Below are 115,343 nucleotides of genomic sequence, written 5' to 3' on the forward strand. Positions count from 1 at the left end.
AACTAGGCACCATTGGAAACAGGATCAGAAGCAACGCTGATGAAAGTAGCGCGGCCATGATGAGATATTTGGGCTTGTAGCGGATAGCCAGTCCCGAAAGGAAGGGGGCTATGCACAGGACGCCGAGCGCATGCATGGCGGCATTGGCACCGACAAGCGTTTCCGTCAGCCCGCTTTTGATAAGCATATGCGCCACCAGCGGAGCCGTCAGGCTGTAAGTGAGCCCGAAAATTGACGCTGTCGCAATTATGATGGCAAGGGAAAGGAGCGAACTTTTTTCACTTGAGCGTTGTGTTTCAACGCTGTCGACTTCTGCTTCCAGTCTCAATTCTTTGCCCCAACCCAAAAGAATAGAATCGATGATACCCCATCGTCCAATACACCGCTCTTCGTATTCAATTAGTAAAGCCGAAATTGCAAAAATTCTACATAGAGGCCTCCCCGAAAAGGGTAAAACGGTTTTCGGAGAAGACTTGTGCTGAAAAGAGATTTTAAAACATTGATCTATTTCATTCAGATCGGTCGTCACACTCTGTGTAACTTCGAATAAACGCCGCGATAAACCAGAGGACCTATATCCAATTCCCTTCTAGAGAACACGGTTTATTTACGCCCTCTATATAATGAGTTGCGCCAACGTATTTTTTGGGGGGCGTTCATGACAACATTACTGGGGATGTCGATTTACGTATCATTCTTGGCATTTTGCTTTTTCGGGGCGCTTTTATATGCCTGCGGCTGGCTCCTTCTGAAGCTGCGGGGCCTGCGGGCGTTGAAAGATCCAACTTCGGTGCCCATTGGTGCCTTTGTCGGCACGATATCCACCGCATGGGCTTTGTCTCTCGGCTTCGTCGCGGCAGATGCATGGACACTCAACTCTCGAGCGGATCTCGCGACCAGCAACGAACGGTCTGCGATATTTCGAATGTTGGGGACTGCTCATCCCACGGTCCTGAACAATGAGAGACTTAAGAACGCAGTGGAAACCTATCGGAATCTGGTGGTGTCAGATGAATGGGGAGCCGACGACAATATCGTGCCTTCGCCCAAGGTGGAGAAGTCGCTTCTTGCCATTCGTTCCGTTGTCCAGACGGTGGCCAGCGACGGCACGCCCTCTCCGATCGTATCCCAGCTCATTCATGATTTTAACGAGCTTCAGAATGCGCGCAATGATCGCATCGCTATCGCTAATACGTCCATCGACCAATATAAATGGTATCTTGTACTGGCGCTGACATTCCTGACTATCGCCACTATTGCCTCGACCCATGCGGATCGGGTGCGGGCTGGGAGGCATGCCTTGCTACTTTATTCAGCAACGGCTTCGATCAGCCTGTGGATTCTTGCGATCCATGCCAATCCATATATCGGCACTGAAGAACTAAACCCCACGCTGTTGTTTTCAAGCCAGCGTAGCTGATCAGGCACGTTCTCGAGCGGTCATCACGATGAACGACCGCTGTTAACAAGCTGCATGTGGCAGTTTATAAGTAAACGCGGTCCAGTTCATGCTTAGTGCGATCGAAGAGTTGGAGGTCCCTCCGTGAATAGTATCATAATAGCCGCGATGCGCGCCCGCTACGCCGTTTGGCGTCGTTGTAATAATCGGACGCCTGCTGCACGGAGCGATGGCGCGATTGTTCCATGGCTTCGGGGAGCGGAATGCCGCGATTGGCCGCTTCCGTGAGATAGCCGGAGCGCAGGCCGTGGGCTGAGAATTCTTTTGCATCGAGGCCAGCCATTTGCGCCCGCTGCTTGACGATTCGGTTGATGGCGCTCGGTTCCAGCGCCCGTGCCGAAACATTGCCCCAGCGATCGACTTTTCGAAACACGCTGCCTTTGTCGATTTTTGCCGCTTCCAGCCAGCGGGTGAGGGCTTCAACAGGCCGGCCAGTCAGATAGACGGTTTCATCGTGATCGGCACCACTGGTTTTGGTGCGACCGAGACGAATGCCGAGCGAGGGGAGGGGAGAGCCGTTCTCATCGGTGACCGGTGCCTGTTTGACCAGCTGTTCTACACGTAAGCCGGCGACTTCGCTACGCCGACGACCGCCCGAGGCAAAGGCCACCATCAGGATGGCCCGATCCCGCAAAGCCGTTAGATCCTCTCCGGAACAGGTTGCCAGCAGCTTGCCCAGAATATCGCCGGTAATCGCATGGACACTCTTGCGGCTACGCGGCCGGTTCAGGGCGCGCACCGCAAGCCGGATTGCCGATTTGACGGAAGGCCATGAAAACGCACCCTCCAGACCGCGCCAGCGGGTCAGCGTCGACCAGTTGGCGAGACGGCGACGCACGGTAGCCGGCGCATGCGGTCCCGACACGCGCAGAAAGCCTTGGCTGCGCAATTCCTCTTCCACGCCGACCGGCATGCCGTGATCGGGTTCGATCTCGCGCTGTTGCGGCCGCCACAAATGATGCGCGACGAATTTCAGCAACAGGGCTTCCGGCGCCGGAAAGGGGAGGGGATTGCCGGTCGCAGCCAGCGACCAGGCTTCGAGATAGGCCAGATCCGAGGTCAGGGCACGGAGCGTGTTTTCGCCCATGCCTTCATTGACCAGATGGCGCAGCGTCTCGACATCCTCATCGGTCAAAATGCCAGCCAGCATGTCGCGGCGGTTCATCGGCAAGACAGCAGCAATCGTATCTAAAGTCTCGGTGCGTTTTTCAATCGAACCTGACGACGAGCTGCTCATTTCGGCAGTCCGTTCTCGTCATATAGTTCATCGTGGTTCGAAGTCTGGTGCGTGTTTGCAGGCCTTCCCTTAAGCGCCAGCGCCCAGACTTCATCCCATGTGCCCTGGCCGTTCTGCGAAATTGGCACGATCGCGGCAATAGGATCGCCAGCTCGACAGATGACAACCTCGTCATCGCGCAAAACGAAGTCAATCAGTTCGTCAAATCGCTCCGCCGCCTCGGCAATGTCCACGAATACCTTCACCGCCACTGCCCTTACCAGACGCGCTCATGCAGAATCGCGTCGAACGCCAGATCCGTCGAGATGAAAGTGCAGTGCTCAAGCCGCGCCTGAGCGGCGAGAATCCGGTCCCACGGATCGCGATGTTCCCAATCAAAATTTGCTGCAAGTTCGGCATGCAGATCGGTGATGGCTAGTGTTTGCAGGCCGCTTTCCGTGACGGCTGCCCGCAGTTCCTGGGGCTTGAGATCAAGCTTGTTCAGGCGCATCTTGTTGTCCAGTTCATAGAACGAGACCGCACTGACGAGGATAGCATTTGCCTTGTCCTCGATCAGCGATCGTGCCTTCGTGGACAGGCGATCACTACCGATTGTCCACCAGTAGACGGCGTGGCTGTCGAGCAGGATTTTCATTGCGTGTTTTCGCTATTGTTGGGTTTGCCTAGCCAGACGCCGGTATCATCATTCCAGTCTCCGGCATCGATCGCCGCCTGCTCTGCATCAACCGTATCGAACAGGTTGTCGGGCAGGCGACGATGGCGCAACAGGCCAAAAGGGCGCTTGCCGCCGTCAGCTGCTGGACCGATGCGGGCGTAAACTTCGTTGCCACGCATGATGACGATCTCTTCGCCCTGGTTGGCGCGATCGAGGACTTCGGCGAAATTCTTGCGGGCTTCGCTGATCTTGTAGCTTGTCTGGGGCATCGGGACCTCCGAAATTGGCCGTACGCCATTGATACCATTGTTTTACAGCACGTACAAGTGCCTCGTACATATCACATCCGATAACCTATACTTATCAGAGGTTATAGACCTATCCCAACAGCATCAGCAGTGCCGGACATTAAATATTCTCTGGTGTCCGTGTGGGAATTTGTTTACTATGTTTTCAATGTGTTACGATCTTGACCGATTGCCTCTGAAGACCTTGATGTCGCCGCTGGCGCGCGCCAGTGAGACTTTGGCTCGTCTCGATGAGCGTCTTGCCCATTCGCCGGTCGGCACAGGGCTGATCGAACGGTTGCATTTTGCCGATGCCTGCGCCTCGCTGTGGCTCGATGGCGAACTGGTCGAGATGGAGGATCTGGTCCTGCATGAGGCGGCCCGTGATATTCGCTCACCGAGCCACGCCCTCACCATTGCCCGCGACGTGTTGCAGACGCGACGGCGTATTGTCGCGCAGGCGCCGGACTGGGCGCTGAGCCCGAACGGTTTGCGCAGTCTTCGGGTTGGCGGGCAGGCGTGGCCTGCATCCTCTCCTGGGGACGGCGGCATCATTGCTGCGAGCGAAAACGCCGCGGTGTCCGATGCGGCAGTCGATCGGCCGGACCGGGACGGGGAGGGGAGAAAAAATCATCTGGATGACGGGCTCGACCTGCCTGGTATCGATCTCGACGCCATCGACGCGGTGCTGGCACGGTCCGAAGACGTTCTGGCCAAAGCGAAACAACCACAGCGGTGGCCGAAGCCCGAGACCGACCCGCTGATCCGCGATCCCGACTGGGATGAAGAGGAGCGGCTCGACGAATGGCGAACCGTGTTGCGTTCGATCAGCGATCTGCCGCCGGTGTTGCAGGCGATCCTGGCGCTCGATTCCTGGAACGAGCTTGCGGTGTTGCAGCGGGCGCCGTGGCTGGGTCGTCTGCTGGCAGCCTCTCTGCTCTGGCGCGACGGACTGACAAGCCAGGCGCATCTGCTGGCATTCAATGCCGGTCAGAAAACCATCCGTGTCGAACGGCGGCGGCATCGCCATTTTGAAACCCGGCTCATGGCCTCTCTCGACGGGTTGATGGCCGGGATCGAGCTGGGGTTCAAGGAGCATGACCGGCTGCTGCTGGCCCGCCAGATGCTGGAGCGGCGCCTCACTGGCCGACGCGCGTCATCGAAATTGCCGGGTCTGATCGAACTGGTGCTGGCGAGGCCACTGGTTTCAGCCAGCACGATCTCCACCGAACTCGACATCACGCCCCGTGCTGCTCTCCGCATCGTTGAAGAACTCAATCTGCGCGAAATGACGGGCAGGGGGCGGTTTCGGGCGTGGGGTATTGTTTAGTGAATCTATACGGCGAACAGCACTCGATATCGGCCCACAGGCCCATATCTTTTGCGAAGATCGCCTGGTCTTCCGACGGAGTGTCGCCTTAGTGCGACGGTGCTCTGTAAAAATGTACTGAGGGCTCCGATATGTCCGAGCCAGGTGAGACTTTTTAAGGCTTTTAGGATACAGTTCACTCGACAGGTAACAAAACTGGAAATTGAAACGTAATCTCGATGGCTCGAAGCGACCTCCTCATATCTTTGGTTCGTGCCGGTGTTGCCGGCGATAGGGCTATGCTGAAATCGACCACTGAAGCATTGGTCGCCGAGGAGCGTGCGCAAAATCATCACATCCTTGCTGATCGTCTCGAGCGTGCACTTTCCACTGTTCCGGTCACGCCTCCCGCTTTGACCACATCTGCTAGCCCGGCGGGTTCCGGAAAGGATACGATCCTTGAGTTAGAACCGCGCGTCCGACTGAGTGAGTTAATGTTGCCCTTGCCCGTGGAGCAGGGAGGTCGACAGCTTGTTGAAGAACATATTCGCGCAGACTTATTACGTGCGAATGGTTTTGAACCGCGTCATCGTATCCTGCTGTCTGGACCACCGGGCAACGGCAAAACGTCCTTCGCTGAGGCGGTGGCTGAGGCGCTTGGTCTGCCGTTTTTCGTGGTACGATATGATGCGTTGATTGGAAGCTATCTCGGCGAGACAAATGCGCGTCTTCGCAAACTGTTTGATTATGTACGAACGAGACCAAGTGTTCTTTTTTTCGACGAGTTCGACTCAATCGGAAAGGAACGCGGCGATACGCATGAAACAGGTGAAATCAAAAGAGTCGTGTCATTTCTGCTAATGCAGCTCGATCAGCTTCCGAGCTATGTTGTGGTAATCGCCGCGACCAACCACGCAGAATTGCTTGATAGGGCAGTATGGCGGCGCTTTCAAATGCGGCTGTCATTTCCGGCACCAGATCGCAAAAGAATCGAGGGATTTCTCGATCGTGTAATTGCAAATTGGCCTGACTCTCCCCGATCAACTTCGGGGGCGATCGCTGGAAAACTAGGTACGGTAAGTTTTGCAGAGGCTTTAGATTTCTGCCAAAATGTGAGAAGACGGCAAATATTGGGTTTGGGAGAACTTTCCGTTGACGACGCACTTCGTTTTGAACTGGACCTCTGGACAACGCGTGTTAGTCCCGAGGGCATAAATGGCGAGCGATCCGAACAAGCCTATATTAAGACTGCAACCGAGCGCACCCCAACCAAGAGTTCCCGGTCAACGAGCCGTGGTTCAAAAGCCGGCACCAAATCGTCGGGCTGATCAGGTCCAACAGTTCGGCCCGAAGTTCCAGCGTCTATCCGATATATTACAACGAGACGCCAGCGGGATGCTTTTGCGATCCGATCCCCTAGCGCTGGCTCCCGAAAGGTTGCTTGTTTTTGAAGTCAAAGGCAGTATTTCCTCTTTTGTTAAAGCGGTAAACAGAGTGCCGGGGCTTGAGCTGGTCGATGAAGAAGACCTTCCGAGCGATGAAGATAAGCAGCCTGTCGCATATCTGCTGGTTCCGGATATGCAAGCTCTCAGAGAAATCGAGTCATTGTGGAGGCGATGGACCGAAGGGGAAGAACTCGGGCGGGGCTTTGCGGGCTGGCGCGACGTTTTTAGCTGCTTGCGCGATCTACGCGTCTGGGGTCCGAATGATCGTGTCCTTGTAACGGACGCGGATATTCTGGCTGAGGAAATAGATGGTCGGTTGGATGAGGAACTTGTTCGTCTTGAGATTGAACTCGTATTTAGAAGATCCGCGGCGGTCGGCGCAATAGCATCGGCTGAACTCGAACGTGCATTGGCAGAAAACGGCGGCCGTGTACTTAGCAGCGTGCGCCACGAAGACATAGCATACCACGCCGTGCTCGCTGAATTGCCGGTGGCGGCGGTCAGAGCGGTGATAGAGCGCTTGCCAGAAGGGCTGGCGGGCGCCGAATCGATCCTGCACATCCGTCCCCAAAGTGTCGCGAGTGAGATTACTGCCACAGATCTTCTGCCATCAGATCCGTTACAGGCGGACGGGGCTGCCAGTGTGTTTCCTATCCTGGCTTTGATCGATGGTGTGCCGGTCGCGGCCCATCCTTTATTGCGGCCCTATCTTACCGTGGAAGATCAATTTGGGTTAGAGCCGGACACAGTCGTTAGCGAACGCGTCCACGGTTCAGCAATGGCATCATTGATTATTCACGGAGATCGTAACAAGCCGGAGCATGCTCTGCCTCGACAGATACATTGTATACCTGTACTCGGTGCGAAGGACCGCTTTCCGTCCGATCAGTTGATCGTGGATCTCATATATCGGGCGGTTGTCCAGATGAAAGAGGGAAGGGAAGCATCGGCTCCGCATGTAATCATTGTAAACATATCGTTGGGTAATGTCAGACGGCCGTTTTACGGTCAACAATCTCCATGGGCCAGGCTGCTTGACCGATTGGCGTATCGTTATGGCATCCTGTTTTTGGTGAGCGCGGGCAATGTTACAGCACAGTTTCCAGTCAATACCTTCGCAAACCGCGTCCAATTCGAAGATGCTGGTGCCAATCAACGTACGCGCGGTGTCCTCAGCGCTATTGGCGATTTAGTCGGAGAACGTCGCCTCCTGTCACCCTCTGAGACGATGAACGGTTTGACAATCGGCGCACGAAATATCGATTGGGTGTCGGCAGCTGATCGTGGATTAGCGCGTGCAAATATCAATCCCTATACTGACATTGACACGGCGAATCCCTCGAGTGCACTTGGACCGGGCTTCGCGGGATCCGTGAAACCTGATATTCTTATGCCTGGAGGATGTGAGCATCTGCGTGTTGTCGGCGCAGATGGCGGAATACTTGTCGTTCCTGCGGGGCCTAGCAGAGGCGCGGGGTTGAAGGTTGCCGCACCGCCAAGGCAAGCAATAGAAGCGGTTGAGGGTTTCACAAACGGAACTAGCGCAGCGACCGCTCTCGCATCGCGAACAGCGCATCGTATTCACGATGCCCTTGAAGCCACCTATGGGGAAGAGTTCCTGCAGTTATCGAATTGGCAAAGGGCAGTCCTTATTAAGGCACTCCTTGTCCATCCCGCGCGCTGGCCAACGGGAACGGCTAATCTCGTCCGGGAATTGCTTGGGCCACACGGACATGGTCAAGCATCTCGACAGAAGGATAATATTCGACGATTTCTTGGTTATGGCGTTTATGACAGCGATGATGCTGTATCTTGCGCCGCTGATCGTGCAACGTTTTGGTGCGTTGGTCAGTTGGCTCGGGAGAAAAGTGTTGACGTGCTCGTTCCTATTCCGGCGGCCTTTGGGGGACAAACCAGACCACATACAATTTCGGCCACGCTCGCTTGGTTCACGCCGGTTTCGCCAGGAAGAAAAGCCTATCGCGCAGTTCGGATGAAAATATTGGATCCTGCTGATGTCGCTAATTTGGGCGTATCAGTAAATCCTATGCAGCCAGATATCCATCAGACAAATCGTGGAACGGTATACACACGGGTGTGGAATGGCGAACAGGCAGCGGTTGTGGGTAATAACATGAACTTGATGCTGAAAATCCAGAGGGAACCTGACCCCGGGTCCCCGATCGATGACGTCGTTCCGTTTGGCTTGGCGGTGACTATTGCCATGCCTGGAGAGCTCCAGCTTTATGAGCAGGTCCTGAATCGCGTACAACCACGCCCAGCACAGCGGGCCACTCCATGATGTAAGCTCCGATATCTTAACCGAACGCATGGATTAGTTTTTCAGGTCGCAGGAGACCTGTACAGGGAGATGGTAATTGCGGTTCTATGTTAGCCTGTCTCGAATAATCCTGACTGGCAATCTAAAAGTGAAGCCCTTTCGAAGTTAGTAATCTAGGTATCTGAAAACGGAACCTATTCTTTTGCTGATGCTGCCGCACTCGGCAAAGAAGCAGAGTTGCGCGATTGGAAAAGGATTAATCGATTTAAGAGACGTTCTAAAGATGAAGGTGTCCGAATAGCCAATGTACGCGATGGAAGCCCGGGATGCCAAGGTTTATGCTGAAATACACATTAGATCTGCTATTGTTGCACCGGGATACCTAATACATTAGAGTATGCTAATACTCGGTCCGCTTAAAAATGTGACGCTTTATAGTTTTTATAAGGCGAATACGTTGACTTGCACTTAATTATATAAATATAAAATATGGACGGAAATTTAGAGGGGCATAAGGTGTTGTCACGTTAACTGGGCTACAGTTGCCTGCCTGACGGTTTGGGCGTAAATTTTGGCGATGCAGACATCAGATATCATCTTCAAGCGTCACCGTGTTCCGCCACAGCTTATTGCTCATGCGGTGTGGCTTTATCTGCGGTTCAACCTTAGTCTGCGTGAAGTTGAGGAAATGCTGCTTGAGCGTGGAATCGACGTATCATACGAGACAGTTCGTCGTTGGATCGCCAAGTTCGGCCCCCAGATCACACGCAACTTGCGGCGGCGTCAGGCGCGCCCCGGCGATATTTGGTATTTGGACGAAGTGGTCGTCAAATGCGCTGGAGAAAAATTCTGGCTTTGGCGTGCGGTGGATCAACATGGCTCCGTTCTCGAAGAAATCTTGCAGAAGCGGCGTGATAAAAGGGCGGCAAAGCGATTGCTTGTGGCGTTAATGAAGCGCTATGGCTTTGCTCCCAAACGGATCATCACCGATAAGCTCCGCTCCTACGGTGCAGCAAAGGCAGAAGTGGCACCCGGCCTTGACCATTGGTCGCACAAGGGCCTCAATAATCGGGCCGAAAATAGCCATCTGCCGTTTAGGAAACGGGAGCGAACCATGCAAGGTCATCGGTCACCTGGAGCGTTGCAACGGTTCGTCTCCATGCACTCAGCGACCCGCAATTGTTTCTCTGTTCCATCTCGTCGCCGAGCCGCACACACAATTCGCTACCATCGCCTCGAAGCTTTCGATGCATGGAAAATTGCGGCCTGTTTCGCCTGAATATCTACGAGCCCCTGGCCTTTCCGGCCAGAGAAACTTAACGTGACAACACCAACTGGCTCGATCGGATACCAGATGTCCTGTTTGTCGTTCTGGCACTTGCCTGTGGTCTCGGCACGCTCGTATTGATCACCCTGATTATTTAGAGCGGTTCGTGTTAAAACGGAACCGAAGAACCCACCTATCTATTTGTTTTGGCACATTATCCTGCGTAAAACCGCTACCCACTTTTGCTGGAAATTCTCTAATTTCCAAAATAGCATGGATTTGCATGGCCGGATGAGCTGACCAGCATCGAACCGTCGACCCTTTAAAAAAGCCCCGACGCTCTTCCCAAAGACGCCGGGGCTGTTCAACGTAATCAGGTCACGTTTCCGTCCACATTGAACGCCCGACATATAATTTTCTTCGGTTGGAATTTAAACCCTGGCTTTTTTCGCAAAGACGCCGAGCCGCACGTGAAGCACGCGTATCCACACTTGGGCGCGGAAAGCTGTTTCATGTCATCATATCCTGGAATCTTCGATAGACCCTGAAACCAATGAGCTTTTTCTCTTTCCAGAATGGTCTCTGTATGCGCTTGCACTTGATGTGTGAAAAAATATGCATATATTGTGCGTATTATTGAGCGGAGATGAGATATGGCACAGGCGCAGACAGAACGAGCATATGCTGTGGTTTCAGGCTTTGTTGACAGTCTGCAGGAGCCGCGCACACCCTATATCTCGCCATCTCGGCTATCGAAAGCGCTTGGGGTCAAGGTTGCAAATCTTGCAGAATTGACGGGTGTCCACCGTAACACGCTACGCAATCCATCTTCCGAACGTTTGCAAGGCAGAATGCGGGAAATGGTAAAAGTAATCTCCGCAGCGGCTGAGTTGACTGGCGATCTCCAGAAGGCGATCTTCTGGTATCGGAATGAGCCTATTGCTGATTACGGCCACCGCACAGCCGCCGAGCTTGTTGCAGATGGTGAGATAGAAGCTGTTCTGGCCTATATCAGGGACCTGGAGAACGGAGCGCGGGGATGAAGCTAGTCCGTATCGGACCGAAGGACGTTTTTCATCGTTATCTAACACCGAAATGGGCATTCCTTCCAATAAGTGGGGCTGGCGCTGCAGCAGACGGGGGACGTTTTAATCGTCCCGGCGTGGAGGCTCTTTATCTGTCGGTGTCAGCGCAGACGGCACTCGAGGAGTATCGACAAGGCGCGAGCATTACGCCGCCTGCCACACTTGCTGCTTACACGATTACCCTTGGAGAAGTGGCTGACCTTTCGAGAGGATACGATCCTGTTCATTGGGATGACGCATGGGCCGATTGGGATTGTCCGTGGCGGAAAATCGCTCGCATTGATAAGAAGACGCCGCCATCCTGGAAACTCGCTGACGAAATCATCTCGGCCGGTTTGCGGGGCTTACTCTTTCCATCCCTTCGCCATGCTGGGGGAACCAATCTCGTGATTTTTTCAGCTAATCTTACGGCTGGAGATGAAGTTGACGTTCACGACCCGGACAATCGCTTGCCGCGCGATCAATCATCCTGGCCACATTAACTTCGCCACTTTTGGGGGCATCGGCGAGGCGTTCGAATCAACCCTGCACTGGTGCGCCGATATACAGGACGGCCCTGATTGCGGCAAATCGCGAGAATATGGTTTAAGGAAGCACATATCGGATAATTCAGACAGTTCATGCTCACATACACCCGCCGGTGCGAGATGCTGAACATCTTCGTTGGGACCATGGATTAAACGCGCCCAAAAAATCTGTGCCAAAATGCGATGGTAGCGGAGTTTTCAAGTAACCTGCTTCAAAATAGGATGTGGAAGACGACTATTGACCGATGTGATCCGCTTTTCTCTGATGTAACGGATATGTCCGTGAGGATTTGGGGCGAAAGGTATTCGGATTGCGGGCGGTTGAGTTGTTTTGCGGGGCAGGGGGTATGTCTCTTGGGTTGAAACGTGCAGGTATCGAAGTGGTCGGGGCATATGATGCCTGGGATCCCGCCGTCGAGACGTACCGTCATAATGTCGGGCAATATGTTCACAAACACGACCTGAAAGATATTTTCGCTGTTGCGCCTGCGATAGCCCGAATGGCCCCGGATCTGATCGCTGGCGGACCGCCATGCCAGGATTACTCGGTTGCGGGCAAGCGGGTGGAAGGAGAAAACGCGTCGTTGACGCGGGCTTTTGCAATGCTCGTCTGTCTCGCCAGACCACAATGGTTTGTGATGGAAAACGTTCCACAGGCAGCCCGCTCCGAAGCGTGGGCGGATGGGCGCAAAATGCTAGTGCGGTCCGGATACGGATTGAGCGAGTGCAAGCTGGACGCTTCCTGGTATGGCGTTCCGCAGCTCCGAAAGCGTCTGTTCGTTATTGGGCGTCTAGGAGAACGGCATGGGTTCCTCGATTCAAGCCTTGTTAAGGCGCGATCGGAACGCCAGACGGTCATCAGCGACGTACTGGATATTCCGGAATGCTGGGTCTATGCGCGGCCTTTCCGTGCCGGACGCGGAGTTCGTGGTATCCACGAACCGTTTCCGACTGTGACGCGTACGGCCTGGGAACGGCTGACGGATCGCTATCTGAACAATCCCCATCCTGCAGATCCGGTTCCAGCCTCGCAGGCAGCGATGCTGACGACCCGACAGTTGGCAATGCTACAGGGTTTTCCGGATGGTTGGCAGTGGAAGGACGCAACGCGACAGGACGTTCATCAAATGATTGCTAACGCCGTTCCCTCTCCTCTGGCCGAAGCGATCGGTCATGTCATCCTCGCGCGCGAGAACGGTCAAAGCATTCCCGATGTGGAAGGCCGTTTCATGAACTGGCTGATGGAAACGGGACGCTCGCCCCAATCGGCACGCAATGTCAAGTCGCAGGTCAACCGGGCGCGCCGTCTTTTGGGAGGACGAACATTCTCCGATACAGGACTGGAATTGACCCGGCTGGAACTGAATGCCGAATTCGAAACACTGACGGTCCGGACGAGATCGGATCTGCGTGCCGCTCTTCGTCTTTATGCAGAGTATCTCGATCGTAAAGACAAAGCCGTCCATTCTCGCATTGCGAAGATTTCAAGAATGGCTGCTTGAGGATACGTATTCATCGAGCGCGTGAACCGGAGGCTGGAGCAATTCGGTTATCTGTTGCAAAGAAGTCAGGCGACTTCCTCATACCCACGTTTGCGACGAACCGCGACAAGTCTGCGAAGAAGTGCGTTAGCGGATGCTTCGTCCAGAAGTGTTTGCTGTACGGATTGTCCAAGTGTCCCGATCCGTCCCCAGGATCGCATGACGCACCATTCACCGAATAAGTTCGGCTGAACCGATAATGTATAGAAGCGCCGCATATTGTTGTGCAGCTCGATCTTACGAAAATGTATCGGAAGTGAACTCTGTTTCGACATGCGCGCAGAATCCGACATCGAAGCGAGAGCGTCCAACGCATTTTATGAATCGATCCTCGCTGATCGATTCATGCCGTTGATGCAATCGAAGCGGGTCTACGACGATATAAAAATCTAGCACAATTTTACATGCCAGAATGGAAGGTCTTCCGGAAATGGTGCGACCGCTGCAGAAGCGCTCCTTGTCACGTTTCCACCGCTTGTCTGACGGCAAAGGGGAGCATTTCAGTCGAGATGTCTTGGGGTACGCTGATTTGATTTGCCGGTGTGGCAACTCGATGCGCCGCTACCGTATTTCAGAGTACCCACATAGCGTATCACATCAGGATAATTTGCAGTCTTGCGATTCCAGCTTTTGGATTAACGTTGCGGGCATCCGGAAAACTGTTACGAAACCGGATATATCCGATTCATCGATAAACGACGGTTGAGAGCCGGGAACCGGTGCAGGACGGCCCCACCGTGTTCGAGGGAGCGTCAGGGGCGTAGAGCAAAAGAATCTGGTAGACAGGCGTTTTCCCAGGTAGGTCCTCCAGATTCAAACGCCGTTTGACGCCATATTCATTGCTGTAAGGGTAAATGGATTTTATAGAATTGATTTACGTCTTGGGCATGTCGTCATGAGTTGCCCGCAACGTACCACAACGTGTCTGCACGTCATCCCAATTTGCCCGCAACGCATTTCAAATCGAGACAATTTGCATTAATCCGATTCAAAACCTCAGAAAAGCGTTGCGCGTTTCCGCACAAACGTTGCCAAATTCAAGATTTCCGTTTCAGGTACAAACGGCGTTTGCCAGCTATGCCAAGCGCGGAGACAAGCGTTTTGTGCCATTTGGTTTGCGGCACACCATGGCTGCCAACAGAGCTGATAAACTGTAACATCCGTGACGACAGACCGGTAGAAGACGGAATGGTTGCGTAAATAATGGGTGTGATAGGGGATTTCGACGTGCTTGAAGACAGCCCCTACTAGTTCGGTGGGATGATATGGTCCCCATACGAGCAGGATTAAGGTGCAAGCCAAAGCTGGGCGCAATGAACAGATCACCCGGCGCGAGGCGCTGGAGCTATCGACTGACCGCTTGCAGTCTAAATATACAGGCTGAATGAGAAGCTGTGGAAGAGAGCTATACCAAGGTTCGGCATTGCTATTCTCCCGCAGCTCACCATAGGTCGATAGCGTAGGCGTTCTGCTTTTTTCATTTGGCGAGATTAAATGCGTTCAGCCCATTTTTTGAATCAATTGACGCCGGGCGATACCGCCGTCTGAGCGGTGTTTGAACGTGGCATCATGGCCGAATCCAGTACCTGCTGGCAAAATTCGTCGTCGCGCAGGATAGCATGGCGATTCAGAGCATCCAGAAGCAAGGAATCGAATTGATCACCACGAGCGCTGAACCGCTCCTGCACATAAGAGGTCTTAAACTTCATTCCAAAATAGACGCATTGCTCAGCGTCCGACCAGGTTGGATCGAAAACCTCACCTTCACTGTTGACGAGCCAGGCATGGTGCAGCGGGATCGGCAATTCGAGATCGCAAGCATAGCCTTCGACATAGCTGAACTGCTTCTGGCGATGGTTGCGAGGCGAAATCACTTCGGCCTGCGCATTCGCGAAACAGGCCTTAGGGATTGAGAAACGGGCGTTTCCGGATTGTGTCGATACACGCCAGAACTTGCCATGAGACAGGAGAGTGGTTGCCACTCCCCAACCCGGTTCTGTATTGGCAGAATCCGTTATGTATTTCTTGAGAAGCGTGGCGATAGCCACCAGGTCCCCACTATAAATCTGCATAAAATAATCCTTTTAAGTAATACAGGCCCGACGAGTAACACGTCGTCGTATGTAGAATGACACCACCAAAAGAAAAGGTAGGCAAGTCCCAAATTCAAACAATCTGCGATACGGGTGGGATATTGGCCGCACCATGTTTTTATGAACGGCGATGTGATTGCGTGCCCAGCCATTCGTAGCGCAGCAGACACTGCCCTCTTTACCGAACGCCCTTGGCGATTAGTTCCGATGCCGTAGTCGGAGGGACTTCAGGCCCGGCTGCTTGTCCGGTTGTTCTTCTGTCGAGGCCCGCCATTTCCGCATGGCAATGTTCAAGGTTCGCAACCTGCATTGATCACGGCCTGTTGCCTTACAATCGAAGGACAGTAAGCGAGTTTCAGTCGCCGCATCTGTTGTGAACAGTGCCATTGTTTTCCATAACTTAAGAATGGCTACAGAAGCAGCGACCTTGTTCCGGAAACATCAGGAGTTCGAATCGATCATGATGATGCGAACGGCGTTTGCGGTGGCTAGCCCTGCGAGCAATACAGATTGCAATGATTTTCCGGCACTGCATCTGGAATTGCGGGTAACGCATCGCAATGTGGCGGCATGTCGTTCCAATTTGCCAGCAACGCATTTCAAATCGCAATAATTTGCAATAATCCGATTCAAGTTTCGAGAAGCGCGTTGCACGGTTCCGGACAAACGTTGCTGGATTCGAGATATCCGATTCAAGGACGAACGCCGTTTGCGGGCAGACGCGGAGTGGTAAAAAAAATGCTTTGCGCCGACGGTTTTCGAGCTCAAGCTTTGATTATTGGTGTGTATATTGGAGAAGCCATGGTATCGAGCAGGCAGCAGGGGGAGCGTTTGCGCAAGCAGCGTGAACGGCAGAAGGACTATCGGGACCGTTTGAAGGCAGAGCGTAAACCGACGCGTGACGACATTGCGCGGATCGTGCTGCATTTTATGGTTCTGCTTGCATCAGAAGCTGATGACCCTCGCTCTCTTGATCAGCTCATCAATCGCGTGCTGGAAGCCTTGAAAGAGCAGGGGTTCAATGAAGACGCTTCTCTGGACGTCCTTGATGATCTGATCGCCAAATATACCAAAACGAATTGGGGCTTCCGTCGCAAGGTACATCTGAAGCCTGGCAGGGCTTCTGATGACACCAAACATTGAGCATCGCTTTCAAAGCCATCTAGCGTTGATCTCAACCTGGCGATTTTACAAACGTAGTTTGCACCTTTTGTCTGTTCTCCCCCCATTACTTCATGAAACGCTGTTTGCACATGAATCGGATTTCTCGAGATTGGCGGCGACATGGGGTCGTTGAAGGCTGTGCAAGTAAACAGCCCATTGTTGGGATCATCCGTGGCCGCGGCATCGCTTTTCATGGCACATATGCAGGTCAGCCTGCTGCTGAAACAGGTTCTACGGCCCAGCCTGTGGATAACTTTCAAGCTCCACATTCAGGCTTCCTCAGGTGTTCATCACAGCGCAAAAGGCTGATGGCCACTACGTTTTTTCACTATTTTAGTGAAGCGGAAAAAGCCGGTGATATCCGGGACTTAGATAAAAATGCTGTCTGGAGATCTTTTTTCGTTTTGGATCCTTGCGACGCGTTTGAGATCCTGCAATAGTCACTTTGTCTGATTGATCAGACGCCTCCATTCCGGTGCTGGAACACCAGAATGGAGACTAACTTAGCCTGCCAACAACAGGAGCCAAGCTATGCTGAGCATTATCGCTATTCGTTCGCAATTAAAAGATCTGCGCCCTGAATTCCTCGTCGGCATGGCGGCTCGACAGCGGAAATAATTTCCGCTCTCAACGTGTTCGGCGCTCTTTAACGCCCGAACTCCCAATTTCCCTTTTGACGCTCTGGTCGTGTGCGTTCGCGCGCAACGTCACGGTCTTTGCTGTCTTCAAAATCTGACGCTGCTTGCACGGGCAAGCGCGGCCGACTTTTCACACTATTTTGCTCCGGCGACCAGCAATCGCTTCGGGGAAGGAGGACTTATGTTTGCAGAAACTGTCGTCGGCTATATTGACTTGATAGAACACAAAATCCCGATCCGTAATGTCGGACGAGAATTGCATGCGTCGCAAAACGTGGCGTGGTTGTTTAACAGTATTGCCCACGCTGAAGATCGGGCCAGGCAGAAATGCGCCGTTCGTGACGTCCTTCTACGGTGGGCAATCTGGAACGAGGGTGAGAAAATCCTCGCACTTATTGAAGAAGCATCGGCGCGGGCAAAGGTTTCTGGTGATAAGGCACCGACACGTGCGATGCCAATTACACGCGATATTCTTAATCGCGTCGCCAGTTCGGTTGACCGGAAATCTGCACCGGGTGAAGTTATCCTTGCGACTGCGACTTCGGCATTGCCCAAGAACGCACCGTACGCTTTTGATCTGGTGCATTACGATGCTGAAAAGAAAGCGTTGCGGATAATAAGTATGATCTATTGCATCAGCATGCATAAAGACGCGCTAGATCAATGGCGCAATGAAGTCGCGACCCTGCCGTCGGCATGGGCCCGTTTGGCACGGCAATATTATGACATCGACATTGAGCACTGCGAATTTGCACTGATCGACCCGCTGCTCGATGACAGTGATGAAGAAACCGGGGTCTGGTCGATATTTGATCTTGATCAACTGCTCGGCAAAGCTGGGATTGCGGACAAGATAGTGGCGTTGCAGGAGGGTCTCTGGGGAGACCTTCTCATCCGGATCGGCGACACTTTTGCAGATACACAAAGCGAGCAGGCGCAGTTGCTGGAGCAGGAACTGATGAAGATTGCACTCGAAGCGCTCGACAGCGTGACTGTACCGCAAGCTCAAATCCTGACGCCTGATAACGCGTCGCGTTGACGAGATGCCGCTGGAGCGGTCCGGATTAAAACGGAGTCGCTGGAGCCACACTACCTCCTTGCTGTACGCATATCTCGATCCCAAAGCGGGTTGCCGCTTTTCGGGATATGCTTAGGAATTCACTCTTTCTATCCATGAGGTCGCTTCATGACCACTTCACCACCCGGCGCAAGCCGGCTTGGGCGGCATCTGCTTGCCCGTTTGAAACATGCTTTGTATCGCGACGTGCGACAGGTTTTCTGCGAGCTTGATCTTTTGTCTCACACTGAAGTCGATGTCGATGGATTTTTCACGATGCGCTTCGATATGCCGGAACCGTCATCTGATCCGGGTGATACAGATCGAGCAGTACTGCCTCTGACCGGCCATCCGGCTCATGATCTGCGTGTCTTGAACGCTTATCTCGGTGCCAGCTTCAATCTGGATGCTTCCAGCGTGCAAGATCAGTTTGCCCTTTCGCTGCCATTTCCAATGTTTCTGAGCGACATGCGCCACGCTCCCGTTGAGCGAACATATCTTTTGAAACTCCTACGCTGCTTTCGTGCCGAGCCGGACATTGGCGATATCGCAGTCTGTCATCTGCTGGCACGGGCTCTGGAGGAGGGGAGTTTCGGGCAAAACCACTTGATGGAGCTTTTACGCAGACGATCCGGGCTTGTCATTATACGCACCGATATCGAAGGCTTCGAAGATATTCTGCTTCGGATGTTGAGTGAACAGCGGCTTTATCGCGGGCATGTTGTGGTGCGCCCCCTCGAGCATTGGGCAACGACAACAATCCGGCAGTTAAAGCGGACAAGGGGCCGCCTCCGTCCGGCAGATGTCATTATCAATACTATCGATGCTGACGGATTTGAGAAACTGGCACTGATTGACGAAGACAGCATTGGGGATGCACTGTCACGCGGCGAATGGCTTCTTGGTATCGTTGATATGCAATACGAGATTCCGGCCGGGCTGAAAGTGGTGGCAGATATTGTCTTCGACACCGGCGCCCTTGACGGCGCACTTCTCAACAGGCTGCTCGATACGGTGACTGCACACGATGCCGACACCGTTTTTCCAGAGGAGTTCACACTCGGTTCATTACGAGAGTTGAGACACTCGTTCAGGGAGGCGGACACACGGCAGGAAACCTTCGCTTATCTGCTGGCCCAGTGGGGGCTGGAGGGGAGAAAGCAGGCACATCCGGTGCAGGAGCAGAAGCAAAAGCAGAAAGAAGCAGATAAAAAGAAGGATAAGACCGATGACAAAAACCCGTTCTCGACAGGAGAACGCGGTCGACATGGCAGAAAGATTGTTTCCGACAGTCGATTGATTGAACCTGAAGCGCTCGATGATGACTTCGGTGACGTCGGTTCCGCAGAGAGCGCCATGCGTCGAACACCAACTCTATGCGTGGAAAACCTGTCAGGCTATGGCGAGGCGGTTAATTGGGCGCTGGCGCTCAAGGAAGACCTTGCATTGTGGACATCAGGATCACTCGTCTGGTCTGACATCAGCACTCGGCTGCTTCTGTCTGGCCCGCCTGGCACCGGCAAGACCACTTTTGCACGGGCGCTGTGTAACAGCCTGTGCATTCCTGTCCTCGCGACCTCTATCGCGACATGGCTGCGGATGGGTCATCTTGGTGATGTGTTGCTGCGCATGAAAAGTGCTTTTGAAGAAGCGGCGTCTCATGCCCCGGTCATCCTGTTTATTGATGAGATCGACAGCATCGGGCGACGACAGGATCCATCCCGCGATTATGCGGATTACTGGAATGCTGTCGTCAATCAGTTCCTGGAATTGATGGATGGTGCCGTCATACAGGAAGGCATCGTCATTGTGGGTGCGACCAACCGGCCCGACGATATTGATGAAGCATTGTTACGGTCAGGACGGATGGAAACCCATGTCCGGATAGCAAAACCCGACACGGATGCACTGGTCGGCATTCTCGCACATCATCTGGGTGCCGATCTTGAAGCTGTGCTGGAAACACGACAAGCGGAGCAACAGCGATGACGGCTTGCAAACCAGATGAACGTCTCAGGCGTTTGCACGATCTGCGCCCTCTGGCGTTAAAGGCACAGGGCATGACGGGAGCCGATATCGAGTGGATTGTCCGTCAGGCTCGCCAGCAGGCACGCCGCGAGAAGCGTCGGCTTACCTGGACGGATATTGAAAAGGGCATTTCCGGCAATCACAGACCAATTCTGCCGGAGGAACGCTGGCGCATGGCGGTGCACGAGGCAGGTCATGCGGTCATTCGTCATATGTTACAAGTCGGCCATCCGTTGACGCTCAGTATAGCTGAGCAGGTGGGATTCGGCTTTGCGACGGCGCGTCGCAAGTTAATTCCGCTGGAAAAGGATTGCGAAGATAATCTTGCCGTGATGCTTGCGGGAAGGGCAGCGGAAGAGCTTGTCCTGGGGGATGTCTCTGTCGGCTCCGGGATGCAGCCGGGTAGCGACCTCGCGAATGCAACCGATCTGGCGCTCGCAATGGAAACGACGTACGGCTTTTCCAAAGAACGGTCATTGCTGTTTTGCGACGGCCTGACACGAGGAGAACTGATCCATGCAAACCATCCGGTAACGAACCGTGTCAATGCGCGGATGCAAAAAGCCTACGACATTGCCCGTCACGGACTTGTCCATTACGCGGCAGCGCACAGGGTGCTTGCCGAGACATTGCTCGAACATGGCGTTCTGGAAGGTGAAACCGTCACCGCCATTCTCAACGATACCGTCCAGCGACAGAATCAGCAAGGCAGCCATGCTTCAGTGAGCATAGCGGATAACAACTCTCAGGAGACGAACCCACCCGGCCCGGCCTGAGCGGTCGCCCCGACCGACGCCCAGCCCAACCAACAATCCGGATTCATTCCAAAATGCGCTCGCAAACGCGGGCACGAACGATCCCGCATATCCAGACGAAAGGAAGATGTCATGGCTATTGTTCACAACGATGGTAAATTCGACCGGGAAAGACTTGCAGCAGAAATCAAGGCCCTCAAGGCGCTTGTTCATGATCTCGAACGCTTGCTCAATGGAGAGCATCCAGACCCCAAGGAACTGGCGGAAGCGCCATTGATCAACAACTGGGATTTTGATCGTCGGAACACAACATGCCTTGTGGGCACATTCCTGGGTCATCCGCGTCTGGGACGTATCGTGCCAAATGGCATTACCTCCGAACTCTGGTACGTAAACCCGGACGCAGGATATGCGCGTACATTCAGTCGCTTCTACCGTCTCGGTAAACCGGCCCGTTTTCGGGACGGCAATCGTTGAGGCTGATCTACAAGAACAGAGCGGAAGCCTATCGGGAGAGTGAATAAGGGCAGGACTTCGTAGCCGGGCAGGGAGGAACGAACCGACCCGCCTGACGGCCATATTTTTTGCGTCAGTTGGGAACCATGGATTTGAGCTGCCGCTCGCTGAAAAGCCAGTCATTGTGTTTTCCAGTAACGATGGCTGCACCGTTACGCATTCTGAAGAAGTCAAATCACCCGGAATGAAATAGTCGGCCAGTTGTGAAAACGCGTGGCGTACGCTGAACGGCCTTGAGTATCGCCCTGTCAAAGCAGTTGCAAGTGGACCACGCAACCAGCTGCATCGATCCTGCGGATTTTGTTCACAATTTGGGAATTCGCGAAATTCCCAAATTGATAATTTGCTCACCTTTGGGGCTGTCAGTGTGAAGTTTTCATATTGCGGGATGATGCGAAGCGCTGAGCTTCCCGGTCAATTGATTTTGCTCCCCGTTTTTCGGCTCGATCGATCTTCCGGGCAACATATGCCTTGGCACGATCTGTCATAGTACGAGGGACGGGAATGCCGTGTTCTCTCATTTTGCTATGCGCCCATTTTTCCGCCTGTAGTTCTTTTACGTGTACGGGCAATTTTGGTCCACCACAGTGAAGATGTGCGTGGGCACACTCATGTAAAAAAATGTAAAGGCTTTTGCGTGTGACTGGTCGCGGGGCTTCTATTCGGCGCAACCAACCGCGATGAACCCCCGACAGGCTTTTCCTGAATTTTACAGTATAACCTTCAGGAACATAGGACATGCCGATTTGGTAGAACCTGTCGGCGGCAGCGCGACGCGCAGCTTGTAATTCCAGGCCTGTCATAGGTTTCATGCCAGCGTGGGTGGGTTTATTATCAATCATCAAATACTCCTTGTTTTAAAATGACTGAGCATCAGCTAAAAAATGCTGACTTTTAAATTAAAGCATAAAAATACAATAATATCAAATGGTTGAATGTTCAAAGGTCGCTGAAATGCCTTGAAACAGGTGTAAACTACCCTGATTTTACCCCCTTAAAATTGAAAATAAATGACATATTGTCGCACTCCTTCTGAAGAAGGAATACGAACCGTTCAAAGGTCGATTTGACGAAAAAAATTGGATCGACGAGCCGACAAGGGCTCGGTGCAATTACGAAGGAGGGATAACCTGGACTGAACCGCCCGGCGTGGCCGTGCCAGACGAAGCTTGTGGAAACTGTTACCTCAACCTCAGCCTAAACTTCGGCGGCGACAACGGTATATGACCGAACCCCGTGCCATGGACTATTACCGTCACTGTTTTCCAGGTGAGACTATTGCCAAGCTGTGTGGCCATATTTCTAGTTTCCGCCAATCCCATGGCTTTTAGATTTTTCATCGGCGTTCAAGATCCTGTTTGCGCCGGTGGCTTATTGGTCGCACACTATATCTATTGGCTGGTTAGAGATGGTAGAATGTTAAAAGATATTCCATGGGACATACTCGAGGAAGATGCTCAGGTCATTGATGAAGCCGACATTCCGGTTTGCGAAGGGTGTGCGTATTTTTGTATCTTGAAATATCAAGGTATCGATCGGCTGATCTCACGGCTACGCATTTTCGATCTGGACACCGAGTACTGCTATTCGCTGTACGGCTGTTTTTCCCGGAATGATGCGATCATCCTTGCCGGTAGTTTACCGCCGGCGCTTGAAGAATTCGATGGCGTGCGCTGCCAGGTAGGTCAGCTCGAAGTCAGTAGCGGGAGCTTCCATGGAAGCGCCCCCATGACCCCACCTGCAACCAAATACGCACTGAAAGTGGTAGATCCAGGTAACACGACGGTCGCTCGAAATGAGATGTACACAGTCTGGGGTTTCGGAATTCGTCCTTGTTCCGCGCACCAAGTTGAAATCGCCATCTTTGCCGATGAGGAAGCGGTGCGTCGGGCGATAGAAATCGTAGCCGAAGGTGAATGTCTGACGGACGATGAGTGAGGTGCACAAGATCAGAGCATTGGGTCCCGGGAAGACTAAATGAAAGTTACCGTTTGGGATAATGACCATCACGGAGTTATCCGTGATGTGCAAGTCCTGGGCACATAGGCGGCAATGAACGCCATGTTGAGAATGACGGGCGTTATAATCATCAACAAGCGGACAAGAGAATTAGAGGCTTATACCGCCTGTTGGACAGACGGCGTGTGCTAGCGCTGAAGATCCAGTGATATCAACAGCCTTTCCTTAGTCTGCAATCCATCCAACCGCAAAAAGGTCTCCATCACATCCACTGGCACTGGGCGGCAAGATCAGAACATCGGGTTCCGTGCGCGTGGATGAACCGATCTCATGGACACGCTGCGGCAAGCTGCCCTCCGCCTCGATGCACCAGTGGCTGACAGTGATCCGGTTCGGTCCGGAAGGGGTGTGCGGCGATGAGAACCGGTTGGAGACGAGGAAGAGATCGGTCATCGAAAGGATCGCGGACATCTGCGCACCCGGGTAGATTAGCAGACCGACCTCTGACTCCTGCATCGTCGCCATTTGTCACTATTACCCCTAATTTTGTCTATATCGCCAATGGGCATAGACCAGACCAATGCCTATTGTCCATTCATTGCAACCCGAACAGCCAGAGAAAGGTCTAGTTCTGAGCAAACGTGCCGTTGTCGTCGTCGATCTCCAGAACGACTATTTTCCCGGTGGCAAGTATGAACTTGTCGGCATCGACAAGGCGGCTGAGAACGCGGCCCGGGTGATTAAGGCTGCCCGCGAGAAGGGTGATCGCGTCATCCACGTCCAGCACATCTTCCCGAGCCAGGATGCGCCATTTTTCACGCCTGACTCTAAAGGCAGCGAGATCAATTCGGTTGTGATCCCGCGCGAAGGCGAGACGGTCGTGGTCAAGAACCACCCGAATTCTTTCCTCAAAACCGGACTGAAGGAAATCCTCGATGCCGATGGGATTGAGGATGTCGTGGTCGTCGGCGCTATGAGCCATATGTGTATCGACGCGACCACCCGTGCTGCCAGCGATTTCGGGTACAAGACGACTGTTATTCAGGATGCTTGCGCAACGCGCAATCTGGAACATGAGGGCGTTATCGTTCCAGCGGCCTCCGTCCATGCCGCTATGATGTCGGCACTCGGCTTTGCCTATGCGACGATCACCGATACCGACGCCTACACTGCGCAGTAATCCTACACCAGGGACCCGGTAGTGGTAGCGACTTCTGCTATCCGGGTCTAATCGACCGCATCCAAACTGCAATCATGCGAATTCAACACTGACAGCATCGATCAGCCTGATCCAGAGCGGCGGAGGTCCGACTGCCATGAAGCGGTTGAAGTTCCGCTATCAACGCCAACGTTTCTTCAACAATCGAAAGAAGCTGACTGTTGCAATCGCTATCCGGCGGAAACGGGCACGACCTCATGCTCCCCTTAAACGGTCTTTCAATCGCCCATTGCAATGATGTACTGTCATGCGCTCGTGGCTGCTGAGTAGTGCTTGACGATCAGCGAACCTGTATCGTTGTCAAAAAAGCTCATTTAAACTGAGCGCGAAATAGGGCCATGGCAATCACGCTAATGGTGGTCTTGGGGGCATGAAGTATATACAAGAAATATCGCGGAAGCGGCTGCCCGCAACCATTCGCGCGGAGTATGACAGGGAGAGACACGATGCGCGTCTGCCAGTCCTGCGTACAATCACGCTGCTTCTTGCGCTGTTTTACTTTTCCTACACGGCAGTGGACGCCTGGTTTCTGCCGGATATCGCGTGGCGGACGTTCGTCCTTCGCTTCTCGATTGTCGGTCCTTTGACGATATTGCTTCTACGATTTTATCGGCAACCTGTTTCAATTCGCCTGAAAGAAGGTGCCAGTGTTTTGGTAGTATGTATTGCCACGGTGGTCTGGTGTGTGGCAATTGGTGGAACGGCAAGTCCGGTCGTGCTGAACTATTTTTATGCAGCACTCGTTTTCCAGATGGTGGTCACGATTGTTCTGACACCACCCCTCGAATATGGCGTGGCAGCGTCTGCAGTCGTAACGGCGAGTGTCTATACAACCATATGGTTTCTGCCAGATGCGACGACCGACTACGTGCTTTTCCATCTGGCTGTAGGTGTGCCGACCGTCGTTCTGACGCTAATCGCAAATTATAGATTCTCCACTGAAGCGGTCCGGCTTTATCTGCAGAACAAGGATCTGGACCGCCTGCATGGGCAATTGCTCAAGCAACATGCTGAACTCGAACTGGTATCACAGTCGGATCCCCTGACAGGTTTGACCAACCGTCGTAGCCTGGATGCCGAAATACATCGCTTGATTGCGGCCTCGAACGGCACCGAGGTTCCGGTGACGGTTCTGCTTCTCGATATAGATCATTTCAAGGAATACAATGACCGTTTCGGTCATCTGGCGGGCGACGAATGTCTCAAACTAGTCGCCGATGCTTTGAAAAAGCTCGTATCGGATGATGATTTGGCCTGCCGGTTTGGAGGAGAGGAATTTTTAATTCTGCGGCCGGGAGTGGCTCCCGCCGCATCTATCCGAACATTTGCAGAGGGAATTCGGCAGGCGGTCGAGGCATTGTCGATACGTCATCCTTTGGCCGGTAAAGATGGTATGGCTGTAACGGTCAGCGTTGGCGCTTCAGCCGATATTGTGACAACCGAGGAAGCATTCTTGCAACTGATAGCGCAGGCCGATGAGGCGCTTTACACCGCCAAACGGCATGGCAGAAATATTTCCCTGCTCCATCAGTCGATACGGTAATGCAAGTGTCATGGGTCGGAGACCCCTACCGATGGACAATCACAGTGTCAGCACCATCTGGCAGGATCGTTTTCCAACCCGCAACACAAAGGCCGATAGCTATTTCAGCGCCTCACTGGTCGGCAGTTTCTGCACCCTGACCGGAATCTATGTTTAATCGGGGCGATGCAGCTTTCCTTGCTGTTTTAAAACAGAAAATACGGTTCGAATTCTGGCGAAAACCAATAGGCACATCTTTCCCAGCGCGTGATCTCGCCATTTTTCTGGCTGGCTTCGTTTCGCTGATCGCCGCCAACGCTTTTTCAACGGTCGTGAGAAGCTGATTGTTGCAATCGTTGTCCGGCGGAAACAGGTAAAGTCGCGCGAGCCAGACGTGCATCATCATTCTGAGTAGGATCCACAAGGTTGGCTCGCAGGATAATATTAGTTAATAAAAACAATATGATAGCAAAAATCGCGTAACGTATATTATGGAACTAACAGGCGGTTTTGGTGGTGTTGCTTTTCCATATAAACCGAGCACCTTCGAGGCCCGTTGTTCCCGGGCTTATTAGGAGCGGACCAAAGCAGAGAAAGCAACAACGAACCCATTTGGGAAGCTACAACAGCCAATACCGCAAGCGAGGTCGCCAAAGCATTGTCTTCCAAAGCAAATCTTTCACTCACCCACTCACCCACTCACCCACTTAGCTTCACTAGCGAAACGGCACTCTTCGTCTTGATGAGGCACTTGCTCTCCGCACCAGCCGATCGAAGGGGCGTCAATCTTGCAACCACCGACGCAGCAGCGCAGTTGTCTCTGAAGGTTGCTCAAGTGCGGGAAGGTGCCCGCAATCCGAAAAAACGTGATAGGTCGATCCCGTAATCGCAAGATGCATTTGCATCGATTCTTCGGGCGGCGTCAGCACATCGCTGTCGCCCACTGCCACGAGCGTGGGCACCTTTATCTGCGGCAAAAGCGGCAGAGAATCCGGTCTGCCCAAAATCGCGTGCTGCTGGCGCAGATACGCCTCCCCACCGACCCGCGCCGCCATGGCTTTCAACTCGTCGCCGATGGGGCCGTCGATCTTGCTTTTATGTACGAGTTGGGGGAGAAGACGCGTCGTCACCCCCGCAAACCGTCCCACACTGAGCGAGGATATGCCGGCTTTGCGTTGTCTAACCCGTTGTTCGCTGTCGGCGGCCGCGCTTGTGTCGAAAAGCGCGATGCGTCCCACCCGTTCGGGCGCGCGTCGAAGAATTTCGAAGGCTACATAGCCGCCCATCGAAAGGGCGGCGAGCGAGAACCGCCCCTCGATGATCGACAGGGCCCTCTCGGCCATGGCACCGATCGTGTCGTCAAGGGTCAGATTCGCGACCTTGCTGTCAGCCACATCGTGCAGGCCTTCGAGCTGGTTGCGCCATAATCGCTCGTCACAGAGAAGGCCGGGGAGGAACAGTACGGGTGTCTTCATCATTCGTTACCGGCTCTTTCAAAACTCAAGTGTGCTTTCAGGTAACGCCAGCAAAAGCGACCGCCGAATTGCCGCATTCGGCAGTCACGTAGCTTAACCTGCGTAGACGACCAGCAAGTCCTTGGCGTCGATCTGGTCGCCGGCGATGACGAGGACTTCGGTGATCGTGCCGTCCTTCTCCGCATGCAGCGCCGTTTCCATCTTCATCGCTTCGATGGAGACGAGCACGTCGCCGGCCTTGATCGCCTGGCCGGGAGTGACGAAGACGCGGGAGATGACACCCGGCATCGGCGCGCCAACATGGGCGGCATTGCTGGGTTCGGCCTTGCGGCGCACGGCACTGCCCGACGCACCATGGGCACGGTCCGGCACCTTGATGCGGCGCGGCTGGCCGTTGAGCTCGAAGAACACCTTCACCATGCCCTTCTCGTCGGTCGCCGTCATCGCCTGATTGACGACCACCAGCGTCTTGCCCTTCTCGATCTCGGCAAAGAGTTCGCCGCCTTCCTTCAGGCCGTAGAAATAGGCAGGCGTCGGCAGCACCGAGACCGGGCCATAGGTATCGGCGGCCAGTGCATAGTCGGTGAAGACCTTCGGATACATCAGGTAGGAGGCAAATTCGAAGTCATCGACCTTGCGCTCCAGCTTGGTCTCGATGACCTTGCGCTCCGCATCGAGATCGGCCTCGGCAAGCAGCGAGCCGGGACGCACCGTATAGGGCGCCTCGCCCTTCAGTGCCTTCTTCTGCAACGCTTCCGGCCAACCGGATGGCGGCTGACCAAGATCGCCCTTCAGCATCGAGACCACCGATTCCGGGAAAGACACTTCCCGGTCGGGATTGGTCACATCGGCAACCGTCAGGTCCTGGGAGACCATCATCAGCGCCATGTCACCCACCACCTTGGAGGACGGCGTCACCTTGACGATATCGCCGAACATCTGGTTGGCATCGGCATAGGCCTGCGCCACCTGATGCCAGCGGGTCTCGAGGCCGAGCGAACGCGCCTGTTCCTTGAGGTTGGTGAACTGGCCGCCCGGCATTTCATGCAGATAGACTTCCGAGGCCGGTCCCTTGAGGTCGCTCTCGAAGGCGGCATACTGATGACGCACGGCTTCCCAATAGAAGGAGACCCGGCGGATCCATTCGGGATCGAGGCCCGGATCGCGCGCTGTGCCCTTCAAGGCCTCGACGATCGAGCCGAGGCAGGGCTGCGAGGTATTGCCGGAGAGCGCATCCATCGCCGCATCGACCGCATCGACGCCGGCGTCCACAGCCGCCAGCACCGTGGCGGCGGCAATGCCCGAGGTATCATGCGTGTGGAAGTGGATCGGCAGGCCCGTCGCCTCGCGCAGCGCCTTGAACAGAACCTTGGCAGCCGCCGGCTTCAGCAAGCCCGCCATGTCCTTCAGCGCGATGATGTGGGCACCGGCCTTTTCCAGCTCGACGGCAAGATCCGTATAATATTTCAGATCGTATTTCGGGCGGGCCGAATTGAGAATATCGCCCGTATAGCAGATCGCCGCCTCGCAGAGCTTGTTCTCCTCGGCAACGGCATCCATCGACACCCGCATGTTTTCGACCCAGTTCAGGCAGTCGAAGACGCGGAAGAGATCGACGCCGCCCTTGGCTGCCTGGCGGACGAAGTATTTCACGACATTGTCGGGATAGTTGGTATAGCCGACGGCACCGTTACGTTAACCTGCCTACGGATATATCCTGGACTTTGATGTACCGTTTGTAAGCGGATTACAGGCCAGCGATATCGCGCCAGACAGTGTTAGCGGTTTGGCGCAGTTCGCGGTGAATGGCAGAGGTGAAGCGGTCGCGGGGAAAATGATGAAGATTGTAGATCGGGTCGTGAATGGATGCGAAACGCTGCAAGTGTCGTGCTGACTTGAAACGCTTCATAACCCGTTCTCGTCGTCTTATGGGTTGATGCGAATTCTCGGCCCGATTGTTCAAGCCCTTATGCTGGCGATGATCACAGACCGTGAGGCCGATCTCGCGGTTGGCGGCACCATATGAGCCGAGCTTATCAGTGACCATGACGCGAGGAACTGCGCCCTGACCTGACAGCAACTTCCGAATGAAACGCCTCGCAGCCCTGGTATCGCGACGTTTCTGGACCAGCACTTCCAGCACAAAGCCATCCTGATCAACGGCGCGCCACAGAAAGTGCCGTTCGCCGTTGATTGTCACGACAGCCTCATCGAGATGCCATTTGTCGCCAAGGCGCGGCACGCGGCGACTGATTGTATTGGCATAGTCTCGTCCAAACTTTTCAGCCCATTCGCGCACGGTCTTGTGGGTGACGATAATCCCTCGGTATGCCAGCATGTCTTCGACCATGCGAAAGCTCAGCGGAAACCGGAAATACAGCCACACCGCCTCTGCAATAATCTCAGGCGGAAAGCGGTGGCGATGGTAAAGCGAGGAGCGACGGTCGTGCATGCCATCTTATCCTCCGCTGAGCTTTACAACAAAGTTAACGTTACAGTGCCGTGATGGGGCTGCAAGGCATCATTCGTGGCAAACCGATCCGCACGACGATCAGTGACAAGACCGGCCCATGCCCGCTCGACCGGGTGAACCGGCACTTCTTCGCGCCTGCGCCGAACATGCTCTGGCTTTCTGATTTCACGTATGTCGCGACCTGGCAGGGCTTCGTTTACGTCGCGTTCGTAATCGATGCCTTTGCTCGCCGCATCGTCGGTTGGCGGGCAAGTCGGACTGCCCATGCGGGTTTCGTTCTCGATGCACTCGATCAGGCGCTTCATGATCGGCGGCCCGTGCACCGTGGTGGACTGGTCCACCATTCCGACCGCGGATCGCAATATGTGTCCATTCGCTATTCCGAACGGCTAGCGGAAGCGGGCATCGAGCCGTCTGTCGGAAGTGTCGGCGACAGCTATGACAACGCTCTCGCCGAAACGATCAATGGTCTTTACAAGGCCGAGGTCATCCATCGGCGAGGACCGTGGCGAACCTTCGAAGCCGTGGAGTTCGCCACTTTGGAATGGGTCGACTGGTTCAATAACCGCCGCCTTCTGGAGACCATCGGCAACATACCGCCAGCCGAAGCCGAAGAACGATATTACGCCATGCTGGACGCACCGGCCGTGGCCGCATAACTTAAATGAAATGGCCTCCGGCAAACCCGGCGCGGTTCACTTGGCACCGTTATGCTCGGCCTGAATCCGGCTTACCAAAACATCCTGTTCGGCGTCATGGTAGTCGTCTCGGTCGCTTTAACGATTGACCGTGAAAAGATCGGCATAATTAAATGATGCTATCCAAGACGGACGCTAGCGCGGCTCCGCTGCGGGTCGCCCTGTTTGGAGCGGGGCGGATGGGAGCCATCCATGCCGGAACGTTGGATCGGCATCCCGGTTCCCAGCTTGCCGGGATCGTCGATTCATATCGTGCTAACGCTGAATCATTGGCCGCCCAATATACGGTCCCCTCATTGGACGAGGATGCTGTATTCGCTGACACTACAATAGACGCAGTCGTCATTGCCAGTGCAGCCGACTCTCATCCGCATCTGATCCAACGAGCCGTCGAGACAAAGAAAGCAATTTTTTGCGAGAAACCGCTGGCACGCGACCTGAACGCCGTGCGATCGGTCGCCCAACTGGTCGAGCAAAGCAAGCTTCCTTTTCTGCTGGCTTTTAATCGCCGTTTCGACCCCGATTTTGCCGCTCTGGTCAGTCGCGTGCGAGAAGGCCTAGTCGGCCCGAAGCTGCGATTTTGGCCAACTCAAAGAACGTTGTGGGAACATGGCCTGCGGGATTGACCTGAACAGCGCCCGCTCGTGACATTACGCTCCAATTTGAGGAGCGTAGTTAATGAGTATGGGTATTTCGAGTTTGGATTTTGCCGACCAGTGGAGTTTGAGCTTCGCCGATATTGATTTCATCAATTCCAAGCCGGCAGCAACAAGGCTTGGTCTGGCCGCGCAGTTGAAGTTCTTCAGCGCACGCGGCTTTTTCGCCGAGAATGGCGTCGCATCGATCCCGCATGATGCCATTGAGTACATTGCCCAACAGCTTGGCCTACGAGCCGATGAGCTGTCCGGTTATGATTTCGGCGGAAGAACTGCCCGACGGCATTGCGCCGAAATTTTGCAGCATCTCGGCTTTCGTCGTATGCAGCGCGCGGACCGGGAGGCCCTGTCTTTCTGGATTGTGGACGATCTTTGCCCGTCCGGACAATCCGTCGGCACTATGCTTGAGGCGGTGTTCCTGTGGTGCAGGGATCGCAATATTTACGGCCCATCGGCCAAAGAGTTAGAACGGCTGGTTCGATCACAACGACAGCGATATCTGGACGGTTGGCTCCATGAGGTGAGCGCAGCGCTGCACATTGAAACCATTGCTCTGATGGTGGGGTCCTTGACCGACGCGGATGCGCCGACCGGCTTCAACGCAATGAAAGCCGATGCGGGTCGCGCAACACTCGACAATATTCTTGAAGTGACCGGGCGGTTGGCATTCATCCGGAAATTGAATCTTCCCCGACATATGCTTGCAAATATCAACCAGGCATGGGTTGAGCATATTGTCCGCCGCGTTTCCGGCGAGAAGGCTTCCGAGATGCGCCGTCACACGGAACCTCGCCAACTGGCACTTTATGCTGTGTACCTGATGGAGCGAGAGTCGACGATCACGGATGCAATGGTCGAACTGCTCGTTGAAACGGTACACAAAATCGGAACTCGGTCGAAACGGAAAGTGGTGGGCGACATCGCCAAGGATATCGAACGCGTCTATGGCAAGGAACGGCTTCTCGTCGATATTGCCACCGCGTCGATTGATGCTCCGGATGGCCGCATTTGCGATGTCATCTTCCCGGTTGTCGGCAAGGATAAGCTGGCGGCGATCATCAAGGAAAGTAAAGCCAAGGGTGCGCTCGACCGCCGCATTTATGCAGTCATGCGCAATTCATGGGCCAATCATTATCGCCGCATGCTGCCAAGCCTGCTGTCAGTGCTGGAATTCCGATCGAACAATGCTGTCTGGCGACCTGTCTTATCCGCTCTTGACTGGCTCAGGGCGAAGCTGGATGATGGATGTCGGTTTGTGTCACAACGGGAGTTGCCCATCGACGGCGTAATCCCGACCAAGTGGCGCAATTCCGTCATCGACCGAAATGGTCGTGTGAACCGCATCAGCTATGAGCTCTGTGTTCTGACACAATTGCGCGAGTGCATCCGGTCGAAGGAAATCTGGGTAGTCGGCGCCGATCGCTATCGCAACCCCGATGATGACCTGCCGAAGGATTTTGCGGTTCGTCGTTCTTCTTACTATTCTCGGCTAAATCTGACTGAAAATGCCCGTGAGTTTGTGGCGTCGGTTCGCAATGAACTGGAGCACGAGATGCTGCTCCTTAACGAAACGATCCCGCGAAATGAGAAGGTGAGAGTTCTTTGGCGGGGCAAAAATCGGATTTCCATCACGCCGTTCAAGCCCGCGCCTGAGCCAAACGGACTGGCCGCGATTAAATCGGAGATTGGCCAACGCTGGCCGATGACGGGTCTCCTTGAAGTTTTGAAGGAAGCCGCACTCGACACCGGGTTTCTCGATGCATTCGAAACTTCGGCCTCCCGCGTCGCATTGCCCAGGGCCACCCTGGATCAACGATTGCTTCTTTGCCTCTATGGCCTCGGTACCAACGCCGGTCTGAAGCGAGTGGCTGGCGCTACCGCTGACGCCAGCTATGAAGAGCTTCTGCATGTGCATCGCCGGTTCATTCATGCGGGCGCTTTACGGGAGGCATGTGCGCGTGTCGCCAATGCCACGCTAGCAATTCGCAATGCTGCGGTCTGGGGTGATGCGGGAACAGCCTGTGCTTCGGATTCCACGAAATTCGGAGCTTGGGACCGCAACCTGATGACCGAGTGGCATGCCCGTTATGGCGGTCGCGGAGTCATGATTTACTGGCATGTCGAGAAGCGCGCCACATGCGTTTATTCTCAGCTCAAACGATGCTCGTCATCAGAGGTCGCGTCGATGATCGAGGGCGTTCTTCGCCATTGCACGGATCTGGACATCCAGCGGCAATATGTCGATAGCCACGGGCAGAGCGCTGTTGGTTTTGCTTTTTGTCGGTTGCTCGGATTTGAACTCGCTCCGCGTCTGAAGGCAATCGCCCGACAGAAGCTTGCGCTGCCGGATGTGGGCTTTCGGGGAAGATTGTCAAATCTGCTTCCAATTCTGTCCAACCCGGTCAACTGGGAAGAAGTCGAGCAGCAATATGACGAGATGGTCAAATATACTGCTGCCATGCAGAGCCGCACATGTCGTTTGGCAGTTAACCGTGAGATTGCGGCTGTTGTTTTCCCGTTTGGCACTTAATTTGAGATTTTGTCGGCATAGAATCTCAAATTAAGTGCAACTGTGACGATCCAAACGACTGACGCGAACAGTCTAATATCTCTTCTATGGCGCTGTCGAAGCGGGCTTTATTCTCACCAATCATATGGCCACTCAGCATGCGAAGCATTTCGGGCCCGGCATGCTGAACAATGGCCACACCTGCCAAGAGCGCAGGGCGCAGATACAAGGGCAAGATCGGGCTTGCCGGACTCGGAAGTTTGCTGATTTCTATCTGCATAACTTCATCGAGATCAGGAATGATGGCACCGAGCACCCTATATCCGGACGGTTCGTAACCGGGCACCGACTTTGGAACGCGCCGCATTAACAGGAGACGGGCAATCTCACTCGGCGATACCCAGTTTTGGATACCATGCTCAGCCTCGCTTTCTAGCATTTCTTGCCCCATCAGCGCTGCATGGTGATAGCCGGCGAAGGGAGTGGGGCCGTCACGGCCGCCAATTGTCTGTAATGTCCCTGCGCAAAGCGGGCAGGTGATCCGCCAACTTAAGAATTGGTTCCGAAGGATGACGTGCGCTCCGTCGCTCGTTTGGCTACAAGTAGAGCATGATTGTCGAGGCTCCGTTGCGATCATTCGCCGTGATGATTGTCGAATATTCGAGAACGTCATGCGGCGGACCGTAGTGGGCTCGGTCGAGAATAGGTGGGCAACGCGGACGACCTGATCTTCTGTGAGATTCAAATCGGCGGCGCGTAATGATCGCAAATCGGGGAGGCAATGCTGAAGCATGGCCAAGGGAGGGATTGCATAGAATTTGGCGTGTCGGGCAATCCACGACGACAAAAGCTCATCGGCGCACGGCGCCAGCCTTACTGGCAGTGGCCGTCCGCATAAGTTCGTCTTCATGCGAACGCTGCGTCGGCGTCGAATTCCGGCTCCCATTTCTCGATGGCTTCGTCAGTAATCCGCTCTCTTCCGCTTTCGATTGCCTCGATGGCGAGTGAGTTGACGATGTGGAAAATGTTGGCAGTAATGCCCTCTGTGACTTGCAGTATTCGCCGCAAAGATTTCGCCGTTAGCACCGATGGGTGCCGCAATGGAGTATTGCGTAGTATCAAGGCGACCAACATTTCGAACTGCTCATTTGCAGCCCAGCGGCTCAGCGTGAACTGGTCGAAGCGACGCGCCAATTGGACATCGCCACCAATGGCCTCGCGGGCGTCGTTGACGCCGAAGCAGACGAGTGAGATCTGCAGGCGGTTGCTGAGAAAGCGCAGGGTATTTAATACGATGCGTTGTTCACGATAGGTCCCCGCGAGAATGTTGTGCACCTCGTCGATCACTAAAACCTGCACGCCAATCGCTTCCATGATCCGCAGTGCGGCTTGCTCCATCTGGGCAATATCGGCACGCGGTCGCTGCGGTGCGCCGAGCAGGGTCAAAAGTTCGGCGTAGAAGCGCCGTTCGCCAGGCCGGCTGGTCATCTCCATCGCAAGAACCGGTGTCTTTAGCTTGCCGGTAACCGGGTTGAAAGTTGGTGGGTGCTGATCACGGAAGCGCTTCATGATCATCGTTTTGCCCATGCCGCTGTCGCCATAAATGGCGAGCGACGGCATCCGCGTCCCGCGTGGATGATCGACCAAGAGGTTCAGGCGTTCGAGTACCTGCTTAGCGCGTGGATAGATGAGCCAGCGACGTGATCTTATGGCGCGGACGCGCTGGTTGTCTGCTCCACTGAGCAGTTCGGCTGCGGTCACGGTCAGGTGGGAGATTTCGGTGCTCATGCCAGCTCACTCCATGTCCTCGTCGAAAGCCACAGGTTTGCTGGAGTCGATACCCCGAAGCGAGCCCCAACCACTGTCATCCACTTTCGTTTTTGAGCTGGCGGCGCGGCCTCGTCGCATCGTCGCTGTCGCCTTCACCGCCGCATCCACCAGCTTGCGTTGTTCGATCGCTATACCAACGATCGTGCGGGTGTTGACCTCTCGTCGCCCTTTCGCCAGCAGGCTACGCCTCGCAGCAAATGCTTCGTGCAGCGTTACCGAAGCCAGGGTGAGATCGGCGTAACGTGCTTCCACGAAGCTGCCCGATGGTCGCCGCACGAAGACACGAGACATATCCCTTGGGTCGTATTTGACGAGAAGCCGGCGATTTGCAGCCCCGAGGTCGGCACTCAGGGCTGCCGACCAATAGCGCATTCCAAAAAGATGGATACCGGTTGGCTGTAATGTACGCTCCTGCTCAGGTAGGAACGTCAGCCAAAATCGCATTCGGTCCTGCGGCAAGCGGAGCGGAATTTCACCCTCGTACTCACGCCACACCGCGATGGGCGGGCGCCCCAAAGTGCGGTGGATTGAGTGATGGTAGTTGCCGACAATGTCGAGGGCGATGTATCGCTCGAGTTCGCGGAGTGTCAGCGCCGAATGTCGCTTCGAATCGTATTCACCAAGCTCCTGTGAATTGCTGAAAGTAGTACCGGGTAGCAAGTGGATCCTTCCCATTTGGGTGCCGATCAGCCTCTCGATATGTCCGCCGAAGCGCGGTTCACCAGGTGGTCGCCAGTCGATCGCTACGCCAGCATCGTCGCACCCCCTCTTAAACGCGCGGCTCCTGAAGTCGCTGCCGTTGTCGACATGTAACGTCTCAGGGAGGCCAGCGACCGGCCACGGCTCAGTGATCTCGCGCTCCCTCAACCAAGGCGATTTGTCAAAGACGGAATGTAGCAAGCACAAACTGGTCGAAAGTCGGGAGGGCGCGTCCATAGTGAGGTGGAACCCTGTCACCATCCGACTGCAGACATCCATTGCCAGAGTTAGCCAAGGCCTTCCGATGGGTAGACGCGTCTCCTCGTCGACAACGAAGATATCTGCTTTCGTATGGTCGACTTGGACGATCTGGAGTGGGCGCGAGGCGGTAAGCCCTCCCGGCACGGCCGTTGTCCGCTTCACAATTTCGGCTTCGCCTCGTCGTTTCGCGCGTTTGTGAATGTCGATGTCCTCGAGACGAGTTTCGATCGTCCGGCGATGGGGCGGCTTTAGCCCAGCCGAGACGCAGTTCGTTTGGATATCCCGAACCAGTTGAGAGATACCTGGGCGGTTTTTCGTCAGATAATACCGATTGATCGTGGCGCGGATGATTTCCTCTCGCTTGTCGTCGAGCATCCTGCGGCCGTCAGGCCGGCCGGGTTTGCGTTCCACGAGCGACATTACCGTTCCTCCAGCTCGAAATAGCTTGGTAAGACGGAATGCAGTTGCCCGACTGACTTCCAGTTCGGAAGCCAGAAGCGCCATATCCCCGGCTGCAACTTTGCCTGATCGATGTATCAGAAATCTTCGGATAGCCTCGGCTCGTCGACACGCCTCATCCCAAAGCGCTTCGTCAACCTCATCAGGGAATGGATCAGTCATGCAGAAACACCGTCAATTGTGTCGACAAATGAATCTCACATTAAGTGCCAAAAACCAAGATGGAATCTCAAGTTAAGTGCCAAGTCTCACATTAAGTGCCGGGCTATCTTGTTGAAACTGTTAGGAGTGGAATCTTACGGTTAGATGCAAAACGACACTTGGGCGGCTTCTTGACTATGATATGGCCAACATCTCGAACGACCAACTCAAGGTGTTTCGCCAGACCGTCGATGATACGCCGCAACCGATAGCGGGTTCGCAGGTACGGCTGTCCGTCGTGCATCACCACCTTCGGTCGCCAAGTTTTCGGGTTGAGTACAAGCCTTTTGAAGGCATTTCTAATGCCGAACAACTGCGCTCCATCTTGAAAGAAACGAACGTTGCTGCGGTGATTCATGGTCACAAGCACGAGCACAATTTTCGCTACGAGTATGTTGAGACCCATGATCCCGACAATCCGCATCGTATTGCTGTGGTGTCGGGGGGGACGTTTCAAGATGGCGCAGAACAAGATGCGGCACTATTGCTCACGCTAAAAGGGCTACCTTATACCCCGGAGATCTCGATCGAGAGAATTGAGCTGCCTCGCAGTGGCCTAGATCTTAGGGTTATGCCTGCAGAAGCTCTGTCGCTTGCCGACCAAAAGACAGTTGCTGGCGCGCCGGTAATTGTACAAGGCTCAAATTTCGATGAGCTCTATGCAATCGCCGCAAAGAAGGCGAAGGCCCATGTCGGGGGAACGCTTATTGTGCATTACGATCCGGCCGATGCTGGAAATGGACCCTTGAAGTTACCCTCCGAATATCCTCGTTCAAACAATACCACTGAAGAGGAGATGCAAAACTGGCTTGATGAACTGGTGAGGTGGTGGCAGCTTGAACGATCAAGTCGAGACAACGATTTTCCCTATCCCCATGGATCTCGCCTAAGGTTGTTTGGCGGCAAACTGAACCAAGTCGATAGGATCGTGAACCTGCTTTCCAAGGAGCCGTCATCTCGAGCGCTCGCAGTGCTTGTCGATCCGCTGCGTGATTTTGACAGGAATGGCGATGGGGAGGCTTTCCCGTCTTTTACTTCGATGCAAGTTCGCAAGCGCGAAACGTCGCGGGATGTGTACTCAATTGACGTCATCGGTTTTTATAGAGCACAGGAATTTTCGCAGTGGTGGCCGGTAAACGTAGCGGAGCTTCGACTATTGCAGAGTGAAATTGCCGTTCAGTTGAAAACAAATGCGGGCATGATTACGACCGTGACCACCGATGCAAGGTTCAAACCTCAGGGGCCTGGTCAAGTGGCAGTGCCGGTCTTCGATCGCTGGGTCGATCAGAGCCCGGAGAGGCTCTTTATGCTCGCGCTCACGCTGTCGGGGGACACTCGAGATCAGCCTTTTCAGCATTTGCTGTTACGCGAATGGGTAAGGTCACTCAATGATATCAAAGACGCGGCGTCTGCACCCGATGCGGACGGCGTCCTGATACCCGCCGAGGGTCTCAGGACTTTGGTCACTTATCTTTCCATGATCGACAAAAGCGGCGAGGAATCGAAACTGGTCCAGCAACTTCGCAATTTGCTCATGGTCAACCAAGAATATCAACAGACCCGAAAACTCGACACGGACCGACAGGTATGGTCGCTTTCGGTCCGACGAATCATTCCCGCGATCATCGACCTAACGCCAGCTATAACGCCCCAATAAAAAGATAATGCTGAAGGATGAAAGGGACGCGTCTACGATTGCCGTGTCTAAATCGATACCGGCAGCCATGGCGGCCAGTTTCCCGTCACTGACGCGGTCTCGACAAGCTCGATCAGGCGCATCGCGCGCCTCCACAGGTGTCGTTTGGCAGTTAATCGTAAGAATGCAACCGTTCCGGCGAGCTATGGCAGTTAATGTGAGATTCTTTAAAGCGATGCTCGGTGCTTAACGCTTCAGAAGCAGCAATAACCCTTTGTAATATTTACGATTTGCTGGTGAAGATCCGCCGAGGACAGTCATTTTACTCATAGCGGCGGTTTTGACATTAAGTGCCAAAATCCAAACGAAAATCTCACATTAACTGCCCAATCACTTTAAGTACCGGGCCATCGTAGTGAAACGATTGCAGAGACAGAGTCTTACGATTAACTGCCAAACGACACGTCCCTACCGCTCGGGCAGGACCGGCGACTGGCTGAAGATCAAATGCATTCAGAGTGAGAGTTTCATGATCGTCGGCTACGAACAGTCAGCCGCCGCACGCGGCGAATCGGCAGCCTGCTGCTGGCGGCCCGCCGCGGTCATGATTGGGTTTATGTCGGCACCGTCGGCATGTGCTTTAACGAAAAGGACGCAGCCTACCTGAGGGAGTCGTTTGACAAGCTGAAGAGGCGAACCCGGTCGTGCCGCTCAAGGGCTAGAATTACGTCTTCGCCCAGCCGACCCTGATCGCCGAGATCGAATTCCGCGGCTGGTGCAATGCACCTGACGATCACTGCTAACCCACTCGACCAGTGGAGTTTCGGACGATAAGCTCTACCGGCCATGTTTCGGCCAGATCGAGTGGCGTTCCCTCTGTGAGCGATTTGACCAGCGTCTCCGCGATCTTCTTGCCCGCAGCCCTAATCGACGAACGTGTCGTGGTGAGTGATGGAACCATATCGGTTGGACTGAAGTAGGAGAATACGTCGTCATGTGCAATGACTGACACGTCTCTCCCGACTTCGAAATTCAAGGAACGAATTGCCTGATATGCACCAATTGCACCCATCATAGAGCCGACCACGAGTGCTGTCGGCCGAGGGACTTTCAAAAGGAGCATTCTCGCCGAGCGGAAACCTGCTTCAACTGTGAAACGATCTTGAATATAGAGCTCCTGATTGAACGTATGTCCCCGGCCTACCAACGCGCGTTTGTGACCATTCTTGCGGTCTTCGGCGAACGCGTGGCCAGGTAAGGCATCGATCACGCCGATATGTTTGTGATCAAGATCGAGCAGATAGTTGGTTAGCTGATTGAACGCGCTTTCGTTGTCCACATCAAGCCATGCATGGGGCGCGGATATGTCGGTCTTGCCATGTACGACAAACGGAAATTTGGCATCCGATAGCATCTGAACCCGCTCGTCGGAGTAGGCTGGCACCGAAATAACGATTGCATCGACACTTCTGGCCGACACCCAACGCCTGTAGACAGACATCTCATCGCCGCCGGAACTTGGACGGATCAGCAAATCGAACGAAGTCGGTTCCAGACCTTCGCCTAGACCTGAAAGAAATTCGTTTGTCTGTGGGCCAAAACGATCGCTCAAGTGATCCGGCAACACTATTCCGATCGCCCCCGATTTTCCGATTGCAAGGCGTCGGGCGTTGGTGTTCGGAATATAGCCGAACTGTTGCGCAGCCGCTTCAACCCGTTTGCGGGTCTCCTCGCTCACCTCGGGGAAACCATTGAGCGCACGGCTGATCGTTGTTTTCGATAGGCCGAGTTCCCGTGCCAGCTCGTTTAAGTTCATGTCCTACCTACAAATTTCGGGGTTCAAACGGCGTTAGCATCGATTCATCACTCTGGCAATCAGCCAAACCGGGTTGAATGGATGCAATAAATTTGGCGATAGCTGTTGAACAAGTTCGTTGACACATGGGTTTCAGCGTGCATTATCGATCCAAACCGGTTTGGGAAAATCGGATAAAAGAGAGTGGAACCGCGAAAACTTAGCGAAAACTGGAGAGAGCCATGAAAACATTTTTGCCTGCGATCTTTTGTGCGTCATTTCTTGCCACTGCTGCGAATGCTGCAAATCTGACAATTGCTACAGAACCTTTAGGCGAATTGCTCAAGGCAGATATCGCCAGATTTGAAGAGCAAACCGGCAATAGCGTCACCGTTGTTGCGATGCCTTCGTCAAGCAGCGAGCAATTTAGCCAATATCGTCTTTGGTTAGCGGCTGAAAATTCTGACATCGATGTTTACGAGACTGACGTTACCTGGCCTGCTCAGTTGGGTGACAAATTTATTGACCTGACCGACGCCACCAAAGACGTTACCGCGCAGTTCCTTCCAGTTACGCTCCAGGCACAACGGGTCGGCGGACGGTTGGTCGCGCTGCCTTTTTACGCTGATGCGCCGGCTCTCTTTTATCGCAAGGATCTGCTGGAGAAGTATAAGAAGGACGTGCCGAAAACTTGGTCCGAGCTCGAGGCTACCGCTGCCGAAATTCAAGAGAAAGAGCGGGCCGCAGGCCACGCCGATTTTTGGGGGTATGTCTTTCAAGCAAAGGCGTTCGAAGGGCTGACCTGCAACGCACTCGAATGGTTCAAGTCATCGGGTGGCGGGCAGATCGTCGAGCCGGATGGCACCATCTCTGTAAATAATCCGCAAGCCGCAGCGGCGCTGGATATGGCTGCCAGCTGGGTTGGCAAAATCGCCCCGCAGGGGGTCCTGACTTACGAAGAGGACGATACTCGAGGAATTTGGGAGCGAGGCAATGCCCTCTTCATGCGGAACTGGGCATATGCATACCCCTTGGGCAATAGCGGCGACAGTGCTGTAAAGGGCGCTTTCGACATCGCTCCAATCCCTGCGGGACCTGGCGGAAAATCGGTGGCAACAATTGGTGGATATAGTCTAGCCGTTTCGAAATTCTCTAAAAACAGAGAAGCTGCGATCGCCTTGGTGAAGTTCCTGAACTCTCCCGAATCCCAGAAACATCGCGCGCTTCAGGCGGGCTTCATGCCGACTTTGACAGCACTCTATGACGATCCCGAACTCGTAAAGGCTCAACCGTCCATGCCTGCCTGGAAAGGATTGTTTGCGCATGCAGACGCCCGGCCATCGGCACCGACCAAGGCTAAATACAATGAGGTATCTGCAAGGGTCTGGGGTGCCGTACACAACACGCTCTCCGGCGAGGGTACAGCGGCGGAGAACCTTGAACTTCTCGAGCAGGATCTGACCGAGCTTAAAGGACAGGCCTGGTAAAGCCGAACGGGATTGATCAGCGACGTGCGATCGCGCCGTGCATTTCGATCAGGACGCCTTTAGCGCCTTAGATCTGACCGCCAGCCGATTAGTCGCACAAAGCTGAGAGCGATAGCAGTAGGCAGTACCGCCTACTGCCAATCAATTGGATCAAGCTTGGTTAAGCCAAGCAAAAAATTCCGGAATGACGAAATGACTGATATCCCTCTAGCCGAGTCATATGCTGCGGCGAGCGCCACTATGCGCTCTGAGCTTCGCAGCAGCAGGGCTCGCGTCGCTTGGCTTTTTCTAGCACCCACGCTGCTTGTTCTGGCGGCCGTAGCTGGCTGGCCGCTTTTACGAACGATCTATTTCAGCGTCACTGACGCGTCCCTCGGTAACTTGTCCGGCGCTGGCTTCGTCGGATTCAACAATTATCTCTCTTGGACGACATTGAAGAGCGGGCGGACTATCTTCAGAGGCTTGCTTGCTGATCCTGCTTGGTGGCAAGCGGTCTGGAACACCCTGAGATTTACGGTGGTATCGGTCGCATTTGAGACGATATTCGGCCTCATCGTTGCTTTGGTGCTCAACGCGAACTTCTACGGGCGAGGCGTCATCCGCGCTGCCGTTCTCATTCCCTGGGCAATTCCCACCATCGTCTCCGCCAAGATGTGGGCTTGGATGCTCAATGACCAATTCGGAATTCTGAACGACATTCTCCTGAACGTCGGCTTGATATCCACGAAGATCGCCTGGACCGCCGATCCCAACACCGCGATGCTAGCCGTCCTCATTGTTGATGTTTGGAAAACCACACCGTTCATGGCGCTCTTGATCCTGGCGGGGCTTCAGATGGTGCCAAGCGACATATACGAGGCGACGAAAATAGACGGCGTCCACCCGATCCGAGTGTTTTTCCGCATCACGCTGCCGCTAATCCGACCGGCGCTCATGGTGGCGGTATTGTTCAGAACCATGGATTCACTGCGGATATTCGACCTTGTGTACGTGCTGACGCCCAACAATGCACAAACAAAAACGATGGCCGTATTTGCGAGGGAAAACCTGTTTGATTTCGACAAATTCGCTTATGGCGCAGCCGCTTCCACGATGTTGTTCCTGATCGTTGCTGCGATCACGGCAGCCTACATCGTCCTCGGCGGGATCAAGATCAACGGGGAGCGATACTAATGGTCGGGAACATAATGAAAAAGTCGGGCTTCTACAGCCTGCTTCTTCTCATAATAGGCGTCTCTGTCTTCCCATTCTATTACGCCGTGTTGACAAGCTTCAAAAGCGGAACAGCACTGTTCAGTGTCACGTATTGGCCGACGAGCGTTTCGATCGAAAATTATGTTCGCGTGTTGTACTCGGGCGACTTTCTGCGAAATCTGTTCAACTCAGTGCTCGTCTCGTCCCTCGTTGTGGTCTGCTCGTTGCTGCTTGCTGTGACGGCATCGTTTGCTCTGGCCCGCGTGCAGTTTCGCGGCCGCTCGCTGTTGTTGATCACTATCCTCGCCGTATCGATGTTCCCTCAATTGGCGATACTCGCGGGCTTGTTCGAGCTCATCAGGTGGGCGGGCATATTCAACACGCCCGTCGCGTTGATCTTTTCCTACATGATTTTCACGCTGCCCTTCACGGTATGGGTACTTACGACTTTCATGCGGGACATTCCGATCGAGATCGAGGAGGCAGCTATTGTTGACGGTGCTTCGCCTTGGGTGATCGTCAGCCAGGTTTTCCTGCCGCTCTTGTGGCCGGCAATGGTCACGACCGGCCTTCTTGCGTTCATCGGTGCATGGAACGAATTCCTCTTTGCGCTGACCTTCACTTCGTCCGGCACACAACGAACCGTACCGGTTGCAATCGCACTGCTTTCGGGCCGGAGCCAGTTTGAAGTCCCCTGGGGCAACATCATGGCGGCTTCAGTGATCGTCACTGTCCCGCTCGTTGCCCTCGTCCTCATCTTCCAAAGGCGCATTGTTTCCGGCCTGACTGCTGGCGGCGTGAAGGGATAAATCATGACAAACATCGCACTTCGAAATGTCCGCAAAACCTTTGGTCCGATTGACGTGATCAAAGGCGTAAATCTCGAAATCAAGCCTGGAGAACTAATGGTGTTCGTCGGCCCTTCAGGCTGTGGCAAATCCACGCTCCTGCGCCTGATCTGCGGCCTGGAAGAGATATCTGGCGGAACTCTCTCCTTCGACGGGAAGACCGTCAACGGGTTGCCGCCGGCCAAGCGTGGGGTCGCGATGGTCTTTCAATCTTATGCGCTCTACCCGCATATGACTGTCTTCGAGAACATGGCCTTTGGAATGAAGCTAGCCGGTGCTGACAAGGAAGAGCGACGCAAACGGGTCGAAAGCGCGGCGGAAATGCTTCAGCTGACCTCGTATCTGCAGCGCCTGCCAAAACAGCTCTCGGGCGGCCAGCGCCAGCGCGTCGCGATCGGTCGCGCCATTGTCCGCGATCCGAAGGTGTTCCTGTTTGACGAGCCCCTGTCGAACCTCGACGCTGCGTTGCGTGTCGCCACTCGTTTGGAGATCGCGAAGCTCCACCGCAGTATGCATGACACCACGATGATCTACGTCACCCACGACCAGGTAGAGGCGATGACGCTGGCTGACCGCATCTGCGTCCTGCGGGATGGCGTCGTCGAGCAGGTCGGCACGCCGCTCGAACTGTACGAGACACCGAACTCCGTATTTGTCGCTGGCTTCATCGGGTCGCCGAAAATGAACTTCCTGTCCGGCGAGTTCGCGGAGCCCTACAATGCCAACACCATCGGCGTGCGCGCCGAGCATATAGATATCGTCCAGCAATCGCCCACTTGGACGGGCATCGTCATCCATTCTGAAATCCTCGGCTCGGACAGCTTCGTTTATCTCGACATCGGCACCTCGGAGCCGCTCGTCGTTCGCGAGACCGGCGTATCGAGCCATCAACCTGGCCAGAAACTGGGCGTTGCCCCGGTGCAGGGCTCAATCCACCGTTTCGACCAATCCGGACGCGCGCTCGAGAGAGTTCCTCTCCAAGGTGCGGCGTGAAATCAACCAACGTCAACGGATATGGCGGCTTTCTATCAGCTGCGTTCAACATTTCACATAAAGGAGCAACCAATTGACTATTCGCACCATTGTCTGGGGTGAAAACATCCACGAAAACATCGATCCCGTTGTTCGCGGCATCTATCCTGAAGGGATGCACACCACCATCGCCGACGCGCTAAACACTGATCCTGCGATCAGCGCTACGACGGCGACGCTGCAAGAGCCTGAGCACGGCCTGACGGAAGCCCGCCTTGCCGAAACCGATGTCCTCACCTGGTGGGGACACAAGGACCACGGCGCGGTATCCGACGAGGTGGTCGAGCGGGTCGCCAAGCGGGTGTGGGAAGGCATGGGCCTGCTCGTCCTGCACTCCGGCCACTTCTCGAAGATATTCAAGCGTCTGATGGGCACGCCGTGCGCGCTGAAGTGGCGCGAAGCCGGCGAGCGCGAGCGTCTGTGGACGATCAACCCGCGCCATCCGATCGCCGCCGGCCTCGATGAGAACTTCGTTCTCGAAAACGAGGAAATGTACGGCGAGCAGTTCTCCGTACCGGAGCCGCTGGAGACCGTCTTCATCTCCTGGTTCCAGGGTGGCGAGGTCTTCCGTTCGGGCCTGACGTGGCGCCGTGGCGCTGGCAACATTTTCTACTTCCGCCCTGGCCACGAGACCTATCCGACCTATCATGATGCCAACGTCCAGAAGGTAGTCATTAACGGCGTGAAATGGGCCTATAATCCGCAGGGCGACCTGAAGAGCATCACAGATGCTCCCCATGTTCCGGTCGAGAAGGCGCTGGAGCCGATTGTTGAAAGGGGCCTGAAATTGCACAAAGCCGGCGAAGCTGGATATCGGTAATAGCGATCCTTACAGTCGTTGCCTTTCCTGATACCGATCCAGCTGGTCTCAGGAAGGGCTTCGTTTCTCACAATGAGGTCATATCGATGCGCCTAATAATTCTCGGAACCGGCTGGTTTGCCAACTTCCACGCATCTCAGTTTTCCAAAATTGATGGTGTAGACATCGTTGCCGCTGTCGACACCAATCAGGCGCAACTGGAAGCATTTGCTGCGAAACATGAAATCCCAAAGACCTTCAGCTCTCTGGAAGATGCCATTGCATGGGGCCAATTCGACGCGGCCACAAATGTTACCCCCGATCGGGTTCACTATCTGACGACCATGCAGTTGCTCGCTGCTGGAAAGCACGTGTTCTGCGAAAAGCCGCTTGCGACAAACTATGCTAATGCAAGAGAGATGGCTGACGCTGCGGAGACATCGGGCAAGATTGCGATGGTCAACCTCACTTACAGAAATGTTGCGGCATTGCAGGCCGCCAGCAAAATCTTGAGTCAGGGCAAGATCGGAGCCATCCGCCATTTTGAGGCGTCTTATCTCCAGAGCTGGTTGGTGTCCAAAGCGTGGGGAGACTGGTCAAAGGAAACTATGTGGTTGTGGCGACTATCCACCAAGCACGGCTCCAATGGCGTCTTGGGCGATATCGGAATCCACATTCTCGATTTCGTTGTGTTCGCGATTGGAAGCGAAGTACGTGCGGCCGCGTCGCATTTGAAGGTCTTCGATAAGATTCCTGGAAACCAAATCGGTGAGTACTCACTCGATGCGAATGACAGTTTTCTAATGATGGCGGAACTGCAAAACGGCGCAACAGGCGTCATTCACGCCACGCGCTGGGCTACGGGTCATCTCAACGAGCTGCGGCTTCGTGTGCACGGTGATCGCGGGGCACTGGAAATTGTGGAGACACCCGATGGTGCGACGTTGCGTATTTGCGAGGGTGATGACACGGACAACGCTATTTGGCGTCCCGTTGAGGTCGAGCCTGTAATCACCAACTTCCAGAGGTTCGTAAACGCGGTGAAATCTGGAAAGCAGGATGAGCCGACTTTTGCTCATGCCGCGAAATTGCAGCTCACCTTGGATCATGTGGTCAAACACGCTGGAACGCTGCCCGCGCTTTGATGTTAACCGGAGCAAGCGGGAGCTGGACCAACGCGGCTGGGCCGCTACCTGCAATAAGCTGCGAGATATTTTGGGCTGAAGGCGCAGAAATTTTGGATTTGAACGAGGAGCTAGCGTCAATGCGGGGACCAGCAATTCGTCCCAGGCAACTAGGGAACATTCACCGGCGGGAGCGCTGGGACGTTCCGCAGGCTAACGGAGAGTAAAGGTAAATGGCAATGAAAATTGGCGTCGTCGGATGCGGAAATATTTCCGACGCATATCTCACAAACGGCCCGTTGTTTCGCGACATTGAATATGTCGCCTGCTCAGATTTGAACGCCGAATTGGCGGGTCAGAAGGCCGCCAAGTACGGCCTCGAAGCAATGCCTATCGATGAGTTGTTCGAGCGTGACGACATCGAAGCGATCCTCAACCTTACAGTACCGAACGCTCATGCTGAGGTGGCGTTGCGCGCGATTGCTGCTGGCAAACACGTTTATAACGAGAAACCACTCGCGGTGAGCCTTCGTGAGGGGCGGGAGATTATCGACGCTGCGAAGGTCGCAGGTGTGCGGGTCGGGTCGGCTCCAGACACGGTTCTAGGTCCTGGGATTCAAACTGCCCGAAGCATCATCGATTCAGGCGACATCGGTAGCGTCATTTCGGGTCTCGGAGCAGTTGAAAGCTACGGCATGGAGCACTGGCATCCTACGCCGAGCTTCTTTTACAAGAGAGGTGGCGGCCCTGTGCTCGACATGGGACCTTACTACATCAGCGCTCTTGTCCACATGCTTGGTCCCGTAACAACCGTCCAAGCATCCGGCTCCGTGGGGCATCCGCAACGCGTAGTCAAGGTCGACGGCCCTACGAAAGGTACGGTGATCGATGTCGAAACACTGACGACCGTGCAAGCGCTACTGACTTTCGCCTCCGGAGCGCAGATTGTGTTCCTGGCAAGCTGGGACGTTTGGAACAGCGAGCTTCGTCCGCTGCAGCTTCATTCTACGGGAGGAACTTTGCACATTCCTGACCCGAACCAGTTCAGTGGCGTCGTAGGTTTCTCCACGGGGATCGATGATTTCAGGGAAGTAGATACGAGCAAATATCCATTTGGCGCTTACAACCGCGATTGGAGAGGCACGGGATCACTGATTAACACCTGTTACCGCGGCCTTGGACTAGCTGATATGGCTGTGTCAATCACCGAAGGCGTACCGCATCGTTGCTCGGCAGAGGTCGCCTATCATGTTCTCGAGGTACTGCTGGCCATAGAACGGGCTGCCCATGAGAAGGCGGTCGTCAGCGTCGAAAGCACTTGCGAGCGTCCAGCTGTGCTTACTCCGGCTGATGCCGAACAGTTTCTGGCGAGACCAGATACGACTGGCAGCGTCTGAAAGCTACTTGTGCGACGACGTGCGGCAAGTGTCCAGACCGTCTCCGTGGCGGCGACCTTTGCCGGGAACTACGCTAAGATTTTGCCGCTGACTTCGTCGTAGATCAAACGCTATCTAGCCGGAAAGCCAAGATTTGCGACGTCGTCAGCCTCGCACGAGCCGGCCTGGCCGTGCGAAGCCATGGTTTCGGACTAAGCGGGTATGCTCAAATCATCATTGCTATCGGAGCAATTGACGATGCTCACTTCGAGTACATTCCCGCCGTCTGCCGCCTATGATTCAAGATTCTGCGGATCGCGGTGCGCTCGTAGATTGAACCGCGCCGCGTCCGGAAAGTTCAAGAAAGGCGCGCACCTTCGCCACATCGGCATTCAGTGGGCGGTCGTCACGGTATACAGGAACAATCTCGCGGATGCGATCGTACAGAACGGCCGTGCGGGAAGCCTTTGCCGCCATTCCGACCTGCTGATTGTAGGCTTGTGCCGCCGCAGTTAACTCGATTGCCAGGATGGTTTGGAGATTGCCGAGAATTGCTAGCGCCTTGGTCGCTGCCGGCGTCGCATGGGTCAGGATGTCTTCCTGCAGTGCCGAGGTTATTCCCCCATCGAGGCTGGCGGGCGCCGCCAGCCGGCGGTTCTCGGCAGCAAGACCCGCCGCCGTATACTGGATGATCATAAAGCCGGAACACACGCCGCTTTCTTGCGCCAGAAAGGCAGGAAGCCCGCTGACCAGGGGGTTTACCAAGCGGTCGATGCGACGCTCTGAGATCGCCGCGAGTTCCGCCGCCGCCGTGCCGAGACTGTCCATCGCCAGGCCCAGAGCCGCGCCCACCGCGTGGGCTTGGCTATGCACTTCCGGCGCCCCGGGTGAACCGGCGACGATAGGATTGTCGGTGACGCTTGCAAGTTCGCGATCAACCACCTCCGCCGCCTGCGCGAGGACATCCCGGACGGCGCCGTGGATCTGCGGTACCGCCCGCAGGCTGAGTGGGTCTTGGGTGCGGCTGCCGGCCGATTGCGCCAGGAGCGCGCTGCCTTCCAGCCAGTGGCGCAAGTTGCGGCCAACCTGTTGCACCCCTTGCGAGCGACGCAGCGCAAGCGGCACTTCGGCAAACGGATTGGCCTGTGCGCCGAGATTTTCGTAGCTCATCGCCGCAGCGGCGTCGGCCCAGTCGAGAAGATGCGTCAGGCGCGATATGGCAAGCGCACCGAGCCCCGTCGCACACGGTGTCCCGTTGACCAAGCTCAGGCCTTCCTTAGCCTCGAGCGTGAGTGGTTCGCGCCCGATCTCCTTGAGCGCTACACGACCGGAAATGCGCCGCCCAGCATGCATGCATTCGCCTTCACCAATCAATGTCAGGGCGATGGCGGCCGCATGCGTCAGGTAACCGACCGACCCGCCCGACGGAATGACCGGCAACCTGTCGGCATTGAGCAACGCTAGCAGCGTCTCCACCACGTCCACCCGGACGCCGGAAAAGCCATGGGCGAAATTGGCAATCTGGGCGGCCATGATGGCGCGGGTTTCGGCCGTCCCGAGCGGCTGTCCGACGCCGCAATTGTGACTGAAGATGATGTTGCGCGACAGATCCCGCTGGTCCTGGCGGCTGATGACTACGTCACACAGTGCACCGACGCCGGTGTTGATGCCGTAGCCGCGAATATCTTTCTCGACAAGGGCCTCGGCGATCTCTCTCGCCCTGGCGATCCGTTGCCAGGCAGCGGGCGAGAGGGCCAGCCTGCGTCCCTCACCGACGGCGGCGATCTCCCGCCATGTGAGGCCGATGTCGAGAAGGATGGCGTCAGCCATGATGATCGGCCGCCGCGCCTGCCCGTCGCTGGACAAAACGCGCGACATAGTCGTCGGCCGGGCTGTTGAGGATCTGGCTCGGCGTGCCGACCTGGACCAGCCTGCCGTCCTTCAGGATGGCGATTTCCGCGCCGATGCGCAGCGCCTCGTCCAGATCGTGGGTGATGAAAATGATGGTTTTCGACAAGTTCTTCTCTAGTTGCAGAAGCTGGTCCTGCATATCGGTCCGGATCAGCGGGTCGAGCGCCGAAAATGCCTCGTCCATCAGGATGACGTCGGTATCGGCGGCCAGTGCACGGGCAAGCCCGACGCGTTGCTTCATGCCGCCGGACAGCTGATGCGGATATTTGTCCTCATAGCCCAGCAATCCGACGGTCTCGATCCACTTCATGCCGATCGGATTGGCCTGCGCCTTGGTCAGGCCGCGCACCCGCTGGCCATAGACGACGTTCTGCAGGACCGTCCGGTGTGGCAGCAATGCGAAGCTCTGGAACACCATGCTGACACGGCGGGTCCTGAACTCTCTGAGGTCACGCGGCTTCAGGTCGAGAACATTGCGACCATAGACCAGGATCTCGCCGCTCGTCGGCTCGATAAGCCGGTTGATGTGGCGCACCAATGTTGATTTTCCCGAACCCGACAGGCCCATGATGACAAAAATTCGGGCGGCTCCGATATTGTCGTTTGGCAGTTAACCGTGAGATTGCGGCTGTTGTTTTCCCGTTTGGCACTTAATTTGAGATTTTGTCGGCATAGAATCTCAAATTAAGTGCAACTGTGACGATCCAAACGACTGACGCGAACAGTCTAATATCTCTTCTATGGCGCTGTCGAAGCGGGCTTTATTCTCACCAATCATATGGCCACTCAGCATGCGAAGCATTTCGGGCCCGGCATGCTGAACAATGGCCACACCTGCCAAGAGCGCAGGGCGCAGATACAAGGGCAAGATCGGGCTTGCCGGACTCGGAAGTTTGCTGATTTCTATCTGCATAACTTCATCGAGATCAGGAATGATGGCACCGAGCACCCTATATCCGGACGGTTCGTAACCGGGCACCGACTTTGGAACGCGCCGCATTAACAGGAGACGGGCAATCTCACTCGGCGATACCCAGTTTTGGATACCATGCTCAGCCTCGCTTTCTAGCATTTCTTGCCCCATCAGCGCTGCATGGTGATAGCCGGCGAAGGGAGTGGGGCCGTCACGGCCGCCAATTGTCTGTAATGTCCCTGCGCAAAGCGGGCAGGTGATCCGCCAACTTAAGAATTGGTTCCGAAGGATGACGTGCGCTCCGTCGCTCGTTTGGCTACAAGTAGAGCATGATTGTCGAGGCTCCGTTGCGATCATTCGCCGTGATGATTGTCGAATATTCGAGAACGTCATGCGGCGGACCGTAGTGGGCTCGGTCGAGAATAGGTGGGCAACGCGGACGACCTGATCTTCTGTGAGATTCAAATCGGCGGCGCGTAATGATCGCAAATCGGGGAGGCAATGCTGAAGCATGGCCAAGGGAGGGATTGCATAGAATTTGGCGTGTCGGGCAATCCACGACGACAAAAGCTCATCGGCGCACGGCGCCAGCCTTACTGGCAGTGGCCGTCCGCATAAGTTCGTCTTCATGCGAACGCTGCGTCGGCGTCGAATTCCGGCTCCCATTTCTCGATGGCTTCGTCAGTAATCCGCTCTCTTCCGCTTTCGATTGCCTCGATGGCGAGTGAGTTGACGATGTGGAAAATGTTGGCAGTAATGCCCTCTGTGACTTGCAGTATTCGCCGCAAAGATTTCGCCGTTAGCACCGATGGGTGCCGCAATGGAGTATTGCGTAGTATCAAGGCGACCAACATTTCGAACTGCTCATTTGCAGCCCAGCGGCTCAGCGTGAACTGGTCGAAGCGACGCGCCAATTGGACATCGCCACCAATGGCCTCGCGGGCGTCGTTGACGCCGAAGCAGACGAGTGAGATCTGCAGGCGGTTGCTGAGAAAGCGCAGGGTATTTAATACGATGCGTTGTTCACGATAGGTCCCCGCGAGAATGTTGTGCACCTCGTCGATCACTAAAACCTGCACGCCAATCGCTTCCATGATCCGCAGTGCGGCTTGCTCCATCTGGGCAATATCGGCACGCGGTCGCTGCGGTGCGCCGAGCAGGGTCAAAAGTTCGGCGTAGAAGCGCCGTTCGCCAGGCCGGCTGGTCATCTCCATCGCAAGAACCGGTGTCTTTAGCTTGCCGGTAACCGGGTTGAAAGTTGGTGGGTGCTGATCACGGAAGCGCTTCATGATCATCGTTTTGCCCATGCCGCTGTCGCCATAAATGGCGAGCGACGGCATCCGCGTCCCGCGTGGATGATCGACCAAGAGGTTCAGGCGTTCGAGTACCTGCTTAGCGCGTGGATAGATGAGCCAGCGACGTGATCTTATGGCGCGGACGCGCTGGTTGTCTGCTCCACTGAGCAGTTCGGCTGCGGTCACGGTCAGGTGGGAGATTTCGGTGCTCATGCCAGCTCACTCCATGTCCTCGTCGAAAGCCACAGGTTTGCTGGAGTCGATACCCCGAAGCGAGCCCCAACCACTGTCATCCACTTTCGTTTTTGAGCTGGCGGCGCGGCCTCGTCGCATCGTCGCTGTCGCCTTCACCGCCGCATCCACCAGCTTGCGTTGTTCGATCGCTATACCAACGATCGTGCGGGTGTTGACCTCTCGTCGCCCTTTCGCCAGCAGGCTACGCCTCGCAGCAAATGCTTCGTGCAGCGTTACCGAAGCCAGGGTGAGATCGGCGTAACGTGCTTCCACGAAGCTGCCCGATGGTCGCCGCACGAAGACACGAGACATATCCCTTGGGTCGTATTTGACGAGAAGCCGGCGATTTGCAGCCCCGAGGTCGGCACTCAGGGCTGCCGACCAATAGCGCATTCCAAAAAGATGGATACCGGTTGGCTGTAATGTACGCTCCTGCTCAGGTAGGAACGTCAGCCAAAATCGCATTCGGTCCTGCGGCAAGCGGAGCGGAATTTCACCCTCGTACTCACGCCACACCGCGATGGGCGGGCGCCCCAAAGTGCGGTGGATTGAGTGATGGTAGTTGCCGACAATGTCGAGGGCGATGTATCGCTCGAGTTCGCGGAGTGTCAGCGCCGAATGTCGCTTCGAATCGTATTCACCAAGCTCCTGTGAATTGCTGAAAGTAGTACCGGGTAGCAAGTGGATCCTTCCCATTTGGGTGCCGATCAGCCTCTCGATATGTCCGCCGAAGCGCGGTTCACCAGGTGGTCGCCAGTCGATCGCTACGCCAGCATCGTCGCACCCCCTCTTAAACGCGCGGCTCCTGAAGTCGCTGCCGTTGTCGACATGTAACGTCTCAGGGAGGCCAGCGACCGGCCACGGCTCAGTGATCTCGCGCTCCCTCAACCAAGGCGATTTGTCAAAGACGGAATGTAGCAAGCACAAACTGGTCGAAAGTCGGGAGGGCGCGTCCATAGTGAGGTGGAACCCTGTCACCATCCGACTGCAGACATCCATTGCCAGAGTTAGCCAAGGCCTTCCGATGGGTAGACGCGTCTCCTCGTCGACAACGAAGATATCTGCTTTCGTATGGTCGACTTGGACGATCTGGAGTGGGCGCGAGGCGGTAAGCCCTCCCGGCACGGCCGTTGTCCGCTTCACAATTTCGGCTTCGCCTCGTCGTTTCGCGCGTTTGTGAATGTCGATGTCCTCGAGACGAGTTTCGATCGTCCGGCGATGGGGCGGCTTTAGCCCAGCCGAGACGCAGTTCGTTTGGATATCCCGAACCAGTTGAGAGATACCTGGGCGGTTTTTCGTCAGATAATACCGATTGATCGTGGCGCGGATGATTTCCTCTCGCTTGTCGTCGAGCATCCTGCGGCCGTCAGGCCGGCCGGGTTTGCGTTCCACGAGCGACATTACCGTTCCTCCAGCTCGAAATAGCTTGGTAAGACGGAATGCAGTTGCCCGACTGACTTCCAGTTCGGAAGCCAGAAGCGCCATATCCCCGGCTGCAACTTTGCCTGATCGATGTATCAGAAATCTTCGGATAGCCTCGGCTCGTCGACACGCCTCATCCCAAAGCGCTTCGTCAACCTCATCAGGGAATGGATCAGTCATGCAGAAACACCGTCAATTGTGTCGACAAATGAATCTCACATTAAGTGCCAAAAACCAAGATGGAATCTCAAGTTAAGTGCCAAGTCTCACATTAAGTGCCGGGCTATCTTGTTGAAACTGTTAGGAGTGGAATCTTACGGTTAGATGCAAAACGACAGGTGTTGGGTGTGTAGTCTCGAAGCGTTTCGCAAATGTTGATTTATGATTATTGGCAGGATAGCCTATTTTGTGATACACACAAAATAGGCGGCGCGGCCCTTTCGGGCCTTAGCGCCCGCAAGCGGGCTTGAGAGATGAACACAGACGCCCAGAATGGAACGGTAGGGAGCGCAACGCGCCGTTATGGCGCGGTGACGCATGTCCGCTTTTCGAGCGAAGAAATGGCCAGCCTCAAGGCCATCGCGCAGCGGGAAAACGCCACCGTCAGCGAGGTCGTTCGGCGGCTGGTGCGAGCCGAGACCGGGCATCTGCCAGTGGCATCGGAGGCGCTCCTTCCGGCTATCCTCGAGATGACGGACCAGTTGCGTCGGGTCGGCCTGAACTTCAATCAGGCCGTGCGTGCCATGAACGAGGGGCGCGTTCCCTATGACGAGGATCTCGAAAGCGCACTGATTGCCGTCGGCGATCTGGTGCGACAGTTCCGGGAGGAATTGAAGGCGATGACGATCGGGTCCCGGAAGACGACGGGGACCAAGCCATGAGCCGCCGCCTTGCCGGTTATGCCGCCGAAATCGAGCGCTACCTGCATGGGATGCCTGTGGTGCGCGACGATCCGGATGACGACGACCGGACGGCAAGCGCGCGCCGGGAGGCCGGTGAATTCCAGGCCATGCGGATTTATGAGCGCGCCGGCGGGAGTGGGCGTGCCGGTGGAGTGCAAGCCGGCTCAGGAAGCGGCGGCTCTGCGTCGCCGGCGGCCCGTGGACATACGGGAGCGCCAGGCGCGAGAGTGGCATCCAGCAGGACTCCGAGACCTACCGCTGGTTCAGCCTCGCCCAAGGCTGCCAGCGCGCCCATCATGATCTATACCGCCACGCTCGCCGGTTTCCAGCCGGCAGAGGAGGTCGCATCCGCCGGGCCATGCGCAGGCCGACTTCGGCGAGGCGATGGTGGCGATTGGTGATGTCGAACAGAAGGCCCGTTTCTTCGTGCTCGACCTTCCGCACAGCGACACCTGCTATGTGCGGGCCTATCCGGCGGCGGTGTCCGAGGCCTGAGTCGACGGCCATATGCTTGCCGCCGCAGATCATATTGGCCGCCAGATATCTGTCACACTTTGTCACAAACTGCCCTGTCGCTGTAAAACTTGAGAGACATGGCGGTTGTTCAATCTCCTCCATTCGGAACGCTCCCTGAGCAAATTGATGGAGATAGATATGAACAGACCACGCCTTTACATCTTTGGGGCTGCGGCGGCCGTTTTGCTCGGCCTTTGGGTGCTCGGCCATCCAGGAACTCCCATGTTCTATCCTGCTTTTGCCGGCTCCCCCTATATGGACCCCCATATGGCCGAGTTCGGCTTTGACTATGGTTGCGGCTACGGCCACAGGTTTTGTCGTTGGGTGGAAGGTATCGAACGTGGGGTTGGCGCACTGACTGGCAATCCTTACCAACCACCGTTTGCGGACCCGACGCAACTGGGAGAACTGAAATCGACATTGGGCATAACCCAGGCGCAAGAAGCCGACTGGGATACCTATGAGGCGGCCTTACAGGGTGGAGTCATGGCGGTGGAGCGCGAACAGGACAGCCTGCCGTTTTTCTCATGGTTTCGTCCACATGGCACGCACTTTGTGGATGCCATGATCATGAATGAGGAGGCTCAGAAGCAGTCCTCTGCGATAACGGTCGCAGCGCAGTCCCTGCTCTCGAAGCTCACGCCGGAACAGCAAGCCAAGGCGCGTTACATACTTCCGGGACTTCCCGCTGGACCGAACCCCTTTATCGGAATTGAATAGCTCGACGCCGCAGTGATAAGCATGACGAAAAATCGAGACCACAACAAGGACAGCGCTCCACCGCCCGCCGCACATATCCTTGTTGTCGACGACCATATCGAAATTCGTGACCTGGTTTCGCGCGCGTTGCTGAAGGACGGGTTCCAGGTGAGCACTGCGGCCAATGGCAACGCGATGCGGCAGGCACTTGCCAACAACGATATCGACCTGATCGTCCTTGATCTGATGATGCCGGGTGATGATGGCTTGACCCTGTGCAGGGAGGTGCGGGCCAGGTCCAATATTCCGATCATCATGCTGACGGCCAGGAGTGACGAGATCGACAAGGTAGTTGGCCTTGAACTTGGTGCGGACGATTATCTCGGCAAGCCCTTTGGCAGCCGAGAATTGGTCGCTCGTATTCGTGCGGTTTTGCGTCGCAAGACACCCGGTGGCCAGCAAGAACCTGCTCCTCAGCCTCACCTCTACGCCTTCGAACGTTGGAAGCTCGATGTCGATGCGCGTGAACTTATTGGCGACGACGGTGTCTCGGTGGCTCTCAGCACTGGCGAGTACGATTTGCTTATGGCTTTTGCCGAGCATCCGCGACGGGTGCTCAACCGCGACCAACTTCTCGATCTGGCGCGCGGACGCCAAGCGAACCTGTTTGATCGCAGCATCGATACCCAAGTCAGTCGCTTACGTCGGAAACTCGAAATAAACCCGGCAGATCCCCGCATCATCAAGACGGTGTGGGGCGGCGGCTATCTGTTCGCCGCCGACGTGACGCGCCTATGAGAAGGATCCTACCTGACAGCCTGTTCGGACGTACGATGGCTGTGCTGCTCGGCGGCCTGATTGTTTCGCACCTCGCCGGATTCTTGATCTACTATGGTCATCGTGAGGAGGCGACACGGGCGGTGGGCGGCTATGCCATCGCGCAGCGTATAGCCAATCTCGCCCGCCTCGTTGATGAAGCTCCACCTGAGTGGCGGCAAAAGATTATAGCTGCTTCGAACGACCCATCGCTCTCGGTATCGATTTCAGACAGCCCGCTGGTTTTAGAGGGTGGCAATGATTCCATCGCTCTGTCGGTACGCGACTATCTTATGGCTCAGCCAGCCGCCTCCGGCCTTCCCGAACCTCGTGTCGCTACGCTGGTGATCGATAGAAGGGCCGACGATCCTCATGCTGACGGCGGTGCACGATCCCATCACCATATGGGCTTCTCACGGCACAGCGATGAAATACAGGGTTCGGTACCGCTAAAGGATGGCGAATGGCTATCGTTTTCTGCTCAGTTCCCCAACGGAGCAAATACCGCCTCCCGGCAGCTCCTACTGGCGATGGGGATCATGACTGTCGTCATTCTGGGCCTATCTGCCTGGCTCGTGCGCTCGGTTGTGCGCCCTCTTGATGACCTGGCCACGGCTGCGCAACGATTCGAGACGGACCTCAATGCGCCACCAATGCCGGTCAAGGGAACACACGAAACCCGGCAAGCCGCACGAGCCTTCAACAAGATGCAATCGAAGCGCCGTGAGTTGATCGAGAACAGAACGCGTATCCTGGCCGCGATATCACATGATCTACGCACGCCGTTGACGACTTTACGGCTCAGGGCAGAAACCCATCCTGACGACGACGACCGTGAGAAAATGCTCGCAACCATTGCGGAAATGAACACGATGATCTCGGCGACCATGCAGTTCGCCCGGGATGAAGCGCAACTCGGCCCAAGGCGTCGGATCGATCTTGCAGCTTTACTGGCGAGCGTTGTCGCTGACTTATCGGATAGCGGTCTCCCGGCTGATATGGCTCCGAGTGCTCCAGTCGTCTACGACTGCAATCCCGGCATGATCAAGCGAGTGCTGACCAATCTCATCGAAAACGGCGCCAAATACGGACAAGCCGTTCGGGCCAGTATCGTGACCCATCCCTCAACTATCGACATTTTGATTGATGATGATGGCCCCGGCATCGATCCGGCAGAACTGGAGCGGGTATTTCAGCCCTTTTACCGCTTGGAAGGATCGCGTGCACGTGAAACGGGTGGTATCGGCTTGGGCTTGGCCATTGCACGCTCCGCCGTGGAAGCGCATGGCGGCAACCTAACCTTGCGCAACCGACAGGGCGGCGGGCTGACAGCCCAAATCTCCTTACCAGTCCAGAACCAGCCGTGAAGAGTAGGATGCGATCAGCGTGTACATGACAGCAGCGCGATCAGCACCGCGTTGGGAGCCGGCGAAGAGCCAGGATTTTCTGCCGAGAGCCAGGCCGCGCAACGCCCGTTCAGCCGCATTGTTAAAGGGTATGGTGTTCGCGGCGCCCTTCGGTGATCCGAAAAAGTAGATGAGGTAAGATCGGCCACCGGGATAGGGGTGCTGGGAGCATGAAACGGTGGCAGGCCGTCCTGACCATGAGTCGCGAACTCGAGTTGTTACTTGGCCGCCCCTACGACTTGCCCGGCTGCGCTGCGAGCGCGAATCCGTAGATGTCGTGTTTCCCCACCGGCTCCCGCTACCGGAAGGAGATGGAACATGCGTGTGGTTGGAATGGACATTCATCGATCGTTCGCCCAGGTAGCGATCCTGGACAATGGCGACATCGTGCAGGAGCGCCGCGTTGAACTCATCCGAGACCGATTTCTCCAATTCGCGACAGCGCTGAGAAAGGACGATGAGGTCGTTATTGAGGCGACAGGCAACAGCACTGCCGTCGAACGGCTCTTACGGCCATATGTGAAGCGCGTCGTCGTCGCGAACTCCCGTCTCGTGAAGGCCATCGCCTGGGCGCGGGTAAAGTCGGACAAGGTCGACGCCGCCACTTTAGCGAAGCTCCATGCCGGCGGCCTGCTGCCGGAAGTATGGGTAGCCGACGATACTACGACGATCCGGCGGCGGCAAATTGCCGAGCGCATGGGAGTGCTGGCTCAGGTCGTTCGGACGAAGGGGCGGATACAGGCCATTCTGCATGCCAATTTGATCCCCAAGTATGATGGCCACCTGTTCGGTCTGGAAGGCCGCAAATGGCTGGCCCACTTGCCGCTGGCTCCCGAGGAGCGGGCTGTGCTCGGGAGATATGTTCACGAGCTCGAACGGGTGTCGGCGCAACTTGCAGAACTAGACAAGGAACTTGCGCAGAAATCTCTCGACGACGCTCGTGCTCTCCGGTTGATGACGATCCCTGGCGTGAGTTCTGTCGTTGCTTCCACAATCTTGGCGTCGATCGGTGATATCCGTCGGTTCCCGACCCCAGAGAAACTCAGCAGCTACTTTGGCCTCACGCCCCGGATCCGCCAATCAGGCGATCATCCGTCCCGCCACGGTCACATCACCAAGCAAGGAAACAGCGACGCACGCCGAATGCTTGTTGAGGCGGCGTGGTCGGCGAAGCTGGCGCCGGGTCCCTTGCGCGCCTTCTTCGCGCGCGTCCAGAGGAAGCGCGGTGCGCCGGCCGCCGCCGTAGCGACCGCGAGAAAACTGGCAGTCATGATCTGGCACATTCTTTCGAGTGATCAGGGCTACGCGTACGCAAGGCCGGCGTTCACGGCCATGAAGCTGAGAAAGGTGGCCCTGCGGGCTGGCGCGCCCAGGGCATACGGAAAGGCTGGGCCCGGCCGCGACTACTGGATCAAAGAAACTCGCGATCGCGAGTCGCGATATGTGGAAAGCGCCGAAAGAGCCTATGAGCGGATGGTGGCGGCTTGGGAAGAAAAGCCGCCCAAAACTGCTGCCGGATGACGATCGGGACTTTTCAACACCATCCGTCGTGAGGCAGATGCGCCCATCGTCGAGGAAGCGCGTGAAGCCCGGCCAGCGCTTGAGCATGTAGTCGATCGCCTGGGCGGCAGGCGCATGTCGCGAGAGTTTGGACCGTTCGCGCCGCATCCATTCTTCCAGCTCGGCGACGAGCGGCGAGATCGGCGGCGCGGTCTTTCCCCGGCGGGTGTTGGCGGCGATGTCGGCGAGCACGAAGAACTTGCGCCGTGCATGGCTCCAGCAGAGTGCCTCCGTCACCGGTCCGGGCTTCCGCTCGGGGAAGTTATAGCGCGACGATCAGGATGAGACGGCGGCGACAATCTGGGGATCTTCCGCACTTTTGGTGCAGATCGGTGTTTTCCACCCCGGCCACTTCGCTGATTGCGTTCAGGCGGCTGCCAATAGTCGGCTTCGCAGCAACGCGTATCCGGCCCGCCCGTACATTTGCCTTTTCAGGGTCTTAAGGCGGTTGATGCGGCCTTCGACGGGACTTGTGCTCCAGGGATGAGTGATGGCTGCCGTGACGGCGTCGATATCGCGTTTGATGCCCATCGCCAGAGCATGCAATTCGGTGCCGGCGGCATCCACGATCCATTGATCGAGGGCCGTCTCGTCATCGCCGCGAATGGTAGCGGCAAACCGCCGCGCCAGATCACCTGCCACTTGGAGGTCTGGCGCGTGCTCAAACAGATGACGGAGAAAGCATTGGGTGGCGTCATCAAGCGCGTCCGGCTGCTCACTCAAGAGCTAGGCGCAAACGCGCCGCGACGGTGGTCAGCACCGCGGCGTCACCGCCTCAGACGCGGGTCTCTGCCGCCGTGTGGCCAGCCATCGATAGAGGGTTGCCCTGCTGCCATCAAAACCGTGCTGCCTGATTTCGGCCCATAGGAAGGCGCCGTTCTGTGCCCCATCCCTCAAGCGCTGTTCGAGATAATCTCGAAAGGGATTGATGCAGGTTCGGCGGGCCGGCGGTCGTCGGTGCTCGGGTTCGCCGCCGGCGGCTAGCCAACGCTCAACCGTCCTTACGCTCATGCCGATCCGCGGGGCGATTTGCCGTGGCGCCGGGCCGACCTGCCGCAAACGCACGATCTCTTGAAAGCGGTCGCCTCGCTCCTCTCGTCTCAGGCGACGTAGGCTGTCCCGTGCCGGGTGAGCGTCGGACTGGGATCCCGTCACCTCCCTCGCGTTACCCATTTCGGCACTCCACGCCCTTCCGGCGGCCTGCACGGCTTTGCGCTGGCGGCTGACGGCAAGACGTAGCGCCTCGCTGAGGCTGTTGAGAAGATGCCAACGATCGGCGACCTGCGTTGCCGCTGGAGCGCCTCGCCGGGCGCCATTGGCGTAAAGACCGGCACGGTCGCGCGCAATAATCTCAATGCCGGGGTGACGTTTGAGCCAGGCTGCGACCGTGTCGGCATCGCGATCGGGCAAGAGTTCGAGAATGCGACCGCGTTCCAGATCGCAGATGATCGTGCCATAGCGCTGTCCCTTGCGCCAGGCCCAGTCATCAATGCCGACTACACGCGGGGCTTTCGGTGGCTCGAATTCGGCGGCGCGGATCATGCGCAACAGCGTGTCGCCGCTGACCGGCATGGCGAGCTTGCACGAGAGCCGGAAACCGGGCTGGCCGCCGACGGCAAAGCCTATCGCCAACTGGCTTTGGCCGAGACGCACCGTACGCCGCGCCTTCGGCCGGACAAGATCAGGCAGTCTCTCGGTGAAGATCCGCTGCGGGCATTGCACGCTGCCACAGCGAAACCGTCTTGCCTGCAGCCGGATTTCGATAACCCGTCCATGCCACGGCAGGTCGGAAAGCCGACGCGTGTAGTGGCTGTGTAAACGTCGGCTTTCAAGGGCATCAGCGCCCATCAGATTGGCCTAGTCGGCCCGAAGCTGCGATTTTGGCCAACTCAAAGAACGTTGTGGGAACATGGCCTGCGGGATTGACCTGAACAGCGCCCGCTCGTGACATTACGCTCCAATTTGAGGAGCGTAGTTAATGAGTATGGGTATTTCGAGTTTGGATTTTGCCGACCAGTGGAGTTTGAGCTTCGCCGATATTGATTTCATCAATTCCAAGCCGGCAGCAACAAGGCTTGGTCTGGCCGCGCAGTTGAAGTTCTTCAGCGCACGCGGCTTTTTCGCCGAGAATGGCGTCGCATCGATCCCGCATGATGCCATTGAGTACATTGCCCAACAGCTTGGCCTACGAGCCGATGAGCTGTCCGGTTATGATTTCGGCGGAAGAACTGCCCGACGGCATTGCGCCGAAATTTTGCAGCATCTCGGCTTTCGTCGTATGCAGCGCGCGGACCGGGAGGCCCTGTCTTTCTGGATTGTGGACGATCTTTGCCCGTCCGGACAATCCGTCGGCACTATGCTTGAGGCGGTGTTCCTGTGGTGCAGGGATCGCAATATTTACGGCCCATCGGCCAAAGAGTTAGAACGGCTGGTTCGATCACAACGACAGCGATATCTGGACGGTTGGCTCCATGAGGTGAGCGCAGCGCTGCACATTGAAACCATTGCTCTGATGGTGGGGTCCTTGACCGACGCGGATGCGCCGACCGGCTTCAACGCAATGAAAGCCGATGCGGGTCGCGCAACACTCGACAATATTCTTGAAGTGACCGGGCGGTTGGCATTCATCCGGAAATTGAATCTTCCCCGACATATGCTTGCAAATATCAACCAGGCATGGGTTGAGCATATTGTCCGCCGCGTTTCCGGCGAGAAGGCTTCCGAGATGCGCCGTCACACGGAACCTCGCCAACTGGCACTTTATGCTGTGTACCTGATGGAGCGAGAGTCGACGATCACGGATGCAATGGTCGAACTGCTCGTTGAAACGGTACACAAAATCGGAACTCGGTCGAAACGGAAAGTGGTGGGCGACATCGCCAAGGATATCGAACGCGTCTATGGCAAGGAACGGCTTCTCGTCGATATTGCCACCGCGTCGATTGATGCTCCGGATGGCCGCATTTGCGATGTCATCTTCCCGGTTGTCGGCAAGGATAAGCTGGCGGCGATCATCAAGGAAAGTAAAGCCAAGGGTGCGCTCGACCGCCGCATTTATGCAGTCATGCGCAATTCATGGGCCAATCATTATCGCCGCATGCTGCCAAGCCTGCTGTCAGTGCTGGAATTCCGATCGAACAATGCTGTCTGGCGACCTGTCTTATCCGCTCTTGACTGGCTCAGGGCGAAGCTGGATGATGGATGTCGGTTTGTGTCACAACGGGAGTTGCCCATCGACGGCGTAATCCCGACCAAGTGGCGCAATTCCGTCATCGACCGAAATGGTCGTGTGAACCGCATCAGCTATGAGCTCTGTGTTCTGACACAATTGCGCGAGTGCATCCGGTCGAAGGAAATCTGGGTAGTCGGCGCCGATCGCTATCGCAACCCCGATGATGACCTGCCGAAGGATTTTGCGGTTCGTCGTTCTTCTTACTATTCTCGGCTAAATCTGACTGAAAATGCCCGTGAGTTTGTGGCGTCGGTTCGCAATGAACTGGAGCACGAGATGCTGCTCCTTAACGAAACGATCCCGCGAAATGAGAAGGTGAGAGTTCTTTGGCGGGGCAAAAATCGGATTTCCATCACGCCGTTCAAGCCCGCGCCTGAGCCAAACGGACTGGCCGCGATTAAATCGGAGATTGGCCAACGCTGGCCGATGACGGGTCTCCTTGAAGTTTTGAAGGAAGCCGCACTCGACACCGGGTTTCTCGATGCATTCGAAACTTCGGCCTCCCGCGTCGCATTGCCCAGGGCCACCCTGGATCAACGATTGCTTCTTTGCCTCTATGGCCTCGGTACCAACGCCGGTCTGAAGCGAGTGGCTGGCGCTACCGCTGACGCCAGCTATGAAGAGCTTCTGCATGTGCATCGCCGGTTCATTCATGCGGGCGCTTTACGGGAGGCATGTGCGCGTGTCGCCAATGCCACGCTAGCAATTCGCAATGCTGCGGTCTGGGGTGATGCGGGAACAGCCTGTGCTTCGGATTCCACGAAATTCGGAGCTTGGGACCGCAACCTGATGACCGAGTGGCATGCCCGTTATGGCGGTCGCGGAGTCATGATTTACTGGCATGTCGAGAAGCGCGCCACATGCGTTTATTCTCAGCTCAAACGATGCTCGTCATCAGAGGTCGCGTCGATGATCGAGGGCGTTCTTCGCCATTGCACGGATCTGGACATCCAGCGGCAATATGTCGATAGCCACGGGCAGAGCGCTGTTGGTTTTGCTTTTTGTCGGTTGCTCGGATTTGAACTCGCTCCGCGTCTGAAGGCAATCGCCCGACAGAAGCTTGCGCTGCCGGATGTGGGCTTTCGGGGAAGATTGTCAAATCTGCTTCCAATTCTGTCCAACCCGGTCAACTGGGAAGAAGTCGAGCAGCAATATGACGAGATGGTCAAATATACTGCTGCCATGCAGAGCCGCACAGCCGATCCGGAGGCAATTCTGCGCCGCTTCGCTCGAGCGGAAGTGATGCATCCGACTTATAAAGCATTGAGCGAACTCGGCCGCGCAGTGAGGACGATCTTTCTCTGCCGCTACCTGCGTCAGGAAGCCTTCCGCCGGGAAATTCATGAAGGCCTCAACGTCGTCGAGAACTGGAACAGCGCCAACGGTTTCGTCTTCTTCGGCAAGGGTGGCGAGATGGCGACCAATCGCATTGACGAACAGGAAGTATCGGCGCTGGCGTTACATCTACTGCAGGCCTCGCTTGTCTACGTCAATACGCGCATGTTACAGACGGTGCTTTCGGAGCCGTCATGGGAAGGTCGAATGACACCGGAAGACTATCGCGGTCTTACGCCGCTAATCTATGCTCACGTCAATCCTTACGGTCGTTTCGACCTCGATCTGGACAGTAGGATCGATTTCGGCAAACTCGCGGCATGAGCAGCGACGCGAGTTTACTCATTAAAAAGGAGTTTGAAAATTGGCTTTTGTTCCAGACGGTTACAACGCGTTCATCGTAGACCTAAACTATATTGTTTCTCTCGATCGCGTTGATGCCGCTATCTCCGACCATGTGGCATTTCTCAAGAAAAACTATGCTTCCGGCGTTTTCCTCACTTCCGGTCGGAAAGTGCCTCGAACCGGAGGTATCATTATTGCTGTTGCAGAGAACAAAGGGCAGTTGTTGTCCATTCTTGATGAAGACCCCTTCCTTAAATTAGGACTCGCTCAATACACAATAACCGAATTTGTCCCGTCAATGTGGGCTCCTCAGTTCGAGTGATTGGTCGGGGCACGGTTTTCTGTCGCGACACAAGCTCGTAAAAATCTCCCAATCAATGGGGGGCTTTCGCGGCGTGTGAATTGTCACACATAGGTACGCCCTAGAGTGACATTCAAATGTGACGCACGCGGAGTGTAACAAAAGGGTGGATTTTCGGAAGAAGTGACGTTACACAATCGAAACCACCCTAAAGTGACAGATTTGCCATGGCTCGCATCGGATACGCCCGCGTCAGTACCACAGATCAGGACCTCGACATTCAAAACGAGCGCTTGAAGGCTGCCGGTTGCGAAATCATCCGCTCAGAAACCGGATCAGGGGCATCCCGAAAGGGGCGGTCCGAGCTGGAAACCATCATGCAGTTTCTCCATGCGGGCGACGAGCTCGTTGTGCTGCGGCTTGATCGACTTGGCCGATCAACGAGGGATGTTCTCAATCTTGTTCATGAGCTGGATGAAAAAGGTGCCTCGCTGCGCGTCCTCGAACCGGAAGTGACGACGGCCGGAAGCATGGGGCGAATGGTCATTACCATCCTCGGCATGGTTGCCGATATGGAGCTCAAGTTCATCAAGGACAGGCAAAGAGCCGGGATCGACGCAGCGAAAGCCGAAGGCGTCTACAAGGGGCGCAAGAAGAACATTGATGATACCGAAATACGCAGGCGGATCGCTTCTGGTGCAACCAAAGCGGCAGTTGCACGCGATCTGAACGTTTCCAGAATGACCGTATACCGTGCTTTGGCAGGTCAGGGAGCCAACTCAGAAATCACGTAAATCTGGTGTTCTCTGTCCGTTCTTTGAGTTGGCCAAAATCGCAGCTTCGGGCCGACTAGGCCGAGAAGGCGAAATTGGCGCTATCGAACTCGCGGTCCTCACGAGCCGAGATCCCTCCCCTCCTCCAATAGATTATATCCTGAAGTCTGGCGGGATTTTCCGAGAAACAACAATCCACGATATCGATGTGGCTCGGTGGTTGACCGGTGAAGATCCCGTATCCGTCCAAGCAACCGCGTCGTCTCTGACATCGCAGGCGATGAGCGATGCCGGACTGGCTGACACGGTCGTTCTCACGATGTCCATGCCATCCGGTGCGATCGTTACCATCAACAATTCGTGGCGCGCTGCGTATGGCTACGATCAGCGCGTCGAGGTTCTTGGCAGGTTGGGAATGCTGCAAGTTGCCAATCGGCTGCAAAATGGCGTTACGAAGATGGGGGGTTCGGGCACTTGGAATGCCAATCCCGAGCCATTCTTCCTTGAACGCTACTCAAATGCATATCGCTCCGAACTTGATTATTTCGTCACTGCCGTGCGGGAAGGAAGCCCTATTTCACCAACCGTCTCCGATGGCCTCAAAGCGCTGGAGATCGCTTACGCCGCCGAAGAGTCAGCAAAAACCGGGCAAATGGTCGCTCTAGTCTGACAATCACCGAAAGGACACAACATGAAAGTCGCACTCGTAACGGGAGCGTCTCGCGGCCTGGGGGCTGTAATGGCGCACGAATTGGCCGCAGCAGGGTGGGCGGTCGCCGTCAACTACGCAAATGATACAAATGGAGCGGAATCGGTGGTCGCCAAAATCCGCGAGACAGGAGGAACGGCATGTGCCGCTAAATTCAGCGTTATTGACAAAGCTTCAATAGCGCATGGTCTGGATGCGATCAGTCATGCTATCGGGCCCGTCGACCTCATCGTAAACAACGCGACCGGCCCGCAGCCCGAGATGCCGTTGATGGAGCAATCATGGCGTACACACCTCGATCAATTGGAGTTTTTCGTGAAGGCTCCCCTTGAGCTGCTACAGGCGGTGTTGCCCGACTGGCGCAATCGTAAGGTTGGACGAGTGATCAACATCGGCTCGGAGATCGCTGAACTCGGGAACGTCAATTTCGGGAACTACGCCTCCGCGAAGGGCGCTATGCTTTCCATGACCCGCTCTTGGGCGAAGGAACTCGCTCCAGAGGGCATTACAGTCAACCTCGTCGCGCCAGGTTGGATACCTGTGGAACGACACGAAGGCTCGCCTCAGGAGCGGATCGACTGGTACCTGGACCGAACTCCTATGGGACACTTCGGAACGCCTCACGATATTGCCCACATGGTTGTCTTCCTCGCGTCTGAGAAGGCAAATTTCATTACCGGGCAGAAGCTCGCTGTTAACGGTGGTCGAACGCTTCTCTAGAGTTTTCCGTGGGGACGAACCGCCTGATCGTCCCCACATTCGATGCAAGGGTGCTAGATGCGCGGCGATCAAAGCTTAGGCCCCGTTACCGGCTCTTATGCGCGTGTATAGGCCGTTTTCACTTGCGTGTAGAATTCCCGCGCGTATGACCCTTGTTCACGCGGTCCATAGGACGACCCCTTTCGCCCGCCGAAGGGCACGTGGAAGTCTGCCCCTGCAGTCGGTAGGTTTACGGACACCACACCTGACTCTGAATTTCGCTTGAAATCCGTCGCATACTTCAGGCTGGTGGTGCAGATGCCCGAGGAGAGGCCGTAGGTCGTGTCGTTGGCAACATGAAGAGCCTCGTCATAGTCTTTAACACGGATTACGACTGCGACCGGCCCGAAAATCTCTTCTCGCGAGATAGTCAAGTTTGGCGTTGCCTCCGTGAACAGCGCTGGTGACATGTAAAATCCTTTAGTAGGCCGCACGAGCTGCTCCCCTCCGAAAGCCAAGTGGGCGCCCTCGGATTTTCCCTTGTCGATGTAACGGAAATTTTGTTCAAACTGCCGTGCATCGACTACAGGACCGATACGTGACGCCGGGTCCAAGGCATGGCCGACGACCAGTTTTTCCATGCGCTGCTTTACCGCGTCGACGAAGCGATCGTGAATGCCTTCCGTCACGATGAGACGAGAAGATGCGGTGCACCGCTGACCGGTTGAAAAATAGGCGCCATCGACTGCAACGTCAGCGGCGATATCTAGATCGGCGTCGTCTAGAACGACGAGCGGATTTTTTCCGCCCATTTCGAGCTGGACTTTCTTCATTTTTACGCTGCCAACGGCCGTTGCGGCGACTAGCCGACCTGTACTCACCGATCCTGTAAACGAGATCGCGTGGATGTCGGGGTGCTCGAGCAGTCGCTGGCCGACAGTCCCGCCCCGCCCCAAGACGAGATTAAACACACCCTTCGGCAAACCTGACGCCGCAATGATCTCCGCGAGCATTTGTGCGGACGCTGGAGTGAGATCGGCCGGTTTCAAAACTACGCAGTTTCCGTAAGCCAACGCGGGTGCGATTTTCCATGCCGGGATAGCTAGGGGCACGTTCCAAGGAGTGATCATGCCGATAGTTCCCATCGGCTCGCGGGTGACCTCAATGCCCACACCAGGGCGAACCGACGCGACAACATCGCCGGCGAGACGTATAGTCTCCGCAGCGAAAAAGTCGAAAATCTGCGCGGCTCGGTTCGCCTCGCCAATTCCTTCGGAGAGTATCTTCCCTTCTTCTCTCGAGATGAACTCGCCAAGCTCCGCCGCACGGTCGGCGAGTAGGCTCGCGATGCGCTTCAATATGACATGCCGTTCCATGGGAACGCTACGCGACCATTTCGGAAAGGCGGCCTTCGCCGCACTAACTGCCTCGTCGACATCCCAGGCGCTACTACTGGCATACTCGCCAATCGTGTCCGCAAGGTCAGACGGATTGACATTGGCTTTCACCGCATCGGGTGTTCGCCATTCGCCATTAATGTAGTTGCCGACAGCTTTTTTCATTACAAAATGCCTCTCAGATCAATGCGGCGCGATCATCAGTGGCAAGTTTTGGAGATTACCGTTGACCTACTTGCCACGCCCGTCGATGAGCCATCAGCTGGCTTCTAGCCGTCCCGCCTTGGGGCCATAAGGGAAGTACGGTGGGTGATCGCCGATGGTCTTCATATCGACTTCGACAACTGTCGGCCCCTTGACGGCAATCGCGTTCGCGACAGTCGCGCCGAAATCCTCAACCCGATCGACCCGCCAGAATGGGATCCCCGAGATCGCGCACAGCTCCTTCAAATCGGGTCCGTCGATGGTGTCGAACCGGCGGCGTCCGCCGGCGGCCTTGTCCTGGATATGGCGGATCACGCCGTACCCGCGATCGTTCATGATCAAAATGACCATATCGAGATTTTCCTGGGTCGCAGTCCACAGCTCCGCCATGCTTAGAAAGAAGCCGCCGTCTCCGGTCATGACGATCGTCTTACGTCCGTTCGCCGCAACCGCAGCTCCGATACCCAAGCACATTCCTTGCCCAATGCCCGCGCCGATTGGGTAAATATTCTGGCGTGTATCCTGCAACTGAAGGAGCTTGTTGCCCCAAGTGCTGTTGTTGATCGTGATGTCACGAGCCCAGAGTGCGTCTTTGGGCATAACGGCGGCAAGTTGCTCCGAGAATGTTTCGTAAGGACCAAGAGTTCGCGCAAACGAGGTCCTAGCTTCATTCTTCATGCGCTTGAAGTCTTCGGCGTAACCCGGATCGATCTGGATCTTACCCCTAATCCGGCGGGCGAGCTCCGCCAATACCAGCGTCGCTTCGCCCGTGACGAAGCCCTTGTTTGCATAGGTCCGGTTGTTCGCTGCCGGATCGATATCGATTTGCCATAGGTTTCCGGGCAGGCCAACGCTAAAGTCCAGGGTCTCATGGCCGCGTAGTCTTGAGCCCGCGACGATCATTAAATCGACGGTTTTGTAGAAATCCTCGACAGGAACCACTCCAGCTCCGTTCAGCGCCCCTAGATTCATCGGGTGCCCCTCGGGAACCACGCCGCGTCCGGCCCAACTGGTCACCATTCCGACGCCAAGATCGAGAAGTTCGAGTACTGGCTCTCTTGCTTTAGCCGCCCCCCGACCGAGCCATAGCATTGGCCGCTTTGCATTCAAAACCGCCTCAACCAGTGCGTCCACTTCGCTGTCCAGGCTGGGGACGATGGTATCGTCAGCAAGCCCGTAATAGTCCAGGCTAGCGGGACGCTCGACTGGCGCTCTCTGAATGTCGATCGGGATCTCGACGGTAACCGGGCCACGCGGAAAGGTAACAGCGTCGGCGACAGCACGTTGCAGAACGGCGAACGCCTCTGACGCGGCGCGGATGCGGTAGGCAGACTTACAGGCGCTAGCCATGATCCCGAGCTGATCGGGAATATCGTGAACCGTGCCCATACCGCGATCAACAAACTTGGTCGACGTCTGGCCAGTGATGTGAAGAAGCGGCGTACTTGCAAACCGAGCCTCCACCAAACCCGCGACCGCGTTGGCGGACCCCGCCCCGGTACTCGTAACTAGAACACCGATGTGACCATTGGCACGAGCGTATCCATCAGCCATGTGGCTGGCTCCGAGCTCGCCTCGCGAAGTTACGAACCGCATGCGGTTCTTGCGCGAAAGGGCGTCGAGCATCGGAATGTTATGAACCGATACAATACCGAATGCCGTGTCGATATTCAGTTTTTCAAGAAAATCAGCTAGAAGATCGCTGACAGTGTATTCGCTAGACATAACCCCTCCTCGGGTTTCGAAACAGGCGTCAGGCCTGGTAATTTGTGGTTCTACGCCAGCGCTTTGGGCGACGCGCATTTGCGGTACGCCGCCAAGCGGCTCGGCGTCACGTGCTCCACAAGGGAACGGTGCCCACACTGCTGTCTTTCACGCTTGTGGGCGACGGTTGCTCAAATCTGGCCACATTGGGAATGTGCTGCGCGACAACGGGAAAATACAGATCACCCGAACCCGCCTCGGTGGCTTCCTGCAGGATCACCGCCATCAATTCTGCACCTCGTATCCTCACTCCGGCGTCATCCGCGAGCTCAAGGGCATAGGACAGATCCTTGAGCGCGTATTTGGTAGAGAAAGCACGGCTGGGATAGACGCCGGGTAAGATCGCCTTCATGCCGTGATTTCTTAGGGCGAAGCTGTCGGCCGAACCCTTTGAGAATGTCTCGAGAAGGATCGCCGGGTCTATGCCGCTGCGTTTGCCTACCACGACTGCCTCGGCGAGCGCATTGACGGTTTCGAACAAGACCATGTTGTTTAGAATCTTGGCGACTTGGCCCGTACCGACAAGGCCGCAGTTAGTCACATCGCTCGCAAAGCAACGAATTAGCGGCAGAATTTTAGCGTAAACGTCAGGCGCTGCTCCTACCATTACACTTAGCGTCCCGTCCTGAGCGGCTTGCCGTGTCCGCGCAATGGGCGCATCGACCCAGACAGCGCTTTTGGATGCCATCAAATCGAAGAATTCGCGCGTCTGCGCTACTGAAGTCGTGCCAAGATCTATGATCAACTGTTCCGGCCGAAGGATATCACTCAGCCCTTCGATATCGAACACTGCTTTGACATGGCTCGCACTCGGGAGGCAGACGAAAACAACATCACACCTGGCAACTACCTCATGAACGGATCCGGAAGCAATCGCGCCTTGCCCCGCCAGTCGCGAAAGCGGTTCCGCGTTCAGGTCAAAAACCATCACTTGCAGACCGCTCTTCTTGACAAGGTTGAGGCAGATTGGCTCTCCCATTACCCCAAGGCCGATAAAACCCGCCGCCTTAAAATCCGACATTCGAATTACCTCTTTCAAACGGCCACTGCGATGAGATCCACGTGAGCGATGTTCTGCCTGACAGAACAATAATTCTGTTTAGCAACATTCTTATGGCTCGGCAAGCGCGACAGGGGGATTTAATGAAGACTAATCAGGCTTGCGCAAAGGGGATCGGCGTAATATTAAGGCATAAAAGAATTCGTGTTCTGTTAGACAGAACGATGTTGATGTTCCCAACCTGAGTGGCTGCAATGTCCTTGATTAAATTTATGGTGGCAGGTGAACGTGTCGAAGGAGCTGGGCAGCCGTTCCGCTCTGTGAACCCGGCTACTGGCGAGACAAACTATGAGGTATCGGGGGCCGGCAAAGCCGACGTCGCTAGCTGCGTGGAAATGGCCGCGACCGCGGCTACCAGCCTCCAGTGGCGGAACCTGAAACCCCATCAACGCGCGTCTCTCCTGCACAGGATAGCCGACGGAATGATGTCCCGAGCCGAAGACCTCGCAATCACGCAAAGTCGAGAGAACGGCAAAGTAATCGCAGAGTCGCGCAAGCAGGTCTCGAACGCCGCGGCAGTTTTCCGGTACTATGCTGCGGCCTGCGAAACCGTTGGGGGTGAGCTTACCCCCTCACGCGGCGATTATCTCTCTATGACAACCTACGAGCCTTACGGCGTAGTTGCTGCCGTGACCCCTTGGAATTCGCCATTGACGATGGAGGCTCAAAAGGTCGCTCCGGCTCTGGCTGCCGGCAACGCAATTATCTTGAAGCCCTCGGAGGTCACACCTACTGTAGCCATTCTACTCGCCGAGATAGCCCAAGCGGCCGGGGTGCCGGCAGGGATCGTGAACGTCTTGACCGGCACAGGTCGGGAGACGGGGCTCGAACTTATCCGCCACCCCAAGGTTCGAATGATTTCCTTCACGGGAGGCACGGCGACCGGGAAGCTGATTGCGCAAACGGCAGCTGAAAGACTGATCCCGTGCGCCCTGGAACTTGGCGGGAAATCGCCTCACATTATCTTCGCCGACGCTGATCTCGAAGCCGCCTTGGACGCGGTGCAGGATGGCATATTCGAGGGTTCCGGCCAATCCTGCGTGGCCGGGTCCAGGCTTTTCGTTCAACGTTCGATTCTGGACGAGGTAATCGCGCGCTTGCAGGACCGCGTAAAGCGGATACAGGTGGGCATGCCATTTGATCCCGACAGCCGGATGGGACCGATCGCGAGCTTCCAGCATCGCGAAACAATCGAGCGTTTCGTTGCCTCTGCACGTGATGAGGGCGGGGAAATCCTAGCCGGCGGGAAGCGACCGGACGACCGAGAGCTTGAAAAGGGTGCATTTTATTTGCCGACCCTCATCACGGGGCTGAGCGGAGGAGCTCGCGTTTGCAGAGAGGAAATATTTGGACCGGTTCTGGTCATTTTACCTTTCGACCACGAAGACGATCTGGTCGCTCAGGCAAACGATACTGATTATGGACTTGCTTGCGGTCTCTGGACGCCAGATGTAACGCGTGCCATGCGTGTGGCTCGTCAGATCGACGCAGGGACGGTATGGATCAACACCTACAAGCAGCTGAGCGTTTCGACACCGTTCGGTGGATTCAAAAGCAGTGGCCTCGGTCGAGAGAAGGGGCTTGCCGGCTTGCGGCTCTATCAACAATCGAAGAGCATTTACCTTGGCGGCGTGTCTATTTGACGCGTGCCTCCGTTCTAATCCAGGCCGCTATGCGGATGAGGCAATCAGAGAGTGCCCTTGATGCGTGACCTTCGAACCGAAACCACCAAACCCTCAGATGCTGAACCGATGGCCAAAGCGGACGGGGTCGCAGCGGTTGACCGGGCTTTCGCCATTCTCTCGGCGCTGGCAGAACGTGATGAGCCCATTCCTCTTGCTGACATCGCGCGGGCTACTGGCTTTCACAAAAGCACGATTTTGAGGCTGCTTACCTCTTTAGAGCTGGCGGGTTACGCGATCCGCCTTCCGGGCGGCCAGTATGGGCTTGGCGGATCCGCCTTGAGGTTGGGAACGGCTTACGAACGGCAGAATCCTCTTCGCCAGCATATTCCGCCAATTTTACAGTCACTGGTCGATCAAGACACCGAGAGCGCATCGTTTCATGTCCTTCACGGCGCTGACACCCGCATATGTCTGTTCCGGGTCGATTCAAACCATGCGACCTTGGATCGAATAAACGCGGGCTCCATTTTGCCGCTCGACCGAGGTGCCGCTGGTCGGGTCATTAGAAGCTATTCGCGCGCTGGCTTCGAGCCGATTCCCATTGCACTCTCAAGAGGCGAAAGGGATCCTAACTGTGCTGGCCTAGCGGCTGCCGTATTCGGCCCAGGCGGCTTTGTTGGCACTATCTCCCTTTCTGGTCCAAACGAACGGTTCACTATCGAGGCCGTGAGACGGATGGAGACGTTGCTGCTGGAGGCGGTTGCGCGTGCGACGAGCGCACTGGGAGGAGTTCCCACTCCAGTTTGATATTGCGTTGGAGTGCCGACATTCTATCGAGAGCAGAATTTGCTCGGCTGCGAGCTTTCGGAGGGTTTCGTGGAAATCCGGCAACTGAGATACCTCGTCACGGCGGTGGAGTGCGGCAGCTTAGGAAGGGCGGCTGCACAATTGGGCTTGGCGACCTCCGCCCTCAGTCAGCAGATTAGCCGCCTTGAAAGCGAACTGTCGGCACGTCTCCTAGTGCGGGGGACTTCGGGAGTAACGCCGACTGAGGCCGGCAGCGCATTTTGCAGACACGCCACGCTCGCACTAAGACATATCGACGCGGCGGCAGCATCCGCAGAAGGAGCCCGTCTGTCAGGCACTGTTTCGCTCGGCCTTGCACCCACGACCTCTTCTGTTCTGGCCGTCCCACTCATTGAGGCATTGGCACGCAACTATCCGAATATCAGGCTTCAACTGGTAGAAGGGATGTCAGGTCATTTGGCGAATATGCTCAAGGCTCGTCAAATTGATCTCGCGGTGCTGTTCAACGACGAGGCTGTAACCTTCGCCAAGAGTGAAGCGATACCGCTCCTCGATGAAAGCCTTTTCTTGATCGGACCCTCTACCCCGTTGACTGCTGACGAGGTCGGCGGCACGTCATCGGATGCCATAGCGCTGGAGGACATTGCCTCTTTACCGCTCATCCTCCCGAGTAGAACCCACGGCCTTCGAGCAAGCCTCGACCGCTCGTTCGATGCGTTGAAGGTACGTCCAAATATAGTGATGGAAATCGACTCGCTCGCAGTCATCCTGGATGCGATCACCGCCAATTTAGGATATTCCATCCAACCAGGCGCGGCGCTAACGCGCGCCCCGGCCCAAAATCTGTCGGTCAAGCTGATCTCCGATTCTGGGGTATGTCGCAGAAATCTGTTGGCCTCTCTTCCTGATCAAGAATTGTCACCAGCCGCCCTCGCGCTACGAGCTCAACTGCGCAAGGTAGTCACGGGGCTTGTCCGCAACGACCGATGGAGAGGGGCTACCCTTCACGAATCGTGAAGGCCACTTAACGGTCCTCCGATGGATTATGAACGCCGATCTCCATACAAAAGGGCGACACCTTGAGGAGCGGAAAACTTGATCGACGTCTTGATCGTTGGGGGCGGTAATGCGGCACTCTGTGCGGCTCTCATGGCAAGGGAGGCAGGAGCGTCTGTACTGATGCTCGAAGCATCGCCCAAGGAATGGCGAGGCGGCAATTCCCAGCACACGCGGAACCTGCGATGCATGCATGACGCACCGCAGGATGTTCTGATCGAAGCCTACCCCGAAGAGGAGTATTGGCAGGATCTTCTGAAAGTCACCGGTGGCGAGACGAACGAACATTTAGCTCGGCTCGTCATTAGAGCATCCTCGAACTGTCGCAACTGGATGCGCAGGCACGGCGTCCGATTTCAGCCTCCGCTGTCGGGCGCGCTGCACGTCGCTCGGACGAACGCGTTCTTCATGGGCGGTGGCAAGGCTCTCGTGAACGCATACTATCGCAGCGCAGAAACTCTCGGCGTAACCATCCGCTACGACACTCCGGTGTCCGAAGTAATCCTGGATGGCGATAGGTTCGTCGGAGTCGTTACGGAATCGGGCGAAAAGATCTACGCCAAGGCGGGCGTGTTGGCGGCGGGTGGATTTGAATCCAATCGCGAATGGCTACGTGAGGCCTGGGGCCGAAATGACAGAGGTGAATGGCCGGCGGACAACTTCATCATCCGAGGCACGAGGTTCAACCAAGGCGTCCTACTCAAATATATGATGAGTGCCGGGGCCGATACCATCGGCGATCCATCGCAGGGCCATTGTGTTGCCATCGACGCCCGAGCTCCGCTTTACGATGGCGGGATCTGTACTCGCATTGACTGCGTTTCGCTCGGCGTAGTGGTGAACCGCGAAGGCAAACGCTTTTATGACGAAGGTGAAGATTTCTGGCCGAAGCGCTACGCAATCTGGGGCCGCCTTGTAGCACAGCAACCAGGACAGATTGGATATTCGATCATCGACAAAAAAGTCATCGGTCGCTTTATGCCTCCGGTATTCCCTGGCGTTGTCGCGGACACGCTCCCGGAATTGGCGGCAAAGCTCGGCCTGCCCTCTGGAAGCTTTCTTCAGACCGTCGAGAAATACAACGCTGCATGTCGTCCCGGAACATTTAATCACACGGTCCTCGATGACTGCGACACCCAAGGCGTGACTCCTGCGAAAACGCATTGGGCCCAGCGCATCGATAGTCCACCGTTCTACGGTTACGCGCTCCGGCCTGGAATTACGTTCACTTACTTGTCGCTCAAGGTGGATGACACGGCAGCTGTCCGATTTGGGGGCCGACCAAGTCCCAACTTGTTTGTCGCTGGCGAGATGATGGCCGGAAATGTCCTTGGCAAAGGCTACACGGCCGGTGTCGGAATGAGCATTGGTACGGCGTTCGGCCGAATAGCTGGCACACGCGCTGCTGCGGCGGCTGGGCGAACGATATAAATTTCGAGGGAAATGAATGACTGCCATCGACGATCTGAGCCATCTAGCCCGCAAAGCATCCGAGGAGCTCGATGCGAACGTCATGGAGGTAGACCGCCTCCTTCACATCTGCAATGCCTGCCGGTATTGCGAGAGTTTCTGCGCGGTCTTCCCCGCCATGACACGCAGGCTGGACTTCAACGTTGCGGATGCTCACTACTTAGCCAACCTGTGCCACAACTGCTCTGCCTGTCTCTATGCCTGCCAATACGCCCCTCCGCATGACTTTGGCGTCAATCTGCCAAAAACATTGGCCCGCGTCAGACGAGATACATACATCAACTATGCGTTTCCACGCGCTTTCGGTGAATTGTACCGCAGCAACGGCCTGGCGGTTGCAATGGCGACAAGCATTGGTATCGCTTTGTTCCTCATCGCGACGATCCTGAGCCAAGGAAGTCTTTTTGTGCACGGCCTGGAAAGCGAATTCTACGCCATTTTTCCGCACAACACGCTAGCAGTCGTCTTCGGCTCGGCTTTCGGTTTTTCTGGCATCGCATTGGCCATAGGCGTAACCCGTTTCTGGCGGCGTGTTTCGGAACCGGGAACACCCGTTGCGATGGGAAGCGCGATTGGCGAGGCGGCGACGTCGGCCCTCACCCTGCGATATCTCGGTGGCGGGCACGGGGACGGCTGCAATAATGAGAACGATGCTTTCAGCCTATGGCGTCGGCGCTTTCACCACTTCACTTTCTACGGCTTCATGTTGTGCTTTGCATCCACTTCCGTCGCAACCGCTTATCACTACCTGTTTGGGCTGGAGGCACCCTATCCAATCTTTAGTCTTCCCGTAGCTCTGGGGACCGCGGGAGGCGTCGGCCTCATCATTGGTCCAGCTGGGCTCCTTTGGCTTAGTATCCAGCGAAATGACTTGCAAACAGACGAACGGCAGAAACCGATGGACCGGGGATTCATCGCCCTTTTATTTTCCATCAGCGTCACAGGGCTTGCGCTGATGTTCTTGCGTGACACATCTTGGATGCCGCTTCTGCTCGCGATCCACCTTGGATTTGTGATGGGGCTGTTTTTGACTTTGCCTTACAGCAAGTTCGCACACGGGATATTCCGTTGCGCCGCACTCTTGAAAGACGCTATCGAGAAACGGCGGCCTAATCCGGTTCAGGCCGGTAGCGATTGAGCTCGTCGCTAGTGGCGTGATTCCATCGGCTATTCGGATTTTCGTGTGGAAAGGCTCGCTCGCTAGAACACTTCCACGTTGTAACTAGAAAGTCCGAACTACTGCGTCCGGCTTGACCGTCGTCACGGTGGGTCCGAACAAAAGTCCCGGTCGGTGACGCCTGCCAAGGCGGACGACCGCATGCCCACAGAACATCTTCGTTCCATGGGCATCGGAACCCCGAGCGCCGATCGGCAAGACGGGGTGCGGGCGGCGGTAGCCAATCTTCGCCGCTTTGATTGACCGATGGACGTCTTGCCACGAGCCGAGTTCGGCGGATCGCTGCGACTTCACGGTGGTTCGGTGGTTCAGGAGCGTTGCTCGTCGGGGGTGGCGTATGAGCCTAAGCCAAAACATCTACTTCAACAGCAGCGTCTAAGAACGCTTGGCGGGCGTCATTGAGTGAACCGTAGTGTTCAACGGTCAGCCTGCAGGCCAATTTGGCAATCTCAAACTTTGGTCCCCGCTCGGCAGCCCACCTATTCGACAGATAGTACAAGGCCTCCCGGGGACCATTTATGGGCTCGGTCATACCGTGTCCTATCCGAACAAACACGGGCGTTTCCCAAATTCTTGCCTCCGGAAAATCATCCTTACGCTCGCTCATATTGTCCTCCAGCGGCGGGCTTTCGGCCAAGATTTTAGGAAAGCAAGGCAGCTAGGCAACAAAATTTGACAAGCAAAGCGTTAAATTTTTGTGCACCCACATTCGACGGCGCAATTGGAAACATAACCCTCGGTCGATAACGTCTCTCAAGACTGAAGAGGCGCACCCGCGGCAGAACACATAAAGATAATCCTCGGTTGTCAGTCGCATGGAAACAGAGCCGTCGAGGCACGGCTCTGCTCATTGTGACAGTTCTAGCTGCCACTAGCCTGCTGCTCGACGGCTTTCTTCAAACGATCTGCTCCGTTGATCAGAAACACCTGATCGGATTCGAGAAGATAGAGGCTAACTCCGAGCTTGGTCCATTCGGGAATTTCGGCCAGGTTAGGTACGAACATCCCCACGGCCTTGCCATGGCGTGCGGCGGCTTCGCATATCTTTTTCGATGCTTCAATCACTTCCGGCGCTACCGCAGACGGCGCGCCGAGAGCGACAGCAAGGTCCGCCCGGCCGATGAAAAAGCAGTCAATCTCGTCGATCGCCATCAGATCATCGAGAACGGAAAGCGCCTCGACATCTTCTATTTGCGCAACGATCGTCGTGAGGCTGTTGGACGCCGCGATATGATCGGCCATCTTCACACGCGTGTAGCCAGCAGCACGAGTAGATCCCGCAAATCCTCGCCCGCCAGCCCCGTAGAGGCACGACTTAACGAGTTCCTTTGTATTGGCGACGTCGTAAACGTGCGGGATCACGATCCCCGTTGCGCCGAGGTCGAGGGCGTTCAGGATTTCGGAGGCAGTTGGCGCTTGCACGCGCACCAGGACTGGCATGTCCTGGGCGCGAGCCGAGAGAATCGCACCGTCAAGGTCTATTCTGTCGAATGGCGCATGCTCGGCATCAAGGCATAGCACGTCGAGTACGGAGCCCGACAGAACCTCCGTTACGATCCTCGATGGCGTTTTTATCCATGTTCCCACGGTGCGTTCGCGTGCGCGGGTACGCGCTTTGAAACTACGGGTTCTTTCCATGATTCAAGCTCCAGCAAAACGAGCGCGCAGCGCATCAGGATTGATCACCGTGTCGGGGATTTCTCCGCCCAGGACATCGAGTACAGAGGTTGTCGCAGACTGGGTCATGCGCGCGATCGACTCTCTGCTGATACCTCCGATATGAGCCGAGGTGATAAGGTTCGGCACGTCCGCTAGCGCTTCTGATCCTGGCGGTTCGACTTCGAAGACATCAAGAGCCGCGCCGGCAAGGTGGCCGGAGCGAAGTGCGGCGAAGAGCGACGGCTGATGAACCAGCCCGCCACGCGATGTGTTGACTAGATAGGACCCCTTCGGCATGAGTGCGATCCGTTCGGCGTTCATCAAGTCGCGGGTGTCGGTCAGCAATGGAGCATGCAGCGAAACCAGATCGGAATTCTGAAGCAACTCCTCCAAGGAACCACAGCGCTCCGCTCCCTCGACGCTTTCGACCATCGCGTCGAAATAGATGACGCGAACACCGAACCCGAGGAGACGGCGGATGACGGCCTTACCGATGATGCCCGCGCCGATCAGGCCAATGGTCTTGCGGTAGAGCTCGGTCGGCGTCGCCTCCCCCACGCGGTCCCAGCGGCCCGCTTTTACGGCTTGGTCCTGCGTAACAACCCGGCGCAAGAGACCGAGGATCATCGCGAGTGTTTGGTCGGCCACCGTCTCGGCATTCATTCCAGGCGTAATCGAAATGCCAACGCCGAACTCCTTCGCCGCTTCGTGGTCGATCGAGTCGGTCCCGACGCCAACGCGCGCGATCACCTTCAGGTTTCTGTCGCCAGCAAGAACGTCGCGGGTGAAGGGATCGGTGGATACGATGGCCGCGTCACAGTCCTCGAGTAGCGCCGCGAGCTCTTCCGGCGTCCGGTTGCCGGTCTTGGGCCGCAACACCAGTTCGTGGCCGGCGGCGACCAATCGCGCACCTGTGTCCTTGTCGGCCGGGCTATAGCCAGGCCAGCTTACGAAAATCTTTGCCATGTCCGATCCTCACACCTTGCGATAGGAAATGTCGGCACCCGTGCGTTCGGCAGCCGAGCGGACGATTGCGTCGACGATTTCCGCGCAGTAGTAGCCATCGCGGAATGTTGCGCCGATGGGCGCGATTTCCCCCAGTCCACCGATCGCTGCGAGCATGTGCATTGCCTCGTGGCTGAAGGTGTCGACCCAACCCAGGGGATGTCCCGGTGGCAACCAGTTCTTCTGGTAGGGATCGCCGTCGCGCAGCACATTGATCCTGCGCCATGCCTTGTCTGTCCCAGCAAACTCCAGCTCGTTCAGGTTCTGCATCGAAAAGCGGATCGAGCCACGCGATCCGTCGACCTCGATGCGGCTAGTCACCATGTTGCCACCGGCTACACGCGAGGCTTCAAGCACACCAAGCGCGCCGTTCTGGTAGGTCAGGATAGCGGCAAACAAATCGTCGGTCTCGATGCGCTGTTCGTCGCCGGCCTTGCCAACCGCGATCCCCGTCACGGCCGTGGCGCGCACGGGATCGGAAGACAAGAGGAAGCGCGAGATGTCGATATGGTGCGAGCCAAGATCGCCTAGCGCCCCTGAACCGGCGAGGGTCTTGTCGTCGCGCCATCCCTTCACCCGGTTCTCGGAGAGAGAGGAGGAAACAAGAAAATTCGAGCGGAAATGATAGATGTCGCCGAGTTCACCACCCTGTATCATCTGGCGAGCGAGCTGCAACGCCGGAAAGAAACGGTAGTTGAAGGCACACATGTGCTTCACGCCCGCTTCATGGGCCACTTTCCACATTTCAAAGGACTGAGCCGCGTCTGGAGCAAGTGGCTTCTCGCAATAGACGTGCTTGCCAGCACGTGCAGCAGCAATGATCGGCTCAACGTGGATGGAATTCGGTCCGACATTGTCGACGAGTTGAATATCCGGGTCGTCGATAATCTCACGCCAGTCGGAGACGGCGCGTTCCCAACCGTAGCGCTGTCGTGCTTCCTCCAGTTTGGTCGTGTCGCGGCCATAGATCGCTTTGAGGCGTGGACGCGGCACGTCCAACGGCGCGATCACTGGCACGTCTCGATAGCCGATTGAATGGGTCTTGCCCATGAACGCGTGGCCGATCATCCCAACGCCAATCGTCTTTTCTTCAGTCATGAATTCCTCCAATGCATAGCTATGCAACATCTAACTCCGATCGGGGGTCAGTTCAACCCCGGCCGGGCTCTAAAAAATCGCAAAAACGCGATTATGCGGTCTCTGTCAGCGGCTGGACACCTGCCATCACCATTTCGACGAGATCGTAAGCTTTGAGACCGTCTTCCAACGTGCAGAGCGGCGCTGCTCCTGTCGCGAGGATGTCCCCCAAATGGTCGATCTCCGCTTGGTAAGCGGGACGGTAACGATCCCAGAAATGCTCGAACCGCCTAGAAATCCGCGTATCATTGAGGCCATCGAATACAATCGGACTGAGGCGCGGATCTTCACAGATGATCCGGCCCTCACCTCCGAAGACTTCGAGACGCTGCTCGAAAGCATGTGCCGCGCGTCTCGTCGCCGAGATATGGGCCACGGTGCCTTCGTTCCAGGAAAGCATGATGTTTGCGGTGTCGAATTCGCCGATTTCAGCCAGCGTCGGATCGACATTGCGATCGAGCCGCGTGCTAACGTGGTCGGGAAGTCGGCCCATAAGCCAGTTCAGCTCATCCAGATCATGGACGACCATATCAGCGACAATGCCGCCTTGATGGGCAACCTCAGAGCGACCGGCAAGGCGCGGATCACGGCTGAACTGGAGGATGTGTTCAGGCCGACCGACGGCTCCTTCCCGCACACGGGCATGCACTTCCTGCCGATACGAATCAAACCGCCGGTGAAAGCCGAGCACGACAGGTATGGCCGCATCACGCACCGCTGCAATCGCCTCGACGATAGGTTCGCGCGTAAAAGCAACTGGCTTCTCGCACAACGTCGGAATGCGCAAACGGCAGGCTTCGAGCACGTAGGGAACATGCGTTTCGGTTGGCGATGCGATGACAAGCGCATCCGGCTTGCAGGCATCAACAGCCGCATCGAGTGTTGTAAATCCAGGAACCGACCACTTGTCTGCGAAGCTCGCACCGCCGAAAGGGTCGACGCAACCGGCAAGCTCCAAGCGCGGACTGCGCGTTACCGATATGGCGTGGACATCGGCAATCCGCCCCGTGCCGATGATCACGACCTTGTATTTTGCCATGACATCCTCCCTGCTTGTATAGACTCAGTTGCAGACGCTTTCGAGCGCGGCCATACGCGGCGGGGGAGTGCCCGCCGCCGCGTGGGCTGTGCATCTCGATAGTCGCGTCGTTTGTTTGCAGCTATCGGTCCGAGACCGCTCAGTCGAACGCGTCCGTCTTCTCGATCTTCACCCAGCGGTCCTCTTCCGCGGCCTGGAACGCGCCTGCGATAACGCGGTTGATGTGAAGAGCCTGCGCGAAGTTCGGGGCAGCGTTGGTGTTGGCGTTGATGACCGCCTCAATTGCGCGGCGTGCCGTGATAACGAAGGCCTCACCGTAGCCAAGCCCTTGGCCCTGCGCATACCAGAACGGATCCGCCTCTGGATGGATACCGCCGAGCATGATCCGGCGGAAGCCGCCGACGCGTTGAGGATCGTCAGCGCTGAAGAAATGCAGTTCGTTGCTGCGTTCCCAGCTAAAGGAGAGTGAGCCTTTTGTGCCGATAACAGAGAAGCTGAGATCGCATTTATGGCCTGTGGCGGCCCAGGAAGCGTGCACCGATCCGAGTGCACCATTTGAAAACTGCACCAGAGATGTAGTCAGATCGTCGACCGTTACGTCCTTCGAGTTCGGACCGTTCACCGGACGCTTTTCGTAGAAGCGTTTTGTTTTCGCGGCGATAGAGTCGACCGGGCCCATCAGGGCGCAGGCAATATCCATGATATGGGAGCCGATATCGCCGAACGCACCGCCGCCGGAGACCGACTTATCAAAACGCCACGAGAAAGGGAGCTCGGGATCGGCCGCATATTCCTGGAAGTAGCGGCCCTCGAAATGCAGCACCTCGCCAAGTTCACCTTCCCGGATCAATTGTCGCGCAAGCTCGACGCCAGGCCACGTCCGATACGAGAAGTTGACCAGGTTCACCTTGCCCGACGCCTGGGCTGCTTTGGTCATCCGCTCTGCTTCCGCGACAGTGCTCGACAGCGGCTTTTCGCAGAAAACGTGCTTTCCATGTTCGAAGGCGTCGATCGCAATATCGGCATGGCTGTTGTTGGGCGTGATGATGATGACGACGTCGATGTCGTCCGCACGGGTGACCTCCTTCCAGTCGCTGGTGTGGCTCTTCCATCCCCACCGTTCGGCCCCGTCCTTCGCGGCTTGCGGCACGATATCCGCCATCCGAACCATCTCGATCTGGGGCAGCTTGGGCCAGAGGTACGCACCAATGTTACGTAGCGCGAGACTATGCAGCTTGGCCATGTAGCCGGAGCCAACGATACCAAAACGGATTTTTTCCATGAGTTCCTCCTTGGATGCTTGATTAACGAATGCTTCTTCCGCCATCGACTGGGATGGACATTCCGGTCATGAACGACGCATCGTCGCTTGCTAGAAATGCAATGACACTCGCAACCTCGTCCGGCCGACCGATACGCCCGATCGGATGCTTTGCCAGAACGGCGGCCTCAGCGGCGTCGACGTCATCCGCAGCGCCCAGCCAATCGGTTACCATGCGGGTCCGGATTGCCGCGGGGCAGACGGCGTTCACCCGGATGTTGTCGCGGGCGAGATCCAACGCGAGAGACGAGGTCATCGAGGTTACCCCGCTCTTGGACGCACTGTAGGCCACCATGTTCTCGGTGCCCCGTATCCCAGTGATCGACCCTACATTGACGATGGATCCGCCGCCTGCGTTACGAATTGCAGGAACTGCCGCACGGCATCCGAGGAATATGCTTGTGAGGTTTGTGTCGATAAGGCGATGCCACTGCTCTAGAGTGGTCTCTTCGACTGAGCCGCTCTCCCGGACGCCGGCGTTATTGATGAGTATGTCCAGGCGTCCCGCGGTTGCAACGACCTCGGAGACGGCGCGCTCCCAGTGCTCTTCATTGGTGACGTCCAGGGCGATCGAGGGAACTCCCTCGATCTCCAGTACGCCACGACGATGCGCGGCGAACACCGTTCCGCCTTCCGCGCGAATGCGCTTGATCGTCTCCAGGCCGATGCCAGTCGATGCGCCAGTGACCAATGCGACTTTATTTGCGAATCTTTGCATAGCTTATGTCTCGCCTTCTCCCCTGGTGAACAGGCAGGCAACAGCCAATTCACCGTCGATATTTGGCGTATAGAGGATATTTTTGTCTTTGCATAGCTTTGCAAAATTGTTTAAGTGAAAAAATCCAAAGTCCGCGGGAATTATCCGCCGCAAATGGGAGGTACTCATGTCCAACACGATCAGACTAACCGCAGCACAAGCCACCATCATGTATTTACAGAAGCAATTCTCTGTTTTCGACGGGGAAAGAGAGCGGCTTATCGGTGGCATTTTCGGCATTTTCGGTCACGGCAACGTGGCATCGATCAGCCAAGCAATCGACGAGTACGGCAATGAATTGCCCTACTATCAGCCCAAGAACGAGCAAGCGATGGTCCACGCTGCTATAGGTTATGCAAAAATGCGTAACCGTCGCGCGACCCTTGCCTGCACCGCTTCGATTGGACCGGGCTCGACAAATATGATCACCGGCGCTGCGACCGCGACCGTAAATCGTGTGCCTGTATTGTTGTTTGCTTCGGACACGTTCGCCCATCGCCGCACAGGCAACGTGCTCCAGCAGCTTGAGCACCCGATCGACGGCGATCTGACCGTCAACGACTGCTTCAGGCCCGTAAGCCGCTTCTTTGACCGGATTTCCCGCCCGGAGCAGATACTGACCGCGCTGCCTGAGGCGATGCGCGTCCTGACCGACCCGGCAGACACTGGCGCTGTTACGATTTCCTTCCCTCAGGACGTTGAAGGTGAGGCCTACGATTATCCTGTCGAATTCTTCCGCGAGCGGAACTGGGTCATCCGACGCCGGGAACCCTCGCAGGATGACATCAACGAAGCTGTCGCCGCGCTGTCACGCGCACGCTCGCCTCTTATCATCGCAGGCGGAGGCGTACGTTACTCTGCCGCCGAAAAAGCGCTGCGTGACTTCGCCAACGAATTCGGCATTCCAGTCGCGGAAACCCATGCCGGCAAAGGCGTCAGCCTGGACACTCCGCTCTGCCTGGGCGGAATGGGCGTTGCCGGGAACGGGGCGTCCGGTCGAATCGCCGAACGCGCAGACGTCGTCGTTGCGATCGGCACGCGTTTGCAGGATTTCCAAACCGGATCGCGCTCAGCCTTCCACGACCCAAATGTCGTTTTCATTTCGATCAACACCAACAGCTACGACGCCCACAAGCTCCGTGGTGTTCCGGTCGTTGGAGATGCGCGTTTGTCGATCGAGCGGGTCGGTGCGGGCCTCCGCGAGGCGCGTTATGCGACACAGGCCGCCTATCGACAGGAAGTCGAGACGCAGAAGTCCAATTGGCGTGCCGCTTACCGCCAAGATATTGAAGTTGCGCCGGGAGGCGAGTTGAACCAGGGGACCATTGTCCGGGTCGTCAACGAGGCGACCAACTCAGGCGACGTGGTGATCGCCGCTGCCGGAACCCCTCCTGGCGAAATCTTGAAAGCCTGGGATAACGCCAATGGATCAAAGGCGTTTCTCGAGTTCGGTTTCTCCGCGATGGGACACGAAATTCCGGCTGCGATCGGTGCCCGCCTCGGTGCCCGCCAGAATGAGGAGATCATCGTGATCATCGGAGATGGCACCTACCTCATGGGACCGACTGAGATCGTCACAGCTGTCCAGGAGAACACCAAGATCACGGTGGTTGTCATCGAGAACTACGGCTATCAGTGCATCCGTGACCTCCAGGAATACTCAAGCGGTATCGACAACTTGGGCAACGAATTCCGGTCCCGCGATAACGATGCGCTACGTCCCAATGGCAACTACATGGAGATCGACTACGCAGCGAACGCAAGGTCGATGGGAGCAACCGTCTTCTCGGCCGCCGACGAAGAGCAACTGAAAGAGGCGCTTGCGAAGGCAAGGGCCACGTCCGGCCCTACAGTGATTACCGTCAAGGCAGAAACGCGCGGGCGCTCGATCAACTCCGGCGTATGGTGGGACGTAGGCGCATCGCAGGTGACAAACACCAAGTCTGCAGCGGATGCTGCCTCCAAGATCCGTGCCGGCGTCAAACATCAGCGCTACCTCGGTTAACGGAGAGCGCAATGAGCTTCGATCCAAAGCTACTGCTCGCCGCGCAGACCGAGTTGGGAGAGTGCCCCGTCTGGGATGCAGACCGCAACACTCTCTTCTTCATGGACATCACAGGCAAGACGCTACACGGTTTCGACTGGTCGACAGGCGAAGACCGGGTACTAGAACTGCCAGCGCTCGGAGGGGCGCTGGCACTGATGCGGGACGGACGCCTGATAGCGGGCCTTCAAAGCGGAATCCACATAATCGATCCTTCCGCCCGGTCGATTGATTTTGTGACCGATCCCGAGCCACACAAGCCTGAGCACCGTCTCAACGAGGGAAAGTGTGATCCGCAGGGACGTTTTTGGGTTGGTTCAATCTCCACCCTTGGACGCTTTCCCACCGGGTGTTTGTACAGGTTGGAACACGATGGATCCGTGACCGAAGTCCTGAGTGAAATCTCCGTGCCCAACACTCTGGCCTGGTTGCCAAACGGAAAGCAGATGGTTTTCGCTGACAGTGTGACAAAGAAGGTTTGGCGCTTTCGCTACGATCCCGAAACAGGATTCCTCAGCGACCGCGAAACCTTTATCGACGTCAGCCATTTCAAAGGAATGCCCGACGGCGTGGCAATCGATGCTGAAGGAGGCCTCTGGATTGCCGAATTTGGCGGCGGTGCTGTGCATCACTACTCGGCAGAAGGAACTCTGGTCAGCACCGTGGAGTTGCCTGCGACCCAGGTCACGTCCTGCGTATTTGCCGGGCCTGATCTGCAGCACCTGGTCATCATCACGACCAAGCGTCTTCTGGACGAGGCAGGGCGGAAAGAGCAGCCGCACGCAGGAGACCTATTCGTTATCGAGCCCGGCGTGAGAGGCCTCCAACCTCACCTCTTCGGCTAGAAAGAAAGCCCGGATGCGTTAGCGTCCGGGCTTTTTTTAATCAGCGCGTGCCCGCTTTGACACCTTGCTCAGCTTCATCAATGTTGGAAATGTCGACGATCGCCGGTCCGGTGTATATATCAGCGGCGAGTGTGAAGCCCTGAGTTTTGTGCATCCACATATGCTGGACCGCAAGGAAGCCTTGAAGGTATTGCTGGCTGTCAATCGTCGCCATGATACGGCTCGAGCGGATTCCGTCGATCTGAAGCTGTGCGACATCGAATGTCAGGTGCTTCCACGACCGCCCCTTGGAGACAAGTGCCTCGGCATCGAGGACGGCCTGCGCGCCTGGCGGGCCAAGCGTCAAGACGGCGTCAACGTTCGGATTGTTCTCCATGTACTTTGCAACGGCTTCGGCACACTCTTCAGGCTGACCGCCTGGAACACGCAGCCGCTCAGCAGGCACGCCCGCTTTGTCGAAAGCACTTTTGAAACCATGCCAGCGATCGCTGTGGCAAATGTGCTCGTACAGATAGTGATCGACACACATCGCCGCTCTGGGCTTCACATGTTCAAGCAGGTAGCGCCCTGCGAGTTCACCGGCGTTGAAATCGTCACCTCCAATGTAGAAGAGATAGGGAATGCGCTCGCCTTCCGGCCGACTGTCCTTTGCGTTCACGCAGATAACGGGGATGCCGTCAGCAATTGTTGCTTTCAGCGCCCCTTCGACCGCGGCGACATCCGGCACGGTAGAAATTATGCCGTCGGGACGAGCGTGACGAGCGCCGTCGATCAAACCCGCTTGGATCTCAGGAGAGAACTTGCCCGGCCGCAGATGTTCGACGTCGACGTCGAAACGAGCCGCAGCATCAAGAAGTCCGCGACGAAAAACTTCCCAGAAGACATCGCCCAGGATGTCGTGGGTGACGGCATAGATTTTTAGCTTCTTACTCATTGTGCATCTCGATCTCAGACAAGAATGGCTTCACCTTGTTGCTTTGGACGAAAGTGGGCGGCAAATCTGCCGCCCACCGTCTATTAGAAGCCTACAGACTTGAGATAGGCCAGACTCTTGCGTGCGTCACCAAGCGGATCGAACGAAATCGTCGGATCGATATCCTGTTCAATGTTCGCGGCACCATCGTAACCATGTGCCTTAAATGCGCCAGCAAGCCGCTTCCAGTCTACGACCCCTGCCCCCATCGGGCAAAAAATCTTCTGTTCGATGGCTGCCAGGAACGGGATCTTCTCGGCCAGCACACGTTCGTGGACGTTGCGGTCAATGTCCTTGAAGTGGAAGTACTGAACACGTTTCGCATGGCGTTCGTAGAATGCAACCGGGTCGATCCCCGCATACGCCATGTGGCCTGTGTCGATGCAAATGCCCACCCGTTCCGGGTCCAATTTTTCGAGCACGCCCTCGATTTCATCTTCGAACTCGATGTAGCATCCTGCATGCTGATGGATCACGGGCTTCACACCAGAGGCCAAAGCGATATCGGCAATGCGATCAATGATGCTGATCATGTGCTGATACTGGCTAGCGCTAAGCTTTTGAGCCAGGTCGCGTCTACCGGCTGTCGCCATTCTCGCTTCGGAAATGTGATCGATAGTTACAAGATATTTTCCGCCCACGGCCGCGAGCAATTCGACGGTCTTCTTGGCGTTCTCAAGTACCACCTCGGTCTTTGCCGGATCATGCAGTATCTGGAATACGAAGCCCGCTTCGACCTTCAGCGAACGACGTTTGAATTCGTTGGAAAGTTCCTCTGGGTCCGTCGGATAGAAACCGTACGGACCGAGTTCGGTAGAGGAGTAACCTGCCTGCGAAATCTCGTCCATCACCTTCTGCCACGGCGGGTTATTGGGGTCCCCAGCATAATCTACACCCCAAGACACAGGTGCGTTCGCCAATCTCACTTGCATATAAATACCTCCGTTATCCGGCGCAGCTCCGCCGGCCCGCATCACCAATATCGATTTTTGCATAGCAATGCAATATTTTTGAATGGCTATGCGATCGCCGCTAGGATTCTCTTCAACCTGTGTTATTTTCGCTTGAACGCTGTGGAATTCGTCTGTTGTTTACAGATGCAAATGGGAAGCCGATTTGAAAAAGACCCTGACCGAGTTAGAAACCAATGCCGCACGGAAGAAGTATGCATCTTCGATAGACGTCGCCCGGCTGGCAGGCGTCTCTCAGTCAGCCGTTTCCCGCACCTATACCGAAGGAGCTAGCGTCTCGGCAAAAACCCGAGAAAAGGTAATGAGGGCTGCCGACGAACTCGGCTATGGTCCCAGCATGATCCCGCGCATCATGCTTACTCACAAGTCTTCGCTGATCGCGATCGTGAGCGGGGGTCTGTACAACCCCTTCTATGCCAACGTCGTTGAAAAATTGTCCCAGACCATTCAACGGTCTGGTTCAAGCGTAATGCTTTTTTCGGTGAACCACGGCGAGTACATCGATGAGATCATCCCGGATATCCTCGGCTACCGTGTCGATGGCATCATCTCGGCTCTGTCAATTGTCTCGAAAGAGGCCGCCGAACGTTGCGCCAAAATGCACACCCCTGTCGTACTCTTCAATAACAAGCTTTCCAACCAATGGGTCGCATCGATCTGCAGCGACAACGTCGAAGGTGGCCGGCAGGTCGCAGCATTGTTTTTAAAGCGCGGCGCACAACGCTTCGCCTACATCGGTGGGAAACGCGGCAATCTTGCAAGTGAAGATCGCTTTGCAGGCTATCTGGGTGTGCTTATGCAAAACGGAATAAGTGACGTTGCCGTAGCTCATGGCGATTTCCGGCACGATGATGCGTTTGAAGCTGCGAAGAAACTCCTTTCGGCTCGCAAGAGACCGGACGCCATTTTCTGTGCGAATGATCTGATGGCGATGGGGGCTATGGAAGCAGTCAAGGCAGCTGGATTAACTGTGCCTGGCGACGTACTTATTGCGGGATTTGACGACATCCCCTCGGCAGCGTGGCCAAGCTTTGATTTGACGACGGTTCGACAAGACGGCGACGCCATGATCGACAGGGCAATGGATCAACTTGCCCGAATGGTTGAAGGTGAACACCTTGCAGGCAATTCACTTCATCTTATTCATGCGCCTCTTGTAGAGAGAGGGTCTACTGCACGGGGGCTCTAGGGTCTCGCAGCGTCGGGAGTGTCACACCGACTGTCTAACGCGTGTTCCGAGCTCGGTTGGTTACAAATCCGGGAGAACGGCGGCTGCTCCAGAGTTTCAGACGGCCCTCGATTGAGTTGCAGACAAAAGCGGTGTTTTATCGACGTCGAGTATCTCGCAATAGACGCCCATGTATTTGTCAGCAACGACATCCCACAAATAAGGCCGAACTTCAGCGATTAGGTTTTCGCGGATCGTAGCGCAGTCCTCCATCAAGGAACCGAATGCACTCTCGACATCGTCAGCAGCGCGTTCCGCCTCATTGAAATTCGTTAGCCGCAAGCTCATATGCCGCTCGGCTAGCGCGGAGTAAGCGGCATTGGCGTTCAACACCGGAAGCAATCCTGCGCTCATGGCTTCAAGTGCTACGATTCCAAAGCCCTCGTAGTCCGAAGCAGAGGCGAATATCGACGAGTTGCCAATGAGGTCTCCGATAGCGTCGTTGTGGGCAGCCACGTGAATGGAAACCGCGTCCTCAAGTCCAAGACGTTCAATATGTTGGACCAGGTCTCGTCGCGTCAGATCGGATTCGACACCTATTACATCGATATGCCAATCCGTATGACGGCTGCGCAAAACAGCAACCGTTTCAAGGAGGTTGTCCAGACGCTTGTTCGTTGAGAACCGGCCAATCGTTACGATCCGACGTCTCGGCGTTGACGAGGCACAGTTTGCGAACTTGCCAATGTCCGCACCGTTGTCGATTAAAATCGTGCGCTCTGGCGCTATTTCTGAAAATCTTCTTACGTCGGGAACACTGCAGCCAATAACCTTGCGATAGCCCAACGCCGAAACACGGGTAAGCGACTGAAACCAAAGTTTTTTGATGAAAGAGTATCTATTGGTATGAAAAAATCCGCCGTGGGTGGTCACCACCATGGGTTTTCGATGGAATAGGCGACCCCACGAGAGTGCGTCATAGAAGAAATCGATTGCATGGACATGAACCACATCGGCATCGTCAAGATGCCTGAAGACTTGCGGGGCGATCGGGTACCGAGAGCTGCCAATCCAAGGAATTCTTACAACCTCAATATCGTCGATGTATTCGTGTGCTGGCAGCGTCTTCCCCTGTTCGGTGAACAAAGAATCGAGCGTGATAACGCGCACTCGAAAGCCACGTTCAATTGTCTTTCGGGCTAAGTTCGAAACAACGTCTTCCAGGCCACCGAGGTTTGGTAGGAACTGACGGATCACGTGAACGATCAACGGCCGCGCTGTGGTGGAAAAGCGAGATCGCCGACGGAAGATGAGCGTTCAACGCTCTTTGCGGCAGTGGACAACGGTTCTACCTCATGGCCCCAAGCTGTGGAAGAGGCTGCGGCCAACCTCTCTGCGGTATATGGGTCGAGTTTCAACTTAGCACCCTCCCTTACAAACGGTTCGAGGCTAAATTTCAAATAGCCTGCGAACCTTAACCGACAGATAAATTTTTGGTTAAAAATCTCGCCTTGCGACCCTTGCGCGTCGCGACCGTTCTTCTTCACGCCTACCACAACCCGCATGCATAGCGGTGGCTTGCCCAAGCGTGTAAACCGTTTCAGACTTGCGTCGTGGTGCACCGTCGGAAGCTGTGTTCAAGATTTGGTTTAAGTGTCGTAACCAGTGCCGTACAGATAACTTCCACATCTTCTTGCTCCGAAAGAAAATACCCTGACGCCAGAGTGACGTCAGGGTGTGGGGATCAGCGTGAGGCTAGCAATGCGGCTTCAGCGATTTCAAGTGTCTTGGCGATATCGCTTTCACTGTGCGCGATACTGATGTGATTGCGTCCGCCCCGCTCTGGCATTTCGAAAACGCCGCGGTTGATGAGCTGCTGCCGATACCTGACCTGCTGAATTCCGTCGTTGCGAACAACGTCGTCGTAAGAGTTGAGCGGTCCCTGCATGAAGCTCAGAGCATAGACCCCGCCGAAGCCCGAAACTACGCAGTTTATCCCATTTCGTTTCACGATCTCGGACAATCCGTCGCGCATCATGTTGCCCATTGAGAAGACGTGCGCGTAGAGGTTGGTGTCCTCGAGGATCTTCAGCACTGCGAGGCCCGCAGCGGATGCAACGCCGTTGCCGTTGTAGGTTCCGGCAAACATTGCGATACCATCTGCGTGCGTATTAAACTTCCGCATATGCTCTTCCTTGCCGCAAACCGCCGCGACAGGAAAGCCGTTGCCGAGGGCCTTGCCGACGGTCGTGATATCCGGAAGTACGCCGACGATAGCCTGGTAGCCGCCGATATGATGGCGAAAGCCAGTGACGATCTCATCGAATATGAGCAAGGCGTTTTCGGCGTCGCAGATCGATCGGAGCCCTTCGAGGAAACCAGGAACTGGAACGATCGCTGGAGAGCTATGGGCGATAGGTTCAATGATGATCCCAGCGATCTCGCCTGCGTTTTCCGCAAACACCCGCTTAACGTCTTCCAGATCGTTGTACCGCGCGATGACGGTGTTCTCGACTACGCCCGGATTCAGACCAGCGGAATGGACGTCCTTATGACCCAAGGCGTCTTTTGAACTCTGATTGTTCATGGCGACGGCATCATGATAGCCATGATAGCAGCCTTGGAACTTCAGAATTTTTTGCTTTCCGGTGATCGCACGAGCAAGACGCAGCGCATAGAACGTTGCTTCAGAGCCAGTGTTGCACAGTAGAACCTGTTCTGCTGAAGGGATTGACCTGACGATCCGTTCTGCGAGTTCGGCCTCGGTCTCCGTAATGCCAACCCCGGTCAGAACACGCCGCCCGGCTTCCTTGGTGACAGCTTCAACAATGCGTTCATCGCTATGCCCAAGGAAAACAGCTCCGTATGCAGCGTGGTAATCAATGAACTCGTTCCCATCAAGGTCCCACATCCGGGAACCTTTGGCGTGGGAGATTGCCAATGGCGGATTGATTTTACGACGCGCGGTATTGACTCCGCCTGGAACCACCAGCTTGGCCCGATCGAACAGCTCCGTCGACCGCTCGTTCCTCAAGTTGACACTCATATCGACTCCTTCAATTAACAGATTTAGCACCTAACGAGACGGCGGATGCCTATGCTTCCGGTAAGTCGTCCCGAACGATTTGAAGATTTTCAGCCGCCCAGCTCGCATGCACCTGTGCGCCTAGATCGAGGCCACCCTGAGCCATTTCTTCTATTGTTAGCTGGACAGTGAAACGGTCACCCGTTTTCGCCTCAAGCTGGACTGCAAATTCAGTGCCCGTGAAGGCGATCCGCACGACGGTTGCGACGAGTGAATTGACGTCCGAAACTTCGTTGCCCGATATCCGTCGGACCTTGGCCCCGTATCTCGGCAGCAGCAAAGCCAGTTTCCCGCTTACCTCGCCGCAGTTGTTTCTGCCGAGAAACGTTCCAGCCTTGGAACAGAGGCGGCCATCCTGGCCTGCCAGTTTGACGTCACCGCGTAGGATGGTCCCGGCATTGATGAATTCTGCGACAAATGCGGTTCGCGGTCTGCGATATAAGTCAACCGGCGAGTCAATTTGAAGGATATGGCCGGCGTTCATTACGGCGATCCGGTCTGCAATCGCGCAGGCCTCTTCCTGGTCGTGAGTGACGTGCAGAATCGTCATGCCGAGCGCTCTTTTTAGCTCGACGATTTCGTCCTGCATTTGACGCCGAAGCTTGAGATCGAGCGCCCCTAACGGCTCGTCGAGTAGCAGGATCGCAGGTTTGTTCACGATAGCGCGGGCAAGAGCTACTCTTTGCAACTGGCCGCCAGACATCTCGCTTACGTAACGCCGCGAGAAGCTCGCCAGCCCAACCAAGCGCAACGCATCTTCAACCCGTGCGGCACGCTCAGCCTGAGGTACGCGTGCCATTTCCAGCCCAAACGAAACGTTCTCTCCGATGGTGAGATGAGGAAAGAGGGCGTAGTTCTGGAAGACAGTGTTGGTCGGCCTTAAATAGGGTGGGAGCCCAGTCACATCTCGTCCCTGGATCGTTATCTTTCCAGCGCTCGTCGACGTAAAACCGCCGATCAGCTTGAGCAGGGTGGACTTTCCACAACCGCTTGGCCCAATCACGGCGAACAGCTCGCCGGGCTTCACGTCGAAGTCAACGCTGGTTTCCGGAGAGCCCAAGCTATAAAAGTGGCCACCGTAGCGTTTGGTAATTTTTCGGCATTCGAGCATCGACACCGGCTTACTCCTAATTTTCTATTCCGCGGCGCGATAGTGATCGCCAGTTATATGCAATAGCGCCAACCGCAATTAGCGAGAGCGATAGGAGCATGACGACCGACGCGGCGGCGATGGCGCTCGGGCTCAACTGGAAGCGGATGCTGCTAAAGATAAAGATGGGTAGCGTCGACGTTCGTCCGGTCACCAGGAAGGTGAGAATGAACTCGTCCAACGAGAATGCGAAGGTTAGCACCAAAGCGGCGATGAGGGCCGGCATCATCTGTGGAAGAGAAACTCGAACAAACGTTTTCCAAGGCGTCGCACCAAGGTCCATCGCTGCTAATTCCTGATTGCCGCTCATGCCCTCGAGCCTCGCAAGCATGATCAAGATAGCGACTGGCATCGACAAAAGGGCATGACTTACCATCAAGACCCAGATGCCACGATCGACGCCTGCCGCACTACAGGCGATCAAAATGCCAATGCCAAGAATGACGGGCGGCATGAACATGGGCGCGGTCAAAACTGCGACGACGGCTGTTCTGCGTTTCCCGGTGGACTGGGCCAGAGACATTGACGCCATAGTGCCAAAGCAGGTGCTAATGAGCGAGGACCCTGTTGCGATAATCAGACTGTTCTGGAAAGACTCCCTGAAGCCTTGATCGGCAAAGGCCGCAGCGAACCATTTCAATGAAAGGCCTGTAATGGGCAGACCGACCGCCGGAGATGCGTTCACTGCGAACAGGAGGAGTAAAGATATGGGAGCGTAGAGAAACAGAACGAACGCTCCAACGTAGACCTTCAGTCCGAGCGCGGCAGGTTTGACCGTGCGGCTCGTGAATTCGCCTCCCTTCACGGTTCCAGACACAGCGCGCAGTCCGGAGAAGAGCACAATGCTGCTGAACAGCATTACAATCGCCATCGCCGACCCGAAGCCCCACTGCATCGATGCGCCAAACTGATTGACCAGCAAATTCACGAACAAGACGCCATCGGTGCCGCCGATCAAAACCGGCGTGACGTAGTCACCGAACATGGCCACGAAGACAAAGGCGAATGTCGTGAGGATGCCATTTCTTGAAAGGGGAAGGACCACTTTCCAGAATATGTGCCAACGCCGTCCGCCAAGATCAGAGGTTGCCTCGAAAAGGTCGGGATCGATCCGCTCTAGCGTGCTGTAGAGCGTCATGAAAGCGAGGGGCGAGCAGAGATATACGAAAGTGAGGATGATCGCCGGCTGACCTATCCCAAGGACTGATATCGGCGTGGAAATAATTCCGGAGGACATGAGAGCGGTGTTTATGATCCCAGTGTCCCCCAAGAGGGCCAACCAGGCGATCACCTTAGCCAGATAGCTCGATAGATACGGCACGATAACAAGTGCCAAGAAGACAATCCGTCGGTTCGCGCGCACGTGGATGGCGACATAGTAAGCCATAGGAAACGCTACGACTGTCGTGATCGCGGAGACTACGGCGACAAAGACAATGCTACGCACCAGGGTCCAGCTATATGCTGCGCTGGAAAAGATACGCGTGTAATTTGCGATAGTCGGAGAGCCGGAAATCGCCCCGTAGACGAAGCCGTGGAGCGAGTACCAGAGGACAACGCTCAGCGGAAGAACAAACGCCCCAAGGATGAGGAGCAATGCCGGAAGCTGGAAGCCGCGGCGTCGCGAACCATCCAGATTGTACGCGCGCGATGCCACGTACTCATGCGGCGCACCGTCCGCATGAGTTCCATTTGAGATAGACATGTTTCGAACCACTTATGATGCGAGAACTTTGTCCCACGCCTCGGCGTAGGCAACGGGGTCGGCTGGAGGAGCTTGCATCACAACCTGCGTCGCCAGAGCCGGATTGTCGGCCTGAATCGTCTTGATGGTCTGGGCATCGTCGCCGCCACCCGCAACAATTGCCTCCGTGACTGTCCGGCTGCACGGAGACCCACCGGTCTCCTTAAAAATCATCTTGCCATAATCGACATCCGAGCCGATGAATTCCAAGAAGGCCATCGCATTGGCGCGGTTCTTTGCATTTTTCATCAACATCGGGCCATCAACCCAACCAAGGCTTCCTTCAACGGGGATTGCCGCCTTTGCAATATCCTCTTTTGCTTCAGCGTTGATCAATGCGGCGACGCCGATCTGCGAGGCCAAGCCTATTGTCGCTTTCCCGCTACGGAAGCGAGCTCGGAACTCCTGCTCAGCTCCCGACAAGATCTGGAACGGCTTCAATTTTCGCATATTCGCGACAACGGTATCGAGCTGTTCAGCACTCATCGAGTAGACCTCTTCCCGCTTCAAACCCAGCGCCAAGCCGCCAACCGCAAGGAAATCATCGCCGCCGCCGCCGCCGAGCAGTATCGTTCCCGGCTTAATGGAAGCGTCCCACAGCATCTTCCAACTTACGGTGTCAGGGGCCTTAATGGCGCTATCCAGCCAAACCATTGCCAGAGGAGACCACATGTTCGGATAGAACAGCAGCTCTTTTCCTGGCGAGGAAACGAATGGAAGCGATGCGGTGTTGAGGAATTCTGGATAAAGGTTGGAACTCGCCTTAACCTCGTCAATGGCTATCGGCTCGATGAGGCCAGCTTGATTGTATACAGGTGTCCAACCGGCATTGGCATAGACGAGGTCATAGTCGCCCGCGCCCCCTGCCCTCACCTTTGTGAACATCTCTTGGTCGGCCGCAGCGCCGATCATCCTCAACTTGAGGCCCGTCTTGGCTTTGAACAGCTGCGTCATTTCAGCGGTCCAATATGGAGCCCATCCCATCACCACAACCTCGCCGCTATCGGCAGCCTGGGCTTTGAGAACCATAGGAGCCGCCAAAGCTGCGCCGCCGGCTACTGTTAGGAAGGTACGGCGGGTAAGAGAAAGGCGTGCAGTATCCTTGTCTTTCTTCATCGTTTTGTTCCCCGGCAGCTTGGCTGCTCGTTAGATTTATCGGACCAGCAAACCTTAACAAAAACTGCACAGCGTTGCAAATTTGTTTTGCGATGAGTTTGATCGATCCATATTTGATAATATCTAAGCAAATTCGGTATGTTAATGAACTATCGACGCTTGTTTTTGAAAATTTTTCATCGTTTTTCGCTCGTTTCTGGTTTAGAACGCTGTGCATCTTGACGATACCGTACGCTCGGGATATCCCTAAAGAATCCTTCCTTAGGCACGCGAATGACAAAAGATACGCCATCCAAAAAGCCGTCCGATAAATCTGGCTACGCGTCTTCATTCGACGTGGCGGCACGAGCAGGTGTTTCGAGGTCGGCTGTGTCGCGAACCTTCACTGACGGCGGCAGCGTATCGGCCAAAACGCGGGAAAAGGTTTTAAAGGCCGCTGCGGAGCTGGGCTACAGCCCTAGCGTCTTCCCAAAGATGATGCTCACACGGAAATCAGCGTTGATTGCGCTGGTGGTTGGGGGGCTAGAACATCCCGACTATGCAGTCGCGGTTGAAACTTTTGCGTTGATGGCCCAGGAAATGGGAAGCCGAATTCTGCTTTTCGCGGTCAAAGACGTACAATATATGGACGCGGTGATCCCGACTATTTTGCCTTATCGGGTTGATGCGATTATCTCGGCACTGGCCATGCGATCTCCCGAGACAGCGGCGACATGCGCAAGCATGGGTATCCCGGTTGTGCTGTTCAACGGAAAGGTCCGTAACAAGTTTGTCGCTTCTATCTGCTGCGACAACGTCACGGGCGGCCGTGGGATCGCAGAAATATTCGTCGCGAATGGAGCATCAAGGTTTGCCTATATTGGGCTTCCAGACAACAACCTTCCAAGTCAGGAGCGGTTGGCTGGTTACGCAGGCTACCTTATGGCCAATGGCTCCTCGGGGATGCTTATCGAGAATGGAAACTACAGCTACGAGAGTGGCTACGAGGCCGCTGTTCGTCTAATGCGTACGAAATCACCTCCGGATGCCATTTTTTGTGCCAACGATCTCATGGCTATTGGAGCGATGGAGGCAATTCGCTTCGAGTTTGGGCTGGATGTCCCAACAGATGTTAAAGTGGCTGGCTTTGACAATATTCCCATGGCTGCCTGGCCGAGCCACCAACTTACCACGGCTCGGCAAAATGTTCAGCTGATGGTCCAGGAAGCGCTCGAAGTTCTCACCAAAATGCTTCGCGATGGCAGCCCTGACGCGGGCATACTTAGAGTGACACCCTCCGAGATAATCGAGCGCAAGTCGAGTGGAACTCGATCGATCAATTGATCGCCGCAAAATCGTGCGATACTGCCTTTGGTGTGAGCGAGGGAATGCGATCGTCCTTCAGCAAACACGCCGTCGTGAAAAAAACCAACCCCGGTGCAGAAGAGAATGACGACTTATAGCGAACCGAAATGGCTTCCTTGGGCACGGGAATTGCAAGCGATGGCCCAATGCGGGGTGACTTTCACCAAAGACCCTTATGACCGCGAACGCTATGAGCGCCTTCTCGCTTTATCGGCTGAGATTTTCCATAGGCATTCCGATGTCTCACCGGAAATCATAGCGGGATTGTTCGCTGGGCAAGTCGGATACGCGACCCCCAAAGTCGATGTTCGAGGCGCGGTCTTCGATGATGAAGGACGCATACTGTTGGTGCGCGAGACCGCAGACAACGGACGTTGGACGCTTCCCGGCGGTTGGGCGGACGTCAACCTGACGGCGGCCGAGAACGTCGTGAAGGAGGTCCGGGAAGAAAGCGGATACCAGGTCCGTGTGACGAAGCTCGCGGCCGTTTGGGACCGTACCCGACAAGGACATCCCGTTGGTGTGTTCTCCTGCTGCAAGATGTTCTTCACGTGTGAGGTCGAGGGTGGAGCGCCGGCGACTGGGCTCGAAACGTCTGAGGTGCGGTGGTTTTGGCAATACGAACTTCCAGCTGAACTGTCGTCTGAGCGCGTTATGATGAAACAGATCAAGCGTATGTTCGAACACAAAGAACAGCCTGGCTTGGCGACAGACTTCGACTGATCGGCTATTCGGATTTTCGTGTGAAAGGCTCGCTCGCTAGAACACTTCCACGTTGTAACTAGAAAGTCCGAGCTACTGCGTCCGGCTTGACCGTCGTCACGGTGGGTCGGAACAAAAGTCCCGGTCGGTGACGCCTGCCAAGGCGGACGACCGCATGCCCACAGAACAGTGTCGTTCCATGGACATCCGAACCCCGAGCGCAGATCGGCACGTCGGGGTGCGGGCGGCGGTAGCCAATCTTCTGGGGGCGAGAACTGGCGATTGTCGCACTCTTATCCGCTGGATGGCGCGGCACCAGTCGATGCGCGAACAATGAGCTCCGTTTTCCAAAGCTCCTGCGTTGGGAATGACTCCTGCTGCGTGATTGTACCGATGAGGCGTTCAGCTATTCGAACCCCAGCGGCTCGCAGCGACGATCTCGTTGTTGTTAGTGGGACCGGGAAATTCTCCGGCTTAAAATGTGGCAACCCATCATCATGAGCGATCAACGAAATGTCTTCGCCGAGCCTCAGTCCAGCTTGTTTCACCGCGCGGATCGCGCCAATCGCAAGACCGGTGCTCGAACATATCACGGCGGTCGGCCGCTCTCGCGATCTTAAAAACGCGTTCATTGCTAGCTGTCCCTGCTCGTCATCCATCATCGAATGGCTGATGTGCTCTGGAGCCAGCTTCAGCCCATGCTCCGCGAGAGCACCGATAACGCCATTTTTACGTCGGACTGCAAAGTCGAGAGGTTCCGGTCCATTTAGCAAACACAAGCGCGTGTGTCCGAGCTGCAGAAGCAGCCGCGTTGCTTGGTAAAATGCACTCTGGTTGTCGATATCGAGATACGGATAATCGTCCGCGCTTCCGAATGAACGGCCATGCACAATGTAGGTTATCGAAAGGGATTTCAGCAGTTGCAAGCGGGGATCATGTCCTCGCATGTGGGTCACCAATAGCGCATCGACATTTCCGCTGTAAGCCAGCCGCCGGAGCGCCCCTAATTCGTCGTTAGGATCAGCGGGCATCACCACTAGGTGAAATTCGTGGCGCGCGGCTTCTTCGCCAAGCCCGATAAGAAATTCTCCAATCTGAACGTCGGATTGGTGACCAGGCGCTGTTGGCATGACAAGCCCAATTGAACGGGCCGTTCCGGTTGCCAGTCGCTGTGCAGCTTTGTTTGGCCGATAGCCAGTCTCCCCTACCGCTCGCAGCACTCGCCCGCGAGTCTCCTCACTGACCTCTGGATATCCGCTTAAAGCGCGGCTTACTGTGGTCTGGGAAAGGCCCAACATTTTCGACAGCTGTTTGAGATCCACGTGGTTTACGTCCTCTCGCGCGCCTCCAGATTTCCACCCCATATATCTCCTAAGAACGTTGGCTACTAGAAGATATAATGCCGTGTAGGGTCACTCTTCGTAGCTTCACCCTCGTGAGGCGAATTCCTATTGCGCGCCTTATAGAACGGAACTGGCGGGGACGATCATTGCGTAGAGAAGTCCTCCTGGCCGAGTTCCTGCGACCAAATTACTTCTCAGGCAAGGCGCTGAAATCTTGAGCAAGCAGCTTCAGTAGCCGAGCGAGATCATCGAAATCCTTGTGGCTCCAGTTTTTGAAAAGCTCGACGGCCATTTGGCCCCGCGCCTCGTCTACAGCCGTCGTCACAACTTTCCCTTCGGCTGTGATCGCTGCTTCTCGCACGCGGCGGTCATTGGCGCTGGCCTGGCGCGTTACAAGCTTGAGTTCTTCGAGCCTTGCCACCTGACGGCTCACCGTCGTGTAGTCGCGTCCAACGCGGCCCGCAAGATCGACAATCCCGATAGGCCCCAAACGCCCAATTATAACAATGAGGGGAAAAAGGGCGCGCTCCAGACTGAGGCCAGCCCTTTCGAGAAGGGCCTCATCTCGCTCGGGCCGATTTATGGCGCTGACTATTTCAAGAAGCGAATTATGCAGTTCGGGCAGAGTGGCCAAGATATGTGTATTCTGCACATTATTAGTTGACATCATTTTGCTCCTGAATATATGTGTATTATACACTTATGTTCACCCATGGAAAGGGATAAGCATGATTGATGTTTTGATTTCCGGCGCTGGGGCGGCTGGCTTGACGCTAGCTATTGATCTTGCCCGCCGAGGCGTTTCGTTCCGTCTGATTGATAGGCTCGATGTTCCCTTTTCAGGTTCGCGAGGAAAAGGCATCCAACCCCGTACGTTGGAGGTTTTTGAGGATCTTGGTATTGTCGACCGGATTGCTGCTGCCGGCAGCAAATATCCCCCGCAGCGACTTCATCGCGGGGATGACAGTTATCGCGACGAGCAGAACATGGCTCTCGAAGCGCCGATCGTCGGTGAGCCTTACCGCACTCCCCTCCTTATTCCGCAATTCCTGACGGAGTTGGCTATGCGCAATCGGCTAGCCGAGCTTGGGGGCGCTCCCGAGTATGGCTTGGAGCTGATTGGTTTCGAGCAGACTAACGATAGCGTTGAAGCTCAAGTCGATGGAGCGAATGGCAAGGAGACAATTGTTTGCCGTTACCTCGTCGGGGCGGACGGCGGACGTTCGGTGGTCCGCCATGCGTTGGGTGTGGAGTTCCCTGGCAAAACGCTTGGAGTAAGGGCCATCGTCGCCGACATCTCGCTGGACGGTCTCCCGCGCGACGCGTGGCACCGCTTTAACGATGGAGATATGGCAAGGCAAATCTCCTTTTGCCCGTTACCGCACGGGGACGTATTTCAGCTTCAAGCACCTATTTCGCACGACGGCGATATGGAACTCTCTGTTGAAGCTCTACAATCCTTCATCGACAGTAGGCTTCCCATCGGCAAGATCACTGTGCGCGATGTAGCTTGGGCTTCGTGCTACAGCATGAATGCGCGCCTAGCGGAAAGATATCGGGTCGGTCGCGTAATACTCGTCGGGGATGCCGCGCACATTCACCCCCCAACTGGCGGCCAAGGTCTTAACACCAGCGTGCAAGACGCTTACAATCTCGGTTGGAAACTAGACGGCGTCCTATCTGGCGCGCCGGATTGGCTGCTAGATAGCTATCAGGCAGAGCGACGTCCCATCGCTGCCGGAATGCTTGGCTTGGCAACGGGTCTGCTGGAAAAGGCTAGGCACGGCGACATGCGTCGCGGACGCGAGGTCCACCAACTGGATCTTTCCTATGAAAGCTCACAGGTGTCTTTGCGGACATCCAAGCCAGACGCGTTGTTGATCGCCGGCAGTCGTGCGCCCGATGCGTCGATCCGTGGAGCGGCGGGACAGCCGGCTCGCGTTTTCAATCTGTTGAAGGGACCGCATTGGACCCTGCTAGGATATGAGGTTGGAGGTGGAACTGTTTCATCCAGGCAGGGATTGCATGTGCACACCATCGGAGCTGGCGGAGACTACCATGACGACCAGGGCCATTTCTCTGCTATCTACGCTCTTAAAGCGGGTGATTGGGTACTGGTGCGCCCGGATGGCTATATAGCTGGCACAGCGGCCTCCGATGGCCTCGGAGCTTTGGAAAGCCATCTCTCAGCGGTTGGCGTCGTTTAGCTGCCTCAAACGTTTCCGGTGGCCCGTGGGCCACCGGTTTTCAACGGCTCGGTCACTATCCCGACATCGAACAAAGGCTATAACCCGGCCGCGTCTGCTAGCGGCCTAAGTGTGTAGGGCTACCAGCTGATCGATGCTTTTCTTGGCATCGCCGTAAAACATCCGCGTGTTCTCTTTGAAGAAGAGCGGGTTCTCGATCCCGGAGTAACCGGTCCCCTGCCCACGTTTAGAAACGAACACTTGTTTCGCCTTCCACACCTGAAGTACCGGCATACCTGCGATCGGCGAATTCGGATCCTCTTCTGCAGCAGGATTGACGATATCGTTGGAACCGATGACGATCACCACATCCGTTTCGTGGAAGTCCTCGTTGATTTCGTCCATCTCCAGAACGATGTCGTAAGGCACCTTCGCCTCTGCCAACAGCACGTTCATATGGCCTGGCAGGCGGCCAGCTACCGGGTGGATAGCGAAGCGAACGTTCTTGCCGGCAGCCCTGAGTTTGCGCGTCAGTTCCGACACCGATTGCTGAGCTTGGGCGACCGCCATTCCGTAGCCGGGAACGATGATCACGGAATCCGCGTCGTTGAGTGCGGCCGCGACACCATCCGCATCAATCGCGATCTGCTCGCCAACGATTTCCATCTGCGGTCCCGCCGCGCCACCGAAACCACCAAGGATGACCGAAACGAACGATCGATTCATTGCCTTGCACATTATGTAGGAAAGGATTGCGCCGGAAGAGCCGACCAACGCGCCGACGACGATGAGGAGATCGTTGCCGAGAGTGAAACCAATTGCCGCTGCAGCCCAACCGGAATAGCTGTTTAGCATCGACACGACTACAGGCATGTCCGCGCCACCGATGCCCATGATCAGATGGTAGCCGATGAAGAAGGCCAGCAGCGTCATCAACAGCAGCGTCCAAACTCCCGCACCGTTGACGTACATGAGCAGCAGAATGAGTGATAGCACGGCTGCGGCCGCATTCAGGAAATGGCCGCCTGGCAACTTCTTCGCCTTGCCATCGACTTTGCCTGCCAGCTTACCGAACGCGACGACCGAACCGGTGAACGTGACAGCACCGATAAAGACACCGAGAAAGACCTCTACTTTCATGATCGCAAGCTCGACAGGTGCCTTATGGGCAAGGATTGCCGCAAACCCTGAGAGCGCGGCTCTTCCCGCTTCGTCAAGCGTTAGAACGTGCTCCGCCTCAAGATGGGCGTTGAACCCGATGAATACGGCTGCAAGACCTACGAAGGAATGCAGGGCTGCTACGAGCTGTGGCATCTCAGTCATCTGCACACGGCTCGCAACCAAGGTACCGGCTACCGTACCTACGGCGATCATGCCTAAGATGATCGCCCAGTTACCAACACCCGGGCCGAAGATGGTCGCAACAACGGCAAGCGCCATTCCAACGATGCCATACCACACAGCTCGTTTGGCGCTTTCCTGACCAGAGAGGCCGCCCAGAGATAAGATGAATAGAACCGCGGCAGCGATATAGGCTGCCGAAACAATACCGATCGTCATGTTGAATCCTACCCGATCAAGACTTCTGGAACATGGCGAGCATGCGCCGTGTCACAAGGAACCCACCAACGATGTTGATGGTGGCGACGAGCACCGAGAGAGCCGCCAGCACCACGACGAGCCAACTGCTAGACCCGATCTGCAACAAAGCGCCAAGGATGACGATGCCGGAAACTGCGTTTGTTACTGCCATCAGCGGCGTGTGCAATGAGTGCGACACGTTCCAGATCACCTGGAACCCAATGAAGCAGGCAAGAACGAAAACGACGAAGTGCGCCATGAAGCTTGAAGGCGCAAACATTCCGACCAGGAGGAGAAGCGCGGTGCCTACGAGAAGCAGAAAACCTTGGCTCTTCGTTTGAGCTTTGAATGCCGCGACTTCGATAGCACGCTTCTCTTCAGGTGTTGGCTCCTTGTGTTTCTCACGAGGTTTTTGCGCTGCGATCGCTTGGATTTTGGGCGGCGGTGGCGGGAAAGTGATTTCGCCTTGATATGCGACGGTCGAGCCCCGGATCACGTCGTCGCTCATGTTGTGGACGAGCTTACCGTCCTTCGCAGGCGTTAGATCCGTCATCATGTGTCGGATGTTGGTCGAATAGAGGGTCGATGACTGTGCCGCCATGCGGCTGGGGAAGTCGGTGTAACCGACGATGGTGACGCCGTTCTCCGACACCACCTTCTGATCGGCGATTGTAAGGTCGCAATTGCCGCCACGTTCTGCAGCAAGGTCGATGATAACCGAGCCAGGCTTCATGGCTGCGACCATGTCCGCCAACCACAGTTTCGGTGCATCCCGACCCGGAATCAACGCGGTGCTGATGACTATGTCGATCTGCGGCGCGAGCTCCCGAAACTTAGCAAGCTGCTTTTCGCGGAACTCGGGCGATGACGGAGCAGCATAGCCGCCCGTCGCTGCACCGTCTTGTTGGCTTTCGTTGAAATCAAGGAAAACAAACTCGGCACCCATCGACTCGATTTGCTCGGCGACTTCCGGGCGCACGTCGAATGCATAGGTGATAGCGCCAAGAGAAGTCGCAGTGCCGATCGCGGCGAGGCCGGCGACTCCCGCTCCGATAACCAGAACCTTGGCTGGCGGAACCTTGCCTGCCGCCGTTACTTGCCCCGTGAAGAAGCGGCCAAAATTGTTGCCCGCTTCGATAACTGCACGGTAGCCCGCGATGTTTGCCATCGAGGAAAGCGCGTCCATTTTCTGGGCCCGCGAGATGCGCGGTACCATATCCATGGCGATCACGTTTGCGCCGGTTGCTTTTGCATGCCCCAGCAGGTCTTTACTCTGGCCGGGGTAGAAGAATGAGATCAGCGTCTTGCCAGGCGTCAATCTAGCGAGCTCGTCTTTTTCAGGAGGACGGACCTTGGCGACGACATCGACGGCCTCGAACAGGGCCGCAGCGGTATCGACCAATGTTACTCCTGCCGCTCGATAAGCATCGTCGGAGAAGCCCGCCGCCTTGCCAGCGCCCGCTTCAAGAAAACAAGCGTATCCGATTTTCTGCAGTTGCGTGGCACTGTCAGGCGTCATCGCGACGCGTGCCTCACCGGGAGATATCTCCCGCGGCGTCCCTATTCTCATATCTCTCCCCTATGGCTCCAGTCAGTCCGCCGTCCAGCCGCCATCTACAAGCAAAGCTGATCCGGTAATCATTGCGGCTGCATCTGACGCCAGGAATGTCACTGGCCCCATAATGGCGTCACGACACGAAAGTGGCGAATCTGTCCGACTTTTAAGAACGTATCCGGAACTCAGGTTGGTTTGACCGTGGTTGTCGTTGCTTTTTCGGCCTTGAGAGCTTCGTAGAGGGCGGTTTTCCCTATTTTCACGCGGGCCGCGGCTTCCCGGACGTTCAAACCGGCCGCCAGATGCTGGCGGGCTTTGGCAAGTTTGTCCGGGGTTACGACGACTTGTCGGCCACCGCGTCGGCCGCGTTCCTCTGCGGCTTGCAGACCGGCACGTGTTCGTTCCCGGATCAGATCGCGCTCGAACTGTGCCAGCGCGCCGAACAGGTGGAAGACCAGGCGACCGCCGGATGTCGTGGTGTCGATGTTTTCGGTGATGGATCGGAAGCCGACGCCTTTGGCCTCCAGTTCGGTGATGATCTCGATGAGGTGCTTCATCGACCGGCCGAGGCGGTCGAGCTTCCAGACTGTGAGCGTGTCGCCGTCGCGAACGTAGCGGATCGCCTCAGCCAATCCGGGGCGGTCAGTCTTCACGCCGGATGCCTTATCCTCGAACAGCCTTTCACAACCTGCTTTGCGCAAAGCGTCGAGTTGCAGGGCGGTGTCCTGCTCGCCGGTGGAGACCCTTGCATAGCCGATAGAGGTCATGAGACGTGGTTTGTCCGTTTTTCCGTTGAATTCGGACATTGTCCGATTTGCCGTTTCATGACAAGGTTTGCGGACAAGAACTGTGGATGCCGCGAAACGTTCGTTTGTCGGACACGCATTTTCCGTTTCGCTGCACTCTCCGCGGCGAAACGGGAAGATCAGAGAATGGCGCGAAGAGCATTACTGAGCGAGGCATGGTGGCAACAGGCGACGATCATCCCGGATAACGAAAGGGAGATCGCCAAACATTACACGCTGGATCGATCGGATCTCGACCTGATCATGCGACAGAACAAGGCCTCGAACAGACTGGGCCTCGCCTGTGTTCTGGCCACGCTACGATACCCTGGCCGACCGCTTGCGGATGGCGAGGTCCTGCCGGCTGGCGTCTTACGATTTCTGGCGCGGCAGATCGGCGTCGATCACCATGAGATCGATCGTTATTTCGAGCGCCCACAGACGCGGCGCGAGCATCTGGCCCTGCTTTTCTACAGAATGCAGATGCGTCCGTTTGTGCCTTCGGACGTGCGGGCACTCACAGGCTGGCTGACACCTGCCGCGCAAACCCTGCGCCAGGCCGATGTATTGGCGGATATGGTCGTGGAAGAACTGCGACGCAGGAGAATTCTTTTGCCAGCGCGGCCAGCGCTCGAAGCCATCATTCATGTGGCAATCAGGCGCGGCATTCGTATTGCTCATCGGGCCTTGGCCGGCGGGATCTCAGAAGGCCAAAAGCTCGATCTGGACAAGCTTCTCGATCCGCGTGAGGGGACAAGCGTGACCATTCTTGCCTGGGCGAGAACGCCGGCATTGTCGCCAGCCGCCGTCAACCTCGACAGAATTGCCGAGCGCATTCGTTTTCTCCGGTCTCTGAACCTGCCGACGACGTTGATGGATCGAATTCCGGCCAAGGTCTTTGACGAATTTGCTGCAGAGGGGACGCGAATGAGCGCGCAGCATCTGCGCGACCTTAACACCGAACGCCGACATGCTGTCCTGGCTGCAACAGTGCTCCACCTTTCCCGCCATCTCACCGATTGCGCGATCGACATGTTCAAGAAACTCATGGGCATCCTGACGCGGCGAGCCAATAACCAGGCGGCTGCTCGCGTCACCCGATCCGTTCGGGAAGTGCAGACGCCGTTGAAGGACGTTTCAAAAGTCTGCCATGCGATCATCAAGGCCAGAGAGAAGGGTGAGGACATGGCCAAAGCGCTTGATCTGGTCATCCAATGGCCAGCTTTTGCAACCAGTGTCCAGGCGGTTGATACGCTGATCGCGCCGGATGTTATCGACGGTAAAATCGAAATGCTCCAGCGCTATCCGACGATCAGGAAACTGGCGCCACAGTTTCTCTCCACTCTCGTGTTCCGCGGTCACGCAGTGGCGGCGAACCTCTTGCGGGCGCTATCCGTGGTCGCGGGTCTATATCGTACGGGCAAAAGGACCATACCCGACAAGGCACCGATCTCCTTTGCGCCGAAGGGCTGGATGCCTCTCATACTCAAAGATGGAAAGATTGATCGCAGGGCTTATGAGCTTTGCCTTTTCAGCGAATTGAAGCGCCGGCTCGATGCGGGCGATATCTGGGTGGAAGGAGCCAAACGCTTCCAGTCTTTCGAAAGCTTTCTCATTCCCACGCCGACATTCGAGCTGATGCGTGAGGAAGGAGCGCTTCCAATCGCCGTTGATACCGATGTCGAGACTTATCTTCGCCAACAGCGCCAGCTGCTGAACGATGGACTGGCTGACCTCTCGCGTCTGGCCGCAGCCGGCGAGCTCGACGATGTAGAACTGACCGGGGCGGGGTTTAGCGTCACGCCGCACAAGGCTATGTTTCCGGATATCGCCAAGTCGCTGAAGCTAAAGGTGGAAAGCCGTCTGCCTGCGATCCGCATCACTGACCTTTTGCTCGAGGTTGACGCCCGAACGGAATTTTCGAACGCCTTTACCCATTTGCGCAGCGGTCGGACGGCCGACAACAAGCTTGCGCTCCTCACCGCCATCCTGGCGGACGGCATCAATCTCGGTCTCACGAGAATGGCGGACGTTTCCCCCGGCATTACGATGCGCCAACTCGCCTGGGCGCACGACTGGCATATTCGCGAGGAAGGTTACACGGCCGCGCACGCCATTCTCGTCAACGCCCAGAGGCAATTGCCTCTGGCAAGCTTGTGGGGCGATGGAACAACGTCATCCTCCGATGGCCAGTATTTTCCGGCGGGCGGACACGCCGAGGCGATCGGCGACCTCAACGGCCGCTATGGTCCCAACCCCGGCGCCAAATTCTACCGGTTCACCTCTGACCAGTACGGCGCTTTCTACATCATCGCCATGAATGCCAATGCGAGCGAAGCCATCTATGTCCTCGATGGACTGCTCTATCATGGCAGCGATCTCGCCATCGAAACCCACTATGTCGATACCGGCGGGGTAAGCGATATGAGCTTCGCCCTTTGCCATCTCGTTGGTTTCCAGATTGTGCCTCGGCTGCGCGGTCTCAAGGATCGCAAGCTCTATCTCTTCCCGGGCGACGCGCCTCCCGAAAACCTGGCGCCGCTCGTTGGCGAGCACATCAACGTCGAGCGGATCAAGGCAAACTGGAACGACATCCTGCGGCTGGTCACGACGATCCGTTCCGGGCAGGTTCGGCCTTCGACCCTGTTGGCAAAGCTGTCCGCATTCCCACGCCAGAACGGACTGGCGTTGGCGCTACGCGATCTCGGTCGCATCAATCGGTCCATCTTTCTGCCCCAGTGGTGGCAGAACCCCGAAATGCGCAGGAACGCGACGGCCGGCCTCAACAAGAGCGAATCCCAGAACACCTTGGCCCGCGCACTGTTCTTCAATCGCCTCGGAGAATTGCGCGACCGGACTTTCGAGAGCCAGTTCTACCGAGCATCTGGACTGAACCTGCTAATCAACGCCATCGTCTACTGGAACACACTCTATCTCGAACCGGCGTTCGCCGAGCTCAACCGCGAGGGCATTCCCACGCCGCTTGACATCATCAAACACATTACCCCACTCGGCTGGCAGCACATCAGTCTCACCGGCGATTACATCTGGACCCCAACAGACGGCGTTGATCTCAGGCCATTGCGGCGCGAAACATCTATCCTCGCAGCGTGATCACCATACGTTCTCAAAAGTCGGACAGATCCAACACTTTCGTGTCGTGACGCCGTCAAGTGCCGCCGCGACCGTTTTGCTTCTGTCGTCCTGCGGCGAACCAAGCCTTCCGCCGCCGAGAGGCGACCAGCAGAGAACTGCCAGATCATGCTCCATCGCCTGGTCGAGAACTCCATCGACGATCGGGTCGAGTGCCAGCGGAGAAAACTCCACCTGATGACTGACAAGAGGAAGGTCAAGAAATGCGAGAAGTGCCCTCGTCTGTTCCGTCGTGAAATTCGAAACCCCGACGGATCGAATTTTCCCCGCCTCATAAGCCCTCTGCAGCACCGATGCGATCTCCGCGGGGTGCGTCAGAATATCCGGACGGTGTACCTGCCAGAGGTCGACATAGTCCGTACGAAGGCGGGCCAGCGAACCGTCAATTGCAGACTCTAGATACTCCGCCGAGGAATCATACGTCCCGAAGTCGATGCCGCCCTTTGTCGCAAGAACCATCTTGTCACGGAGTGACGGGCTTGCCGCGAAGACGTCGCCGAGCACTCTTTCCGCCGTGCCGAATGGCTGACCGTCTGGCCGGTAGATGTCGGCCGTATCAAAAAGGGTGACACCCGTTTCTAGAACGGCTTCAATCAGCGACCGTGCGGCATCCCCTTCCTGTTGGCCAAACCGCCACATACCCCACGACATCGAACTGACGGTGATGTCGCTTTTTCCAAGCTTCCGGGATAGCGGCGGAGTGTGCAGGTCGCTCATCTGGCTTCCGATCCTCAATTTTTGGTCACATGGAAGGCGCGCTCGGCCGGGCTCCCGTTTCCGAGTTTCGTGGCGTATGCCTCGACCTTCTCGATCGCAGTTCCCATCGAGCCGAAAAGACCTTCGAGCTGACTGGTATAGGCACCGATCGCCGGCCCCTTGTAATCGAAGGAGATCGACGCGACATCTGGTTCCCCAGCTCTCGGAAATCTCTTCAGCGCTTCCTTAGTGGAGTCGTATTCCGGCCACGGGTAGCTTTCCATGGCATAAGGGATTTCTTCGTAAAGCATGATATCCGTGTTCGGGATATCATTCCGGAGGCTCACAAGGGCGTCTCTTACCTGAATGTGGTCGACGTTGCCGCCGACGCCCAAAGGCGCGTAAACGGTAGTCCAGTGCCGCGACTGGAACATGCGCTGCAGTGCTTTCCGGATAAGTTCTTTAACATTGCCGTCCCACTCAGGGGTCGACTTCGCAAAGAGTTCGAGATTGCTCATATAAAACTCTCCACCGTCGCCCCGCCGGTAGATGGCATCCAACAATCCGGCGTTGATGTACTGGCAGCGTAGCGCTCCCATCGCCGCTACTTCTTCCTGGCGACGGACCTGATAGCTTGCGGCACCATTGCTCCATTCTTTATGATAGTGCTCAGCTAGAGGGGACAGTCCTTCTTCCGGTGGGTCCGCCGTGAATATGTTGAGGACAAGTACATCGTCGCCATTGGCGATGTCGCGTGATATGCGCCCGCCGCAGCTGAGGGCCGCGTCATCTAGGTGGGGGGAAACGTAGAGGCGACTTGCCATCTCACACCAACTCCATGTTCTTTTACTGAGTAGCGTCAAATAACATAAACCGTAGGCTTTTCGCCCTCAGTGAAATTTTTTCAAGATGACTGGGGCCGCGCTTGCCCGCAAGCTAGCGGACTAAAACTGCTGCCTTGCTTTCCCAACCTCTCACCGATGAACGAGAGGGGAAAAAATTGCGGCTTGAAACAAATTCAGCTACCGTCCTTATGCACGTGCTTGAGCTTCAGGCGAACCCAGCATCAAACATTTTTGCAGCAAATCAATCTATCCGCGCTTGCGATTGCAGTCGCTTGGCGAAGGTGATCATTTCCACCTATTGGCGTGTGAGGTAGATGATGGCGATAGCAAGTTTCCGACGAAGGGCGTGAGGCTCCAAGCGCCCCTGGAGTCGCGAGATGGCGAGGGACAGGCTACACTTGGGAGGCTTGTCTTGGCCGCCCAACAATTCTCTCGATTTACTACCGCGAAGTGGCTCTAAAGGCCGATCGTCGCTGCGACAGCCTTCGCACTTTGAGGAACTTCTCGCTATCAACTCTCCATAGCACGGCTGCAAGCTAGTCTTTCCTGAAAATGGCTAACCCGGAAAATGCCCATAATTGCAAGTAAGGGGTCCAGGAAACCAAGTGCGTCTATATTTGAGCACTGTGTTCACAAGACCCCCTTCAATAAACTGTCGTCAACGGTGTTGTCACGTTAACTGGGCTACAGTTGCCTGCCTGACGGTTTGGGCGTAAATTTTGGCGATGCAGACATCAGATATCATCTTCAAGCGTCACCGTGTTCCGCCACAGCTTATTGCTCATGCGGTGTGGCTTTATCTGCGGTTCAACCTTAGTCTGCGCGAAGTTGAAGAAATGCTGCTTGAGCGTGGAATCGACGTATCATACGAGACAGTTCGTCGTTGGATCGCCAAGTTCGGCCCCCAGATCACACGCAACTTGCGGCGGCGTCAGGCGCGCCCCGGCGATATTTGGTATTTGGACGAAGTGGTCGTCAAATGCGCTGGAGAAAAATTCTGGCTTTGGCGTGCGGTGGATCAACATGGCTCCGTTCTCGAAGAAATCTTGCAGAAGCGGCGTGATAAAAGGGCGGCAAAGCGATTGCTTGTGGCGTTAATGAAGCGCTATGGCTTTGCTCCCAAACGGATCATCACCGATAAGCTCCGCTCCTACGGTGCAGCAAAGGCAGAAGTGGCACCCGGCCTTGACCATTGGTCGCACAAGGGCCTCAATAATCGGGCCGAAAATAGCCATCTGCCGTTTAGGAAACGGGAGCGAACCATGCAAGGTCATCGGTCACCTGGAGCGTTGCAACGGTTCGTCTCCATGCACTCAGCGACCCGCAATTGTTTCTCTGTTCCATCTCGTCGCCGAGCCGCACACACAATTCGCTACCATCGCCTCGAAGCTTTCGATGCATGGAAAATTGCGGCCTGTTTCGCCTGAATATCTACGAGCCCCTGGCCTTTCCGGCCAGAGAAACTTAACGTGACAACACCCGGTACACAGATCGGAGGTCGCGTAAGCGACCTCGATGTCAATCAGGCTCTTTCTGCCGCACCGGATCTGACAGAAATGACAAGATTATGAGATACTACTGTGTTCTGGAGCGAGCGGTATTATAAACATCGCCACGCTCACGTTTTCCAACCGCCACGACCAACACCGTCACAGTGTCGTCGTTGACGGAGTAAACCAGCCGATAGCCCAATTGACGTAGTTTTATCTTATAGTGGTCAGGCATACCGTGGAGTGATGCGCTAACGACCCGCGGCGTTTCCAAACGTTCACGCAGTTTTTTCTTTAATTGCTCTCGGATTGTTGAGCCGAGTTTATTCCATTCTTTGAGAGCGGAGGGCAAAAATTCAAGCTTATAAGGCATCGATATCGACCGAAATGCCTTTTTCGTCGGCTCGTTTCCGGATTATCTCAGTCAGGCGAATATCGTCCAGCTGTTCGAGCATGGCTTCATAGACGCTGGCGGGAACCATATAAGCCATAATTCGATTATGATTAAGAACGGCGACAGCCTCGCCTTTTGCCTCGTCCATTACCGCGGACGGACTTTTTTTGAGGTCTGAAACACTAACCGCTATATTTGCTTCCACACGTTGCATGACAATTTCCGTATTTAATTCGGTATGGAAATTAGTACCATATTAAGTATGGCATTACAACGGTGAACCCGATCAGCCATTCGATGATCGGTTCTTAAAGCGTGTCGCGTTCAATCATATTCACGCGACACGCTTTAAGCTTTTGTTTTTACGCATGTCTCTGTCCCGAAACCGGTTCCCACTTTCGCGAGACATACTTGAGATCGTGCATTTCGAGCAATTGTCGGCTATTCGCAATAGCCATAGCCGGCTACGACTATTTCGTTGAATCCGTGCTTTGCGGTTTGGCGTCGACCTGGCTTTGTAAGTCTGCCATTTTCTTAACCAAGGAAAGAAGATCCCTCGTCGTGCTATGCGGTAGATTTGCTACAAGTTTAGCGAGTTCGACGCGTTCTCTCGCTTCTTCCTCATTATTACCCCACAAATGGGGTGCTGCCTCGTAAAGCATGTCGATGGGCATAACGTTGAGCACTTCACAGATATGGATCATGCGTGTGACGTGGAGTTTTGAAAATGCCCGCTCGTAACGGCCATAAACTGGCGTAGACAGTCCCATCAATGGCGCAAAATCGGCTTGTTTGAGGCCCACTTTTTCACGTGCATCGCGAAGGTATTTCGCAAGCCGCTGATCGATTTCTTCAAACGTGCTTATTCCGTTGAAGCCAGGACGCCTAAAGACCGGCTTATCAATCTCAGGATCATTGGTTTTTTCCAAAGAATGTTCATTAGCGAAATCCAATGACTTACGATTCACGCGGAAACCCCTTTTGCCTGCTGTGCCACAACAGCGATCTTTATCACATTTTCTTAAAATAGC

98 protein-coding genes and 12 pseudogenes are annotated in these 115,343 nt (G+C 55.9%); 54 read left to right on the plus strand and 56 right to left on the minus strand.

Annotated elements, in window-relative coordinates:
- A pseudogene (locus MKS82_RS17195) lies at positions 1-529 on the minus strand (hypothetical protein); the annotation flags it as partial.
- 129 nt (positions 530-658) lie between these two features.
- Here MKS82_RS17195 and MKS82_RS17200 point away from each other — a divergent pair.
- Positions 659-1,420 carry a bestrophin-like domain gene (locus MKS82_RS17200; RefSeq protein WP_109989468.1) on the plus strand — a complete coding sequence of 254 codons (762 nt, stop codon included), beginning with the start codon at positions 659-661 and terminating at the stop codon, positions 1,418-1,420.
- Positions 1,421-1,553: 133 nt separating this feature from the next.
- On the opposite strand, the gene MKS82_RS17205 is transcribed toward MKS82_RS17200, so the two are convergent.
- The 4 genes from MKS82_RS17205 to MKS82_RS17220 are packed head-to-tail and all read right to left on the minus strand — an operon-like array spanning position 1,554 to position 3,620.
- Positions 1,554-2,696: a site-specific integrase gene (locus MKS82_RS17205; protein ID WP_109989467.1), complete on the minus strand. Its 1,143-nt coding sequence runs from the start codon at positions 2,694-2,696 to the stop codon at positions 1,554-1,556.
- The gene (locus MKS82_RS17210; RefSeq protein WP_374844116.1) at positions 2,693-2,941 is read right to left on the minus strand and encodes a type II toxin-antitoxin system Phd/YefM family antitoxin; all 249 of its coding nucleotides are present in this window, start codon (positions 2,939-2,941) and stop codon (positions 2,693-2,695) included. Before MKS82_RS17210 ends, MKS82_RS17205 begins: the two co-directional genes overlap by 4 nt.
- Positions 2,942-2,952: 11 nt before the next feature.
- Positions 2,953-3,330 carry a type II toxin-antitoxin system VapC family toxin gene (locus tag MKS82_RS17215; RefSeq protein ID WP_109989466.1) on the minus strand — a complete coding sequence of 126 codons (378 nt, stop codon included), beginning with the start codon at positions 3,328-3,330 and terminating at the stop codon, positions 2,953-2,955.
- On the minus strand, positions 3,327-3,620 hold the full coding sequence (locus MKS82_RS17220; protein ID WP_109989465.1) for a type II toxin-antitoxin system Phd/YefM family antitoxin: 294 nt from the start codon (positions 3,618-3,620) through the stop codon (positions 3,327-3,329). The genes MKS82_RS17215 and MKS82_RS17220 overlap by 4 nt, the downstream gene beginning before the upstream one ends.
- 178 nt (positions 3,621-3,798) lie before the next feature.
- On the opposite strand from MKS82_RS17220, the gene MKS82_RS17225 reads away from it, so the two are divergent.
- The 7 genes from MKS82_RS17225 (at position 3,799) to MKS82_RS17255 (ending at position 13,054) form a co-directional block, all read left to right on the plus strand.
- The gene (locus MKS82_RS17225) at positions 3,799-4,968 is read left to right on the plus strand and encodes an RHE_PE00001 family protein (RefSeq protein ID WP_240579037.1); all 1,170 of its coding nucleotides are present in this window, start codon (positions 3,799-3,801) and stop codon (positions 4,966-4,968) included.
- Positions 4,969-5,246: 278 nt separating this feature from the next.
- Positions 5,247-6,275 (plus strand): AAA family ATPase, encoded by a 1,029-nt coding sequence (locus MKS82_RS17230; protein WP_240579038.1) that lies wholly within the window; start codon positions 5,247-5,249, stop codon positions 6,273-6,275.
- A 67-nt stretch (positions 6,276-6,342) separates the two neighbouring features.
- Complete coding sequence (locus tag MKS82_RS17235; protein ID WP_240579039.1) at positions 6,343-8,694, plus strand: S8 family peptidase; 2,352 nt, start codon at positions 6,343-6,345, stop codon at positions 8,692-8,694.
- 556 nt (positions 8,695-9,250) lie between these two features.
- Positions 9,251-9,952 (plus strand): IS6 family transposase, encoded by a 702-nt coding sequence (locus MKS82_RS17240; RefSeq protein ID WP_240579040.1) that lies wholly within the window; start codon positions 9,251-9,253, stop codon positions 9,950-9,952.
- A gap of 641 nt (positions 9,953-10,593) precedes the next feature.
- A complete protein-coding gene (locus tag MKS82_RS17245; RefSeq protein ID WP_240579041.1) occupies positions 10,594-10,983 on the plus strand; it encodes a hypothetical protein in 390 nt (129 codons plus the stop codon).
- Entirely contained in the window at positions 10,980-11,507 is a 528-nt protein-coding gene (locus MKS82_RS17250) for an RES family NAD+ phosphorylase (RefSeq protein WP_240579042.1), read from the plus strand. Before MKS82_RS17245 ends, MKS82_RS17250 begins: the two co-directional genes overlap by 4 nt.
- 392 nt (positions 11,508-11,899) lie before the next feature.
- Entirely contained in the window at positions 11,900-13,054 is a 1,155-nt protein-coding gene (locus MKS82_RS17255) for a DNA cytosine methyltransferase (protein ID WP_240579043.1), read from the plus strand.
- Positions 13,055-13,119: 65 nt separating this feature from the next.
- Here MKS82_RS17255 and MKS82_RS17260 read toward each other — a convergent pair whose 3' ends face one another.
- Positions 13,120-13,368, minus strand: a complete 249-nt coding sequence (locus MKS82_RS17260; protein ID WP_240579044.1) for a WGR domain-containing protein — start codon at positions 13,366-13,368, stop codon at positions 13,120-13,122.
- 1,242 nt (positions 13,369-14,610) lie between these two features.
- Entirely contained in the window at positions 14,611-15,165 is a 555-nt protein-coding gene (locus MKS82_RS17265) for a hypothetical protein (RefSeq protein WP_240579045.1), read from the minus strand.
- A 591-nt stretch (positions 15,166-15,756) separates the two neighbouring features.
- Here MKS82_RS17265 and MKS82_RS17270 point away from each other — a divergent pair.
- From MKS82_RS17270 to MKS82_RS17295, 6 genes are all read left to right on the plus strand, one after another.
- Positions 15,757-16,329, plus strand: coding sequence for a hypothetical protein (locus MKS82_RS17270; RefSeq protein WP_146200163.1), 573 nt, complete (start codon positions 15,757-15,759; stop codon positions 16,327-16,329).
- Positions 16,330-16,439: 110 nt separating this feature from the next.
- On the plus strand, positions 16,440-16,790 hold the full coding sequence (locus MKS82_RS17275) for a hypothetical protein (protein WP_240579046.1): 351 nt from the start codon (positions 16,440-16,442) through the stop codon (positions 16,788-16,790).
- A gap of 379 nt (positions 16,791-17,169) precedes the next feature.
- Positions 17,170-18,027 carry a hypothetical protein gene (locus MKS82_RS17280; protein ID WP_240579047.1) on the plus strand — a complete coding sequence of 286 codons (858 nt, stop codon included), beginning with the start codon at positions 17,170-17,172 and terminating at the stop codon, positions 18,025-18,027.
- A 147-nt stretch (positions 18,028-18,174) separates the two neighbouring features.
- Positions 18,175-20,034 carry an AAA family ATPase gene (locus tag MKS82_RS17285; RefSeq protein WP_240579048.1) on the plus strand — a complete coding sequence of 620 codons (1,860 nt, stop codon included), beginning with the start codon at positions 18,175-18,177 and terminating at the stop codon, positions 20,032-20,034.
- Positions 20,031-20,849 carry an ATP-dependent Zn protease gene (locus MKS82_RS17290; protein WP_240579049.1) on the plus strand — a complete coding sequence of 273 codons (819 nt, stop codon included), beginning with the start codon at positions 20,031-20,033 and terminating at the stop codon, positions 20,847-20,849. The genes MKS82_RS17285 and MKS82_RS17290 overlap by 4 nt, the downstream gene beginning before the upstream one ends.
- Before the next feature lie 111 nt (positions 20,850-20,960).
- Positions 20,961-21,305: a DUF6634 family protein gene (locus tag MKS82_RS17295; RefSeq protein WP_024899740.1), complete on the plus strand. Its 345-nt coding sequence runs from the start codon at positions 20,961-20,963 to the stop codon at positions 21,303-21,305.
- A 401-nt stretch (positions 21,306-21,706) separates the two neighbouring features.
- Here the strand turns inward: MKS82_RS17295 and MKS82_RS17300 are convergent, their stop codons facing one another.
- The gene (locus tag MKS82_RS17300; protein ID WP_146200164.1) at positions 21,707-22,186 is read right to left on the minus strand and encodes a hypothetical protein; all 480 of its coding nucleotides are present in this window, start codon (positions 22,184-22,186) and stop codon (positions 21,707-21,709) included.
- A 574-nt stretch (positions 22,187-22,760) separates the two neighbouring features.
- On the opposite strand from MKS82_RS17300, the gene MKS82_RS17305 reads away from it, so the two are divergent.
- The gene (locus MKS82_RS17305) at positions 22,761-23,282 is read left to right on the plus strand and encodes a hypothetical protein (RefSeq protein WP_240579050.1); all 522 of its coding nucleotides are present in this window, start codon (positions 22,761-22,763) and stop codon (positions 23,280-23,282) included.
- A gap of 246 nt (positions 23,283-23,528) precedes the next feature.
- Here MKS82_RS17305 and MKS82_RS17310 read toward each other — a convergent pair whose 3' ends face one another.
- Positions 23,529-23,828 carry a hypothetical protein gene (locus MKS82_RS17310; protein WP_240579051.1) on the minus strand — a complete coding sequence of 100 codons (300 nt, stop codon included), beginning with the start codon at positions 23,826-23,828 and terminating at the stop codon, positions 23,529-23,531.
- A 106-nt stretch (positions 23,829-23,934) separates the two neighbouring features.
- Here MKS82_RS17310 and MKS82_RS17315 point away from each other — a divergent pair, with 106 nt between their 5' ends.
- Together MKS82_RS17315 and MKS82_RS17320 are read left to right on the plus strand one after the other, a co-directional pair.
- Positions 23,935-24,483: a cysteine hydrolase family protein gene (locus MKS82_RS17315; RefSeq protein WP_151616243.1), complete on the plus strand. Its 549-nt coding sequence runs from the start codon at positions 23,935-23,937 to the stop codon at positions 24,481-24,483.
- Between the two features lie 409 nt (positions 24,484-24,892).
- Positions 24,893-26,065: a GGDEF domain-containing protein gene (locus tag MKS82_RS17320; protein WP_240579052.1), complete on the plus strand. Its 1,173-nt coding sequence runs from the start codon at positions 24,893-24,895 to the stop codon at positions 26,063-26,065.
- Between the two features lie 112 nt (positions 26,066-26,177).
- On the opposite strand, the gene MKS82_RS17325 is transcribed toward MKS82_RS17320, so the two are convergent.
- The 4 genes and pseudogenes from MKS82_RS17325 to MKS82_RS17340 all read right to left on the minus strand — a co-directional run bounded on the left by MKS82_RS17325 (position 26,178) and on the right by MKS82_RS17340 (position 29,971).
- Positions 26,178-26,450 (minus strand): hypothetical protein, encoded by a 273-nt coding sequence (locus MKS82_RS17325; RefSeq protein WP_240579053.1) that lies wholly within the window; start codon positions 26,448-26,450, stop codon positions 26,178-26,180.
- A 376-nt stretch (positions 26,451-26,826) separates the two neighbouring features.
- Entirely contained in the window at positions 26,827-27,522 is a 696-nt protein-coding gene (locus MKS82_RS17330) for an alpha/beta fold hydrolase (RefSeq protein ID WP_240579054.1), read from the minus strand.
- Between the two features lie 90 nt (positions 27,523-27,612).
- Positions 27,613-29,202 (minus strand): annotated as a pseudogene (locus MKS82_RS17335) (biotin/lipoyl-containing protein); the annotation flags it as partial.
- A gap of 64 nt (positions 29,203-29,266) precedes the next feature.
- Entirely contained in the window at positions 29,267-29,971 is a 705-nt protein-coding gene (locus MKS82_RS17340) for an IS6 family transposase (RefSeq protein ID WP_138787541.1), read from the minus strand.
- Positions 29,972-30,024: 53 nt separating this feature from the next.
- Here MKS82_RS17340 and MKS82_RS17345 point away from each other — a divergent pair.
- From MKS82_RS17345 to MKS82_RS17355, 3 genes and pseudogenes are all read left to right on the plus strand, one after another.
- A pseudogene (locus MKS82_RS17345) lies at positions 30,025-30,651 on the plus strand (IS3 family transposase); the annotation flags it as partial.
- Between the two features lie 152 nt (positions 30,652-30,803).
- Positions 30,804-31,316, plus strand: coding sequence for a Gfo/Idh/MocA family oxidoreductase (locus MKS82_RS17350; protein WP_240579055.1), 513 nt, complete (start codon positions 30,804-30,806; stop codon positions 31,314-31,316).
- 52 nt (positions 31,317-31,368) lie between these two features.
- A pseudogene (locus MKS82_RS17355) lies at positions 31,369-33,819 on the plus strand (Tn3 family transposase); the annotation flags it as partial.
- Positions 33,820-33,901: 82 nt separating this feature from the next.
- Here MKS82_RS17355 and MKS82_RS17360 read toward each other — a convergent pair.
- The 4 genes and pseudogenes from MKS82_RS17360 to MKS82_RS17375 form a co-directional block, all read right to left on the minus strand.
- Positions 33,902-34,294 carry a hypothetical protein gene (locus tag MKS82_RS17360; RefSeq protein ID WP_240579137.1) on the minus strand — a complete coding sequence of 131 codons (393 nt, stop codon included), beginning with the start codon at positions 34,292-34,294 and terminating at the stop codon, positions 33,902-33,904.
- Between the two features lie 159 nt (positions 34,295-34,453).
- Positions 34,454-34,801 (minus strand): annotated as a pseudogene (locus MKS82_RS17365) (TniQ family protein); the annotation flags it as partial.
- A complete protein-coding gene (locus MKS82_RS17370) occupies positions 34,762-35,643 on the minus strand; it encodes a TniB family NTP-binding protein (protein ID WP_240579057.1) in 882 nt (293 codons plus the stop codon). The gene MKS82_RS17370 and the pseudogene MKS82_RS17365, both read right to left, overlap by 40 nt.
- Before the next feature lie 6 nt (positions 35,644-35,649).
- Positions 35,650-37,065 (minus strand): Mu transposase C-terminal domain-containing protein, encoded by a 1,416-nt coding sequence (locus tag MKS82_RS17375; protein ID WP_240579058.1) that lies wholly within the window; start codon positions 37,063-37,065, stop codon positions 35,650-35,652.
- Positions 37,066-37,447: 382 nt separating this feature from the next.
- Between MKS82_RS17375 and MKS82_RS17380 the strand changes: the two genes are divergently transcribed.
- Entirely contained in the window at positions 37,448-38,962 is a 1,515-nt protein-coding gene (locus tag MKS82_RS17380; protein ID WP_240579059.1) for a hypothetical protein, read from the plus strand.
- A gap of 442 nt (positions 38,963-39,404) precedes the next feature.
- Positions 39,405-39,660, plus strand: a pseudogene (locus tag MKS82_RS17385) (ATP dependent DNA ligase); the annotation flags it as partial.
- Between the two features lie 80 nt (positions 39,661-39,740).
- Here MKS82_RS17385 and MKS82_RS17390 read toward each other — a convergent pair.
- Positions 39,741-40,757 (minus strand): substrate-binding domain-containing protein, encoded by a 1,017-nt coding sequence (locus MKS82_RS17390; protein WP_240579060.1) that lies wholly within the window; start codon positions 40,755-40,757, stop codon positions 39,741-39,743.
- Positions 40,758-40,978: 221 nt separating this feature from the next.
- Here MKS82_RS17390 and MKS82_RS17395 point away from each other — a divergent pair, with 221 nt between their 5' ends.
- From MKS82_RS17395 to MKS82_RS17425, 7 genes are all read left to right on the plus strand, one after another.
- Positions 40,979-42,223, plus strand: coding sequence for an ABC transporter substrate-binding protein (locus MKS82_RS17395; protein WP_240579061.1), 1,245 nt, complete (start codon positions 40,979-40,981; stop codon positions 42,221-42,223).
- Between the two features lie 192 nt (positions 42,224-42,415).
- Positions 42,416-43,396: a carbohydrate ABC transporter permease gene (locus MKS82_RS17400; protein ID WP_240579062.1), complete on the plus strand. Its 981-nt coding sequence runs from the start codon at positions 42,416-42,418 to the stop codon at positions 43,394-43,396.
- A complete protein-coding gene (locus tag MKS82_RS17405) occupies positions 43,396-44,226 on the plus strand; it encodes a carbohydrate ABC transporter permease (RefSeq protein ID WP_216332543.1) in 831 nt (276 codons plus the stop codon). The genes MKS82_RS17400 and MKS82_RS17405 overlap by 1 nt, the downstream gene beginning before the upstream one ends.
- A gap of 3 nt (positions 44,227-44,229) precedes the next feature.
- Positions 44,230-45,258, plus strand: a complete 1,029-nt coding sequence (locus tag MKS82_RS17410) for an ABC transporter ATP-binding protein (protein ID WP_240579063.1) — start codon at positions 44,230-44,232, stop codon at positions 45,256-45,258.
- A gap of 73 nt (positions 45,259-45,331) precedes the next feature.
- Complete coding sequence (locus MKS82_RS17415) at positions 45,332-46,117, plus strand: ThuA domain-containing protein (protein ID WP_240579064.1); 786 nt, start codon at positions 45,332-45,334, stop codon at positions 46,115-46,117.
- Positions 46,118-46,203: 86 nt separating this feature from the next.
- A complete protein-coding gene (locus tag MKS82_RS17420; protein ID WP_216332539.1) occupies positions 46,204-47,241 on the plus strand; it encodes a Gfo/Idh/MocA family protein in 1,038 nt (345 codons plus the stop codon).
- Positions 47,242-47,453: 212 nt separating this feature from the next.
- Complete coding sequence (locus MKS82_RS17425; protein WP_240579065.1) at positions 47,454-48,617, plus strand: Gfo/Idh/MocA family protein; 1,164 nt, start codon at positions 47,454-47,456, stop codon at positions 48,615-48,617.
- Between the two features lie 279 nt (positions 48,618-48,896).
- On the opposite strand, the gene MKS82_RS17430 is transcribed toward MKS82_RS17425, so the two are convergent.
- The 6 genes and pseudogenes from MKS82_RS17430 to MKS82_RS17455 form a co-directional block, all read right to left on the minus strand.
- Positions 48,897-50,426, minus strand: coding sequence for an HAL/PAL/TAL family ammonia-lyase (locus MKS82_RS17430; protein ID WP_240579066.1), 1,530 nt, complete (start codon positions 50,424-50,426; stop codon positions 48,897-48,899).
- A pseudogene (locus MKS82_RS17435) lies at positions 50,419-51,102 on the minus strand (ATP-binding cassette domain-containing protein); the annotation flags it as partial. The pseudogene MKS82_RS17435 and the gene MKS82_RS17430, both read right to left, overlap by 8 nt.
- Positions 51,103-51,186: 84 nt before the next feature.
- A complete protein-coding gene (locus tag MKS82_RS17440) occupies positions 51,187-51,579 on the minus strand; it encodes a hypothetical protein (protein WP_240579137.1) in 393 nt (130 codons plus the stop codon).
- Positions 51,580-51,738: 159 nt separating this feature from the next.
- Positions 51,739-52,086: pseudogene (locus MKS82_RS17445) on the minus strand (TniQ family protein); the annotation flags it as partial.
- Positions 52,047-52,928: a TniB family NTP-binding protein gene (locus tag MKS82_RS17450; RefSeq protein ID WP_240579057.1), complete on the minus strand. Its 882-nt coding sequence runs from the start codon at positions 52,926-52,928 to the stop codon at positions 52,047-52,049. The gene MKS82_RS17450 and the pseudogene MKS82_RS17445, both read right to left, overlap by 40 nt.
- A 6-nt stretch (positions 52,929-52,934) precedes the next feature.
- Positions 52,935-54,350 (minus strand): Mu transposase C-terminal domain-containing protein, encoded by a 1,416-nt coding sequence (locus MKS82_RS17455; RefSeq protein WP_240579058.1) that lies wholly within the window; start codon positions 54,348-54,350, stop codon positions 52,935-52,937.
- A gap of 494 nt (positions 54,351-54,844) precedes the next feature.
- Here MKS82_RS17455 and MKS82_RS17460 point away from each other — a divergent pair, with 494 nt between their 5' ends.
- The 6 genes and pseudogenes from MKS82_RS17460 to MKS82_RS17485 all read left to right on the plus strand — a co-directional run bounded on the left by MKS82_RS17460 (position 54,845) and on the right by MKS82_RS17485 (position 58,671).
- Positions 54,845-55,252, plus strand: coding sequence for a hypothetical protein (locus MKS82_RS17460; RefSeq protein WP_240579067.1), 408 nt, complete (start codon positions 54,845-54,847; stop codon positions 55,250-55,252).
- Positions 55,249-55,674 carry a hypothetical protein gene (locus tag MKS82_RS17465; protein WP_240579068.1) on the plus strand — a complete coding sequence of 142 codons (426 nt, stop codon included), beginning with the start codon at positions 55,249-55,251 and terminating at the stop codon, positions 55,672-55,674. The genes MKS82_RS17460 and MKS82_RS17465 overlap by 4 nt, the downstream gene beginning before the upstream one ends.
- Positions 55,616-55,765: pseudogene (locus tag MKS82_RS17470) on the plus strand (IS21 family transposase); the annotation flags it as partial. The gene MKS82_RS17465 and the pseudogene MKS82_RS17470, both read left to right, overlap by 59 nt.
- Positions 55,766-55,927: 162 nt before the next feature.
- Positions 55,928-56,509, plus strand: a complete 582-nt coding sequence (locus MKS82_RS17475; protein WP_240579069.1) for a Spy/CpxP family protein refolding chaperone — start codon at positions 55,928-55,930, stop codon at positions 56,507-56,509.
- Between the two features lie 21 nt (positions 56,510-56,530).
- Complete coding sequence (locus tag MKS82_RS17480; protein WP_240579070.1) at positions 56,531-57,286, plus strand: response regulator; 756 nt, start codon at positions 56,531-56,533, stop codon at positions 57,284-57,286.
- Positions 57,283-58,671: an ATP-binding protein gene (locus MKS82_RS17485; RefSeq protein ID WP_240579071.1), complete on the plus strand. Its 1,389-nt coding sequence runs from the start codon at positions 57,283-57,285 to the stop codon at positions 58,669-58,671. Before MKS82_RS17480 ends, MKS82_RS17485 begins: the two co-directional genes overlap by 4 nt.
- A gap of 6 nt (positions 58,672-58,677) precedes the next feature.
- Here MKS82_RS17485 and MKS82_RS17490 read toward each other — a convergent pair.
- A pseudogene (locus MKS82_RS17490) lies at positions 58,678-58,794 on the minus strand (IS66 family transposase); the annotation flags it as partial.
- A gap of 249 nt (positions 58,795-59,043) precedes the next feature.
- Between MKS82_RS17490 and MKS82_RS17495 the strand changes: the two are divergent.
- Positions 59,044-60,231: an IS110 family transposase gene (locus MKS82_RS17495; protein WP_240579138.1), complete on the plus strand. Its 1,188-nt coding sequence runs from the start codon at positions 59,044-59,046 to the stop codon at positions 60,229-60,231.
- On the opposite strand, the pseudogene MKS82_RS17500 reads toward MKS82_RS17495, so the two are convergent.
- From MKS82_RS17500 to MKS82_RS17510, 3 genes and pseudogenes are all read right to left on the minus strand, one after another.
- Positions 60,208-60,525 (minus strand): annotated as a pseudogene (locus tag MKS82_RS17500) (IS66 family transposase); the annotation flags it as partial. The gene MKS82_RS17495 and the pseudogene MKS82_RS17500 overlap by 24 nt on opposite strands.
- Positions 60,526-60,636: 111 nt before the next feature.
- Positions 60,637-60,993 carry a transposase gene (locus MKS82_RS17505; RefSeq protein ID WP_240579072.1) on the minus strand — a complete coding sequence of 119 codons (357 nt, stop codon included), beginning with the start codon at positions 60,991-60,993 and terminating at the stop codon, positions 60,637-60,639.
- 30 nt (positions 60,994-61,023) lie between these two features.
- Complete coding sequence (locus tag MKS82_RS17510) at positions 61,024-62,118, minus strand: ISL3 family transposase (RefSeq protein WP_240579073.1); 1,095 nt, start codon at positions 62,116-62,118, stop codon at positions 61,024-61,026.
- 130 nt (positions 62,119-62,248) lie between these two features.
- On the opposite strand from MKS82_RS17510, the gene MKS82_RS17515 reads away from it, so the two are divergent.
- The 5 genes from MKS82_RS17515 to MKS82_RS17535 all read left to right on the plus strand — a co-directional run bounded on the left by MKS82_RS17515 (position 62,249) and on the right by MKS82_RS17535 (position 67,685).
- The gene (locus tag MKS82_RS17515; protein WP_240579074.1) at positions 62,249-65,161 is read left to right on the plus strand and encodes a Tn3 family transposase; all 2,913 of its coding nucleotides are present in this window, start codon (positions 62,249-62,251) and stop codon (positions 65,159-65,161) included.
- A gap of 40 nt (positions 65,162-65,201) precedes the next feature.
- Positions 65,202-65,504, plus strand: coding sequence for a YciI family protein (locus MKS82_RS17520; protein ID WP_240579075.1), 303 nt, complete (start codon positions 65,202-65,204; stop codon positions 65,502-65,504).
- A 206-nt stretch (positions 65,505-65,710) separates the two neighbouring features.
- Entirely contained in the window at positions 65,711-66,277 is a 567-nt protein-coding gene (locus MKS82_RS17525) for a recombinase family protein (RefSeq protein ID WP_240579076.1), read from the plus strand.
- On the plus strand, positions 66,237-66,926 hold the full coding sequence (locus MKS82_RS17530) for a Gfo/Idh/MocA family protein (protein WP_445558085.1): 690 nt from the start codon (positions 66,237-66,239) through the stop codon (positions 66,924-66,926). The genes MKS82_RS17525 and MKS82_RS17530 overlap by 41 nt, the downstream gene beginning before the upstream one ends.
- Positions 66,927-66,947: 21 nt before the next feature.
- Positions 66,948-67,685 carry an SDR family oxidoreductase gene (locus MKS82_RS17535; protein WP_276313391.1) on the plus strand — a complete coding sequence of 246 codons (738 nt, stop codon included), beginning with the start codon at positions 66,948-66,950 and terminating at the stop codon, positions 67,683-67,685.
- Between the two features lie 95 nt (positions 67,686-67,780).
- Here MKS82_RS17535 and MKS82_RS17540 read toward each other — a convergent pair whose 3' ends face one another.
- The 3 genes from MKS82_RS17540 to MKS82_RS17550 all read right to left on the minus strand — a co-directional run bounded on the left by MKS82_RS17540 (position 67,781) and on the right by MKS82_RS17550 (position 72,050).
- Positions 67,781-69,226, minus strand: a complete 1,446-nt coding sequence (locus MKS82_RS17540) for an aldehyde dehydrogenase family protein (RefSeq protein WP_240579079.1) — start codon at positions 69,224-69,226, stop codon at positions 67,781-67,783.
- Between the two features lie 93 nt (positions 69,227-69,319).
- Positions 69,320-70,990, minus strand: coding sequence for a thiamine pyrophosphate-binding protein (locus tag MKS82_RS17545; RefSeq protein ID WP_240579080.1), 1,671 nt, complete (start codon positions 70,988-70,990; stop codon positions 69,320-69,322).
- 106 nt (positions 70,991-71,096) lie between these two features.
- Complete coding sequence (locus MKS82_RS17550) at positions 71,097-72,050, minus strand: NAD(P)-dependent oxidoreductase (RefSeq protein ID WP_240579081.1); 954 nt, start codon at positions 72,048-72,050, stop codon at positions 71,097-71,099.
- 233 nt (positions 72,051-72,283) lie between these two features.
- Between MKS82_RS17550 and MKS82_RS17555 the strand changes: the two genes are divergently transcribed.
- The 5 genes from MKS82_RS17555 to tcuB all read left to right on the plus strand — a co-directional run bounded on the left by MKS82_RS17555 (position 72,284) and on the right by tcuB (position 78,185).
- Positions 72,284-73,732 carry an aldehyde dehydrogenase gene (locus MKS82_RS17555; protein ID WP_240579082.1) on the plus strand — a complete coding sequence of 483 codons (1,449 nt, stop codon included), beginning with the start codon at positions 72,284-72,286 and terminating at the stop codon, positions 73,730-73,732.
- 60 nt (positions 73,733-73,792) lie between these two features.
- Complete coding sequence (locus MKS82_RS17560; RefSeq protein WP_240579083.1) at positions 73,793-74,521, plus strand: IclR family transcriptional regulator; 729 nt, start codon at positions 73,793-73,795, stop codon at positions 74,519-74,521.
- Positions 74,522-74,590: 69 nt separating this feature from the next.
- On the plus strand, positions 74,591-75,538 hold the full coding sequence (locus tag MKS82_RS17565) for a LysR family transcriptional regulator (RefSeq protein ID WP_240579084.1): 948 nt from the start codon (positions 74,591-74,593) through the stop codon (positions 75,536-75,538).
- A gap of 78 nt (positions 75,539-75,616) precedes the next feature.
- Positions 75,617-77,008 carry an FAD-dependent tricarballylate dehydrogenase TcuA gene (tcuA, locus tag MKS82_RS17570; RefSeq protein ID WP_240579085.1) on the plus strand — a complete coding sequence of 464 codons (1,392 nt, stop codon included), beginning with the start codon at positions 75,617-75,619 and terminating at the stop codon, positions 77,006-77,008.
- Between the two features lie 16 nt (positions 77,009-77,024).
- Positions 77,025-78,185, plus strand: a complete 1,161-nt coding sequence (gene tcuB / locus MKS82_RS17575) for a tricarballylate utilization 4Fe-4S protein TcuB (RefSeq protein ID WP_276313394.1) — start codon at positions 77,025-77,027, stop codon at positions 78,183-78,185.
- Between the two features lie 382 nt (positions 78,186-78,567).
- On the opposite strand, the gene MKS82_RS17580 is transcribed toward tcuB, so the two are convergent.
- The 7 genes from MKS82_RS17580 to MKS82_RS17610 all read right to left on the minus strand — a co-directional run bounded on the left by MKS82_RS17580 (position 78,568) and on the right by MKS82_RS17610 (position 85,103).
- A complete protein-coding gene (locus tag MKS82_RS17580; protein WP_240579086.1) occupies positions 78,568-78,831 on the minus strand; it encodes a DUF982 domain-containing protein in 264 nt (87 codons plus the stop codon).
- A 254-nt stretch (positions 78,832-79,085) separates the two neighbouring features.
- Complete coding sequence (locus tag MKS82_RS17585; RefSeq protein ID WP_240579087.1) at positions 79,086-79,862, minus strand: aldolase/citrate lyase family protein; 777 nt, start codon at positions 79,860-79,862, stop codon at positions 79,086-79,088.
- A gap of 3 nt (positions 79,863-79,865) precedes the next feature.
- Positions 79,866-80,849: a phosphoglycerate dehydrogenase gene (locus tag MKS82_RS17590; RefSeq protein WP_240579088.1), complete on the minus strand. Its 984-nt coding sequence runs from the start codon at positions 80,847-80,849 to the stop codon at positions 79,866-79,868.
- 9 nt (positions 80,850-80,858) lie between these two features.
- Complete coding sequence (locus MKS82_RS17595) at positions 80,859-81,986, minus strand: Gfo/Idh/MocA family protein (RefSeq protein ID WP_240579089.1); 1,128 nt, start codon at positions 81,984-81,986, stop codon at positions 80,859-80,861.
- Between the two features lie 91 nt (positions 81,987-82,077).
- Positions 82,078-83,064: a Gfo/Idh/MocA family protein gene (locus MKS82_RS17600; RefSeq protein ID WP_240579090.1), complete on the minus strand. Its 987-nt coding sequence runs from the start codon at positions 83,062-83,064 to the stop codon at positions 82,078-82,080.
- Positions 83,065-83,203: 139 nt separating this feature from the next.
- Positions 83,204-84,346 carry a Gfo/Idh/MocA family protein gene (locus MKS82_RS17605; protein ID WP_240579091.1) on the minus strand — a complete coding sequence of 381 codons (1,143 nt, stop codon included), beginning with the start codon at positions 84,344-84,346 and terminating at the stop codon, positions 83,204-83,206.
- 22 nt (positions 84,347-84,368) lie between these two features.
- Positions 84,369-85,103, minus strand: coding sequence for an SDR family NAD(P)-dependent oxidoreductase (locus MKS82_RS17610; RefSeq protein ID WP_240579092.1), 735 nt, complete (start codon positions 85,101-85,103; stop codon positions 84,369-84,371).
- 166 nt (positions 85,104-85,269) lie between these two features.
- On the opposite strand from MKS82_RS17610, the gene iolD reads away from it, so the two are divergent.
- A complete protein-coding gene (gene iolD / locus MKS82_RS17615) occupies positions 85,270-87,147 on the plus strand; it encodes a 3D-(3,5/4)-trihydroxycyclohexane-1,2-dione acylhydrolase (decyclizing) (protein ID WP_240579093.1) in 1,878 nt (625 codons plus the stop codon).
- A gap of 11 nt (positions 87,148-87,158) precedes the next feature.
- Positions 87,159-88,031 (plus strand): SMP-30/gluconolactonase/LRE family protein, encoded by an 873-nt coding sequence (locus MKS82_RS17620; RefSeq protein ID WP_216332475.1) that lies wholly within the window; start codon positions 87,159-87,161, stop codon positions 88,029-88,031.
- Positions 88,032-88,071: 40 nt separating this feature from the next.
- Here MKS82_RS17620 and MKS82_RS17625 read toward each other — a convergent pair whose 3' ends face one another.
- Both MKS82_RS17625 and MKS82_RS17630 read right to left on the minus strand, forming a co-directional pair.
- Positions 88,072-88,965: a sugar ABC transporter substrate-binding protein gene (locus MKS82_RS17625; RefSeq protein ID WP_216332477.1), complete on the minus strand. Its 894-nt coding sequence runs from the start codon at positions 88,963-88,965 to the stop codon at positions 88,072-88,074.
- A gap of 83 nt (positions 88,966-89,048) precedes the next feature.
- Positions 89,049-89,852, minus strand: a complete 804-nt coding sequence (locus MKS82_RS17630; RefSeq protein WP_240579094.1) for a TIM barrel protein — start codon at positions 89,850-89,852, stop codon at positions 89,049-89,051.
- A 268-nt stretch (positions 89,853-90,120) separates the two neighbouring features.
- Between MKS82_RS17630 and MKS82_RS17635 the strand changes: the two genes are divergently transcribed.
- Positions 90,121-91,164: a LacI family DNA-binding transcriptional regulator gene (locus MKS82_RS17635; protein ID WP_240579095.1), complete on the plus strand. Its 1,044-nt coding sequence runs from the start codon at positions 90,121-90,123 to the stop codon at positions 91,162-91,164.
- Positions 91,165-91,260: 96 nt separating this feature from the next.
- Here the strand turns inward: MKS82_RS17635 and MKS82_RS17640 are convergent, their stop codons facing one another.
- The 5 genes from MKS82_RS17640 to MKS82_RS17660 all read right to left on the minus strand — a co-directional run bounded on the left by MKS82_RS17640 (position 91,261) and on the right by MKS82_RS17660 (position 98,238).
- The gene (locus MKS82_RS17640) at positions 91,261-92,400 is read right to left on the minus strand and encodes a glycosyltransferase family 4 protein (RefSeq protein WP_240579096.1); all 1,140 of its coding nucleotides are present in this window, start codon (positions 92,398-92,400) and stop codon (positions 91,261-91,263) included.
- A 487-nt stretch (positions 92,401-92,887) separates the two neighbouring features.
- Entirely contained in the window at positions 92,888-94,189 is a 1,302-nt protein-coding gene (locus MKS82_RS17645) for an aspartate aminotransferase family protein (protein ID WP_216332479.1), read from the minus strand.
- Positions 94,190-94,238: 49 nt separating this feature from the next.
- Entirely contained in the window at positions 94,239-95,339 is a 1,101-nt protein-coding gene (locus MKS82_RS17650) for an ABC transporter ATP-binding protein (protein ID WP_240579140.1), read from the minus strand.
- A gap of 16 nt (positions 95,340-95,355) precedes the next feature.
- Positions 95,356-97,083 (minus strand): ABC transporter permease subunit, encoded by a 1,728-nt coding sequence (locus MKS82_RS17655; RefSeq protein ID WP_240579097.1) that lies wholly within the window; start codon positions 97,081-97,083, stop codon positions 95,356-95,358.
- Positions 97,084-97,095: 12 nt separating this feature from the next.
- Entirely contained in the window at positions 97,096-98,238 is a 1,143-nt protein-coding gene (locus tag MKS82_RS17660; protein ID WP_216332485.1) for an ABC transporter substrate-binding protein, read from the minus strand.
- 273 nt (positions 98,239-98,511) lie between these two features.
- Here MKS82_RS17660 and MKS82_RS17665 point away from each other — a divergent pair, with 273 nt between their 5' ends.
- Complete coding sequence (locus tag MKS82_RS17665) at positions 98,512-99,561, plus strand: LacI family DNA-binding transcriptional regulator (protein WP_240579098.1); 1,050 nt, start codon at positions 98,512-98,514, stop codon at positions 99,559-99,561.
- A gap of 105 nt (positions 99,562-99,666) precedes the next feature.
- Positions 99,667-100,305 carry an NUDIX hydrolase gene (locus MKS82_RS17670; protein ID WP_240579099.1) on the plus strand — a complete coding sequence of 213 codons (639 nt, stop codon included), beginning with the start codon at positions 99,667-99,669 and terminating at the stop codon, positions 100,303-100,305.
- A 272-nt stretch (positions 100,306-100,577) separates the two neighbouring features.
- Here MKS82_RS17670 and MKS82_RS17675 read toward each other — a convergent pair whose 3' ends face one another.
- Together MKS82_RS17675 and MKS82_RS17680 are read right to left on the minus strand one after the other, a co-directional pair.
- The gene (locus MKS82_RS17675) at positions 100,578-101,606 is read right to left on the minus strand and encodes a substrate-binding domain-containing protein (protein WP_240579100.1); all 1,029 of its coding nucleotides are present in this window, start codon (positions 101,604-101,606) and stop codon (positions 100,578-100,580) included.
- Positions 101,607-101,814: 208 nt separating this feature from the next.
- Positions 101,815-102,297 carry a MarR family winged helix-turn-helix transcriptional regulator gene (locus MKS82_RS17680; protein ID WP_216332493.1) on the minus strand — a complete coding sequence of 161 codons (483 nt, stop codon included), beginning with the start codon at positions 102,295-102,297 and terminating at the stop codon, positions 101,815-101,817.
- A gap of 58 nt (positions 102,298-102,355) precedes the next feature.
- Here MKS82_RS17680 and MKS82_RS17685 point away from each other — a divergent pair, with 58 nt between their 5' ends.
- Positions 102,356-103,834, plus strand: a complete 1,479-nt coding sequence (locus MKS82_RS17685; protein ID WP_240579101.1) for an FAD-dependent oxidoreductase — start codon at positions 102,356-102,358, stop codon at positions 103,832-103,834.
- A 105-nt stretch (positions 103,835-103,939) separates the two neighbouring features.
- Here MKS82_RS17685 and MKS82_RS17690 read toward each other — a convergent pair whose 3' ends face one another.
- From MKS82_RS17690 to MKS82_RS17705, 4 genes and pseudogenes are all read right to left on the minus strand, one after another.
- Positions 103,940-105,373 carry an NAD(P)(+) transhydrogenase (Re/Si-specific) subunit beta gene (locus MKS82_RS17690; protein ID WP_240579102.1) on the minus strand — a complete coding sequence of 478 codons (1,434 nt, stop codon included), beginning with the start codon at positions 105,371-105,373 and terminating at the stop codon, positions 103,940-103,942.
- Positions 105,374-105,389: 16 nt separating this feature from the next.
- A complete protein-coding gene (locus tag MKS82_RS17695) occupies positions 105,390-106,964 on the minus strand; it encodes a Re/Si-specific NAD(P)(+) transhydrogenase subunit alpha (RefSeq protein WP_240579103.1) in 1,575 nt (524 codons plus the stop codon).
- A 21-nt stretch (positions 106,965-106,985) separates the two neighbouring features.
- Positions 106,986-107,078, minus strand: a pseudogene (locus MKS82_RS17700) (3-oxoacyl-ACP reductase); the annotation flags it as partial.
- Positions 107,079-107,134: 56 nt separating this feature from the next.
- Positions 107,135-107,716 carry a recombinase family protein gene (locus MKS82_RS17705; protein WP_109614887.1) on the minus strand — a complete coding sequence of 194 codons (582 nt, stop codon included), beginning with the start codon at positions 107,714-107,716 and terminating at the stop codon, positions 107,135-107,137.
- Between the two features lie 165 nt (positions 107,717-107,881).
- Here MKS82_RS17705 and MKS82_RS17710 point away from each other — a divergent pair, with 165 nt between their 5' ends.
- A complete protein-coding gene (locus MKS82_RS17710) occupies positions 107,882-110,848 on the plus strand; it encodes a Tn3 family transposase (RefSeq protein ID WP_109614870.1) in 2,967 nt (988 codons plus the stop codon).
- Here the strand turns inward: MKS82_RS17710 and MKS82_RS17715 are convergent, their stop codons facing one another.
- Together MKS82_RS17715 and MKS82_RS17720 are read right to left on the minus strand one after the other, a co-directional pair.
- Entirely contained in the window at positions 110,849-111,604 is a 756-nt protein-coding gene (locus MKS82_RS17715; RefSeq protein WP_240579104.1) for an aldo/keto reductase, read from the minus strand.
- Positions 111,605-111,618: 14 nt separating this feature from the next.
- A complete protein-coding gene (locus MKS82_RS17720) occupies positions 111,619-112,407 on the minus strand; it encodes a PIG-L family deacetylase (RefSeq protein ID WP_240579105.1) in 789 nt (262 codons plus the stop codon).
- A gap of 746 nt (positions 112,408-113,153) precedes the next feature.
- Between MKS82_RS17720 and MKS82_RS17725 the strand changes: the two genes are divergently transcribed.
- Complete coding sequence (locus MKS82_RS17725; protein WP_240579040.1) at positions 113,154-113,855, plus strand: IS6 family transposase; 702 nt, start codon at positions 113,154-113,156, stop codon at positions 113,853-113,855.
- A gap of 148 nt (positions 113,856-114,003) precedes the next feature.
- Here MKS82_RS17725 and MKS82_RS17730 read toward each other — a convergent pair whose 3' ends face one another.
- From MKS82_RS17730 to MKS82_RS17740, 3 genes are all read right to left on the minus strand, one after another.
- Positions 114,004-114,291, minus strand: a complete 288-nt coding sequence (locus MKS82_RS17730) for a type II toxin-antitoxin system RelE family toxin (RefSeq protein WP_240579106.1) — start codon at positions 114,289-114,291, stop codon at positions 114,004-114,006.
- Positions 114,281-114,526 (minus strand): type II toxin-antitoxin system Phd/YefM family antitoxin, encoded by a 246-nt coding sequence (locus MKS82_RS17735; RefSeq protein WP_240579107.1) that lies wholly within the window; start codon positions 114,524-114,526, stop codon positions 114,281-114,283. Before MKS82_RS17735 ends, MKS82_RS17730 begins: the two co-directional genes overlap by 11 nt.
- A gap of 256 nt (positions 114,527-114,782) precedes the next feature.
- Positions 114,783-115,280: a helix-turn-helix domain-containing protein gene (locus tag MKS82_RS17740; RefSeq protein ID WP_240579108.1), complete on the minus strand. Its 498-nt coding sequence runs from the start codon at positions 115,278-115,280 to the stop codon at positions 114,783-114,785.
- Between the last annotated feature and the right edge of the window lie 63 nt (positions 115,281-115,343).

The organism is Ochrobactrum sp. A-1 (assembly GCF_022488005.1).
Lineage (GTDB): Bacteria > Pseudomonadota > Alphaproteobacteria > Rhizobiales > Rhizobiaceae > Brucella.

Bases quoted from the DNA above. Each gene is read 5' to 3' on its own strand.
- MKS82_RS17200 (WP_109989468.1), top strand. From the start codon at position 659: ATGACAACATTACTGGGGATGTCGATTTACGTATCATTCTTGGCATTT.
- MKS82_RS17205 (WP_109989467.1), bottom strand. From the start codon at position 2,696: ATGAGCAGCTCGTCGTCAGGTTCGATTGAAAAACGCACCGAGACTTTA.
- MKS82_RS17215 (WP_109989466.1), bottom strand. From the start codon at position 3,330: ATGAAAATCCTGCTCGACAGCCACGCCGTCTACTGGTGGACAATCGGT.
- MKS82_RS17220 (WP_109989465.1), bottom strand. From the start codon at position 3,620: ATGCCCCAGACAAGCTACAAGATCAGCGAAGCCCGCAAGAATTTCGCC.
- MKS82_RS17225 (WP_240579037.1), top strand. From the start codon at position 3,799: ATGTTTTCAATGTGTTACGATCTTGACCGATTGCCTCTGAAGACCTTG.
- MKS82_RS17230 (WP_240579038.1), top strand. From the start codon at position 5,247: ATGCTGAAATCGACCACTGAAGCATTGGTCGCCGAGGAGCGTGCGCAA.
- MKS82_RS17235 (WP_240579039.1), top strand. From the start codon at position 6,343: ATGCTTTTGCGATCCGATCCCCTAGCGCTGGCTCCCGAAAGGTTGCTT.
- MKS82_RS17240 (WP_240579040.1), top strand. From the start codon at position 9,251: ATGCAGACATCAGATATCATCTTCAAGCGTCACCGTGTTCCGCCACAG.
- MKS82_RS17245 (WP_240579041.1), top strand. From the start codon at position 10,594: ATGGCACAGGCGCAGACAGAACGAGCATATGCTGTGGTTTCAGGCTTT.
- MKS82_RS17250 (WP_240579042.1), top strand. From the start codon at position 10,980: ATGAAGCTAGTCCGTATCGGACCGAAGGACGTTTTTCATCGTTATCTA.
- MKS82_RS17255 (WP_240579043.1), top strand. From the start codon at position 11,900: ATGTCTCTTGGGTTGAAACGTGCAGGTATCGAAGTGGTCGGGGCATAT.
- MKS82_RS17260 (WP_240579044.1), bottom strand. From the start codon at position 13,368: ATGTCGAAACAGAGTTCACTTCCGATACATTTTCGTAAGATCGAGCTG.
- MKS82_RS17265 (WP_240579045.1), bottom strand. From the start codon at position 15,165: ATGCAGATTTATAGTGGGGACCTGGTGGCTATCGCCACGCTTCTCAAG.
- MKS82_RS17270 (WP_146200163.1), top strand. From the start codon at position 15,757: ATGTCGTTCCAATTTGCCAGCAACGCATTTCAAATCGCAATAATTTGC.
- MKS82_RS17275 (WP_240579046.1), top strand. From the start codon at position 16,440: ATGAATCGGATTTCTCGAGATTGGCGGCGACATGGGGTCGTTGAAGGC.
- MKS82_RS17280 (WP_240579047.1), top strand. From the start codon at position 17,170: ATGTTTGCAGAAACTGTCGTCGGCTATATTGACTTGATAGAACACAAA.
- MKS82_RS17285 (WP_240579048.1), top strand. From the start codon at position 18,175: ATGACCACTTCACCACCCGGCGCAAGCCGGCTTGGGCGGCATCTGCTT.
- MKS82_RS17290 (WP_240579049.1), top strand. From the start codon at position 20,031: ATGACGGCTTGCAAACCAGATGAACGTCTCAGGCGTTTGCACGATCTG.
- MKS82_RS17295 (WP_024899740.1), top strand. From the start codon at position 20,961: ATGGCTATTGTTCACAACGATGGTAAATTCGACCGGGAAAGACTTGCA.
- MKS82_RS17300 (WP_146200164.1), bottom strand. From the start codon at position 22,186: ATGATTGATAATAAACCCACCCACGCTGGCATGAAACCTATGACAGGC.
- MKS82_RS17305 (WP_240579050.1), top strand. From the start codon at position 22,761: ATGTTAAAAGATATTCCATGGGACATACTCGAGGAAGATGCTCAGGTC.
- MKS82_RS17310 (WP_240579051.1), bottom strand. From the start codon at position 23,828: ATGGCGACGATGCAGGAGTCAGAGGTCGGTCTGCTAATCTACCCGGGT.
- MKS82_RS17320 (WP_240579052.1), top strand. From the start codon at position 24,893: ATGAAGTATATACAAGAAATATCGCGGAAGCGGCTGCCCGCAACCATT.
- MKS82_RS17325 (WP_240579053.1), bottom strand. From the start codon at position 26,450: ATGATGATGCACGTCTGGCTCGCGCGACTTTACCTGTTTCCGCCGGAC.
- MKS82_RS17330 (WP_240579054.1), bottom strand. From the start codon at position 27,522: ATGATGAAGACACCCGTACTGTTCCTCCCCGGCCTTCTCTGTGACGAG.
- MKS82_RS17340 (WP_138787541.1), bottom strand. From the start codon at position 29,971: ATGCACGACCGTCGCTCCTCGCTTTACCATCGCCACCGCTTTCCGCCT.
- MKS82_RS17350 (WP_240579055.1), top strand. From the start codon at position 30,804: ATGATGCTATCCAAGACGGACGCTAGCGCGGCTCCGCTGCGGGTCGCC.
- MKS82_RS17360 (WP_240579137.1), bottom strand. From the start codon at position 34,294: ATGCTAGAAAGCGAGGCTGAGCATGGTATCCAAAACTGGGTATCGCCG.
- MKS82_RS17370 (WP_240579057.1), bottom strand. From the start codon at position 35,643: ATGAGCACCGAAATCTCCCACCTGACCGTGACCGCAGCCGAACTGCTC.
- MKS82_RS17375 (WP_240579058.1), bottom strand. From the start codon at position 37,065: ATGTCGCTCGTGGAACGCAAACCCGGCCGGCCTGACGGCCGCAGGATG.
- MKS82_RS17380 (WP_240579059.1), top strand. From the start codon at position 37,448: ATGGCCAACATCTCGAACGACCAACTCAAGGTGTTTCGCCAGACCGTC.
- MKS82_RS17390 (WP_240579060.1), bottom strand. From the start codon at position 40,757: ATGAACTTAAACGAGCTGGCACGGGAACTCGGCCTATCGAAAACAACG.
- MKS82_RS17395 (WP_240579061.1), top strand. From the start codon at position 40,979: ATGAAAACATTTTTGCCTGCGATCTTTTGTGCGTCATTTCTTGCCACT.
- MKS82_RS17400 (WP_240579062.1), top strand. From the start codon at position 42,416: ATGACTGATATCCCTCTAGCCGAGTCATATGCTGCGGCGAGCGCCACT.
- MKS82_RS17405 (WP_216332543.1), top strand. From the start codon at position 43,396: ATGGTCGGGAACATAATGAAAAAGTCGGGCTTCTACAGCCTGCTTCTT.
- MKS82_RS17410 (WP_240579063.1), top strand. From the start codon at position 44,230: ATGACAAACATCGCACTTCGAAATGTCCGCAAAACCTTTGGTCCGATT.
- MKS82_RS17420 (WP_216332539.1), top strand. From the start codon at position 46,204: ATGCGCCTAATAATTCTCGGAACCGGCTGGTTTGCCAACTTCCACGCA.
- MKS82_RS17425 (WP_240579065.1), top strand. From the start codon at position 47,454: ATGGCAATGAAAATTGGCGTCGTCGGATGCGGAAATATTTCCGACGCA.
- MKS82_RS17430 (WP_240579066.1), bottom strand. From the start codon at position 50,426: ATGGCTGACGCCATCCTTCTCGACATCGGCCTCACATGGCGGGAGATC.
- MKS82_RS17440 (WP_240579137.1), bottom strand. From the start codon at position 51,579: ATGCTAGAAAGCGAGGCTGAGCATGGTATCCAAAACTGGGTATCGCCG.
- MKS82_RS17450 (WP_240579057.1), bottom strand. From the start codon at position 52,928: ATGAGCACCGAAATCTCCCACCTGACCGTGACCGCAGCCGAACTGCTC.
- MKS82_RS17455 (WP_240579058.1), bottom strand. From the start codon at position 54,350: ATGTCGCTCGTGGAACGCAAACCCGGCCGGCCTGACGGCCGCAGGATG.
- MKS82_RS17460 (WP_240579067.1), top strand. From the start codon at position 54,845: ATGAACACAGACGCCCAGAATGGAACGGTAGGGAGCGCAACGCGCCGT.
- MKS82_RS17465 (WP_240579068.1), top strand. From the start codon at position 55,249: ATGAGCCGCCGCCTTGCCGGTTATGCCGCCGAAATCGAGCGCTACCTG.
- MKS82_RS17475 (WP_240579069.1), top strand. From the start codon at position 55,928: ATGAACAGACCACGCCTTTACATCTTTGGGGCTGCGGCGGCCGTTTTG.
- MKS82_RS17480 (WP_240579070.1), top strand. From the start codon at position 56,531: ATGACGAAAAATCGAGACCACAACAAGGACAGCGCTCCACCGCCCGCC.
- MKS82_RS17485 (WP_240579071.1), top strand. From the start codon at position 57,283: ATGAGAAGGATCCTACCTGACAGCCTGTTCGGACGTACGATGGCTGTG.
- MKS82_RS17495 (WP_240579138.1), top strand. From the start codon at position 59,044: ATGGACATTCATCGATCGTTCGCCCAGGTAGCGATCCTGGACAATGGC.
- MKS82_RS17510 (WP_240579073.1), bottom strand. From the start codon at position 62,118: ATGGGCGCTGATGCCCTTGAAAGCCGACGTTTACACAGCCACTACACG.
- MKS82_RS17515 (WP_240579074.1), top strand. From the start codon at position 62,249: ATGAGTATGGGTATTTCGAGTTTGGATTTTGCCGACCAGTGGAGTTTG.
- MKS82_RS17525 (WP_240579076.1), top strand. From the start codon at position 65,711: ATGGCTCGCATCGGATACGCCCGCGTCAGTACCACAGATCAGGACCTC.
- MKS82_RS17535 (WP_276313391.1), top strand. From the start codon at position 66,948: ATGAAAGTCGCACTCGTAACGGGAGCGTCTCGCGGCCTGGGGGCTGTA.
- MKS82_RS17540 (WP_240579079.1), bottom strand. From the start codon at position 69,226: ATGAAAAAAGCTGTCGGCAACTACATTAATGGCGAATGGCGAACACCC.
- MKS82_RS17545 (WP_240579080.1), bottom strand. From the start codon at position 70,990: ATGTCTAGCGAATACACTGTCAGCGATCTTCTAGCTGATTTTCTTGAA.
- MKS82_RS17550 (WP_240579081.1), bottom strand. From the start codon at position 72,050: ATGTCGGATTTTAAGGCGGCGGGTTTTATCGGCCTTGGGGTAATGGGA.
- MKS82_RS17555 (WP_240579082.1), top strand. From the start codon at position 72,284: ATGTCCTTGATTAAATTTATGGTGGCAGGTGAACGTGTCGAAGGAGCT.
- MKS82_RS17560 (WP_240579083.1), top strand. From the start codon at position 73,793: ATGCGTGACCTTCGAACCGAAACCACCAAACCCTCAGATGCTGAACCG.
- tcuB (WP_276313394.1), top strand. From the start codon at position 77,025: ATGACTGCCATCGACGATCTGAGCCATCTAGCCCGCAAAGCATCCGAG.
- MKS82_RS17580 (WP_240579086.1), bottom strand. From the start codon at position 78,831: ATGAGCGAGCGTAAGGATGATTTTCCGGAGGCAAGAATTTGGGAAACG.
- MKS82_RS17585 (WP_240579087.1), bottom strand. From the start codon at position 79,862: ATGGAAAGAACCCGTAGTTTCAAAGCGCGTACCCGCGCACGCGAACGC.
- MKS82_RS17590 (WP_240579088.1), bottom strand. From the start codon at position 80,849: ATGGCAAAGATTTTCGTAAGCTGGCCTGGCTATAGCCCGGCCGACAAG.
- MKS82_RS17595 (WP_240579089.1), bottom strand. From the start codon at position 81,986: ATGACTGAAGAAAAGACGATTGGCGTTGGGATGATCGGCCACGCGTTC.
- MKS82_RS17600 (WP_240579090.1), bottom strand. From the start codon at position 83,064: ATGGCAAAATACAAGGTCGTGATCATCGGCACGGGGCGGATTGCCGAT.
- MKS82_RS17605 (WP_240579091.1), bottom strand. From the start codon at position 84,346: ATGGAAAAAATCCGTTTTGGTATCGTTGGCTCCGGCTACATGGCCAAG.
- MKS82_RS17610 (WP_240579092.1), bottom strand. From the start codon at position 85,103: ATGCAAAGATTCGCAAATAAAGTCGCATTGGTCACTGGCGCATCGACT.
- iolD (WP_240579093.1), top strand. From the start codon at position 85,270: ATGTCCAACACGATCAGACTAACCGCAGCACAAGCCACCATCATGTAT.
- MKS82_RS17620 (WP_216332475.1), top strand. From the start codon at position 87,159: ATGAGCTTCGATCCAAAGCTACTGCTCGCCGCGCAGACCGAGTTGGGA.
- MKS82_RS17625 (WP_216332477.1), bottom strand. From the start codon at position 88,965: ATGAGTAAGAAGCTAAAAATCTATGCCGTCACCCACGACATCCTGGGC.
- MKS82_RS17630 (WP_240579094.1), bottom strand. From the start codon at position 89,852: ATGGACGAGATTTCGCAGGCAGGTTACTCCTCTACCGAACTCGGTCCG.
- MKS82_RS17645 (WP_216332479.1), bottom strand. From the start codon at position 94,189: ATGAGTGTCAACTTGAGGAACGAGCGGTCGACGGAGCTGTTCGATCGG.
- MKS82_RS17650 (WP_240579140.1), bottom strand. From the start codon at position 95,339: ATGCTCGAATGCCGAAAAATTACCAAACGCTACGGTGGCCACTTTTAT.
- MKS82_RS17655 (WP_240579097.1), bottom strand. From the start codon at position 97,083: ATGTCTATCTCAAATGGAACTCATGCGGACGGTGCGCCGCATGAGTAC.
- MKS82_RS17660 (WP_216332485.1), bottom strand. From the start codon at position 98,238: ATGAAGAAAGACAAGGATACTGCACGCCTTTCTCTTACCCGCCGTACC.
- MKS82_RS17665 (WP_240579098.1), top strand. From the start codon at position 98,512: ATGACAAAAGATACGCCATCCAAAAAGCCGTCCGATAAATCTGGCTAC.
- MKS82_RS17670 (WP_240579099.1), top strand. From the start codon at position 99,667: ATGACGACTTATAGCGAACCGAAATGGCTTCCTTGGGCACGGGAATTG.
- MKS82_RS17680 (WP_216332493.1), bottom strand. From the start codon at position 102,297: ATGATGTCAACTAATAATGTGCAGAATACACATATCTTGGCCACTCTG.
- MKS82_RS17685 (WP_240579101.1), top strand. From the start codon at position 102,356: ATGATTGATGTTTTGATTTCCGGCGCTGGGGCGGCTGGCTTGACGCTA.
- MKS82_RS17690 (WP_240579102.1), bottom strand. From the start codon at position 105,373: ATGACGATCGGTATTGTTTCGGCAGCCTATATCGCTGCCGCGGTTCTA.
- MKS82_RS17695 (WP_240579103.1), bottom strand. From the start codon at position 106,964: ATGAGAATAGGGACGCCGCGGGAGATATCTCCCGGTGAGGCACGCGTC.
- MKS82_RS17705 (WP_109614887.1), bottom strand. From the start codon at position 107,716: ATGACCTCTATCGGCTATGCAAGGGTCTCCACCGGCGAGCAGGACACC.
- MKS82_RS17710 (WP_109614870.1), top strand. From the start codon at position 107,882: ATGGCGCGAAGAGCATTACTGAGCGAGGCATGGTGGCAACAGGCGACG.
- MKS82_RS17715 (WP_240579104.1), bottom strand. From the start codon at position 111,604: ATGAGCGACCTGCACACTCCGCCGCTATCCCGGAAGCTTGGAAAAAGC.
- MKS82_RS17720 (WP_240579105.1), bottom strand. From the start codon at position 112,407: ATGGCAAGTCGCCTCTACGTTTCCCCCCACCTAGATGACGCGGCCCTC.
- MKS82_RS17725 (WP_240579040.1), top strand. From the start codon at position 113,154: ATGCAGACATCAGATATCATCTTCAAGCGTCACCGTGTTCCGCCACAG.
- MKS82_RS17730 (WP_240579106.1), bottom strand. From the start codon at position 114,291: ATGCCTTATAAGCTTGAATTTTTGCCCTCCGCTCTCAAAGAATGGAAT.
- MKS82_RS17735 (WP_240579107.1), bottom strand. From the start codon at position 114,526: ATGCAACGTGTGGAAGCAAATATAGCGGTTAGTGTTTCAGACCTCAAA.